Source organism: Wylensekiella montiformis (assembly GCF_009697385.1).
Taxonomy (GTDB): domain Bacteria; phylum Bacillota; class Negativicutes; order Selenomonadales; family Selenomonadaceae; genus Selenomonas_A; species Selenomonas_A montiformis.
In genome coordinates, this window is the sequence record NZ_VUNL01000007.1 from 57,672 (window position 1) to 163,248 (window position 105,577).

Annotated in this window: 89 protein-coding genes and 1 pseudogene (1 of these 90 running past the window's edge); 87 read left to right on the forward strand and 3 right to left on the reverse strand. The window is 51.0% G+C overall.

What is annotated here, in order from left to right:
- From flgN to csaB, 87 genes are all read left to right on the forward strand, one after another.
- Positions 1-249, forward strand: the 3' portion of a protein-coding gene (gene flgN / locus FYJ78_RS07350) for a flagellar export chaperone FlgN (RefSeq protein ID WP_154620765.1). Its footprint begins 222 nt before the window's first position; only the last 249 of its 471 coding nucleotides appear in the window; its start codon lies off the left edge, out of view; the stop codon is at positions 247-249.
- A 39-nt stretch (positions 250-288) separates the two neighbouring features.
- Positions 289-2,091: a flagellar hook-associated protein FlgK gene (gene flgK, locus FYJ78_RS07355; protein ID WP_154620766.1), complete on the forward strand. Its 1,803-nt coding sequence runs from the start codon at positions 289-291 to the stop codon at positions 2,089-2,091.
- Positions 2,092-2,117: 26 nt separating this feature from the next.
- The gene (locus FYJ78_RS07360; RefSeq protein ID WP_154620767.1) at positions 2,118-3,473 is read left to right on the forward strand and encodes a flagellin N-terminal helical domain-containing protein; all 1,356 of its coding nucleotides are present in this window, start codon (positions 2,118-2,120) and stop codon (positions 3,471-3,473) included.
- Positions 3,474-3,610: 137 nt separating this feature from the next.
- Positions 3,611-4,189, forward strand: coding sequence for a DUF6470 family protein (locus FYJ78_RS07365; RefSeq protein WP_235899928.1), 579 nt, complete (start codon positions 3,611-3,613; stop codon positions 4,187-4,189).
- Positions 4,190-4,219: 30 nt separating this feature from the next.
- Positions 4,220-4,666: a flagellar assembly protein FliW gene (gene fliW / locus FYJ78_RS07370; protein ID WP_154620768.1), complete on the forward strand. Its 447-nt coding sequence runs from the start codon at positions 4,220-4,222 to the stop codon at positions 4,664-4,666.
- Positions 4,666-4,893: a carbon storage regulator CsrA gene (csrA, locus tag FYJ78_RS07375; RefSeq protein WP_154620769.1), complete on the forward strand. Its 228-nt coding sequence runs from the start codon at positions 4,666-4,668 to the stop codon at positions 4,891-4,893. The genes fliW and csrA overlap by 1 nt, the downstream gene beginning before the upstream one ends.
- Before the next feature lie 98 nt (positions 4,894-4,991).
- The gene (locus FYJ78_RS07380) at positions 4,992-5,450 is read left to right on the forward strand and encodes a flagellar protein FlaG (RefSeq protein WP_235899929.1); all 459 of its coding nucleotides are present in this window, start codon (positions 4,992-4,994) and stop codon (positions 5,448-5,450) included.
- A 13-nt stretch (positions 5,451-5,463) separates the two neighbouring features.
- Complete coding sequence (gene fliD / locus FYJ78_RS07385) at positions 5,464-7,578, forward strand: flagellar filament capping protein FliD (protein ID WP_154620770.1); 2,115 nt, start codon at positions 5,464-5,466, stop codon at positions 7,576-7,578.
- 29 nt (positions 7,579-7,607) lie between these two features.
- The gene (gene fliS, locus FYJ78_RS07390; protein WP_154620771.1) at positions 7,608-8,021 is read left to right on the forward strand and encodes a flagellar export chaperone FliS; all 414 of its coding nucleotides are present in this window, start codon (positions 7,608-7,610) and stop codon (positions 8,019-8,021) included.
- Entirely contained in the window at positions 8,011-8,370 is a 360-nt protein-coding gene (locus tag FYJ78_RS07395) for a flagellar protein FliT (protein WP_154620772.1), read from the forward strand. The genes fliS and FYJ78_RS07395 overlap by 11 nt, the downstream gene beginning before the upstream one ends.
- 293 nt (positions 8,371-8,663) lie before the next feature.
- Complete coding sequence (locus FYJ78_RS07400) at positions 8,664-9,971, forward strand: flagellin N-terminal helical domain-containing protein (RefSeq protein WP_154620773.1); 1,308 nt, start codon at positions 8,664-8,666, stop codon at positions 9,969-9,971.
- Between the two features lie 132 nt (positions 9,972-10,103).
- Positions 10,104-12,944, forward strand: coding sequence for a glycosyltransferase family 2 protein (locus tag FYJ78_RS07405; protein ID WP_154620774.1), 2,841 nt, complete (start codon positions 10,104-10,106; stop codon positions 12,942-12,944).
- On the forward strand, positions 12,941-14,479 hold the full coding sequence (locus FYJ78_RS07410; RefSeq protein ID WP_195847908.1) for a glycosyltransferase family 2 protein: 1,539 nt from the start codon (positions 12,941-12,943) through the stop codon (positions 14,477-14,479). Before FYJ78_RS07405 ends, FYJ78_RS07410 begins: the two co-directional genes overlap by 4 nt.
- Positions 14,433-17,768, forward strand: a complete 3,336-nt coding sequence (locus tag FYJ78_RS07415) for a tetratricopeptide repeat protein (protein WP_195847909.1) — start codon at positions 14,433-14,435, stop codon at positions 17,766-17,768. The genes FYJ78_RS07410 and FYJ78_RS07415 overlap by 47 nt, the downstream gene beginning before the upstream one ends.
- Positions 17,765-19,270 (forward strand): O-linked N-acetylglucosamine transferase, SPINDLY family protein, encoded by a 1,506-nt coding sequence (locus FYJ78_RS07420; protein ID WP_154620777.1) that lies wholly within the window; start codon positions 17,765-17,767, stop codon positions 19,268-19,270. Before FYJ78_RS07415 ends, FYJ78_RS07420 begins: the two co-directional genes overlap by 4 nt.
- Positions 19,271-19,327: 57 nt before the next feature.
- Positions 19,328-20,251, forward strand: coding sequence for a tetratricopeptide repeat protein (locus FYJ78_RS07425; protein ID WP_154620778.1), 924 nt, complete (start codon positions 19,328-19,330; stop codon positions 20,249-20,251).
- Between the two features lie 22 nt (positions 20,252-20,273).
- Positions 20,274-22,325, forward strand: a complete 2,052-nt coding sequence (locus FYJ78_RS07430; protein ID WP_195847910.1) for a glycosyltransferase — start codon at positions 20,274-20,276, stop codon at positions 22,323-22,325.
- Between the two features lie 82 nt (positions 22,326-22,407).
- On the forward strand, positions 22,408-25,413 hold the full coding sequence (locus tag FYJ78_RS07435) for a DUF5672 family protein (RefSeq protein ID WP_154620780.1): 3,006 nt from the start codon (positions 22,408-22,410) through the stop codon (positions 25,411-25,413).
- A gap of 9 nt (positions 25,414-25,422) precedes the next feature.
- The gene (locus FYJ78_RS07440) at positions 25,423-26,349 is read left to right on the forward strand and encodes a glycosyltransferase family 2 protein (RefSeq protein ID WP_154620781.1); all 927 of its coding nucleotides are present in this window, start codon (positions 25,423-25,425) and stop codon (positions 26,347-26,349) included.
- Positions 26,350-26,462: 113 nt separating this feature from the next.
- Positions 26,463-27,596, forward strand: a complete 1,134-nt coding sequence (locus FYJ78_RS07445) for an autotransporter strand-loop-strand O-heptosyltransferase (protein ID WP_195847911.1) — start codon at positions 26,463-26,465, stop codon at positions 27,594-27,596.
- Positions 27,593-28,033 (forward strand): hypothetical protein, encoded by a 441-nt coding sequence (locus FYJ78_RS07450; protein ID WP_154620783.1) that lies wholly within the window; start codon positions 27,593-27,595, stop codon positions 28,031-28,033. The genes FYJ78_RS07445 and FYJ78_RS07450 overlap by 4 nt, the downstream gene beginning before the upstream one ends.
- Positions 28,034-28,074: 41 nt before the next feature.
- A complete protein-coding gene (locus FYJ78_RS07455) occupies positions 28,075-28,383 on the forward strand; it encodes a glycosyltransferase family 2 protein (protein ID WP_235899931.1) in 309 nt (102 codons plus the stop codon).
- Between the two features lie 68 nt (positions 28,384-28,451).
- Positions 28,452-29,066 (forward strand): hypothetical protein, encoded by a 615-nt coding sequence (locus tag FYJ78_RS07460; protein ID WP_154620785.1) that lies wholly within the window; start codon positions 28,452-28,454, stop codon positions 29,064-29,066.
- A complete protein-coding gene (locus FYJ78_RS07465; RefSeq protein WP_154620786.1) occupies positions 29,063-30,295 on the forward strand; it encodes an autotransporter strand-loop-strand O-heptosyltransferase in 1,233 nt (410 codons plus the stop codon). The genes FYJ78_RS07460 and FYJ78_RS07465 overlap by 4 nt, the downstream gene beginning before the upstream one ends.
- Positions 30,267-31,415 (forward strand): glycosyltransferase family 2 protein, encoded by a 1,149-nt coding sequence (locus tag FYJ78_RS07470; RefSeq protein WP_154620787.1) that lies wholly within the window; start codon positions 30,267-30,269, stop codon positions 31,413-31,415. The genes FYJ78_RS07465 and FYJ78_RS07470 overlap by 29 nt, the downstream gene beginning before the upstream one ends.
- Positions 31,416-31,423: 8 nt before the next feature.
- Positions 31,424-32,770, forward strand: coding sequence for a glycosyltransferase family 9 protein (locus tag FYJ78_RS07475; protein WP_154620788.1), 1,347 nt, complete (start codon positions 31,424-31,426; stop codon positions 32,768-32,770).
- Entirely contained in the window at positions 32,767-33,912 is a 1,146-nt protein-coding gene (locus FYJ78_RS07480) for an FkbM family methyltransferase (RefSeq protein ID WP_154620789.1), read from the forward strand. The genes FYJ78_RS07475 and FYJ78_RS07480 overlap by 4 nt, the downstream gene beginning before the upstream one ends.
- 26 nt (positions 33,913-33,938) lie before the next feature.
- Positions 33,939-35,165, forward strand: coding sequence for a glycosyltransferase family 8 protein (locus FYJ78_RS07485; protein ID WP_154620790.1), 1,227 nt, complete (start codon positions 33,939-33,941; stop codon positions 35,163-35,165).
- A gap of 28 nt (positions 35,166-35,193) precedes the next feature.
- A complete protein-coding gene (locus tag FYJ78_RS07490) occupies positions 35,194-36,777 on the forward strand; it encodes a glycosyltransferase family 2 protein (protein WP_154620791.1) in 1,584 nt (527 codons plus the stop codon).
- Between the two features lie 15 nt (positions 36,778-36,792).
- Positions 36,793-37,362: a glycosyltransferase family protein gene (locus FYJ78_RS07495; protein WP_154620792.1), complete on the forward strand. Its 570-nt coding sequence runs from the start codon at positions 36,793-36,795 to the stop codon at positions 37,360-37,362.
- Positions 37,363-37,365: 3 nt separating this feature from the next.
- Positions 37,366-38,484, forward strand: a complete 1,119-nt coding sequence (locus FYJ78_RS07500) for a glycosyltransferase family 4 protein (protein ID WP_154620793.1) — start codon at positions 37,366-37,368, stop codon at positions 38,482-38,484.
- The gene (locus FYJ78_RS07505; RefSeq protein ID WP_154620794.1) at positions 38,484-39,458 is read left to right on the forward strand and encodes a hypothetical protein; all 975 of its coding nucleotides are present in this window, start codon (positions 38,484-38,486) and stop codon (positions 39,456-39,458) included. Before FYJ78_RS07500 ends, FYJ78_RS07505 begins: the two co-directional genes overlap by 1 nt.
- 47 nt (positions 39,459-39,505) lie before the next feature.
- Entirely contained in the window at positions 39,506-40,051 is a 546-nt protein-coding gene (locus FYJ78_RS07510) for an FkbM family methyltransferase (RefSeq protein WP_195847913.1), read from the forward strand.
- A gap of 80 nt (positions 40,052-40,131) precedes the next feature.
- A complete protein-coding gene (locus tag FYJ78_RS07515; RefSeq protein WP_154620796.1) occupies positions 40,132-42,630 on the forward strand; it encodes a hypothetical protein in 2,499 nt (832 codons plus the stop codon).
- Positions 42,627-43,997 (forward strand): Gfo/Idh/MocA family oxidoreductase, encoded by a 1,371-nt coding sequence (locus tag FYJ78_RS07520; protein WP_154620797.1) that lies wholly within the window; start codon positions 42,627-42,629, stop codon positions 43,995-43,997. Before FYJ78_RS07515 ends, FYJ78_RS07520 begins: the two co-directional genes overlap by 4 nt.
- Positions 43,994-44,086 carry a glycerophosphodiester phosphodiesterase family protein gene (locus FYJ78_RS13090; protein ID WP_268878433.1) on the forward strand — a complete coding sequence of 31 codons (93 nt, stop codon included), beginning with the start codon at positions 43,994-43,996 and terminating at the stop codon, positions 44,084-44,086. Before FYJ78_RS07520 ends, FYJ78_RS13090 begins: the two co-directional genes overlap by 4 nt.
- Positions 44,087-44,199: 113 nt before the next feature.
- The gene (locus tag FYJ78_RS07525; RefSeq protein ID WP_154620798.1) at positions 44,200-45,435 is read left to right on the forward strand and encodes an ATP-binding protein; all 1,236 of its coding nucleotides are present in this window, start codon (positions 44,200-44,202) and stop codon (positions 45,433-45,435) included.
- Positions 45,436-45,851: 416 nt separating this feature from the next.
- Positions 45,852-46,121, forward strand: coding sequence for a hypothetical protein (locus tag FYJ78_RS07530; protein WP_154620799.1), 270 nt, complete (start codon positions 45,852-45,854; stop codon positions 46,119-46,121).
- Entirely contained in the window at positions 46,114-46,851 is a 738-nt protein-coding gene (locus FYJ78_RS07535) for a glycerophosphodiester phosphodiesterase (RefSeq protein WP_154620800.1), read from the forward strand. The genes FYJ78_RS07530 and FYJ78_RS07535 overlap by 8 nt, the downstream gene beginning before the upstream one ends.
- An 87-nt stretch (positions 46,852-46,938) precedes the next feature.
- A complete protein-coding gene (locus FYJ78_RS07540) occupies positions 46,939-48,738 on the forward strand; it encodes a CDP-glycerol glycerophosphotransferase family protein (RefSeq protein ID WP_154620801.1) in 1,800 nt (599 codons plus the stop codon).
- Between the two features lie 36 nt (positions 48,739-48,774).
- Positions 48,775-49,641, forward strand: a complete 867-nt coding sequence (locus tag FYJ78_RS07545) for a DUF5677 domain-containing protein (protein WP_154620802.1) — start codon at positions 48,775-48,777, stop codon at positions 49,639-49,641.
- A 75-nt stretch (positions 49,642-49,716) separates the two neighbouring features.
- Positions 49,717-50,754 carry a glycosyltransferase family 32 protein gene (locus FYJ78_RS07550; protein ID WP_154620803.1) on the forward strand — a complete coding sequence of 346 codons (1,038 nt, stop codon included), beginning with the start codon at positions 49,717-49,719 and terminating at the stop codon, positions 50,752-50,754.
- A gap of 27 nt (positions 50,755-50,781) precedes the next feature.
- Entirely contained in the window at positions 50,782-52,011 is a 1,230-nt protein-coding gene (locus tag FYJ78_RS07555; RefSeq protein WP_154620804.1) for a radical SAM/SPASM domain-containing protein, read from the forward strand.
- Positions 52,012-52,143: 132 nt separating this feature from the next.
- On the forward strand, positions 52,144-53,679 hold the full coding sequence (locus FYJ78_RS07560) for a hypothetical protein (RefSeq protein WP_154620805.1): 1,536 nt from the start codon (positions 52,144-52,146) through the stop codon (positions 53,677-53,679).
- A gap of 893 nt (positions 53,680-54,572) precedes the next feature.
- Positions 54,573-55,802: a glycosyltransferase family 2 protein gene (locus FYJ78_RS07565; RefSeq protein WP_154620806.1), complete on the forward strand. Its 1,230-nt coding sequence runs from the start codon at positions 54,573-54,575 to the stop codon at positions 55,800-55,802.
- Complete coding sequence (locus FYJ78_RS07570; protein WP_195847914.1) at positions 55,750-57,294, forward strand: glycosyltransferase WbsX family protein; 1,545 nt, start codon at positions 55,750-55,752, stop codon at positions 57,292-57,294. The genes FYJ78_RS07565 and FYJ78_RS07570 overlap by 53 nt, the downstream gene beginning before the upstream one ends.
- 10 nt (positions 57,295-57,304) lie before the next feature.
- Positions 57,305-58,576 (forward strand): AAA family ATPase, encoded by a 1,272-nt coding sequence (locus FYJ78_RS07575; RefSeq protein ID WP_154620808.1) that lies wholly within the window; start codon positions 57,305-57,307, stop codon positions 58,574-58,576.
- Positions 58,569-59,018, forward strand: a complete 450-nt coding sequence (locus tag FYJ78_RS07580) for a hypothetical protein (RefSeq protein ID WP_154620809.1) — start codon at positions 58,569-58,571, stop codon at positions 59,016-59,018. The genes FYJ78_RS07575 and FYJ78_RS07580 overlap by 8 nt, the downstream gene beginning before the upstream one ends.
- Before the next feature lie 43 nt (positions 59,019-59,061).
- Positions 59,062-60,774 carry a radical SAM protein gene (locus FYJ78_RS07585; protein ID WP_195847915.1) on the forward strand — a complete coding sequence of 571 codons (1,713 nt, stop codon included), beginning with the start codon at positions 59,062-59,064 and terminating at the stop codon, positions 60,772-60,774.
- 9 nt (positions 60,775-60,783) lie between these two features.
- Positions 60,784-62,088: a glycosyltransferase family protein gene (locus FYJ78_RS07590; RefSeq protein WP_154620811.1), complete on the forward strand. Its 1,305-nt coding sequence runs from the start codon at positions 60,784-60,786 to the stop codon at positions 62,086-62,088.
- A gap of 172 nt (positions 62,089-62,260) precedes the next feature.
- A complete protein-coding gene (locus tag FYJ78_RS07595; protein WP_195847916.1) occupies positions 62,261-63,256 on the forward strand; it encodes a class I SAM-dependent methyltransferase in 996 nt (331 codons plus the stop codon).
- Between the two features lie 42 nt (positions 63,257-63,298).
- The gene (locus tag FYJ78_RS07600) at positions 63,299-64,984 is read left to right on the forward strand and encodes a glycosyltransferase family 4 protein (protein ID WP_154620813.1); all 1,686 of its coding nucleotides are present in this window, start codon (positions 63,299-63,301) and stop codon (positions 64,982-64,984) included.
- An 8-nt stretch (positions 64,985-64,992) separates the two neighbouring features.
- Positions 64,993-66,357 (forward strand): glycosyltransferase family 2 protein, encoded by a 1,365-nt coding sequence (locus FYJ78_RS07605; protein WP_195847917.1) that lies wholly within the window; start codon positions 64,993-64,995, stop codon positions 66,355-66,357.
- 20 nt (positions 66,358-66,377) lie between these two features.
- Entirely contained in the window at positions 66,378-68,717 is a 2,340-nt protein-coding gene (locus FYJ78_RS12815; RefSeq protein WP_206671384.1) for an adenylyltransferase/cytidyltransferase family protein, read from the forward strand.
- 87 nt (positions 68,718-68,804) lie between these two features.
- Complete coding sequence (locus tag FYJ78_RS07615; protein ID WP_154620815.1) at positions 68,805-68,975, forward strand: hypothetical protein; 171 nt, start codon at positions 68,805-68,807, stop codon at positions 68,973-68,975.
- Entirely contained in the window at positions 68,972-69,109 is a 138-nt protein-coding gene (locus FYJ78_RS07620) for a hypothetical protein (protein WP_195847918.1), read from the forward strand. Before FYJ78_RS07615 ends, FYJ78_RS07620 begins: the two co-directional genes overlap by 4 nt.
- A gap of 45 nt (positions 69,110-69,154) precedes the next feature.
- Positions 69,155-70,399 carry a hypothetical protein gene (locus FYJ78_RS07625; protein ID WP_154620816.1) on the forward strand — a complete coding sequence of 415 codons (1,245 nt, stop codon included), beginning with the start codon at positions 69,155-69,157 and terminating at the stop codon, positions 70,397-70,399.
- The gene (locus FYJ78_RS07630) at positions 70,378-71,343 is read left to right on the forward strand and encodes a sugar phosphate isomerase/epimerase family protein (protein WP_206671385.1); all 966 of its coding nucleotides are present in this window, start codon (positions 70,378-70,380) and stop codon (positions 71,341-71,343) included. The genes FYJ78_RS07625 and FYJ78_RS07630 overlap by 22 nt, the downstream gene beginning before the upstream one ends.
- A gap of 77 nt (positions 71,344-71,420) precedes the next feature.
- The gene (locus tag FYJ78_RS07635; protein ID WP_154620817.1) at positions 71,421-72,005 is read left to right on the forward strand and encodes a type IV toxin-antitoxin system AbiEi family antitoxin domain-containing protein; all 585 of its coding nucleotides are present in this window, start codon (positions 71,421-71,423) and stop codon (positions 72,003-72,005) included.
- 28 nt (positions 72,006-72,033) lie between these two features.
- On the forward strand, positions 72,034-72,879 hold the full coding sequence (locus FYJ78_RS07640; RefSeq protein ID WP_154620854.1) for a nucleotidyl transferase AbiEii/AbiGii toxin family protein: 846 nt from the start codon (positions 72,034-72,036) through the stop codon (positions 72,877-72,879).
- A 133-nt stretch (positions 72,880-73,012) separates the two neighbouring features.
- On the forward strand, positions 73,013-74,479 hold the full coding sequence (locus FYJ78_RS07645) for an O-linked N-acetylglucosamine transferase, SPINDLY family protein (protein WP_195847919.1): 1,467 nt from the start codon (positions 73,013-73,015) through the stop codon (positions 74,477-74,479).
- 15 nt (positions 74,480-74,494) lie between these two features.
- Entirely contained in the window at positions 74,495-74,776 is a 282-nt protein-coding gene (locus FYJ78_RS13215) for a LicD family protein (RefSeq protein WP_195847920.1), read from the forward strand.
- 36 nt (positions 74,777-74,812) lie between these two features.
- Positions 74,813-75,394 (forward strand): LicD family protein, encoded by a 582-nt coding sequence (locus tag FYJ78_RS13220; RefSeq protein ID WP_154620820.1) that lies wholly within the window; start codon positions 74,813-74,815, stop codon positions 75,392-75,394.
- A 40-nt stretch (positions 75,395-75,434) separates the two neighbouring features.
- Complete coding sequence (locus tag FYJ78_RS07660; RefSeq protein WP_235899933.1) at positions 75,435-76,247, forward strand: NTP transferase domain-containing protein; 813 nt, start codon at positions 75,435-75,437, stop codon at positions 76,245-76,247.
- A 15-nt stretch (positions 76,248-76,262) separates the two neighbouring features.
- Complete coding sequence (locus FYJ78_RS07665; RefSeq protein ID WP_154620821.1) at positions 76,263-77,147, forward strand: choline/ethanolamine kinase family protein; 885 nt, start codon at positions 76,263-76,265, stop codon at positions 77,145-77,147.
- 11 nt (positions 77,148-77,158) lie between these two features.
- Positions 77,159-78,130, forward strand: coding sequence for a DMT family transporter (locus FYJ78_RS07670; RefSeq protein ID WP_154620822.1), 972 nt, complete (start codon positions 77,159-77,161; stop codon positions 78,128-78,130).
- A gap of 52 nt (positions 78,131-78,182) precedes the next feature.
- Entirely contained in the window at positions 78,183-80,183 is a 2,001-nt protein-coding gene (locus FYJ78_RS07675) for a sulfatase-like hydrolase/transferase (protein ID WP_195847921.1), read from the forward strand.
- A 12-nt stretch (positions 80,184-80,195) separates the two neighbouring features.
- A complete protein-coding gene (glf, locus tag FYJ78_RS07680; protein ID WP_328597677.1) occupies positions 80,196-81,302 on the forward strand; it encodes a UDP-galactopyranose mutase in 1,107 nt (368 codons plus the stop codon).
- A 24-nt stretch (positions 81,303-81,326) separates the two neighbouring features.
- On the forward strand, positions 81,327-82,274 hold the full coding sequence (locus tag FYJ78_RS07685) for a hypothetical protein (protein ID WP_154620824.1): 948 nt from the start codon (positions 81,327-81,329) through the stop codon (positions 82,272-82,274).
- Positions 82,274-82,975, forward strand: coding sequence for a glycosyltransferase family protein (locus FYJ78_RS07690; protein WP_154620825.1), 702 nt, complete (start codon positions 82,274-82,276; stop codon positions 82,973-82,975). The genes FYJ78_RS07685 and FYJ78_RS07690 overlap by 1 nt, the downstream gene beginning before the upstream one ends.
- A 192-nt stretch (positions 82,976-83,167) precedes the next feature.
- Positions 83,168-85,039: a dynamin family protein gene (locus tag FYJ78_RS07695; RefSeq protein ID WP_154620826.1), complete on the forward strand. Its 1,872-nt coding sequence runs from the start codon at positions 83,168-83,170 to the stop codon at positions 85,037-85,039.
- A complete protein-coding gene (locus tag FYJ78_RS07700) occupies positions 85,032-86,900 on the forward strand; it encodes a dynamin family protein (RefSeq protein WP_195847922.1) in 1,869 nt (622 codons plus the stop codon). Before FYJ78_RS07695 ends, FYJ78_RS07700 begins: the two co-directional genes overlap by 8 nt.
- A 14-nt stretch (positions 86,901-86,914) precedes the next feature.
- Positions 86,915-88,705 carry a dynamin family protein gene (locus tag FYJ78_RS07705; protein ID WP_195847923.1) on the forward strand — a complete coding sequence of 597 codons (1,791 nt, stop codon included), beginning with the start codon at positions 86,915-86,917 and terminating at the stop codon, positions 88,703-88,705.
- 1 nt (position 88,706) lies between these two features.
- On the forward strand, positions 88,707-89,393 hold the full coding sequence (locus tag FYJ78_RS07710) for an HNH endonuclease signature motif containing protein (RefSeq protein WP_154620829.1): 687 nt from the start codon (positions 88,707-88,709) through the stop codon (positions 89,391-89,393).
- A gap of 15 nt (positions 89,394-89,408) precedes the next feature.
- Positions 89,409-90,173 (forward strand): hypothetical protein, encoded by a 765-nt coding sequence (locus tag FYJ78_RS07715; protein ID WP_154620830.1) that lies wholly within the window; start codon positions 89,409-89,411, stop codon positions 90,171-90,173.
- A gap of 116 nt (positions 90,174-90,289) precedes the next feature.
- Positions 90,290-92,008: an O-linked N-acetylglucosamine transferase, SPINDLY family protein gene (locus FYJ78_RS07720; protein WP_154620831.1), complete on the forward strand. Its 1,719-nt coding sequence runs from the start codon at positions 90,290-90,292 to the stop codon at positions 92,006-92,008.
- A 134-nt stretch (positions 92,009-92,142) separates the two neighbouring features.
- Positions 92,143-92,433, forward strand: a complete 291-nt coding sequence (locus FYJ78_RS07725; RefSeq protein WP_154620832.1) for a zinc-ribbon domain containing protein — start codon at positions 92,143-92,145, stop codon at positions 92,431-92,433.
- 156 nt (positions 92,434-92,589) lie between these two features.
- A complete protein-coding gene (locus FYJ78_RS07730) occupies positions 92,590-93,375 on the forward strand; it encodes a basic amino acid ABC transporter substrate-binding protein (RefSeq protein WP_154620833.1) in 786 nt (261 codons plus the stop codon).
- Between the two features lie 174 nt (positions 93,376-93,549).
- On the forward strand, positions 93,550-94,215 hold the full coding sequence (locus FYJ78_RS07735; RefSeq protein ID WP_154620834.1) for an amino acid ABC transporter permease: 666 nt from the start codon (positions 93,550-93,552) through the stop codon (positions 94,213-94,215).
- Positions 94,202-94,921, forward strand: coding sequence for an amino acid ABC transporter ATP-binding protein (locus FYJ78_RS07740; RefSeq protein WP_154620835.1), 720 nt, complete (start codon positions 94,202-94,204; stop codon positions 94,919-94,921). Before FYJ78_RS07735 ends, FYJ78_RS07740 begins: the two co-directional genes overlap by 14 nt.
- Before the next feature lie 133 nt (positions 94,922-95,054).
- Entirely contained in the window at positions 95,055-95,255 is a 201-nt protein-coding gene (locus tag FYJ78_RS07745; protein ID WP_154620836.1) for a cold shock domain-containing protein, read from the forward strand.
- A gap of 202 nt (positions 95,256-95,457) precedes the next feature.
- The gene (gene hpf, locus FYJ78_RS07750) at positions 95,458-96,000 is read left to right on the forward strand and encodes a ribosome hibernation-promoting factor, HPF/YfiA family (protein WP_154620837.1); all 543 of its coding nucleotides are present in this window, start codon (positions 95,458-95,460) and stop codon (positions 95,998-96,000) included.
- Between the two features lie 226 nt (positions 96,001-96,226).
- Positions 96,227-98,845, forward strand: coding sequence for a preprotein translocase subunit SecA (gene secA, locus FYJ78_RS07755; RefSeq protein ID WP_154620838.1), 2,619 nt, complete (start codon positions 96,227-96,229; stop codon positions 98,843-98,845).
- Between the two features lie 107 nt (positions 98,846-98,952).
- The gene (prfB, locus tag FYJ78_RS07760; protein ID WP_154620839.1) at positions 98,953-100,059 is read left to right on the forward strand and encodes a peptide chain release factor 2; all 1,107 of its coding nucleotides are present in this window, start codon (positions 98,953-98,955) and stop codon (positions 100,057-100,059) included.
- Between the two features lie 54 nt (positions 100,060-100,113).
- Positions 100,114-100,809 carry a hypothetical protein gene (locus FYJ78_RS07765; RefSeq protein WP_195847924.1) on the forward strand — a complete coding sequence of 232 codons (696 nt, stop codon included), beginning with the start codon at positions 100,114-100,116 and terminating at the stop codon, positions 100,807-100,809.
- Between the two features lie 17 nt (positions 100,810-100,826).
- Complete coding sequence (locus FYJ78_RS07770; protein ID WP_154620841.1) at positions 100,827-102,884, forward strand: DUF5693 family protein; 2,058 nt, start codon at positions 100,827-100,829, stop codon at positions 102,882-102,884.
- Positions 102,884-103,975 carry a polysaccharide pyruvyl transferase CsaB gene (gene csaB / locus FYJ78_RS07775; protein WP_154620842.1) on the forward strand — a complete coding sequence of 364 codons (1,092 nt, stop codon included), beginning with the start codon at positions 102,884-102,886 and terminating at the stop codon, positions 103,973-103,975. The genes FYJ78_RS07770 and csaB overlap by 1 nt, the downstream gene beginning before the upstream one ends.
- Positions 103,976-104,096: 121 nt before the next feature.
- On the opposite strand, the gene FYJ78_RS07780 is transcribed toward csaB, so the two are convergent.
- From FYJ78_RS07780 to FYJ78_RS12755, 3 genes and pseudogenes are all read right to left on the reverse strand, one after another.
- The gene (locus FYJ78_RS07780; protein WP_195847925.1) at positions 104,097-104,483 is read right to left on the reverse strand and encodes a hypothetical protein; all 387 of its coding nucleotides are present in this window, start codon (positions 104,481-104,483) and stop codon (positions 104,097-104,099) included.
- A complete protein-coding gene (locus FYJ78_RS13160) occupies positions 104,435-105,442 on the reverse strand; it encodes a recombinase family protein (protein ID WP_154620844.1) in 1,008 nt (335 codons plus the stop codon). The genes FYJ78_RS07780 and FYJ78_RS13160 overlap by 49 nt, the downstream gene beginning before the upstream one ends.
- Positions 105,409-105,577: pseudogene (locus FYJ78_RS12755) on the reverse strand (IS481 family transposase); the annotation flags it as partial. The pseudogene FYJ78_RS12755 and the gene FYJ78_RS13160, both read right to left, overlap by 34 nt.

Genomic DNA, 105,577 nt, shown 5'->3' on the forward strand with positions numbered 1-105,577 from the left:
GCAGCAGGCATGCCGAATACTGAGGACCGGGATGCGGTCATGCGGCTGCTGCATAAAGTGCAGGAACAGGAGCAGAGCATGAAGAAGGAGCTGGCTTCGGCGCAGTCCCTTCTGCGGCGCAGCAAGGATTTTATGGATTTCCATATCAATGTGATGACGCGTACGGCGGCCAGCGACACGTACACGCCGCCGGGAACCTCCGAAGCGGAGGGACGCCGCGGCATCCGGATGTTCGATGCGAATATCTGAGCCGGGCGGCAGGAAGAAAGAGACAGAAAAGGTGATACTATGCGTTCAACATTTGCAGGCCTGAATACGATGGTCCGGGGCATTTTCTCCAACCAGCTTTCTCTGGACACGGTCGGGCATAATATAACGAATGCCTCGACGGACGGGTACAGCCGTCAGAGCGTCAATCTGGCGGCGACCAAGGCGCAGAGCGTCGCGTCGCTTTACGGCGACGTGCTGGTCGGCACCGGCGTGGACTCCACGTCGATCGAGCGCGCGCGCAACGTCTACGCGGACAAGCAGTATTGGAGCGAGACTTCGACCCAGCAGTATTACAAGACGACGCAGACCAATTATGACAAGGTGGAGGCCATCTTTGACGATTCGGACAGCACCGGCGTGCTGAACGCCATGGAGGAGTTCTACAAGGCGTGGCAGGATCTTTCCTCCAATGCGTCGACGGCCAGCAGCCGCGTGGCGGTCATTGAAAAGGGAAACGTCTTTGCGGACAAGCTCAAGACCGTATCGCAGCAGATGCAGGATCAGATCAACTCGCAGTACGACGACATGAGGCTGACTGTCGGCAAGGTAAACGACGCGACAGAGCAGATCGTGCAGCTCAACAAGAGCATCATGTCGCTGGAGGCGACGGGCGGATCGGCCAACGATCTGCGCGACCAGCGGGATCTTTTGGTCGACGAGCTGTCCAAATATATGAATGTCAATGTCTATGAGGACAGCAAAGGCATGTATTCCGTGGTTTCCAACGGCATCACCATGGTCGGCGGCGTCAACCGGCTGACTCTTGAGATGTCCGATGCCATCGAGAACCCGGATTACGGCATCAACGACTACACGATCAACATCAAGGAATCGGGCATCACGTTTATCCCGCAGAACGGCACGCTCAAAGCCCAGCAGGACACCATCGCCGAGGATAAGGCGTATATCGACAAGGTCGCGGATATGGCCGGCTTTATGCTCACGACCTTCAACAACATGCACCAGCAGGGCGCGGGCATCAACGGGACGGATGCCGATATCGGCAGCTATACGACAAAGGCGGACGGCACCCGCGTTAAGGCGGACGGCACGGATTATACCGGCCCGGCCTATGGGATGAACTTTTACGGCGACGACAATACGGTCTATGAATGGGACGCGGACGACCACTGCGTAAAAACGACGGTATTTACGGCCGGCACGACACAGCGCTCCATCGGCAAGGTGACCTCCGCGTCGGATACGCCGACGGTCAACATCACCGGCACAGTCGATACGGCGGCTTCGGCCTCGCTCAAGGGGATCAACATCATCAATGCCATGACGGTCAACGCGCAGATTTCGGCGACCGGCGGGCAGGATCTCGTCGCGGCCCGCACGTTTTCCGTCAATCAGGATACGTCCGGCACCGGAGCGCTTGAATCTACGTATAGTGTGGCTCCGAACGGCACGAAGGACGGCACAAACGCCGTCAATCTGGCTGCGCTGTTCAACATGAGCGGCTCGGAGGCGCAGAAATACAACACGGCGCAGATCACCGTGACGAACGCGGGTACGACGACTACGGTTTCCACCTCGGCGCGTTCGACCGACGCCGACTCGCTCAATGCCTATTACAATGCGGTCATGTCGAAGCTCGGCAGCGATTCGCAGTCCGTGGACAACAAGGCGGATGCGCAGGATGATCTCATCACGCAGATCACGAACTGGCGCTCCTCGACGTCCGGCGTGGACTGGAACGAGGAGCTGACGAACATGATCAAATTCCAGCAGGGGTACAGCGCCTGCTCACGCTGCCTGACGACCATGGACGAGATGCTCGACAAGCTCGTCAACAGCACCGGCATGGTCGGCCGGTAAGTTCTGAAACAATGAGGTGAAAAAACATGTCCATTCGCGTAAGCAGCAATCAGATGGTCTATGGCTATCAGCAGCAGCTCAACGAAGCGAACAACCGGAAATCCAAGCTCATGGAACAGGGCGACGGCAGCAAGCTGCACCGTCCCTCGGACGATTCCGTCGCTTATACCAAATACCTGCGCTATCAGGTCTCCGACAATGAGAACACGCAGTACCAGAATAATGTGAATACGGCGATCTCCTGGATGAAGACCTCGGATTCGGCCATGGTCAGCATGACCGACATCCAGCAGACCTTCAAGGAAAAGACCGTTTCTGCGGCCAACGATACAAACAACATCAGCGACATGGCCGCCATCGGCAAGGAAATGATGGCGGAGATTCAGGAGCTCGTTTCGCTCGGCAACACCATGCAGGGCGACAGCTATGTATTCGGTGGTCAGACCGACCTGACCAAACCGTTTTCGATGTCGACCGATAAAGTGGAACGCGGGCTGGCCAAAACGCTCGACGACAATCAGGCAGCGTTTTTCAGCGGCGATTCCGGCACGAATACAACCGCCAGCCTGCGTCAGATGCTCACGCTGACCGGAGACGACGGCAACACGTATTACCTCAATACCAAGGACGGCCAGCTTTACACCAAGGAGTTTGTCGAAAGCGGCTACAAGGACAGGCTGACGCAGGATTCCAGCGCCGTGGTGAAGCCGGCGACGGATTCCGTTGGGAAGATTGCTTCCTTTGCGGACGGCACGGAAAAGGTATCCAATTATTTCAAAAACACGGGCGAGATTATCGACGCGTCGAAAAATGAAGCCTACGGCAATGCGAAACTGACGGCTACGGTCGACGGCAAGACGGTCAAGTTCAAGTTCGATACGGTCAAGCAGCAGATCGTCACCTATCACGGCGACGACAAGGGCGTATCGATGGTCAAGAAAAACGGCACGACGGAGCCGGTCGCCGATACGGTCAATGTCACCGGACAGGAACTTTTCGGCACGGATATTTTCGATGATGCCAGCTCGGGCAACAAGGCGTCCGGCTCGGCGATGCTGAACCAGATGCTGACGGTTCAGGCCAAGGTCGATGCCGCAGACAATGAGTGGCTGTCCTCGGACGGACAGACGATCTCGGATACGGCGCATGCCACGACGGTCAACACGGAGACGAAGCTCGGCGCCCGTCAGCAGCTTTATACCTCGGTCAAGACCATGCTGGGCAATCAGAATGAGCTCATCACAAGCGACATTACCGATGTCAGCTCGACCGATGTCGCCAAGCTCGCGGTTCAGCTCATGGAAGCGCAGACCATCTACAACATGAGCCTGTCGCTTGGGGCGAGGATCCTGCCGCAGTCGCTGGCCGATTACCTGAGCTGACCGGCTGAGGGGGCTTCCTGACGGCAGGCCTTGCGGGCGCTGCACGGCAAAGTTATCCATGGCGCGCCGGCCCGAAACATAGTATAATAAGAACGTTAACGGATTAGCAGGATTTCCTAGGGAAAGGATGAAAATCTATGCTGCGGCTGAATATGCGTATTACACAGCCGATCATCGGCATGCATACGCGGCTTGGAAAGCTGGAAGCCCATTCGACTCCGGCGAAACTTCATACCGAAAACCGGCAGGCGCGCTCCCATGCGCACTGGACACAGCCCTCTGTGGAGATTGACCAGTATCCCAGTCGCCATGCATACGGCTTTACAAACCATACGGATTTTGCGAAGCAGTACGGACAGCAGGGATACCGTGATCTTCAGCAGACCACCTCGCGCTGGACGCAGGAGGCCTGGGACAATATCGACAACGGGGGCAGGCCCGGGCAAAATCCCGTGGAAGACCGCTACGATCAGAAGCTGTCGCAGGAAATCAGCAGACAGCGCATTCTTGTCGCCTCGCATATTCCCGCACCCGTCATCCACTTCACGCCAGTGAAAGCGGAAGGACAGGTCGATCCCGGGGATGTCACGGAGCACATCGATACGGAGGCATTCGCCGTGACACATTTTACGCCGGGACAGGTAGAAACCTATCTGAAGCAGAAGCCGGATGTCAGACGATGGGTGACCGAGGGCAAATACGATATTTACGCATGACAGGATCATGCGGACTTGGAGGCGTAACGAATGAAAAAAGTCAACACTCTGCGGTTCGGCGAAATCGAAGTCGAAGAAGACAAGATTGTCCATTTTGAACATGGCATTCCTGCTTTTGACGAGGAGCACGAGTTCCTGATCATTCCCTATGACGAGGAAAGCCCCTATGTCTTTCTTCAATCTCTGAACACGCCGGATCTGGCGTTCCTCATGACGATGCCGTTCGTATTCTTCCCGGACTACGAGTTCGAAATCGATGATGAGACGCAGGCCCGTCTCGGCATTACAAAGCAGGAGGACATGCTGGTCTACACCCTGCTGACGATACCGGGCGGCAGAGTACAGGACATGACGGCGAACCTCATGGCCCCGGTTCTTATCAATGCGCAGAATATGCAGGCCGTTCAGCTGGTACTGGACAAGAGCCGGTACACGACGAAGCATAGATTGTTTCCGGAAAAGAAGGAGGACAAATAATGCTCGTACTTACCCGCAAACCGCACCAGCAGATCATGATCGGCGACGACATCGTCATCAACGTCGTCGAGGTTCAGGGCGACAATGTGCGCATCGCCATTGAAGCGCCGAGAGACGTCAAGATTTACCGCGGTGAGATCTACCGCGCCATTCAGGAAGAAAATCAGCGGGCGGCCGCTCCGGCTCCAAAGGATTTGGACCTCAGCGCGGCCCTGCCGACGAAATAAATCCGCCTGACGTTCAGGCAGGGCAAGGCGGAAAGGATAGCCGCCTTGTCCGGAATCATGTTAGGGAAAACGCAACCAGTATCTATGGAGGGATAATCATGTTAGGAAAAGTCCAGGATCTGATGGCCTCCGCCATCGTTATCGGGGCGCCTGATCAGGCTGCTTCATCGAACTCGTCTTCGGAAACCCGCACCGCTGCGGCCAGTGGCACGGCGGCGGACGAGACGAACGCGGCCGCGGACACGCAGACCATTCAGCAGAGCGGCGGCGCGGAAAACGCCGGGCAGAAGAAGGATGACAAGGAAAAACGCGACGGCGATCCGCAGACGATGGATGAGCGGTCGGTCAGCTATATGACGCAGGAGCTCAACGAACTCATGAGCCGCATCAACTGCAACCTGGAATTCCAGTATCACAAGGAAATCGACACGATGTCGGTCAAGATGCTGGACAAGAAAACCGGCGAAGTCCTCAAGGAAGTACCGCCGGAGGACATGATTAAGCACATGATTAAAGCCAAGGACTGGCTCGGCGCATTCCTGGACAAGAACGCGTAAGGAGGGATAAACGATGAGCACATCCGGAATCTACGGACTGTCAGGCTCCGGCATCGACGTTGACTCCATGGTCAAGGTCGGCATGCTGACGAAGCAGAATCAGTACGATAAGATGTATAAAAAAGAGGTCAAAAACGAGTGGCTGAAGGAAGCATACGCAAACATCTATTCGGATTTGAATACCTTCAAGACCTCGACGATGTCCACGTACAAGATGTCGTACACGACGAATCCGATGTCGGCAGCCAGTACGAACTCGTCCGTAGTCTCGGCCACGGCGAATTCTGACGCGGCCACTATGAGCCACACGGTCAAGGTCAACTCGGTAGCGAGCAATGCGTATGTGCAGTCAGAGAGTGCCGTCACGCGCAATAATGCGAGTGCCGGCAGCAGCATGTATATCAAGGATATCCTTGCCGGGACGACGGAAAAATCGGAATCCGAGTATAAAGCGGCTATAGGAGCAGCGGCTACCGAAGAAGATAAGGATAAGATTCGCAATGAAGTTGCGGTGTCCTTTGATATTAGCAATGGTGACCCGAACGATAAGAATACGACGACCACCACGATTTCGTTCACCTATGCGGAGCTGTTTGACAGCAATCAGACGCTCAATGATCTGGCTTCGAAGATCAAGAATGCCGGTGTCAATATGACGGCCACCTATGATTCGACGAACGATGCGTTCAGCATCTATCAGAAAGACGGCGGCGTCGACAATCAGATTGTCCTGTCGGTCAAGAATCGCACAGCTGCCGAAGAAAAAGACGGCGTGACGACGAATGCTAAGGCTGACGATGCAGCGCGCGCGCTGCTCAACAATCTCAATCTGGCCAAGGTCGACGGCGACTCGATGACGTCGCTGGCGAAGCTTTCTGAGAGTTCGGATGGTGTAAGTTCGAAGGCCGCGAAAGGAAGTATGACCAGTATCAATACCGCGGCCTATACGAAAGATACGAAGCTTAGCGATATCGAGAGCAGCGCGGCGGCAAATGGCCTGTCCTTTACGATCAACGATGGGTCGAACAGTAAGACGCTTGTCTATACGGCCAGTCAGGCTTCGTCGAAGACACTCGGTGATCTTATCAAGGACATCAATGGCTCCGGCCTTAATATCACGGCTTCGCTGTCCAATGATGGCAAACTGACGCTGGCAAATGCGGACAGCAATAAGAACGTCACGCTGACGGTTGGTGCGATGGATACGACTGATGAGGCAACGTCCTCGCGTGCATTCCTCAACACGATGTTCAATGCTGGTCTTACTGCCGGCACCACTACCGATACGCTGACGGTAAAGGGTACGAATGGTTCGGTTACGATCGACGGCAAGGACTATGCGACGACGAGCAGCAAGATCAATGTTGCTAACGTCACGTATAATGTCAGCGCGGTTGGTTCGGCGACGGTGTCCGTATCGCAGGATACGGATAAGATCGTCGAGAACGTCAAGAAGTTTGTCGAGGATTACAACAAGATGCTCGATGAGCTCAACTCGAAGTACAGCGAGACGCGTTACAGCGATTACGATGTATTGACGAAGTCGCAGGAAAATGCGATGACGGCCGATCAGGTTACCAAGTGGAATGAAAAAGCGAAATCCGGTCTGCTCTACCATGACAGCCAGATCGGCAAGATTCGCAGCGCGATGCGCGAAGCGATCTACACGCCGGTGGATTCCGTTGACAGCAATTATAACAGCATGATGGCGATTGGTATCGAATCCTCGACCGACCGTGGACACCTGCGTCTGGATGAAGATAAGCTCAAGAAGGCGCTGGCTGCCGACCCGGACTGCGTCTATCAGATTTTTGCATCGTCGGGCGATGCGGTCAATTCCAAGGGCGAGTCCTATACGGACTACAACAAGGAAGGCGTAATCAACCGCATTACCGATAAGGTCAATGAGAGCATGAAAACGATGAAGTCGTATGCAGGTACTTCGTCGTCGGCATCGGACGGCAGTACGCTCGGCGATCTGATCCTTGAGCTGCAGACCAGGATGTCGGACTTTAAGACGATGATGGATGCTTACGAGACCAAGCTTTACAGCAAATACGATGCAATGGAAACGGCTATTCAGCAGCTCACGATGCAGATGAGCTACATCACGGGCAGCAGCAGCTGATCCCGCGGCGTTTCTGAGGGAGGCATATTATGGTAAACAATGCAGCTGAGGCGTACAAGCGCCAGCAGATCATGACGGCGACGCCGGAAGCGCTGACGCTCATGCTCTACAATGGCTGCCTGAAATTCATGAACGAAGGCAAGGAAGCCATCGAGCAGAAGCAGTGGGAGCAGGCGAACAATGTCCTGCAGAAAGCGCAGAACATCATCTCGGAGTTCCGGATCACCCTGAATATGGATTATGAGATCAGCAAACAGCTCCTTCCGCTTTATAATTACACCTATGACCGTCTGGTCGAGGGCAATATCAAGAGCGATCCGGCTATGATTCAGGAAGCGATCGATATCATCAAGGAGCTTCGCGACGCCTGGGCTCAGGCCATGAAGAAGGCGCGTCAGGAAAAGGGCACGAAGAACGTGCAGGGGGACAGCTATGTCGGCTGAATCGGACAAGGCGCCTATGGAACAGGCGAAACAGTACTGGGAGCAATACGCGATGCTCAGTCAGGAGCTGCTGAAGTTCATCGGCAGGCAGGACATTGACGAATTTCTGGAGCTGGTGCGCCAGCGCAATGTCCTGACCGACCGCATGAAGGCTCTGCCCGAAACCGAGTTTTACCGCAAGACCGAGGCATGTCAGGAGCTGGTGAAAAAGATCCGTCCCATCGACATGCAGCTGATCTACAAGGCGAAGGCATGGCTCAATAAATCCCGGCGGCAGAACGCCACGGTGCATGCGTATGACCTGCAGCCCTTCGACCCGGTGGGAAATATCCTGAACCGGAAGTATTAAGACATATTTAATGTATTTTTAATCAAAAAAGGCTTAATTATTTTCCGGATTCTGCGATAATAAAAGTGTAAGACAGAACAAAAGGTAATAAGCGGGCGGAAGAAACCGCCGGCGGTCAGCTAGCAGCCGCCGGCAGCGCTCTCAGCCTGCTGTTATAATCCGGATGCTTCGGCATCCGTCGGCATGGCGCCGCAAAAAAACGGGTGACACCCGGGGCGCCGTGACAAGGGAATAACGGGCATGGATGTCCGTTGCCAAATAATCAAACTGTTTTATCAGGGAGGAATTTTATCATGGGTATGGTAGTAAAAAACAACATGTCGGCCATTTCTACGCTGAACACGCTGAACAAGAACGCTTCGGCACTTTCTAAGAGCCTGCAGAAAGTTTCTTCGGGCATGAAGATCAACGGTGCTGCTGATGACGCTTCGGGCTATGCGATCTCCGAGCGCATGCGCGTTCAGATCCGCGGCCTCGATCAGGCGAACAGCAACACGCAGAATGGCAGCAGCATGATGAAAGTTGCCGAGGGTGCAGTAAGCTCCACGGTTGACATCCTCAAGACTCTCAAAGAGAAAGTCATCAGCGCAGCCAACGATACGAACACGGACAGCGACCGCGCTACGATCCAGAAAGAGCTCGACCAGAGCATCGACCAGATCAACGACAACGCTAACGTAACGTACAACGGCAAACTGCTCGTAGATGGTTCGCACAACAGCGAAGTCAAGGCTACGACGACGGCTATGACCAACGAAAGCCTGGCTACTGACACGACCGGTACCACGAAGTTCTGCGAAATGAAAGATCGTAACGGCAACAGCCTGAACATCAACTCGATGGACAAAGTTACGATTTCCTTCGTAAAAGAGGGCAAGACCTACACGACTTCCGTCAGCGCTACGAACAACCTGTCTGAGCTCATCACGAAGGCAAACAACCAGAGCTCGAAAGCTTTCAGCACGACGATTGGCACCGGCTCCTACATCGGCAAGGACGTTGCCGGTGATACGGTCGCTACGGCTGATCAGAAGCAGGCTCTGACGATTTCTGCCGGCGGCACGGGCGTTGCCAACCAGATTTCTGGCATCACGATTTCCGTAACAAACACGAAGGGCGCTGTCCAGAAATCCGCCAACGCTGTCCTCGACAACTTCTCCGAGTCTGTCCGCGCACAGAACAAGTCCACGGACAACAGCATGGTTCTCCAGGTCGGCACGAAAGCCAACCAGAGCATCAAAGTTGGCCTGACGGATATGCGTGCTGAGGCTCTTGGCCTCCAGAGCTCCTCGGGTGCAAACATCCAGATCGGTACGCAGGCTCAGGCGAATGCAGCGATCAACGTTCTCGACAATGCAGTACAGAAAGCTCTCGACCAGCAGACGACGATCGGTTCGATCGAGTCCCGCCTCGAGTACACGAGCGCTAATTTGACGACGGCTTCCGAGAACGTCCAGAGCTCCGAGTCCACGATCCGCGATGCCAACATGGCAAAAGAGATGACGGAATACACGAAGAACAACGTTCTCATGCAGGCCGCTCAGTCCATGCTGGCTCAGGCAAACCAGAGCAGCAGCTCGGTTCTCAGCCTGCTCCAGTAATCGGAGTCTTGGTAACGGACTTAACTATCAGGTTACTCAAAACCCTCTCCTTCGGGAGAGGGTTTTTTGTGTGGCTGACGAATAAATAATTACGTGTATGCTTTTTTCGCAGTGGGATGTGGAGGCGCAGCTATGAACTTATCGGTTTGCTATATCACGAAAAATGAAGAAAAGAATATAGAAAAATCGCTGGCGTCCATCAAGGCTGCCGCGGATGAGATTGTTGTTGTGGATACTGGCTCGCAGGATAAAACAAAGGTGATTGCTGCGTCGTATGGGGCGAAGGTTTATGATTATGAATGGCGGGATGATTTTTCGGCAGCGCGCAACTACGCCATCGGACTGGCGGCGGGCGATTATATCCTGTTTATGGATGCGGATGAATACGTGGCGGCGGAATCCTGCCGTAATCTGCGCCGGGTTCTGGAACGAAACCAGACGCATGCGGCACTGCTCATGAAGCGTTATGATATCGATAAGGACGAGGCGGATATTCTCGGTGAAATTTTTGTCCTGCGCGCGTTTAAGCGTCAGGAAAATCTTCGCTATCAGGGGCGCATTCATGAGGAGCTGCGCGCGGACGGGAATGTGATCGAAGATCTGGCCGTGGCGGACCCGAAGGAACTGATCTTATATCATACGGGCTATGAAGCGGCGGTCAACAAAAGCAAGGCGGAACGGAATCTGCGCATTTTGCGGCAGGAGCTGGCGGAAACGGATCATCCGGGACGGCTCTATATGTATTTGGCAGAGGCATGCCGGGGCGTGGGGGATATGGCGCAGATGGAACATTATGCGCGGCTCGACATCGCCCAGGGGCGGCGGACGGTGGCTTTTGCCAGCCGTTCGTATCGTTTGCTGCTGGCGGCACTGGCTGAGCAGGGGCGCGCTGAGGAACGGAGGCAGCTGGCGCAAAAGGCAGTGGAGGATTTCCCGGAACTGCCGGAGTTCTGGGCGGAGTTTGCCGCCTGTCAGGCAGAGGTTTACGACTATGCGGCGGCAATCCGTGCGATGGAGAAGGCGCTGCAATGCGATAAAGATTATCCGGCTGTGAGTTTGGAGCCGCGGGAGTTTGATGAAGCGATGCGCGGCCTTGCACAGGCAAAACTTGCCGAATGGTCGGAGCTTTGCCAAAAAGCCGGGGAGCTTCGGATTTCGGCCTGCATCATTGCTAAAAATGAAGCGGCGGAATTGAGGGATTGGCTGAAGCAGGCGGCTGTATTCAGCGATGAGATCATCTTTGTGGATACCGGCTCGACCGATGATACAGCTGCTATGGCCGCGCAGGCCGGCGCCAAAGTGTTTGCCTTTTCCTGGCGGAATGATTTTGCCGCCGCGCGGAATTTTGCTTTGGATAAGGTCAGCGCTGACTGCGACTGGGTGGTGTTCCTCGATGCGGATGAGACGTTTTATGCGCCGGAGCGCGTGCGCGGCTGCCTAGCATTCCTGCAGCGGAATCATCCCGGGACAGAGGGCGTGCAGGTGCCGGTTGTCAATGTGGATGCGGATGCCTGCGGACGGGAAATCCAGCGGTTCCGGGCGCTGAGGATTTGGCGCCCGCATCTTTCATGGCGTTATCGGGGGGCTGTCCATGAGGCGCTTTATGCCGGGCAGGGGGAGATTCGGCAAGGGTATATCGAATCTCTGGCCGTGCGCCATATCGGCTATTCGGCCGGACGCATCCAGCAGAAACTCACGCGGAATCTGCGGCTCATCGTGCAGGAGATGCAGGAGCAGGGGGAAAAGCCTCTGCATTATCGCTATCTGGCGGACTGTCTCTATGGGCTGCACGAATATGAGCTGGCCATTGCGTATACCCGCCGGGCCATTGCGGCCGGCGTTGAGACAGTGGCTGGCGATGGGGAGCTATACCGTCTGTGGCTCCACTGCCTGCGGGCGCTGGACAAAAGTTCCGAGGAGCAGCTGGCGGTTATTGACAAGGCACAGGCCGCTGGTATAAACGATGTGGAACTTCTCGGATGGCAGGGGATCATAAAGACGGAACTGGCCCGATATGAAGAGGCAGGTTCATTGCTTGAGCAGTTTATCCGGAGGGCATCGGTATCGGATTTATCGGCTGGCTCGAATGCCGTAAGCGGGCTTTTGCCCGATGTATATTCGGCGTTAGGGCTTTGTTCTATGCGGCAGGATGCAGCAAGGGCAGCAGCGTGCTATCAGCAGGCGCTTCGCCTCAATCCCTATCACGAAGAGACGTTGGCGCGTCTTTATGAGGGCGGGGGGCAGACGCCGGCTGACTGGCTGAATCAAGTCCTGCCCTTTTTCCCGGATCAGCAGCAGGCCCGCAAATTTCTGGCGGATTGGGCTGTGCGGTTCGGTTATGGCCGCATCGTCCGGCTTTTGGCCGCTGAACTTCCGGTCAATCAGCAGCATTTGCTGGAACTTATGGAAAATGGACAGCTGCCGCAGGCTGGTGAAAAGGCACAGCTCGAAGCCGGCCTTTATATTCAGGAATTGTTTGCGGCACTGGTCAGCCTGCCCGCAGATAAGCGGCAGCTGCAGTCTGTTGACTGCCGCCAATGGGCGGCCATGCTGCCCGCGCCGCTGGAGCGCGTGATTGCGCGGCTTTATGGCTGGCAGGAGCAGCTTTTGCCAGAAGATTTTTCCGGATATATGACGGGGCTTTCGGCTATGCAGGGATTCGTCGGCGACGGGCCGTATGAAGAGTATGCAGGGTTGGCGTTTGACTTTTCCTGGGAACAAGTGCAGGAGGTGGCGACAGCGCTTACCCGCCGGCGGAAATGGCAGGCGGCCTATTCGCTTTGGGCGGGCGTCCCGGCCGATTCGGTCGGAGATGGGGCGGCGTTCTGGTATCATACCGGCATCTGCCTCTACTATCTGGAAGAATTTGCCGCGGCGCAGGAGTGTCTGGAAAGAGCCGCTGATGCCGGCTGCACGGAGCCGGATCTGCCGGCCTATCAGAAATGGCTGCAATGCCGGGAGGAACAGGCATGAAAATCAGCATATCGGCATGTGTGATTGCCAAAAACGAAGAGGAAAACATCGGGCGCTGGCTGGAGTCGATGAAACATGTGGCCGATGAGATGATTGTCGTCGATACGGGCAGCACCGACAGGACCGCGGCGATGGCCAGGGAGGCCGGGGCGGATGTCTATCTGTTCGACTGGTGCAATGATTTTTCGGCGGCGAAGAACTTTGCCTTAGAGCAGGCCAAGGGCAATTGGATCTTGTTCCTCGATGCGGATGAATACTTCACGCCGGCAGCGCAGGCGAAGGTGCGGCCGCTCCTGATGCGGCTAGAGCCGAACCTCAGGATCGAGGGGGTGCTTTGCCGTCTGGTCAATATCGATGTTGACGATGGCAACCGCGTCATGACCACGTTGGTTCAGCTGCGCATCTTCCGCAACCGGAAAAATCTGCGCTATGAGGGCAGGATTCATGAAGTGCTGACGATTACGGAGGGGCGTCCGCTGGAACTCGCCAATGAGATCGAGATTTATCATACGGGTTATTCCACGCATATCGTGCAGGCCAAGCTGCGGCGCGATCTGCGTCTCCTGCAGGAGCGGATTGCGGCCAATAACGGCCGGCAGGAACCGATGGATGACCGTTATTTTATGGATATCTGGTATGGTCTGCAGGATTATGATAAGGCCATCCTGTACGCCAAAAAGCTGCTGGCCCACGGGAATCTGCCGCCGGAGCTCAAGGGGCGCGCCTACGAGACCTGGGCCAGCAGCTGCATGTATGCGCAGCATCCGGCGGCGGAGACGGACAGGTGCCTGACGGAAGCAATCCGGGAATGTCCGGGGCTGGCTGAGTTCCCGTTTATGCGCGGCCTGTGCCGGTTTGAACAGCGGCAGTATCTTCAGGCGGAAGAGGATTTGCAGGCTGGCCTGCGGCTGCGGGAGGCTTACGCCAAGGACACGGTGGCAGGCGTCATGGATAACGCGGTGCGCCTTTTGCCTTCGGTTTACTGGCGGCTCGGGGAGCTGGCGGAAAAGCAGCTTGATGCGCAGGCGGCGCAGGAATACTATTGGCAGGGCTTGCAGCAAAACCGCTATCATAGCGGTCTCTTCCTGTCGTTTTTCCATTTTTTGCAGCAGCAGCGGATCGACGCGGCTGATATCATCGAGGTGCTTAATGCGATTTATGATAAGAAGACCGATGCGGCGTTTTTGGCGCAGCATCTGTCCCGGCAAAATGGTGGGCTGGTCTATGTATACTATGCCGGGCAGGCTGGAGAGGATAAACGGCAGGTTTTGGGCTGTCTGGCCGGCGGCCGTCCGGACGGCGCCGCAGAGCTGGCAGACAGGCAGCTGCGGTTCTTATACCGGCTGTTGGCGCTGGCGAGAGATCAGGCGACGGAGACCCTGCTGCCGGCCAAGCGCGGAAAGATTCTGCAGGCGGCCATAAGGTGGCGGAGCGACAGAGAGAAAGGGGAGAGCGATGACATACCGGGAGAAAAAACAGCTATATCTCTTGCTGACCAGGCGGATGGATGCGCGGCAGTGGAACAAGGCCATTGAGACGGCGGATGCGCTGCGGCAGGCAGGTGCAACGGACCGAACGATGTTTCAGGCGATACTGGCGGCCTATATCGATGGCAATGATGCAGCACGGGCTAAGAGTGCGGGAGTAGAATACCAGCAGAGATTCCCGCTTGATGGCGTCAGCCGTTTCTACTTAGGCCGCGTCGCCTTTATGAATGGCGATTGGGAGACGGCGGAGACGCAGTTTAAAGAAGCGCTGGCGGATGAAACCCTTGCGGGCTGGTATCGCGGCGCTGTACACAGCATTCTGGCGACTCTTTATCGTCAGACGGCGCGGGGGCAGGAGGCGGCCGGTCACTATCTGGAGTCGGCCAAGTATAAGGATCTGGAGCATGGCAAGGCTGCGGAATACAGCAATTACCTGTTCAATCTGCACTATCTCGACAAGCCACAGTCGTTTATGCGGCAGGCCGCCGAACGATACGGGCAGCTGCTGTCAGGGATTCCGCAGTACCGTCATGATAAGCGGCGCAGCAGCAGCTCCAAGATTCGGCTCGGCTATATTTCCCCTGATCTGCATTTCCATGTCGTGGCGTTTTTCAGCTATGCGTTTTTGCATGACTATGATAAGCGCCGGTTTGAGGTCTTTTGCTATACCAACTGTGAAGAGGACAATGCCAGCCGGGAATTTGCGGCGATGGTCGATCATTGGCGGAATGTAAGAGGCCTGACCGATGAGAAGGTAGCAGAGATCGTCTATAAGGATAAGCTCGATATCCTCGTGGACCTCACGGGCCATACGGCATGGGGCTTTTTGCAGACAATGGCCTATAAGCCGGTACCTGTGCAGGTATCGGGCATCGGTTATTTCGATACGACTGGCCTGCCGGCCATCGATTATTTTCTGGCGGACCATTATACGGACCCGCCGGAAAATGATGCGTATTTTGTGGAGAAGCTCATCCGTCTGCCCCACAGCCATTTCTGCTTTATGTGGCATGACAATCCGCAGCAGCCTGCGCCTGCGCCATTCCAGAAGAAGGGCCATGTGACCTTTGGCAGTTTCAATAACTTTTCGAAGGTGACCGATGATATGCTCGGGCTATGGGCAAAGATTCTCGTGGCTGTCCCCGGGAGCCGCTTGTTCTTGAAGGCGGCCATCTTCAATAATTCGTATGGCCGGAAATTGGCTCTGGCGCGCATCCGGCAGTCGGGGATTCCGGTGGAGCGGTTGATTCTTGGCGAGCAGGAGGCAAAATACCTGCAGGCCTATAACGAGATGGATATTGCGCTGGATACCTACCCGTATCCGGGGGGCGGCACGACCTGCGATGCCCTCTATATGGGCGTGCCGGTTATCACGCTGGTTGGGGAGCGCCATAATGCGCGCTTTGGCTACAGCCTGCTTATGAATGCGGGGCTTTCCGAGCTATGTGCGTTCTCACCGGAGGAATACGTGGAAAAGGCCGTGGCACTGGCCAACGACAAAGAGCGGCTGCGCTGCTATCATCAGACGATACGGCAGCAGCTTTTGGCGTCGCCGGTCATGCAGGCGGCGGATTATATGGGCGAGGTCGAACAGGCCTTTACGCGCGTTCATTTGGATTGGCTGGAACGGGATTGTTCCGCGGGCGAGCGCTGGGATTGCCAGTGCAGGGAAGAAAAAGAATTGGTTCAGGCCCAGGAACGGAAGGATTTTGCCAAGGTGGTGGACCTTGCCGGCCGGATGACGGCGCGGTTTCCTGATCAGTCGGCCAAGGCATGGACGGCCGGGGCTATGGCCTATGAAGCCCTGCACGATGATGCGAGGGCCAGCTGGTGGCTGCGTCAGGCGGCGCAGCAGGATGCGGCACACAATGTCGAACTGTGGCGGCTGCTCGCGGCAGTGGAAATGCGGCAGAAGCATTATTGGGCGGGCTATAAAGCCGCCAAACGGGCGGCCGGGGAACTCACGCGGCAGGCGGGAAAGGTCACGCCGGACTTCATGACAAGCCTTTTGGCCATTTGGGCCAATTGTGCGCTGCAGACCGGCCGCGCGCAGGAGGCGGCGGCACTTTACCGGCAGGCCGCCGAGCTGGCAGTAGATTTCAAAGATCGCTGTCATATGTACAGTTCCTGGCTGCTCGCCCAGCATAACCTGCCGCTTGGAGAAGAGGAATACGGCAAGGCGCATCGCGGCTATGACGATCTGTTTGCACCCGTGCATCCCCAGCCGCTTGGCAGGCGGCCGCAGGGACGCAAGATTCGCGTCGGCTATCTGTCGCCGGATTTCCGCCGGCATGTGATGTTCTATTTCTATTATCAGCTGCTCGGCGCCCATGACGCAGACCGTTTTGAATTTTATGCCTACAGCCTCAGTCCGGTGCAGGATCATTACACCCAAATGGTCAAGGATGTTGTGGAGCATTTTGTGGATCTTTCTGCCCGTTCCTATGAAGAGGCGGCGCAGCGCATCCGGCAGGATAAAATCGATATTCTCGTCGATCTGGGCGGCCATAGTGCTGACTCGGGGCTGCCAATCCTCGCCTGGAGGCCGGCGCCCGTGCAGGTATCGGGACTTGGCTATACGCACCAGACGGGGCTTTCGGCGGTGGATTATTTTCTGACCGACGGCTGGACGGATTCCGAAACCTCTCAGAAGGAGTGGCAAGAGTATTACGAACAGCCGGTGAAGCTTACGAGCCAGTTCTGCTATACGGGACGCAGTGATTTGCCAGCTTCGCAAGAGGCACCCTGCCAGACGAATGGTTATATCACGTTTGGTGTCTTTAACCGCTATCTGAAGATCACCGATGAGATGCTGCTCTTGTGGCGGGACATCATGGCGCGGGTGCCGGACAGCCGGCTGCTTTTGAAAAGCGAACTCTTTGGCGAACCGGCGGCGCAGCTTATGGTACAGGAACGGCTGCGGAAACTGGGGCTTGATGTGGACAGGATTACGCTGGAACCGGCAGAGATGGATTATATGCAGCGTTATCTCGCAGTCGATATCGCGCTGGATACATACCCTTATCCGGGGGGCGGCACGACCTGCGATGCGCTCTATATGGGCGTTCCCGTGATATCGCTCTACGGCAAGCGGCGGGACACGCGCTTTGGCCTTACGCTGCTGCAAAATGCGGGGCTTGGGGAACTCGCGGTCAAGACGCCGGAAGAATACATCGTGCGGGCGGTATCGCTGGCGCAGGATAAGGAACTTTTGCAGGCCCTGCACCGAAATTTACGGCAGATGCTCCTGCAATCGCCGCTGATGGATACGCGGCGTTATGTGGCCGAGGTTGAGGCGGCCTATCGGCAGATGCTGGAAAAGGTGGGAAGGACATGAATTTGGGAGATTTGGACAGCCGCTATGGGGCCGTGCTGGATCTATTGAAACAGGAGGCGCCCCAACAGGCCCTCGACCGGCTGAACCGACTGGTGCAGCAAGAGGGATATGCCTCCGACGAGGAATGGCGCGTCCTGCAATACTACAGCCAGTGTTACTATAAGCTGTTTGACAAACAGAAATGCCGGGAGTATTCCTGGGCGGCCCTGCAGCACAGCGAAGGCCAGCCTTTCCGCATCCAGCAGTTGGAATTCAGCGATTATCTCTTTATGCTGCATTATTATCCAGAGGTGACGGATACGGAGATGCGGCAGATGCACTTTGCTTATGACCAGTTTACGCAGGCCGTGGGGCAGTATGAGCATAGTCTGGAGCGCCATCGTCATGATAAATTGCGTATCGGCTATATCGCCGGCGAGTTTACCGATAATGTAGTCAGTTACTTTACGATACAGCTACTGCTGGCGTATAATCGCGAAGCGTTTGATGTTTATTGTTACCAGCTGCATGAGGGCCGGGATCTGCTCAGCGATGATATCGAGCAGCATATTGCCGTGATGCGGCGTTATCCACGCAATGCAGAATATAGTCAGGTAGCGCAGGCTATCTATGAAGATGAAATCGATATCCTGTTTGACTTTGATGTGCATGCTTCGGGCGGCCGGACGATGGCGGTCATGTGCTATCGCCCGGCGCCGGTGCAGGCGGCGGGCATCGGCTATATGAACACCTCGGGCTCGTCCGCTGTGGACTATTTCCTCGGTGATCCGTACTGCGATCCGCCGGGGATGCATGATGAGGATTTTCGCGAGGAAATCTGGCGGCTGCCACATTCGCATTTCTGCTATACGCCGTCGGCGCGGGTGCTCAATGTGAAAAAAGAATACAAGCTGCATGAGCCGATACTCTTTGGCAGTTTCAATAATTTTCTCAAAATCAATACGGCAATATTGGAGGATTGGCTGCAGATTATCCGGCAGGTTCCGGGCAGCCGTATCCTTATCAAGAATTCGAGCCATAAAACGAATGCGTTAAAAATAATCGGCCGTCAGCTTAACCGGATAGGGTTTAAACCGGAGGAATATATCCTCGAGGATGCGACAGGCGATTATCTTGCGCGCTATCTCGATGTGGATATCCTGCTCGATACGTATCCTTATACAGGGGGCGGTACGACCTGTGAAGCGCTTTATATGGGCGTGCCGGTCATCGCGCGTTATGGGCGGCGGCATGGCGAGCGGTTCAGCTACGGCATTCTGCAGAATATTGGCCTTGGGGATCTGGCCTGTGCGACGCGCGAAGAGTATGTCGCCAAAGCCGTGGCGCTGGCCGGGGACAAAGCGCTGCTAACCGCTCTGCATCAGCAGATTCCTGTCATGATGCAGCATTCGCCTTTGATGGACGGTCCCGCTTATGTGCAGGCCGTCGAGGACATGTACCGCACCATCTGGGCCAAGTGGCGGCAAAAGCAGGAAGCAGCCGGCGTTACGCCGAATATATAATAAAGCATTCCCCTTTGGGGAAAGCATGAATTGTGGAGATCGAAGGGAGATATCACCATGGGCAGAGCAAACCGTAAACTGAATAAAAACAAGAAGAAGAAAGAACAGGAGATGCAGTCGGCTACGGTACAGAAACTGCGTGAAGAACTAAACACGCTGTTTGCCGAAGAGAAATATAGCGATGTCATCAACAAGCTGGCTGAGCTCGTGCAGGCTGGCGACTATGATCCGGAGATGCTCTATGCAGGTGCATACAGCTACTTCATGATTGGTGATTATGAGCGTTCGGCAAGCATGGTGGAAAATGTATTGAACTTTGCACCAGGTCATTTGGCAGCACGTATTCTGCTCGCGCGTATCTGCATCTTGGAGGATCGCACCGATGACAGTCTGGCGATTTTCGATTTCGTCCTTGAGCACGGTGAAGGCCAGCTCACGCAGGAGCAGCGTGAGGATATGGAAGACATCCTTGAGTATTACGGCCGCAATGAGGCGGACCACCTAAAGGCCGAGTTCCCGCATGTAGCGTCATTCCTGGGCCTGACGCCGACGGCAGCACCGGCTGCAAAGGCAGCGCCGTTCCCAGTTCCCGCTGCGCCGGCTGTACAGGATGAACCGGTGGCTCCTGCTGCAGCGCCGGAAATCCCGGCCGTGGAAGCGCCGGCTTCAGAACCGGAAGCATCGCAGGGGGGAGAATCCGTCGAGGCGGAAATTCAGGCGGTACTGGGGAAAGACGCGTCACTCAGCGATAAGGTTCGTTTGCTGCAGGCGTTTGCCGGAGGCCATTTTACGGCGGGAGAATATGCGGCGGCAGCTAAGCTTTTAGAAGCGGCGCTTACTATCGATGGAAAGGATGCAAATGTCATCCGCAATCTGGCCGTGCTGGCTAAGCGCATGGGCAAGACCGACAAAGCGTTGGCATTTGCAGCCAGAATGCCACAGACGGATCTTCTGCTGCTGGATTTCCTGCTGCAGAAATGAGCAGGGAGGCTGCGGTAGAAGTATGAATTTGACGGAAACCAGTAAAGTCTATATCATGTGTCCTGCATATGCCTATTCAGGCGGGCCGACGCTGCTGCATCAGCTTGGAGCGCGTCTGTTGGCTGATGGTGTGGATGCCGCTATGTATTATTGGCCGCTTACAGCAGAGAAGAAGGTTCATCCTGGCTATAAAAAATATAATTTGCCGTATACCGATGCTATCGATGACTGTCCGGATAATGTTCTGATTATCCCTGAGACCTTGTGCGGCTTTGTGCCGCAATCGCTGAAAATCCAGCGGGTGTTGTGGTGGCTCAGCGTCGATAATTGGTGGAAGCTGACCAATGAGTTCCTGCAGTATTATGAAGAACAGGCTAAGGCGTTTGATACGGAGCCGTTGCCAAATGTCTGGGCGTTGAATGATGCCGGCCTTACCCATTGGGTGCAGTCTGAGTACGCGCAGCGGTTCTTGCGGCTAAATGGTGTACCAGCGGAAAAGATACTGCCTGTTGGGGATTATCTTGACGAGGCCTTTTTGCTGCGCAATGAAACTGTAACGAAAGAAAACCGGCAGGATGTTGTTGCCTTCAATCCCCGGAAGGGCCTGGATTTTACGCGCAAACTCATGGAATATGCGCCAGATATTTCCTGGCGCCCCGTGCAGGATATGACGCCGGAGCAAGTGGAAGAATTTTTGCATACAGCCAAAGTCTATGTGGATTTTGGCAATCATCCGGGTAAGGACAGGATTCCGCGCGAGGCCGTTATGGCCGGCTGCTGCCTGATTACCGGCAGACGCGGCGCGGCGGCCAATGAAGTGGATATTCCCATAGATGAGGATTTGAAATTCGAAGACACGGAGGAAAATATTCCGCGTATCGTGGCGAAAATCCGTGAGTTGCTGTCAAACTACGAGCAGGAAGCAGACCGTTATGCGGCCTATCGGCAGAAAATCATGCAGGAGCCAGCCGTTTTCTGTCAGCAGGTGCGGGCGGCTATGGGGGTTGGAGCCAGCCGGGAAGAGACAGAACTCATTCTATCCCACGAATGCGGCGGAGGAACCGAGGTGTTTCTGCAGGATTATCTGCAACAGGAATCCGCGGCGAAACAGATTGTTATGCGCCCAAGCAATGCGCCCCGAAGCCTTGCCGAATGGCAGACCTTTGTGCATCGGCATCATATCACGCAGATAACGGTCAATCATTTGTTCGGCTTTTCTTTGTTTGAGACTATGGCAAGCATAAGGAAACTTGGCATTCCGTATACCTTCTATGTACACGACTATCTGTGCATCTGTCCGAACTGGTCGCTGGACTGTCAGGCTGCCTATTGCCAAAACTACCGTAGCCAGCCGTATTGTCAGGGAATGTTAAAAGCTCTTTCTGTACCCAATTTGGACTTGGACCTTTTCCGGCGGAATTTCCGGGAGTTTTTGGCAGGGGCAGCTGAGGTGATCGCGCCCTCTGCCTATGCGGCTCAGGTGGTGAACCAATTCTATCCCGAAGTGAAGATTACGAGCCGTCCGCATAAATTGCAGCGCAATATCGAGCAGACATTTCAGCCGCAATTTGCGCATACGCCGGAGCTTACGTTGACTTTTTTGGGGAATTTATGTGCACAAAAAGGTGCGCGCTATCTTTTTCAGCTTAACAGCTGGCTCAAACGGCGCGGTCTGCCGGTAAAGCTGGTGGTTATGGGTGAAGATATTCAGGATATCGACGGTGATCGCGAGGGAATACTCTTTACGGGCAAATACGACTGCGAAAACGTGTCCGGGCTGTTAGTTCAGCAGCAGACGGCAGCCGTGCTTATCCCGAGTGCCTTTCCAGAAACCTACTGCTATACGGCAAGTGAGGCAATTCTATCCGGCTATCCGGTCATTACGATGAATTGGGGGGCGCAGGCACTTCGGGTACAGCGGGCTGATTGCGGCTGGGTAGTAAGCCGCGATACGCCTGACCGTGGTCAGCTGGCTTTGCAACGTCTTGTCCGCCATTTGCTTACCCCGGCCGGCAGGCAGGATATTTTGCAAAAAGCGGCCAATACGAAAAATTTCCGCAATGGCATGGAATGATTGATTCGAAACAGATGGAGACATATGAATCAGAAACCATTATTTACCGGCAGTGGATGGAAAATCAGGGAAGAGGCAGAACATGAGCGTAGTGATTACAATCCCCATTTATCGGGAGACTTTAAGCATAACTGAAAAGGTATCGTTGCAGCAGCTAAAGCGAATCTTGGGCCATTATCCGTGCGTCTTTGTGGCGCCAGAATCACTGGAGTTTGATTATGAAGGTTTGGAAGACGGCATTGCTGTGGAGCGCTTTCCTAACCATTATTTTACAAGCATAACCAGTTATAGCCAGCTGCTTCTTACCGAAAAATATTATATGCGGTTTGCCGCCTACGATTATCTTCTGATTTATCAGCTCGATGCGTTTGTCTTTTCCGACCGGCTGCAGGAGTTCTGTGATTTGGGCTATGACTATATCGGTGCGCCGATTGCCCCATCGAATCCCACTTGGCATGCCATTGGTGCACGCGTGGGCAATGGCGGCCTGTCGCTGCGGAAAATTACGGCGGCACGTCAGGCATTGCGTCGCTGGGAGCAGCTGCCTGAGGAACGGCAGCGGATTTTTCAGGATATCTTTTTGCAGGTAGAGGATGCTTTCTGGGGCTGGTGCGGCGTGCAGTCGGATTTTGATTTTCAGTGTGCGCCGATTGCTGTTGCTTTGCAGTTTGCTGTACAGGAAGAGGTACAGCGGTGTTACCGGCGAATCGAGGCGGGGACGCTGCAGCCTTTTGGCTGCCATGGCTGGAATGAAAGTCATGTGGCGTTTTGGCAGCGGAAGATTGAAGCTTGCGGCCATGAACTTACGGGATCTGCCTGTATAGATGGCAAGAGCCGCCGGCGGGCAGATTTAGAGACCTATTGGCAGAAGCGTCAATATATGGATATGGCAAGGCTTTGGGGGGCTTTGCGCCAGCATCGCTATACGGAAATGACAATTTTGCTCTTGACTTGGCTTGAGCGTTATCCTGTCGGCGATAAAGTGTGGGTTGGCTGTGGCGAGGAGCTGCAATACATCTGGCGCTGCTGCCGTCAGCAGCGTTTGTCGCAGCCGGATGCACTGGCGGCTCTGGAAACGCTGGAGCAGGTGCTTGACGAGGCTCTTTACCGGGCTTTGCAGGTGGGGGAAGGGCAGGAGTTCCTGCCGTGGCTGATGGAAAGCCTGCAGCCGCTTATCGCCCAGTCCAAGACAGTGGCTGCTGAGCAGCTTTGCCAGCAGATTGAGGAAATTCGCTGGCAGCAGTGGGAGGCAAAGGCTCAGTATGCAGAACCGGCTCCCGCTGAGATAAAGCACCATCATATCGCAGCCATCGGCATGGTCAAAAATGAGATGGATATTATCGAGAGTTTTGTGCGCCATACGCTTAGCTTTGCCGATGAACTCCTGCTCATCGACCATCAGAGTTCGGATAAGACGGCAGAAATTCTGCGATCTTTGCAGCAGGAAGGGCTGCCGCTTACCGTACATACCTCCCGGCGGGTCGAGTATGCACAGGCAGAAATGACGACGGAGCTCTTGTATGAGGCGATAAATCAACATGGGGCCGATCTTGTCATTCCGCTCGATGCGGATGAGTTTCTGGTAGGCACCAAGGCCGGGAAAAGCGTGCGGGAATACTTGGAGGAACTGGACAGCAGCTGTATCTATAAGCTGCCTTGGCGGCGGTATAGTCCCTATCAGCCCGAGGTGCGGCGTGAGGAGTTCATGCTGTCACGGCCGGTACTCGGGGACATTTACCGTGATACGGGAAATAAATGCATCATTGGGGCCAAAGCAGTATTAGACCATAAGCTCCAATTGGTACAGGGCAACCATTATCTGTACTATGTAAAGGACGGACAGATGTTTGGCATGGATATGCTGGACTGCCAGACGCTGGAACTCGCGCATTTCTATTGGCGCAGTTCGGAGCAGTTTCAAACCAAGATTGCCGTCAGCTGGCCAAATCTCGTGTCAAAATATTCGCTGGCGGCTGTCGGCGGCGGCGGTTACCGCCTCTTTCATCAGCGGCTGATGAAGCGGGAGGAAATCCATCCCTCCGAATTTTTAAAACGGGCTAACATGGTGGATTTACGGCCTCTGGTGCAGCCGCAGAAATTGCGCTACAGTCAGCAGGTCACGCCTGACCCGCAGGCCAATTTGATGCAGGCAAGCGTCTTGCTGGCAGAACGCTTGAAGGAACAGCAGATACTGGCGAGTAAGATATGGGTCACCACAATCGTCCCTTATCAGGGGAATCTGGAGGAATTTCGCTCGCGCCTTCAGCAGACGGCGCGTCAGGATTATCCCTGTCTGCAGATATTGATCCCCTGCGTGAAGCAGGCAAATAGTGACGATTTGGTGAAAATCCAGCAATGCTGCAGGCGGCATCTGCCGGAGAAACTTTCCTGGCAGGTTTTGACGGACTCACCCGCTGAGGATGTGTTCACGCAGCTTTCGTCAAATGCCAAAGGCGATTTTATCCATTGGCATCTGCCAGGAACAGAAATGGCGGACAATTTCATGCTGCGCATGGTAGCAGGTATCGCGGAGCAGAATCTTCCCATCAGCCTGCTGGTATCGGACGGGCCGGAGGACTATCGCAATGAGCTTCCGTATATTACGATTCATCCGATTGACAATACGCAGATCGTACGATGTGCGGCTTTCTGGCAGCGGCTGGTCGAAATCGGCAAATATCCGGCCGGCGGCCTGACGGGGTCTTTGATGGCCCGTCGTTTACTGGATGCGTGTGGCTGGCTGCGGCAGGCGTTTTTACCGCCGGAAGGATATTTCCTGCCATTTACGGCGTGGAAGATCCTGCTGACGGCTGGCAATACGCAGCTGGTCGGCGTGATAACCGAGTGCTATGCCTGGCCTGAGGAAAAGGAGCCGCCGCTCGAAGCGCTCGTCATGCACCAGCTGGAATGGCATGAATTGCTGCAGCTGGCAAAAAAAGATTGGCCTGCAGAGACTTGGCGGGAGACGGTGAATTACTATTGCCGGAATGGTGAGCGTTTGCTGTCAAGGGCTATTGCCGAGGGGATAGATACTGCAGCACCGCTTTGGCAGCATTATCAACAGACATTGCTACAAATTCTAGGATGAAGGGAAGCTATGATGGTTAACATATCTGTAATTGTGCCGATTTATAACAAAGTCCAATATCTGCAGCGGACAATTGACAGCATACTGGCACAGACTATGCAGAATTTGGAAATCTTGCTCATTGACGATTGCTCTACCGATGGCAGCTATGAATTGTGCCAGTCCTTGTATGGGCAGCATAAGCGGGTGCATTTGTGGCAAAATGCGGAAAATATGGGCGCTAGTGTTACCCGCAATGCAGGTATTGAAGCAGCGTGTGGCCGGTTTATCGCTTTTGTTGATGCCGATGATGTGCTGTACCCTGATTATTTGAAGCGGATGTATCAGATGGCATTGCGGGAAAATGCTGATATCGTAGCGGAGGGAAGCAGAGAAATTACGGGTCCTTTAGGACTGGATATTCCGTTGGCCCAGCGTGCCGAATATGTCTGGCAAGGCAAGTATATGACAGCCTGTTGTCAGAAGTTGTTTTCACGTGAGTTGATCTTACGTAGCAATATCCGGTTTCACCCCATCGTGTTCTTTGAGGATGTGTTGTTTTCTATTGAAGCGCTATTGGCAGCGAAACGGTTTGCTTTACTGCCGGATACGTTGTATGAAATCATTGAGACCCCAGAATCCATCACGCGTGGGGATTTGTTGGCGAAAGCTCCACAATATATGGATTCCGTGGTAAAAGCTATCCGTTTTCTGTCTGATTATATGGAGTCCATTCCTGATTTAGCAGCAGATAAGGGAAGTAAACAGATATTATTCGTTTTTATCATGCAGTTATCGTTGTTGTCGCATTTTTATGATTTAACAAAACAGCAGTCCCTGGAGGCGATCAATGAACAGATACGGCCGATTATGGAAAAAGAATTTGGTGTGAACTATCAATATGTGACGTTGCTGCTGGACTGGTGTATGAATAAAAACAGGAAGGAGCAAGAATAATGGAGATGTTTCCGTATCCCATCCAGTATTTCCCTTGCCGCAAATATTCGGAAAAGCAGCAGGAGTTGATGGAAGAAAACAATCGTATATTTTTTAATGAAATGCATGTTCATATGGGAGTTGTAGCTGGCGATACGGGCATTGACGGGCTGAAGCTGGATTTCCGCAATGGGCTTCGCTTGCAGGTCCCCGCAGGGGATTATCATGTGCGGATAGCAGATGCCGAAACTGGCACGGTGTATTTTGATGAAGATGCAGCCGAAGTCATCCTGGTATCGGAGGAAAAATATTATATCCCGTGGTTTATCGAGGTCTTTTACGCGGGGCAGAAGGTGTTTGAGCATTGCTTTGATCCGACAGGGCAGCATATCCATATTGGCGTTGTCAGTACGGCGATGGGCGACACAATTGCCTTCCTGCCTGCGGCTGTTATGTTTGCCAAGCAGCATCAAGCGAAAATCTCGATTGATGTCCGCGAAAAATGGCGGGAGTTTATCCAGTTTGCCTATCCGGAGATTGAGCAATGCGAGAAAATTCCCGAGGATACTTATGCGGTTTTCTGGCTGGTAATCGGTTTTGACGATCCGCATTTTATCCCGACGGATGGACGGCGGATTCCGATGCGGGCATCGGCACAGTATATTCTCGGACAGGATTGTATCGCACCGCGTATTCCCTGGAAACCGCGTAAACTGCGGACAATCGCAGAACCTTATGTGTGCATTGGCGTGCAGGCTTCAGGCGTAGCTAAGACCTGGCAGTGGCCAAATGGCTGGGACGAAATCGTGGCATATCTGAAACAACTCGGCTATCGGGTGCTGTGCATTGATCGCGACAGGGTCGTAAGTGACCAAGGCATCACTGTAAAGATGCCAGCGGGCGCCGAGGACTTTACGGGCAATATTCCACTGGCGGAGCGGGCTGATATGCTGGCATATGCCGATTTTTTCATCGGCCTTGGCAGTGGCCTTTCGTGGCTGGCCTGGATGGCGGGGTGTCCTGTTATCATGATTGCTGGCTTTTCTGCGGTATGGTATGAATTCCCGGAGGTTTATCGGGTCATGAATCCCCGCGTATGCAATGGCTGTTTCAATGATGTCCGTGTTCATTTCTTGCGGAAAATTTGCCCGTATCATGAGCAGAAGAGTCCGCATTATCTGGAGTGCCAGCGTCAGATCGCACCGGCGATGGTGAAAAAAGTTATCGACCGTTGCCGGCAGGAGCATAAGAAGGAGTTGCTGCAATGAGAGAACATGCTTTGTCTTTAGCTGGGACACAGCTAGTGCAACTGGCCATGGATGTGCATCAGCTTCCCGTCGCGAAGCTCAAAGCGCTGATGGAGCCGGCTTTTGAGCAGGCAGGTCTGCGCAAACAGCAGGCTGGGGCAGTGAAGTCAATATTGGTGTTGTTATTCGATGCGGTAGGCGATACGGTGCTAACGACAGGCTTTATGCGGCAGCTTTGCAGAAACCGGTACTGGCCTTTTTCCGCGATCCGTTGGACAAGGATGATTTTCTGCCAGGGGTATTCAGTGGTTTTTATCGCTTTGCGCCGTGGCAGGTCCCTTATATCGCCCTGCGCCCGGATAAGGCAATTGGGGGTTGCAAAGAGAAAATCATCTATGGTGGTTGCTGTGGCAAGGCCGCGCATTGCATTGCGACTATCCCGCCCGAAGAAGTCGTGAAGGCATTTACTATGTTGATAAATAATTGTTGAGGTATGAAAATGAAGTGTCCTAGTATTTCGGTCATTGTGCCCGTATATAATTGCGAACGGTACATACAGGCATGCCTGCAAAGCCTGCTGGCACAGACGCTGCAGAATTTTGAACTTATCGTTGTCGATGATGCGTCGACAGACCGCAGCGGGGAAATCTGCGCGGCTATGGCGACGACTGACAGCCGTATAAGGCTTGTGCAGCTGCAAGAGAACTCCGGGGCCGGTATGGCACGCAATCGGGGAATGGAGACCGCCACAGGACGCTTCTTGACGTTTGTGGATGGCGATGACGTCGCGTTGAGCCAGAATATCTGAAGACACTATACGCGCAAGCAATATTGCATAATGCAGATGTGGTTTCAAGTGGTAGTCAGGAGTATCGCTTGCAGAAGGATGGCTCATACCCCTTGTATGATTTAGTACGGTTGACAGATTCGGTATGGATTATGCCAGAAAATGTTTTGTTGCGTATTGAGGCAATGCTGGAAAATCGAACCAATGTTGCGTCATGGGGCAAGCTTTATCGGCGGGATCTTATCGAAAAATACCAACTGCACTTTGATGATATGCCAAACTTTGAAGACTGCTTGTTTAATTTTTTATGCCTTTATTATGCCAAACGTTATGTGTTCATTTCCGCAACGGACTATCACTATCATGTGCGGGAGCAGTCGTTGTCACGCGGACAGGATTTGTCTAAGATAAAGCAGTACTGGCTGTCGGGGATAAAGACATTATTGGCCTGCGAGCAATGGATGGCAGGGATGGAGCTTTTTCAGCAGCACCCGGAGCTCAAGCTGCGGATAAAAGCTTATTTTTTCGGCATATTCCTAAAGCGGCATATGCTGCCTGTTTCCAAGTGCTATTCCTTGGAACAAATCAATCAGGAAATTGCCCCATACTGCCGGGAATATTTCCATGAACAACAAGATTTTGTGATGCTGCTGCTGGATTATTGTGTTATGCAGCAAGACAGGCTTGAGGATGATGGAGAATGAAACCAATCGTATTTTTTAGCGCTGCGCAGAACGAAATGAATGAGTACCATCAGGCGCTGTTAGTCAGGCTCATGGAAAAGGCTGGCGAAGTCAAGGGGGAGACTGGCATCCCCGGGCTTAAACTTGACTTTAATTTTGGACTGCGTCTTGAAATACCGGCCGGGGATTTTGCCGTCCGCGTGAGCGACAGTGAAAGCGGCCAGGTGTATTTTGAGGGAGAGGTCAGCAATCAGCTGCTGGCTTCCATGGAAAAATATTATATTCCCTGGCAGGTAGAAGTCTATCAAAGTGGCAGCATGGTGTTTGCGCATCGCCTGGATGTCACGGAGCAAACCGTATACTTCCATCTCGGCAATGCTTTGGGCGATATGCTGGCGGTTATGCCTTACGTCTTGGCCTTTCAAGAAAAATATAATTGCCGGGTTGTCTGCGAGCGGCAGGAAAATTTCGCGCCGCTGTTTGACGTCTGTTGGCCGCAATTTCCTATGGTGGAGAAACTGCCAGAGGATGCCTATGCGGCCTTTGTGCTTGGAATTTTCCAAGATGCGCCAATCTTATCGCCAACGGATGCGCGCTCGGTGCCGCTCACGCAGCTTGGCGGTGTTCTGTTGCGTCTGCCGGTTGTGCCAAGGAAGTTGCAGCTTACGGCTGCGGGGCGGAATCCCTTAATAGAAGAGCCTTATGTATGTATTGCTACCCAGGCTTCGGGGGTCAATAAGTGCTGGCATTATCCGCAGGGCTGGGAAATCATCATCAAGCGGCTGAAACAGGCAGGCTATTGCGTGCTTTGCATCGATGGCGATCGGGAACTGCGACAGGGGAGTTATCATGTGGGGATTCCTGAAGGGGCCGAAGATTATACAGGACGGCGGCCGCTGGATGAACGCCTGGCACTGCTCAATGGGGCGGCCTGCTTCATTGGCGTGTCGAGCGGGCTTTCCTGGCTGGCCTATGCGGCAGGGACGCCGGTGGTGATGATCAGCGGCTTTACCCTGCCGTCAAATGAATTTTTTACGCCGTATCGGGTCATCAACTATCAGGTCTGTCATGGATGCCATAATGACTTGCGCGTTGACGATAAGAATTATTTTTGCCCGTATCATCAGGGTACGGAACGGGAAATGGAATGTTCCAAGGAGATAACCGCAGAACAAGTTTGGCAGCAGGTACAGAGGTGCCTGCTGGTTGGAGAATCATGTTATGAGAAAAACGAGCATTATAATACTTAGCTATAATACGCTTTCGTATACGCAGTTTTGTATCGAAAGTATTCGCGCTTATACGAGAAAAAATAGCTATGAGATTATCGTGGTGGATAATGCTTCTACGGACGGTTCGCTGGAATGGCTCAAGGAGCAGCGCGATATAAAACTCATCGCCAATATGGAAAATGTTGGTTTTCCGGCTGGCTGCAATCAGGGGATGCAGGCCGCAGCGACAGAAAATGATCTATTGCTGCTCAACAGCGATACGATTGTGACGCCACACTGGCTGGATAATCTGCAGCAGGCACTTTACAGCGGGAAAGATATCGGCGCGGTCAGCTGCGTGACCAATAACTGCAGCAATGGCCAGTCGATTGCGGTGGATTACCAGACCGTAGAGGAGCTGCAGCAGTTTGCGGCAGGATACAACCACAGCGATGCGCAGAAGTGGTACAGCTGGCCAACATTGGTTGGTTTTTGCTTCCTGTTGAAACGCGTGGTATACGATAAGATTGGCGGTATGGACGAGTGTTACTCGCCGGGAAATTACGAGGATGATGACTATTCGTATACAATCCGTCAGGCAGGTTACCGGCTTCTGTTGTGCGCCGATACGTTTATCCATCATTTCGGCAGCGCCTCATTCAAGCAGGCGCTCGATCCTGAGCAGACGAAGGCCAGACAGGAACGCTTTGATAAAATTTTGCAGGCGAACAAAGAGAAATTCATGCAGAAATGGCAGGTATCGCCAGATCATAAAGTATTCCATGGCATTACAGAAGTGCTGCAGCCAGAGGATGCGGGAAAGAAAGTCCTGCTGGTACGCTGCAGTGTGGGGCTTGACTTATGCAACCTGAAGCGCAAATATCCGCAGCTGCAGCTTTCCGGAGTGGTGCTGAATGTTGCGGATAAAAAGAACGCCGTGCAGGATTTTCCTATCCGCTATGTGTCCCAATGGGAAAATATCAGTGCTGCGATTCCCGCAAGACAGGATATTATCCTGGTACTTGGCAACGTGCGGACGATTCCGGACAGCAAGCGGGTACTTTTAAAACTCGTCCGGCGCTTAAAACCGCTGGGAAAACTCTATTATTATGATGAGCAGCATTCGTATTGTGAGCAGCGCAATGTAGAGGATGCTTGAATACAGGGATGGTGATAGATATGCGGGCGATTGAGGATATACAGCAGGGCATCGCGGTTTATGAAGAACAGATAAAGCAAACGAAGGAATTTAATACGTATGATTTTATCCAATATATGGAACCGTATTTTGTGCGGCATGGGTATCGTACAGCAATGCCAGAATCGCCGCGGAATATCCTGATCATCCATGATGCAGGCGTGGGGGATTTCATCAATTTGTCGCCATGTCTGCGGGCTATCCTCCAGCATTATCCATTGGCACATATCGTGCTGGTGCTTTTCCCGCGTGCTTTAGTTTTGGCTGAGGCCTGTCCGTATGTAGATGAGGTCATACCTAATTTGCGTCAATGCGATTGGAATGATTTCCTATCGCTTTATGAATGGAATCAGGGATTTTGTGCAAAACTTCTGCCCTATCATTTTGATTTGGCCTTTGTGTTTCCTCATTATGGCAGTGCCGTTCAGCTTGCGTATCTGAGTGGAGCCAAGGTGCGCGTGGCCTATGATATCAGCCGTGTACAAAAGTCAACATATTGGCATGGTGACATACCGTATGATGTGGTGGTGCCATTTATCAATCGGCCGGTTCCTTATCGCAGTGAAAATGTTCATGCCACGGATCGCTATCTGGGGGTACTCGATGCATTTTGGGGGCAGAAGGTAAACGAGCGGGAAACGGAAGCTTGGTGCTTTCCCAAGGATATCGAGCGTTCCGAGGAAATCCTGGCCGATTGGCTGGCCGCGCAGTATCCGATTTATTCTATTGTCATGGGCGGTGAGGGAGCGTTCAAGCGTTGGCCACCGGAAAAATATGCGCAGCTCATCCGGCTGCTGCAGGAAGATTACCCTTCGTTGCACTTTGTGCTGCTCGGAGGTGGTACAATCGACGGGCAGGAGGCACAGCGTTTTCTGCAGGCTTATGAAGAGCTGCAGGGCAGAGCAGAATCCATCCGGAATTTTGTGGGGAAGCTCAGCTACTGCGAGTCCGCGGCGGTTATGGATAAATGCGAAGCCTATATCGGCAATGACACCGGCAATATGCATCTGGCGGCTGCCTTGGACAAACCCATTCTTGTTCCGTGCGCTTTTGCGGCCGAGTTTCCGCTGGGACCTGACGATGTGCCCCGCATCTTTGCGCCACGGCAGGTACCGGCGGTATTCATCCAGCCGGTCAAGGCTTTGCCTGCGTGCAAACCAAAGCGTTCGGAGCATGGCTGTTGCCAGTGGGGGGAAGTGCACTGCATCGGGCAGGTTGAAAGCCAGGCCATGCGGAAGGGCTTTGACCTTTTGCGGGAACGTTGTCATAGCGGGCTGAATGGAACAATATATGTGAATCAGGAGACTTTGTTATGATGAAAGCGCGTGTTATTTTATGGGATATGGATGGCAAGGGGAAGAAATGGCTGGAGGAGAATATCCATGGCGATCGGATAGAGCTGGTACAGATTATTCCATCGTATGAAAAGAATGTTCAATTGGTTAATGATGATATCGATTTGCTGTTAATTGCCAATGAGGTAATCGATATAACTATCATACAGATGTTGGAGCGCGTTGGTTTTGGCAGTGACCGGGTGGTATTCCTTTACTCGCTGAACAGCTGGTATGATAAATTCGACCAAGCGGCCTTTTTGATGAAGGATCAAGTTGGCGGTATGAGAAGACTGCTCTTTTGGCGTCATGAATGCTGCGCAAAAGATTATTGCAGCTGCAGGGTGGAAGGTCTTACCTTTATCGCTTCGGTAAAGGACAAAGTTATCATGCCGACGATGATGCGTGATGGGCAGATTTGGTCGGCGGGTGAAATGCGCTTGTTTTATAAGCTGGCGCATGAATATTATGTGCTTCGCGATGATGAGCCGGGATATTTCCTCGATTTAGGAGCCAATATCGGTACGACGGGGATATATTTTCGCAAAAAGTTAGATATGAACATGGAGATCATCGCATTTGAACCGAACGATAACAACAACAAGCTGCTGCAGATCAATCTGTTGTTGAATGGTCTGGCGGGGGAGGCTTATGCTGAGTCTTATGGTTTATCCGATCGGCGGGAAAACAGGCAGCTGTACTATGATGAAAACAATCCGGGAGGAACGAGCCTTGTAAAGAACAGCGGCGGCATGACCGCAGAGGTGCCGCTGATTTCCTTGGATGAATACTTCGAGGAAAGCGGCCTCGATGATGCGAGAATCAAGTATATCTGGATTGACACGGAAGGTTTTGAACCCTTTGTTGTGGGCGGTGCCATGAATATCCTGAAGAAGCGGGCTATTCCGCTGTATATGGAATTCAATCCCTATTTATGGAACAAACAGGGCCATTTGCAGACGATGGCGGACTGTCTGCGCGAGGCAGGATATACCAGGTACATCCTGATTCAAGAGTATATGGAGGGACGAAAGGAAATTTGGCCTGTTGATTCACTCGTAGCATTTAAGGATGCGGGGCCGAATTTCCAGCGGGATATCTTTCTGATAAAGGGCAATACGTGACCATGGCATAAGGAGTATAGAATACGATGATGGATATTTGCTATGCAATCGCTGATGAGAAGGGGACATACAGCAAGTTCCTCGGAACGTCGCTATGGTCGCTTTGCGAGCGGCACGGGGCAAAAGACCTGCACATCCATTTGCTGCACGATGGGTCATTGCGGGAAAAGGAAAAGCTGCGGTTTCGTCAGGCGGCCATGCATTTTGGCCAGCAGCTTTCTTTTTACAATGTGGAAGTGCTGGCCGCGGCGGAGCTGGATTATTTGCGGCGGGAATTGCCTCAGGCTGGGGTGTCGCGCTATACTTATGCGGCCTTTTACCGCCTGCTGGCGGCACGGCTGCTGCCGCGGGAGTTAAAGCGGTTCATTTATTTTGATGCTGATACCGTAATCCATATGGATATCGCCAATCTTTGGCAGATTAACTTGGAGGGTTATCCGCTGGCTGCTGTCGCTGAGTATGATGAGGTCGGTTATCCTGCGGACAATCTGATGGTGGCGGCTGGCTGGATGGATGGCAAGGCGTATTTCAATTCCGGCGTATTGCTGGTAGACCGTGAGAAGTTTTTGGCGCAGGGCGATATCCTGTGGGCGGGCATCAAGCGTCTAAAACAGCTCAAAGGATTTGTGTTTTATGATCAGGATATTCTCAATGCATATTTTGCTAACGGCTATAAACATTTGAATATTGCCTATAATGCGTTTGTGCCAGCTTTGCAGTATCGTAAAATCCAGCAGTTGGTACCCGCAGTTTATCATTATGATGCGGGAAGTCTCGGTTTGCGGGAAGATGACGTCTATGACCGGTTATTTTATACGGTGTTTTCCCAGACGCCATGGTGCGACGAAGACTTCCTTTATCGCTGTTTTGCGCAGATGGAGCGGCAGTACGACATCGATCTGGAGCTGGCGCGGCAGGTATTCAGCGTTGCCAGTCAAAGGCAGCGGATATTTTGCGCCAATGAAGCCTCACAGAAAGCGATTCAGGAACTTTTCCATTTTTTGGGGAAGGATCGTTACCTTACGATGCGCAGTGATATGGATTGGGCGGGACGCCTGTGTCAATATGAGCGCGTAAGTCCTGCGGGACGCAGGCTCTACATCTTGTTTTCGGGACAGTATGAGAAAATAAAGCAGGAACTTTTAGCGGCAGGTTGGCAGGAGGGACAGGACTTTATGGATGGACGGTTGCTTTTGCCGGCAGAATGTGGCGGCCATCTTTTCCGCTCACCGGCACTGATTCGCAATCTATAACGAGGGATAGATAGAGGGAAGGAAGATCATGATGCAGATAGCGGTAATCTCGATGGTACGCAACGAAGCGGATATCGTCGAAAGCTTTGTGCGCCATGCCGCAAGTTTTGCGGATAAGCTCTATATCGCAGACCACGCCAGTACCGATGGTACTTATGATATCCTGCGGCAGTTAGCGGCAGAAGGTTTGCCGCTCAGCGTGCAGCAGTTTGATGGATCGGCGCAGGCACAGGCCGAGGTCATGACAAACTTGATGGAGCAGGCCTTTGCGTCAGAGTTCGATTTTGTCCTGCCCCTTGATGCCGATGAATTCCTGCTGTCCGATGGAGGACAGGATATGGCATGGTGCCGCGAGGCCCTGTTTTCGGTCTGCAGGCCGGCGGATATTTACCAGCTGCCATGGGTGACGTATCAGACCGCAGAAGAATATCATGGGCAGCAGTTTATTCTGGCAATGGAAAGCCAGCGGGAAAGCCGGCCCGAGGAGCTCGGAAAACTTCTATTGGGGCGTGAGGCATGGGAAAAGACGGGCTTCCGGCTGAGTCAGGGGAATCATCATGCTTTGCTCCCCGCGACAGACGGTTTGCAGCGGCTGAAGCCGCTGCCGCTAAATGGTGTGCATCTGGCCCATTTCCCATGGCGAAGCAGCGATCAGGCCGCGTCGAAAGCCGCCGTGGGGTGGCTCGCCAATGTGGCCAAATACTCACGGCAGACGAACCTGGCCAATCATTGGCGGAAGGGGTTCTATCGGCTTCTCGCAGGTGAGAAAATGGTTCGTCCGCCGCTGACGCATGGCCAGCCGGCACGGATTGCGTCGGCGTGCAAGGCACGGGCGCTTTCCTATACGAAGGCACGGAGCGGCGAAGGGGTATTGCTGCGCAATGTCCTGCTGGCCGCAGAACAGCTGGCCAATGCGTACAGCGAACAACAGGCTGCCAGCGAAACACATAAGGTATCGCTCCTGCTGCCCTATTTTGGCGATCAGGAGGCCTTTCAAACGTCCTTTGCCAGCGCGGCGGCTGAGGATTATCCACAGGTGAATATCATTGTCTTTCCGTTGGGGGAGGAAGCCATCCATGACGATTGGCTGCTGGGCTTTTTGCAGGAGCAGTCGGATAAAACCGCGAAAGATATCGTCTACTTGCAGGAGCAGGGGGATATCCTCTGGCAGGATCTTGCCGAATCAGCTGATGGCGAGTTTATTCAATGGGGATTCCCCGGTGATATTCTGGCTCAGCATAAATTACAGCCCATGGTCACGACGCTCACGCGTCATGGCAATATCGATTTCGTGCTGACGAACAGTCTGGATTATCCGGCTTTGCATCAGGCGAAGGAGCAGGGAACTTTGGTAGATTTGCAGCTGCCCGATGGCTTTGCCATCGGCGATGGCAATATCTATCGGCAATACCTGCGGAAGCATCAGACCTTGTTATCCGGCGGCTTGTCAGCGCCCTTGTTCCGGCGTCAGACGATGCAGCATTGCGGTTTCTGCCGTGAATACCTGCAGGATGGAAAGCCGCAATGGCAGGCAATCTGGCAGGCCGTGCTGCAGGATGCCATCATTGGAGCCATGGATACGCCTTTGGTGGAGATGCATAGTCAGCGGTAGAGAGGAGTTTGCAGGATGCACTTATGGCCGGTGTTGTATTTCTATTCAGGGGTGAAGGATTTTACGGCGGAAGACAACGGGATTTTTGTCCGTTATGATGAACTAGCGAGGATGGTCAAGGGCGAAACGGGCATTGCGGGACTAAAACTCGATTTCAATGCAGGTTTGCGGCTGGCTGTTCCCGCTGGCAATTGGCAGGTAAGGATTACCGACGCTGACAGCGGGCAGGTGTTTTTCGATGGCCAAGCATCGGAAATGGATCGCGTCAATATGCTGGCCTATGCAGACTTTTTTATTGGCCTATCAAGTGGCCTGTCGTGGCTGGCCCATGCAGCTGGGTGCCCAGTGGTGTTGATTGGCGGCATAACGCTTCCTCATTCGGAGTTCGATACGCCCTACCGTGTGCAAAATAGGCAGGTTTGCCATGGCTGTTATAACGATTTGCGCGTGGACTGGCGGGAGGATAAATGTCCCTACCATAAGGGAACCGCGCGGGAATACGAATGCTCGAAGAAAATCACGCCCCAGATGGTTATCGGGACAATCGAGCGATTCTGTAAGGATATGCGGGGAAAGCAGGAGTGAGTTATGGCTGGGAAAAGACGAGGGATTTACAGTATTGCCCCCAATAATGGCTGGAACGATCAGCAGCTGACGAAGAACTGCGGGATTGTGCCATATCTATTTCACAAGAGATATGGCTATCGGGCGGTGATGGTTGGTACACGTATGCAGGCGGAGTATCCGTCTTTGGAACGCTATGTAAAAGGCGTTGAGATGGATTTTCTGCCGGATGCAGAATGGGAGACGGAATGCCGGTATCTGCAGGAACATTATCAGGATATGGATGTATTGGTCCTGCATGGCTTGTTCCCGTTCTATTTCCCCATTGTTCATCGCTATCGCCAACTGCGGCCTGATGGTAAAGTTTATCTGGAACTCGACCCTAATTCCTATTATGAGGATACCTTGGAGTGGACACATCCAGCCTTTTTGCGGTTCTTGCAGGAATGCGATGTGATAGGGGCCAGCTGTCATCGTATGCAGAAATGCCTGGGACAAAAATGGCCCTGTGTGGTGGAATATCTGCCCAATGGTTTTTACAACTTTGATCAACTGGATATGGCCGTAGATTTTGGGAGAAAAGAAAAGGTTATTCTGACTGTGGGCCGGATAGGTTCTGCTCAGAAGCGCAACGAAGAACTGCTGGAAGCCTTTGCTAAGATTTATGTTAGTTTGCCAGATTGGACGGTGCGCTTGATAGGAAAAATCGAACCTGATTTTATGCAGTGGTTTAAGGATTTTTGCCTGCGTTATCCGCGGATTGGCCGACAGATTGAGATGACAGGCCCGATTTTCGAGAAAAAACAGTTGCTGGCGGAATATAAACGGGCGAAAATCTTTGCACTGACCTCGGTATTTGAAGGCGGGACGCCGAATGTTGTGGCTGAAGCACTATATAGTGGCTGTTATATGATTACCTCGGACATCGATGCAGCGGATGATGTTATCGATGAAGGACGCTGTGGAAGTAAGTATGAACGTGGCAATATTGATGTACTGGCAGATATCCTATATCAAGTATGCTGTGATGAGAACTGTATGTTGCAGGGCGGTAAGCGTGCCTTGACTTATGGCAAGGAAGAATATGATTTCGAGAAAATCATTCAACGCCTATACTGGCTGCTTTTCAAAGAGGTGGAATGATGGCTGAGCAAGCACGAGAATACTTTCGCTATTATGGTGAAACAACTGATGGCAGCAGAAAGCTGTTATTGGACACTTTAGATTTTTATAGCAACCACAGCGCCTTGCCGATGCATATCGTGGAGGAAAATGGCGAAGCAGTTGATTTCGTATTGGATCGGGAAATAAAAAAGCTGCTGCATTCATTGGAAACAGCTGTCAGCGACATTTCCCTGCGTCAAGGGTACCAAATGGTAAATCTGATGCTGGCAGCTTTTTGTTTACGGAAATACAAGCCGCTGAAACTGTTGCATCTGGGAGGCAGGGCAGGTGCAGGGCTGACCAGCTTTTGCCAGCTGCTGCCAAAATTCCACCCGGATAATCGGATGTATTGGCTGACCCCAACGGTTAGGGAACAACGGACGGATCGTATCTGCATGATGATGCCGTTTGAAGAACTGCTTCTGCCACAGGACGCTTTCGATATTATCGTGCTCGATGATACGGATGAATGTTTACTGCCCTCTATGAAGGAGCAGCTATGGCTGTCCCTGCGGCCTGAGGGGCAGCTAATCCTCCTGTCTAGGCGCAGGGAAATGCAGCAGGTATTTAGCGGCAAAGGAGCAGAAACGTATTTAGCCGGTGAAGGCTGGACGGTAAGTCAAAGCACCATAAGTGCAGCCGAACATGAGGCTATGGCGGCTGATACCTGGGATGGTGCTGTGAAGACTATCCAGCAGGAAGCCATAGAGCGCATACAGCTTGTGCAAAGGGAAGTGACCGTAGAAGGAGCAGATATCGATGCCCTCTTGCAGCTGGCAGATGAGGCAGAGCAGTTTGTCCTGCTGATTTATGCCTCCTTGCCGAGTCTGGAGGTCAAATACCTGGCCAATGAATGGAAACGGGCTTTGCTCGACTATCGGTTAGGCTGGGGCAAGCTGGATAAAATACAGCAAAGAGGCAATGCGTTGCTGATAGAATTGCAAATCGCATAAAGGTTGAGATTGCTTGAAGTAGGATAAACATGAAGGATTTCCTAACTATGGTCAAGATTTCCTCGCTCGGGGCAAAAGTATATGCCTTTGAGATGGATAAGAAAAATTATGAGGTTTGTAAGTCCAAAGCTGAGCAATACGGTTTCGTGGCCGAAAACATGGGGCTTTCTAATGTGGAAGCCGATGCGCATTATAACAGCGGCGGCACGGGAAGCTGTAAACTGGATCATGGTTCCGAGGTAGCGCACTTCATTTCGATTGATGCATATGTCGAACGGGCAAACCTTCCGCGTGTGGATTATATCAAGCTCGACGTCGAAGGGGCCGAACGAGATGTCCTAGAGGGCGCGGCGGCCTCCATCCTGAAATGGAAGCCAAAGATGGCTATCAGTGCCTATCACCGTCCCTATGATTTATGGGATTTGCGCGAATACGTCTCCGCACTTTGCCCAAGCTACCGCTTTGAATTCCGTCACTATCCCATCGACGTCACGGACTATTGGCTCTCAGAGCAGGACAAAGCCCTGCTCAATGAATATGGGCTGGGGTATAAAATCCCCACGTCCTGTGAGACGGTGCTGTATTGCTATTGAGGAGAAATAAAAGGGAATAGTTGAGCAATTGTCGAATGTTATTTATATAGATAAACATAGTATATACGAGGTGAAGAAGGATGTTGGGATGGAGCCAGAGAAAGCAGCTGGTCCTGCAGATGAAGACGGCGGCTATCGCGATGGGGAGGCTGCGCCGGGCAGGAAGAGAACCGGGAAAAGAACTCATAGACATCCTGTCAGGTGTTGATACATGCTGTCAGTCGCTGTTTAATGGGGAACGGCATGATTTCTATCATCAGATTTTCGCAGGACTGCTTCAGGCACTGAGCAGGGACTGGCAGCAGATGACTCTGGCTGACCGCAGGGAATCCAGTGCATTATGTCAGGATATACTGGATATTGCCATCAAGGCAATGCAGCAGGAAAAATGCCGCCGGATTATCCTGTTTCTGCCGTACAAGGCAAGCATGTGGGACAGCCTCGAAAGCGTCTGGATGGCCGCTGAGGCAGATGAATCCTGTGAAGCCTATGTGATGCCGATTCCCTACTTCGAGCGTAAGACCGATTATACCTTTGGTGATATGCACTATGAGGGGGATTTATTCCCCGACGATGTGCCAATCCTCAATTATCAGCATGTCTCACTGTCAGAAATGCATCCTGACGTCATATACATTCATAATCCATATGACAATGGAAATTTGGCCACCAGTGTCGCTCCGCAGTATTATTCGGCAGAGCTCAAGAAATATACGGATATTCTGGTGTATATCCCGTATTTTGCGACCTCTGGCGGGATGGGCGATGGTCAGCGGTCCTGCTTTGCTTATCAAAACACAGACTATATCATTGTACAGGCTGAATCGCTGAGGGAATTCTACGATCCGCAGGTAGACCGCGGGAGAATCCTGCCGCTGGGCTCACCAAAGTTTGACCGGATTGTACGGATTTGCCGTGAGCGTCCGGATCCGCCGGACTCGTGGAAGGGCAAAATGGCAGGCAAAAAGGTATTTTTCTATAATACCAGCCTTGCCGGAATGATTCATAATCCATGGGCTTTCCTGAAAAAGATGGAGTATGTATTCCATACGTTTGAAAAACATCCGGAGGCTTGCCTGCTGTGGCGGCCGCATCCGCTATTGGAGACGACCTTTCGTTCGATGCGCAAGGACTTCCTGCCTTTTTTCCATCAGCTCAAACAGTATTATCTGGACAATCAGATTGGCATCTACGATGATACGCCGGATATCGATACGGCAATCGCATGGTCGGATGCTTATATCGGCGACTCGGGCACCAGCGTAACGTCACTGTTTGGTGTGGCAGGAAAGCCGATCTTCATCTTCAACAACCTTATCCATCGCTTGCCGCAGCCGGATGACTGGCGCGGCAATCTTGTGGTAACGGATAATCTGAAATGGATGGTAACAGGAAATAACGATTTGTTGTGGTCGCCAAAACAGGATGGACGCTATGCGCTTTATTGCAGTCTGTCTGAATATACCAGTGATTGCTATTATGGACGTGTTTTTGAGACAGAGGACTATGTGGTGGTATGTCCGGCAAATGGACAGGATATTTTGCTTGTGGCAGACCGTCGTGTAGTGCGCAGGATCCCGCTGCGGGACCTTTGTAGCACGGCCGGGCGTTTTGCGGGAGCATGGCAGATCGGCCGGTATATCTTCCTGATTCCCATCCGCTATCCAGCGATTGTCCGCTGCGATATAAAATCCGGTCAGGTCGACTATGTGTCCGGCTATGACGATGTCATCGCTCAGGAGACAGATGGCGCCTGGACTGTCGGCGGAAGCTGCGTATGGCAGGACAAGATCGTTATCGCGTCACCGACCGGCGGCAGGATTCTGCTGATTGATGCCGCCACCCTGCAGGTGGAGCAGCTCAATCTGGATGAGCGGGATGAAAACGGAATGATGATATTGGTTCCCGATGGGGAAGAAATCTGGTGCCTGCCGCGCAAGGGCTATACCATCCGCTGCTGGAATCCATGCACCGGAACGATAAAAGTTTATGAGGATGTGCCGGAGGATTTCCATTGCGAGCATGTGCCATTGCGCTTCGAATGTGAACTGAATCCCTGGAGTAGCCTGACGGTAGCCGGGAATATCGTTTATCTGGCGCCGCATTGGGGCAATCGGTTCCTGCAGCTCAATAAGGAAACAGGAGAATTTTCGGAGTGGAAAGTACCCTTCCGGGCAACCTGCCGGACAGAAAATGGCTATATGCCGGTTTGGGGATGTGCGGTCTTTCTGGATAGGGAGAAATTCTATTATGCTCCTGAGCGCCGCATCTATCATTTTGCCGGGAAGAACAATCAATTTACCGAATATCCGATGACCATTGATGAAGCAAGCCGGCAGAAGATGGGCAAGGGATTCGGCCGCATATCGGAGTGGCAGCGGTATGGCTGCCTCGAAGATGCCTATAATACCTTGGAAGATTTTCTAAAGGGAGATTTGTCCGGCAAGGAGTTCTCGCGCAGTGCCCAGCTGGAGGCGTACAGTGAGATCGCCGCGCATATCGATGGCACGGCTGGCGCCGCAATTCATCAATACATCTGTGAACAACTCGACGCGAAACAAGGAGGCGAGAGGGAATGAAAAAAGTCATAACCTACGGTACCTTTGATCTCTTTCATGAAGGCCACTACCGGCTGCTTGAGCGCGCCAAGGCGCTGGGCGACTATCTGATTGTCGGCGTCACTACGGAAAGTTTCGACGAGGCCAGAGGCAAGCTGAACGTGATCGACTCCTTGATGACGCGCATCGAAAATGTCAAGAAATCCGGTTTTGCCGATGAGGTCATTGTGGAGGACCATATCGGCCAAAAAGTGGAGGACATCCAGAAATATGGAGTGGATATCTTCGTACTGGGTTCGGATTGGACAGGAAAATTCGACTATCTCAAGGAATTTTGCGAAGTCCGTTACCTTGAGCGTACCAAAGGCATATCGAGCACGATGAAACGCACCCATAACCACAAGATCATCCGCATGGGTCTAATCGGCAGCGGCCGCATTGCGCGGCGCTTTGTGCCGGAGGCAAAATACGTCAGCGGCATGGAGCTAACGGGCGTATTCAATCCGCGTATTGAGAGTGCCAAACGCTTTGCGGAAGAAATGGGATGCGAGTTCTATACGGCGGACGAGGAAGAATTCTACGAACACGTCGACGCCGTCGACATCTGCACGCCGCATGAACTCCACTATGCCTATGCGAAGCGCGCCCTTGAGCACGGCAAGCATGTCCTCTGCGAAAAGCCGATGACGCTTAAAAAGACAGAGGCGGAAGAACTTTTCGATCTGGCGGAGCAAAAAGACCTCATCCTGATGGAAGCCATCAAGACCGCTTATACGCCGGGCTTCATCCGTCTGCTCTCCATGCTGCAGAGCGGCGTCATCGGCGAGATTCGCGATGTCGAATCCTGCTTCACCCGTATCTTTCCGGACAATACGAGACGCGAGCTGACCAATGCCGGTTATGGCGGCAGCTTCACGGAGTATGGAAGCTACACGCTGCTCCCCATCATCAAGCTTCTGGGAACCAATTATCAGAATATCCGCTTTACCTGTTTCAAAGCGCCCAACGGCGTAGATCTCTATACCAAAGTGTATTTTGACTACGCGCACAGCATGGCCACGGCCAAGACGGGACTGAAGGTGAAATCCGACGGCCATCTGCTGATATCGGGGACGCGCGGCTATATCTTCGTGCCCGCGCCGTGGTGGAAAACGACGGAGTTTGAGCTCTGCTATGAGGACTTTACACAGAACGAGAAGGTCTTCACCAAATACCTCGGCGACGGCCTGCGCTACGAACTCAGCGACTTCGTCTCCGCCATCAACGGCAACCCACGCGGCGGCTTCAAGCTCACGCGCAAAGAATCCGCCGCATTTGCGGACATTATGGAGAAATTCCTCGTCTGGAGGCAAAAGTCTCCCATCGAGGAAGGGGTGGTTATCATATGAAATTTTGGACACATCGGGGCTGCAGCCAATGCTATCCCGAAAATACGCTGACGGCCTTTGCCAAGGCTGCCGAACTGGAATATTTATAATGTAATTTTATGCCGACTAATTTATAGTTGGAATATAAATTGGTCGGCATAATTTGACTATCTCCTCCGACTAATTTATAATATAAATATAAATTGGTCGGAGGAGATAGCCTATGAAATATATTCGAAGACATATGGAGACGTGTATCTGTAATGCTGGACAGACATTTAAGGCTCTATTGGTTACGGGGGCGCGTCAAGTAGGTAAATCTACAATTTTACAACATGTTTTTAAAAATCGTTCATATGTAACTTTTGATGACCCTGTTCTTTTAGCGCAGGCGCAGGGGGAACCTGGCCTTTTTTTTCGCAACCACCCGTATCCAATAACGTTGGATGAAGTGCAGTACATTCAGGAACTTTTTCCGTACATCAAGATGGAGTGCGACGCTACGGAAGAAAGAGGTCTTTTTTCACTAACGGGTTCGCAGTCATTTCGATTAATGAAACATGTATCAGAGTCCTTGGCTGGACGCATCGCAATATTTGAATTGTTTGGTCTGTCACTTCGTGAAATTGATGGGATTGATTTTAATAAACCGTTTATTCCGACGGAGAGTTATATCAAGGAACGTAGTAAGAATGTTTTGCATCATGGTGATATTTGGCATATTATCCATCGTGGTAGCTATCCAGCACTTTATGAGTCAGATGTAGATTGGCAGTTGTTTTATACGTCATATGTTCAGACTTATCTAAACCGCGATGTAAATGATTTGTTGAAGGTGAAGGATCAATTGAAGTTTATGCGGTTTTTAACTGCGATGGCAGCAAGAACCGGGCAAATGTTGAATTATAGTAAAGTGGCAGAACAGGCAGATATAACGGTGGCGACGGCGAAGGAATGGACTTCGGTATTGGAGGCGTCGGGGTTGGTATATCTTTTGCAGCCATTTTCTAATTCGGCATTGAAACGAGCTATAAAGACACCGAAACTATATTTCCGTGACACTGGATTGGTATGTTTTCTGACCAAATATCAGACAGCAGATACTGCTATGAATGGGGCTATGGCTGGCGAATTATTTGAAACATTTGTTGTTTCCGAGATACTGAAATCTTTTTCAAATGCAGGAATGGATTATCGGATGTATGTGACATACTATCGGGGAAAAGATAAAACAGAACAGCGTGAGTCAGAAATTGATTTACTAATTGAGGATGGCAACACTATTTACCCAGTAGAAATCAAGATGTCAGCCAATCCGAAATTGTCGATGACGAATACTTTTGATGTCATTACTAAAATAAAAGGGGAAAAGCGGGGCTTGGGTATTGTGCTTTGTATGTATCCGCAGCAGCTATGGCTAAATGAACGTACAGTAGCATTGCCTATTGAATATGTGTGAAGCTAGAGCGCATAAAGCAATCTGTTAGGTGAATATGGAGGTTCGGAGATGGATACGCGGAATGAAGAAATTATATAGGGAGGTAATGTACCGATGGGTACGTCAGGCAATCAAAAGCCTCGTCAATATAAGCGTCACGCCTCTTTCGATGCCTTTTGCCAGAGGTATTCTGCTCAGATTGCCGAGAAATATATTCTATACACGAAAAATTTTCAGAAAGAGCAGGATATACGCCTATTCCCAATTTACATGACTTCCTTCATTTGAGAGGGGATTTATCTCGTCGCAAAGACAACCTTTCGTTTGGTCAAGGGGGATAAAGATTGACCACTACAAGCAAAAAAATTTATGGCCGTTCCACATGGGGACGGCTTTTCCTAATTGTAAGCGCAAAAGAAGGAGAAAAGGTCTGGAAGTTGAATATATTTATTATATTGCAGGAAGAGAAGACGACAGAGTTTGAGCTCTGCTATGAGGATTTCATGAAGAATGAAAAGGTCTTCACCAAATACCTCGGCGACGGCCTGCGCTACGAGCTCAGCGACTTCGTCTCCGCCATCAACGGCAACCCGCGCGGCGGCTTCAAGCTCACGCGCAAAGAATCCGCCGCATTTGCGGACATTATGGAGAAATTCCTCGTCTGGAGGAAGGCGACACCTATCAAGGAGGGAAAGGTTATTGTCTGATATCAAAATCTGGGCGCATCGCGGCGCTGGCGGCTGGGACAAGCAGTACGCCCCGGAAAACACCATGCCTGCCTTTGAAAAGGCCGTCGAGATGGGCGCGGACGGCATCGAGCTCGACGTGCAGTTTTCGCGCGACGGCGAGATCGTCATCTGCCACGACGAAACCATCGATCGGACCAGCGACGGAGAGGGCGCCGTCCGCGCCTACACGCTCACGGAGGTCAAGGCGTTCAACTTCTGCAGCGTTCATCCGGAATTCGGCTTTGTAGAGATACCGACCCTGCAAGAGTTCCTGGATTTCATGGGAAAGTATGACTTCCAGCTCAACATCGAGCTAAAGACCGGTGTCTATGACTATCCGGGACTCGAGGCCGCAACCGCTGAGATGGTTCGAGGCTATGGCCTTGCGGACCGCGTCCTCTACTCCTCCTTTAGCATCGGCTCCCTGCGCAAATTGCGGGCAGCCGACCGCACGGCAAAGATCGCCATCCTCTGCAGCAGCGACTTCGTACTGCCGGAGGACATCCGGGCACTCGATGTCTCGGCCATTCATCCCTGGGAACAGATCGTCACAGCCGAACGCGTCAAAAAATGGCACGACTGGGGCCTCACCGTCAACACATGGACCGTGGATAACCGCGACCGCATGAAACAGCTCATAGCGCTAGGCGTCGACGGCATCATCACCGATTGCCCGGACACGGGGAGAAAAGCAGTAGAGCTTTTGTGAGCCGGTACGGCATGTAGGGAAGGAAGCCGGAATTTTCGAGGGAATCGTCGGTTCGATGAACGATCATGTAAAGTAAGGGGAGCGTTGATGCAAGAGCAGAATTATATCCGTTGGCGAAAAATAAAAGCCTGGGGCAACCGCCTCGTTTTTTATCTCTGCCGGATATTCCCTATCAAAAGACATCGCATTTGCATTGCGACCTTTGAAGGGAAGGGCGGGTTTGGCTGTAATCCCAAATATATCGTTCGGGAACTGCACCGCCGCCATCCGGAGTATGAGTTTATATGGCTGGTCAAGGATGATACAAAGAAATTCCCGGAATATATACGAAAAGCCCCCTATACTGTGTGGGGGCGCGCCTACTGGATGTCGACAGCGAAGGTATGGATTGACAACTACCGCACGCATTATGGAACCGCGAAGCGGAAAGGGCAATATTACCTCAATACCAATCATTACACCGAGGGAATCAAATGCACCGGCCTCCTGCGCGGCGAAGGGTTTTCGCGTATGGCCTATCTCGTCAGCAAGGCCGACTCCGATCAGATGGATGCCCTTGTGACAGACTCGCGGTGGTGCGATGTGGTGATGCCGGACTCCATGCTGTTTGCTGGGGCTATGCTTAAAACTGGCGCGCCAAGATGCGATATATTATATGGAGAACGCCGCGAAGCCAGACGGCACATCCGTGAGAAGCATGGTCTGCCGCAGGATGCGCATATTGTCATGTATGCGCCGACCTTCCGCGAGGGAGCGAAAAATGGTAAGCGCAGCGTCTACTCGGAGGCGTGGACTCTCGACTTCGTGGGTTTGCTAGATATGTTGGAAGCAAAATTTGGCGGCAAATGGTATCTCTGCCTGCGCGTTCACCCGCAGCTCGCGCCGACTTTTCGGCAGTATAAGAACGAAGCCCTGGCAGGCCGCATCTTCGATGAAAGCCAGGCCGATGACATGTACGAGGTGCTGGCGGGGATGGATTTCTACATCACGGACTATTCCAGCGCCATCTTCGAGGCCGGCTTTGCCGGCATTCCCGCGTTCATCTATGCCGATGATATCGCGCAGTACGCTCACGATCGCGGGGCCCTCATGTGGAACCTGGCCACGGATCCGCATGAACGCGTCAGAAATAACAAAGCCGTCACGCCGCAGTTTGACCTGACACTGCCCTTTCCTGTGGCGTCGGACAACGAAGAACTGCTGGAAAAGCTGCAGCAGTTCGACTCTGTCATGTATCGGCAGACGATGGATAAATTTACCGAGGCCATCGGCCTCGTTTTCGATGGGAAGGCGAGTGCACGGGTGGCGGAGGAAATAGAGAAGGACGCTTTTTGCGAGGAAGAAAGGAATCCTGTTATGGAAAATAGAAACTTTAATGAGATAAATTGTATCCTAACAGTACATAATATGTGGCAAGAGAATAGGAAGGACGCATTGTTTTTCTTAAATCAAGCTGAGAATAATGATGATAAATTTATAAAGATAAGATATTTGCGAGCAGCATTAATGTTCTATTTAAACGCAATCGATGCATATCTTGCGCAAAAGTGTGAAGCAATCTTAAATGAAAAAAAGTCTCTTGATGATAATGAAATAAGGATTCTCAATAGTCTAAAAAGTGATGAAAGAACCCCTAATAGATATAAACTTATGCAAGTCATTTTTTGTAATAATGAAAAAATATCACGAGAGAATGAAATTGACTATGATGATAAAATGTTGCAAGAATTGCGTGAAATAATATCATATAGAAATAAACTTGTACACTATGCAGGTGGTAAATATGATGATAATTATAATATTGACAAAATACTGAAGATTATTCAAAATGGAGAACTTATGATAAAAAATACGCTTACCTATCTTGGATGTGAGGAGGATATATAGTGTATCGTAAAGCATATTGATATAGAGGATAATTTGATGGATGATTTATTTGAAATTTGTTGCTTTAAGTATGATGGAAAAATAGAAGATATTTGTAAGTTATCTTATGAAATTGATACAGCAACGGTTAATTTGCTTGTTCGACTAGAAGGAATACTGGGGAAGTTACAGATATCATCTTATGAGAGCCCGATTTTAGCCTGTTTTTTAGATGAAATTACTGAAACATATGATGGGATACGAATATTGCATGGTGCTAATAATATACAAGCATCGTTTCCGTTAGTGCGAAAAATATTTGAACTGTATTTACAAGTAAAATTTTTGCTTCAGAATGATAATACTGGAGTAAGTGAAAATGAGAAAAAAGCAGTCGCTTATTCTGCATATTATATTTCAAGGAAAAATAAGGGAAAAATTCCACAAAATAAAATTGATATTTACCAAACTCATCCAATTTTTGAAGATTATATAAAGAAAGCAAATGAGGCATATGAAGAAAAGCCTAAATTCTATGAATGGTTTACGATTTACGATGATAAATTGAGGGGATTCAAGAATTTGGCGGATATCCTAGGGGATGCGGATTTATATAAAAATTTTTATAGCTCGTTATCGCAGTATTCTCATGGATATCTTACAAGAGATAATATACGGTATGATAGTGAGGATAGACGAAATTATTTACGTGAATACCATCATCCGCAGGGGATAGTGGAACAGGTAGCGTTTTGCCAATGTGTCATAACACAATTAATTGACACTGTAACTAGCAAATATCATTTATCACATTCATGCTTTTACAAAAAGCTCGAAAAAAACAAAGAAATTTTGGATAGGATAAATGTAAACTATAAAGAGCTTATATCGAATAGATCATCAATTCAAACTACGCACAACTAAAAGCCTTCAGAAATATGCCGCTGTGCGATGCGAACGGGACGCTGGTGATTGTGAAATGAATGAGGAGGGCCTGTTTTGAAAAGATTGAAGCCCATGACATGGCAATCTTTTTTGGAATTTCTCAGCGAGAGGAAAGTCTTTTGCTTTGGCGCTGGTATCCAGGGGGAACGGATGGGAGAGTTCCTGATCGATGCCGGTCTGGGAGCGCATCTTCTGGGGTATATTGACAACCATAAGGCAGGGACGGGAAGCTGCGTCGCTGTCGATGATTGCCAGTATCCAATCCTGTCGCTGGATGAGGCGTTGCAACAGCTGGGTGAGGATACTTTTATCCTGATTACAGCCTATCACTTCGAGGAGATTTACGCGCAGCTGGCAGCGGCGGACCCGGAGGACCGTATTACGGTGACATCCTATGCGGAGATTTCGGAGCAGGTTTTCCGGCAGTCGGATTATCCGGCAGTTTGCAAGGACTATGATACGCCGGTTATTCCTAAGGTGATTCATTATGTCTGGGTGGGTGGAGAAAAGCCCTTGGCCGTGAGGGAGAATATCGCGGCCTGGCATCGCCTTTGCCCGGACTATGAGATTGTCGAATGGAATGAACATAATTATGACATGGGAAAATGCGCGTATCTCAAAGAAGCGTACGAAAGCGGGCTTTATGGATATGTGCCGGATTATCTGAGATTGGATGTTGTCTATGAGCAGGGAGGTATTTACCTGGATACGGATATCGAGCTGTTGAGGAATCTGGATGATCTGCTCTACCAGGATGCTTTTGGCTGTGTGGATGGCACGTTGACGTGGAATGCTGGATCAGGCTTCGGCGCGTGTCCAAGGATGGAAATCCTGAGAGTGTGCCGTGATTATTATCAGAACCGTCATTTTCGGAAGGAGGATGGGACGATAGATCGGCGAAGCTGCAACTCACATCAATATGAAACTCTCCGTGCAAGAGGATATCGTATAACAGGAGAATTTTCCTGTTTGGACGGAATGAATATTTATCCTATGATATTTCAAGGGTATAATTACCTTATGAACTCTGAATATGTCACGGATAAAACCTATTGGATTCATCATGGAAATTTGAGCTGGTTCCATAAATGAGTTTGTTTATAAGATGAGGTGGATCGCATGGAGATAGATTCGTATATGTGTCAGGAAGATTTGCGACGGCAGCAGGAGTGCTATAAAGACGCAATCCGTGCACAGGTCGCTGCGGGGAAGGCAATCGTCCTTTATGGCGCGGGGATGTATGGGCGCAAGATTTTGTCGTTGCTGCGACAGGAGCATATACACGTACAATCCTTTGCAGTAACACAAAAGGGGTACAATCTGCCAACAGTCATGGGCGTGCCGGTGAGGACGCTTGATGAGGTCATTGTTGATACACCGCAGGCGTTCTTCGTCTTGGCGGTGAAGCCCTCTGCGCAGGGCGTCCTGGAAGAGGAACTGCAAAAACGGGGAATTACCTCCTATCTTTTCCTGCCTGAGCATGCAGAGGCCATTCTCGATGAAATGTTTTTCCGTCCGGTTATGGAGATCACACCACGTGCTGGCTGCAGCGTGAATTGCCGCTTCTGCCCCCAGCCGCTTTTCCTGCAGCGCTATTTCGCAGGGGGGGGTGGTTGTCAGCGTGAAATGAACATCGATGAGTTCCGAGGATATGTCAGCAAGCTGCCAGAGGACTGTGTGATAGATTTTTCCGGATTCGTAGAGCCATTCCTGGCAAAGGATGGGCTGGAGATGGTGAAGCATGCACATGAGAGCGGGCACGATGTCAGGCTGTTTACAACGCTGCAGGGCCTTTCTCTGGAGCAGTTCCGGGAGATCGAGGACATCCCGTTCCGTATGGTGGTGCTCCATCTCCCCGACCAGAAGGGTTATGCCAATATCCCCGTTACGGAGGAGTATCTGCAGCTGCTCCGCTATGTCGTGCAGAAAAAGAAAAAGGATGGAAGCTCATTCATTGATTTTGCCAACTGCCAATGCGAGCCGTATCCTGAGGCGGTCAAAATCATCAATCATCAAATCATGATTACCTGGGACATGATCGACCGGGCAGGCAATCTGGACGACGAGGCTCTGCGCTCGGCTGCCTGCAAGCATGAGCCTATCTATTGCGGACGTGCAGCTGCTTATAATCATAATGTCTTGCTGCCGAATGGTGATGTTGTACTTTGCTGCATGGATTTTGGCATGCAGCGGGTGCTTGGCAATTTGAAACGGCAGAGCTATGAGGAAATCATGCAGGGAGCGGTGCTAAGGTCGGTTGTGAGGGAAAATGGCAGAGAGGGAGACGCACTCTGTCGGAAGTGTACCTATGCGAGGTATCGAGAGAAAAATATTATGGAAACGTTCTAGTTGCATGCCATATTCCATTTTATTAGCCAAGTAAAAACGAAATTTGAAATGTGGTATAATGAATAATATTAGATTTATAATGTCCTTCATACCTTGCACTAAGTTGTGTTACTGCTTTTAGGATGCTATATGATGGTAAAGAAAATCGGCTTTTTATTTGGAGCAGGTGCTGAAATAGGATATGGGATGCCAACTGGAGGAACATTTGCATTAGATATTTTTCGGCAAGATCCGACGATAGCTAAAAATGATTTTAAGAAAATGAGGGCGTCAATTGATAAGACAACGACTTATGCAGGGGAATGGCTTCCAGAAGATTTTGATGAAAAAAATATTGGAACATTTGGGAAATCTGTATTTGGTAATATTATAAAAGATACAATTGAACATAATAGGGAAAAGATTATCCGTAAGCTAGAATGTTTCGATAAAATTGCTCAATCAATACTAGTGAAGATGGAAAAAACGGGTGATATTAATATACGCAAATCTATTGAGGAAATTATTGATAGAGACCTTGACGATATAAATATGTCACAAAAGTTTTCGTTTACAGATGAATTTTCTGAAGGGAATAAATTATTTTCAAGTAAGTTTTTTTCAGCATTCTTGTTGATATATAAAAAGAAGAAGGATTCATCGACTGAGATTCGCAGTGAATTAGGAAAAATAATTATTTCAATTATGCAATTGCAGGTTGGCGCATTGAGTGAGGCTTTGACAAGAAAAATAAACGATAATCCTTTTCGCAAAAAAGATGATGATATCGATTTATTTGATGATTTGGGCGAAATTATCAAGTTAAATTACTCCCTGGCTGGAGTTACTGGTCTAGAATATTTATTAGATAAAAATTCTGGCACTATATTGGAGGGAGATAATAATGATATTGTTGTTACTAAGTTTGCGTGGAAGATATTAGAATCGATATTTTCAGATGTATTGGATTATAAAACATTAATTGATAGTAATTGGCATTATTTATATTGTCCAAAGATTGAGTGGAATAAATTTTGCAAAATATGCATTTTCTTGTTTACGGTTCGTAATTATATTGAGAAACAATGCGCGAATGTTGATTGTCATGTCGTTGGATATTACGATGATGTAAATAACTATATAAAAGAGAAGAAAATTCAGGCGGAAACCATTGCAACGACTAATTATACTAATCTGATAAAGAAAAAGATAGAGCAAATTTCAAATATTCATTTTTTAAATGGGTCAACTGAATTATGGTATGATCCATACGTGAATAGTATTAAAACCAAAGAGATAAAAGATGTTTCATCAGATGAAGAAGTATGGGAGCACTTTAAGGTTCCCTTATTATTTACACAAAGCGGAACGAAGCCGATGACTTCTATTCATATGTCTAAAGAATATGTTAATGTGTATGATGGATTTTTTAAAGCTGATATTATTTGTGTTGTCGGTTTCGGATTTAATAATGATGATGAACATATTAACGGAATTTTAAGAGATTTAATTAATAATGGGAAAAAGTTAGTCATCGTGAAAAATAAATCTAATCAGATGCCACTAGATTTGCAGAAAACGTATGCAAGGCGATTAAAGGTTGACAAAAGCGATAGGATTCAAGTCATTACGGTTGATGATAATAGAATGGACGGTGATCAATTGTGGTTGGATAAAATGATTTCATAGAAGAATTGCACATTGATTCAGCGTACTGCTTTAATGTGCTTGTATTGTCCTAACATTGCTTCTGTGCAGGGAAAAATCAATCGTATAAATGATAGAATCTGGCGATAGTCCGCCGTCCTTCTTGCAGCATGCCCCTATCAGGAGATCTTTAGCAGATGGGATTAATGTCATCTGCTAAAGAATGGCATGGGCAAAACACAATTGCTCAAGCTGGTTTACGCAGGCTCTTTGATGCCAGTAAAGGGTGAGGTTTATTCCGTTCCTGTTTCGGACTACATGATGGCGATGCCAGCTTGCTACGGGACGAGAAAAATTTAGCTGGTGAGATTTGTCTGGATACAGCAGAGGAAATCCACGAGATTCTGATGATTTCTCATTTTCATACTAAATTTCAGTATCGCTTTGTGCATTCTTTGGATGTTGTTCCCGCAGTCTATGAAGCATTCTGTCCGTTGGAGGACAGGTGGATCAACTAAGTTGCGCTGAAGTATTTTAATAGTCTTCAGGTTTTGCAGGCAATGTGCCACGGTATGGGAAGAAGAAATGGTATGTGGAAATGGTATGTGTATGTATTGGATTGTTCAACTGGAGCTTGTGTGCTCCGGAAGCATGTGCGCGGATTGTTGGCTGCACGGTTCCCGTTTTTATTGCAGAAGCAGATATATGCGCAGAGAGAATGATTGACTTTGTGGAGGTTTTGAGCATTGATGAATGGAATGAGAAGTATCCGGAGTTTCCGTTGTTGCGCCAAGTAGAATAGAGAACGGCAGGATTTATGATTCAATAGGATAGAGTTTTATATTGATTTCGTTATGTAGTAAGTGTAGAAACATGGCAGGGAGGCAGATATCCTTTGTTGGAAATATACCTGTAAGAAAAATAGGAGATAGAACATGGATGAACTGATTTCGATTGTGGTGCCAATATATAATGGCGAGCGCTATCTGGCGGAGTGCTTGGACAGTATCCAAGCGCAGGACTATCGCAGGATAGAGATCATCCTCGTGGATGACGGTTCGACCGATGGGACGGCGGAGATTTGTCAGCGCTATGTGGCGGATGATCAGAGGTTTCGCTATATCTATCAGGAAAACGGCGGACAGAACGCTGCAAGGAAAACGGGGGTAGAGCATGCGGTGGGGGATTGGGTGATGTTCGTCGATGCGGATGATTTCGTCACGGCGGATTATTGCAGTTCCTTTTTGAACCTGCAGCATGAAACTGGTGCTGATGTAATTTTTGGAATATGTCAGCGTTATCAGGATGGGAAATATGGGAGAAAATCCAAACTCTTGTCAGGCGTGCTGTCTGGAGAAAAAGTGCTGGAAAATATTATCCTGCCTCGACCTTTTGAAACAAATTTTAGCGGGGCTTTGTTTTCTGTATTGTATCAAAAAAATATTATTCAAAATGCGCTGATGGCGGTAGATTTGCGTATTCGCTTTGCTGAGGACTGGGCTTGCACAATATATAGTCTTCGTCAGGCTCAGCAAGTTGCTTTTCTGCCCAAAGTGGTATATTTCTATAGGCTGGCAGAATCATCTTGTTGTCATACGCATACGAAGAGTGTGGTACTGGACCAAAAAATATTGCGTTATTTTCTCCTGCATACGATTGCTGGTCTGAAGAATGAATTGGTAATTCGGCATCAAATCAACTGGCTCGTTGTCAATAATTTATTGTTGGGTGGCTACGAGTATTTTTCTGACTTTCTTGGACTTTATCCGTTTGGAGAAATTGCATCCGGTAAGCGGGTGGTGATTTACGGTGCCGGGGTATTCGGTGAGGAGTTGCATGACAAGTTCCCGCAGAGCTTGGTGCTCGCAGGTTGGGTGGATCGGCAGGCTACTTACTATCAGTCGCTGGGAAAGCCGGTTTCGCCTGTGGAGGATTTGCAGGAGATGGCATTTGATTATCTGGTCATTGCGGTGATGAATCCAGATACGGCGGAGGAGATTGCACGGCAGTTGCAGGAAAAGCGGATTCCCGCAGAGAAGATACTGAGGATAGATGAACGGTGGATCGACTCCGCCTATACGGAGCAGAAGCTGCAAGAATTGGAGAATGTCGATGAGAATTATCGCTATGTACCTGCCGCAATTTCATCGAGTCAAGGAAAATGATGCCTGGTGGGGAGAAGGCTTTACCGAGTGGACGAGCGTCCGTTCCGCAGAGCGGCTTTTTCCGGGGCATGAGCAACCGCATGTGCCGTTGCATGGTAATTATTATGACTTGATGAAGCCGGAGACGATGCGGTGGCAGGCAGATCTCATGAAGCGGTATGGCGTGGATGGGATGTGCTTTTATCATTACTATTTTAAGGATGGCAGGAAGATTCTGGAGAAACCGGCAGAGAATCTGCTGCGGTGGAAGGATATCGATATGCCGTTTTGCTTTTCCTGGGCGAATGAGTCGTGGGTGCGCTCATGGAGTCGCCTCTCTGAGCATGAGGGGAATCCCTGGTCGGCGAAGTTCGATGGGCAGCGTACAGACGAGAAGGATGATGGCGTCCTGCTCGCACAGGAGTATGGCGGAGTGCCGGCTTGGCGGGCGCATTATGCGTATCTTTCCCCTTTCTTTCATGATGCGCGGTATATTTGCCACGAGGGATGTCCGGTTTTTTTGATTTACAAGCCGGATAATATTCCATGCTTGAAAGAGATGCTGGATTGTTGGCAGGAGCTCGCGAGGGAGGATGGGTTCCCAGGGGTTTATGTCATTGGCACGAATGTGCGGGAGGCAGAGGAGAAGGGGCTGAGCAACTCACTGCTGCAGGAGCCGCAGGACACGATTGCCCGATGGTATCCGCAGAAGTACGAGAATGATGACCATGTCATGAAGAGCATCCCCTATGATGAACTCTGGCAGCGCATCATTGATAAGCCCGTGGAGCTGGGGCAGTGCCTCGGTGGGTTCTCCGGCTATGATGACTCACCGCGTCGCGGCCATGGAGCAGTGGTCATCAAGGGAAGAAATCCTGAGATTTTTGGACGCAGGATGTATGAGTTGCTGGCAAAATGCCAACAGAACGACGCACCATTCCTCTTCCTCAATGCCTGGAATGAGTGGGGGGAGGGCATGCATTTGGAGCCCGATGAGGCGTACGGCTGTCAGTTCCTGGAGGCACTCCGCAAGGCGAAGGGGCGCCTGGCACATAAGAGGACGGGAGAGAGACCGGCGGTGCCGCAGGGTGCTATCAAGATGTTGCAAGAGGAGAATGCAGCCTTGCAGGCAACCTGCGACCGGTACCGCGGGTATTGGCGGGTCATGGATCGCTGGCTGATGCTGCTCGAGTCAGGGAAATCTATCGCTGGATGGCTACGCGCGCATGGTTATGCTCAGGTGGCGATTTATGGATATGGGATGCTGGGCAAGCATTTGGTGCATCAGATGGAACAGGAGCAACTGACGCCAGCGTATCTCATCGATCAGCAGCCGGAGAAGGACAGCGGCTCGCTTCCCATGATGACGTTGGAGGATGAACTGCCGGCGGCGGACTTGGTGATCGTGACGGTACAATATGATTTTCCGGCGATTCAGCGGAATCTAAAAGAAAAAGTGGCGGCAGAGATTTGTCCGATCAATTGGCTGATCGATTCTGTTATGAATGTATAGGTGAGGATGTATGCAACATTTAAAAATAAGAAATCTAGGGCCAATCAGGCATTGTGAAATCCATGTGGATGACTTTACGGTTCTGACAGGCCCGCAGGCGAGCGGTAAGAGTACGATTGCAAGATCCATCTATTTCTTTCGTACCTTGAAGGATGATGTTTTCGCGCAGATCACGCATCGTCCCTCGGAGGACGAGTATGAGACGAATATTATCCGGGCATTTGAAAAGAGGCTTAGAAAAAAATTCTTGCAAATTTTTGGCTCTACCTGGTCGATGGCAGAGGACATGAAACTGACGTATGAATATGCGCCGCATGTGAAAATCAGTGTTTATCTCGAGCCTGATCACAATCATTCCTATCGTAATTTTGTCCGTTTCGAGATAGATGACAAGATTACGGAGTTCCTTTCTCGCTATGAAAATCAGCCTTATGAATGGGATCAAGAAGATCGCAGGCAGACGCTGCGTACAGACATCGATAAGCTGTTCGAGGATTACTATGAGACGATCTATATTCCCGCGGGCAGAAGCCTGATTACTGTATTGACGGATCGACTGGCCAGCATCCTGGATAGCGAAGATCGGACGCTGGATTACTGCATGCGCGCGTATGTTCGTCTAACAATGGAGAAAAGGTCTGCATTCCGGGATGGAGCAGAGGGACTCCTAGGAGAGAAACTGCATACAACGCAAGAAAAAGTGGATCGCAAAAAAATGAAAATCATGCAAGACTTGATGGATCGGGTCCTGCAGGGGCGCTATTCCTATCAGTCGGGTGAGGAGCGACTCAATATCGAGGGGCATAGGTATGTGAAAATCAACTTTGCCTCGTCTGGTCAGCAGGAGGCCGTATGGGTATTCAATCTCCTGTATTATTATTTGCTGGAGCGGAAACCCATCTTCCTCATCATCGAGGAGCCGGAGGCGCACCTTTATCCAGATGCTCAGAAGGCGATTACAGAAGCATTGGGGTTGTTCGGACACGAGCGGAACCAGGTGCTGATGACGACGCATAGCCCCTATATTTTAGGGGAACTCAATAATCTACTCTTCGCCAATACGATTCCTCAAAAATATCGCAGGCAAATGCCTGTTGCGGAGGAGAAGCTTTTGCCCGAGGAGCATACCTGGGTTGGACATGTCAATGGCGGGATGGTCGAGGATGGCTTGTCCAAAGGATTTATCCAGAATGGGCTGATCGATGGTGCGTCGGATGAGATTAATGATGAGATGCAGCAACTGATGGAAATAAACTGGCAAGCGGAGGATTCCCATGAGTGAGAAAGATATCCTTTCCGGACATCAAAGCCTTTGTGATAAGCGGCAAAAACGCATCGTGTCAAAGGAAAAGCGCTCCAGTCACACCGCTGTGAATAAGAACGGTCAACTGGTGCGTCAATATCTGATTGATGGTGACGTGATTAAAGATAAGCATGTTATCAAGTGCGATTATCTTGTCTTGAATGATGAGAAAAAGGCGGCGTATTTTATCGAGCTGAAGGGCTCGAAGGTTGTGCATGCCATCGAACAGATCGAGGAGACGGCAAAGAGACTTCGGCCTTGCCTGCCAGGATATCAGTTCTATTATCGTATCGTCATTAGTGGCAGCTGTACGCATAATGTGAATAGAGCGGAGTACTTGAGTTGGAAAAACAAGTACAGGAGTATCCAGGGGAACCCTGTGGCATATTTGGCAAGGGTTCGATATACCGAAAAAATCTGAGTCTTTTGTCGTGATATAGATTTTGATGGAGAGGAATAATCTGATGAGGATAGCATTCTATGGCGCGAATCGCGTGGCGAAGGATTTTTACTATGTGCTGAAGGATACGGATATGGAGGTTTCGCTTTGTTTTGCTGATGCGAGCGAGGATGCCGCTGGTTTTGCACAGGGAACGGGGATTGAGACTGTGCCGGTTGCTTCGCTGCCAGCGCTGCGGGCGAACTTTGATATGTTGGTCGTCTGCGATTTCTCGCATGAGGAAAAGGAGCAGACGCTGCAGGCGATGGGGCTGGCGCATGGGAAGGAATATCAATGGGTTGAGGAGATTTTTCCTCTGTTCGATGATGTCCAGTTGAATCCGGAGGAAAAGCCGATGCTCGTCTGGGGCTGTGGTCGTAAGGGGGAGCAGTTCTACCGTTGGAATACGGCGTATGAGGTCGAGGCGTATCTGGATAGAGCGCCTCAGGGAGAAGCGTTTTACGGCTATCCGTGCCGCAAACCAGAGACGGTGCAGGACTGGAGTCGGTATTTCATCGTGGTTGCGGTGGCGCGGAATGAGGCAATCTGTGATTTCCTAGAGCAGCAGGGGTGCAAGCGCTATCGCGATTTCTGTACGTATGAGGATATCGAGTCGCTGCCGTCGACGCTTTTACGGCAGACGATTCTTCAGCCAGAGGTTTATGATTTCACCTGCCGCAGTATGTTGAACCATGCGGAGATTGGCGGCAGGGGAAATGTGATTTGCTGTTGCTCGACGTTTATCCGCAATTCGCTGGGAGACATTTCAGAGGAGAGGTCTTTTCGCGATTGCTGGAATTCCTTCGTACATCGTATTCTATGCTTGTCTAATGTGAATCGGACGTATAGTTTTTGCCTGCATGATATGTGTCCGCTCTTTATCGGGCGCCATGAGACAAGGGACTATCATCTCTCTAAACCATATCCTAAGATGGAGGATGCACCGCGGACAGTGGCCGTCGGTTTTGACTATACTTGCAATTTAAAATGCGTGACCTGTCGCAAGGATTTCCGTGTGGCGAAAGAGGAAGATAAGCGGCAGATCCAGAGCATTGCGGAGATGGTGCGCGATCAAGTGCTCCCCGGCTGCGAGTTCCTGATTATGGCGGGCGACGGTGAGGTGCTTCTTTCCGATGCCTATCGCACCGTGTATGCCTCGGAGCAAATGAAGCATATCCGCTGGTTTCGCCTTTTGACCAATGGCTTGCTTTTTACACCGGAGAAGTGGGCAGAGCTGCGCCGCTATACGGACGCAAAAATCATGATGACGGTGTCCATCGATGCAGCCACGCCAGAAACATATGCAAATATCCGCCGGGGGGGGATGTTTGCAGTATTGGAGAGGAATATGGCGTATGCCAGCCAGCTGCGTAAGATAGGGGAGCTTTCCTATCTGCGCTTTAATTTTGTGGTACAGCGGCAGAATTTCCAAGAGATGATTCCTTTTGTTGAATGGGGCAAGCGGCTGGGTGTTGATGAGCTGTTCTTTACGAAAATATTGAACTGGGGCACCTATAGCCGGGAGGAGTTTCGCGACATCAGCATGATGGAGGAGAACGGTATCACGCCGAAGCCGGAGCTGCAGGCTGTTCTGGATCAGCCGATTATGAGAGACCCGATTGTGGATTTAGGAACCATTCGGTATCAGCATGACGGTACGGATACAGAGACAGTAGAGAATTATTATCGATGGGAGCTTGAACGGAAGGTACCGGATCTTTTTGGGGAAGGAAAATAAGGCAAAATCTTGGATTTAGTAAAAGAGAGGGGAACTATGCAATCACTATATCATTGGCTAGCTAGCGCGCAGGACACGATCAGCCAGTTGCTTTCGTATTATCATGCCAAGGGGAAAAGGATGATGCTTTGGGGTGCTGGCAATCGTGGTTGCGCCTTTTTACAGTATTATGACCCGCAGGCAGAGTATCTTTCTGGTGTATATGATATGTACCCGCCGAAGCAGGGGACAGTACTGGCCACGGGGCATCGTGTTTATGCCCCGGAGGCGCTGATGTGTGATGTTATTTTTGTTCTCTCGAATAACGTTGAGCAGTTCGTACGCCTATACGTGAAAAAGCATGCGCGTCCAGAAAAGGTCATCGACATCGGAGATGTTATCTTCGGCAGGCTTCCGCTGCAAAAGATCATTCATGAGGAGAAAATGAAGCTCTCTGCTGCGCGGCAAGAGAAAATCTGCGGTCTGGTCATCATGTATCAGCCTTCTTCACAGAATTTTTCGTATGCGAAACAATATGCTGCTGAGCTTGACCACCTCGTTCTTTTTGATAATTCGCCGGAGAGCCATAAGAATTTATTTGATTTGGAAGATTTTCCAAAGAATACGGTATATGAATGGAATCAGGGTGAAAATATTGGTCTGGGGGAACCTATCAATTGTTTGGTCAAGCGGCTGGATGGTACTGGCTATGGCTGGATAATGACCTTTGATCAGGATAGTCTACCAGCACGTAATATGATCGGTGGCATGAGACGCTTTATTGATTCTATGCAATGCACAGAGGATGTTGCTGTTGTCTCTCCAAGGTTGGTGTTGGATGAGGAAGAAGAGCGGACTATCAAAGCGGCGGGGTTTCCTTTTTGTTTGCATACATCTTATATTGCGCAAAGCGGAATGTTGCAGCGCATCAGGAGTATCCGGGCAATCGGAGGATATGACAGAAATCTGTTTATTGATTCGGTGGATATAGATTTCGTCGTCCGATGCATGCTGCAAGGGTATCAGACGCTTAGGCTGAATGACTGCTGTCTGTATCATCAGATTGATGATACAGACAGCAAGGACATCAATGTCAAGGGACACATATACCATACGAATAAATATGGACCACTGCGTTATTATTATCAGTATCGCAATGCGCTCTATTGCAAGGATAAGTTTCATGGCTCCGCTTATGAATTTATATGGGATGAAGTGCTGGATGGATTGGATAGGGCTATGATGTTAGAAAAGCAGGCCGATAAGATTACTAGTATGGTGAAAAGAGCTAAATTAGATTTTGCAGCTCATGTCATGGGCAAGTATAGGGGGTAGTGTCAACGATTTACCAACAATATTTTATAGACCATGTTCATTCCTTGGAAGCGCAGGCGCAGCTTGAGGATCACAGTGAAGAGATTCAGGTGGCATTCTGCCGCGCGCGGGAGGATTTCGAGGCTGGGAGAATGGGGCAACAGGATGTTAGGGGATGAGGGGAGATAATAAAATGAACATTATACTCTATGGTACAGGCAAGCGATTTCGCTCTTTTATAGATTGCAAGTTTTATGCAGAAGCGTTGAAAAGGCATGACTATCATGTTGTCGGCGTATATGATAAGGCAAAGGCTGGGGAGCGGGTAACCGTTGGTAATGGGAGCTTTGTTGTCGGTACGCAGGCGGATTGTGTACAAGGGGCCAGCGATTGTATCGCTATTACATCGGACAAGTATTTTGATGAAATCGCAGGCGAACTCACTGCGCTCGGTGTCGCGCGGGAAAGGCTCATCAAGTTGAGTGAGATTGAGACGGAGCTGGAGGATGATGTCTATACGTTTCAGCGGTTTGACGGGCGGTATGGAATCGAGATTGGCGGGCCGTCACATTGTTTTGCGGAGATTTATCGTCGCTGCCGGGGCTGTGATGATGTGAATTTCAGTGCCGATACAGTGTGGTGGAAGAAAAAAGAAAATGTCTACCGGGGGGGGACAAGAACGCTTGGGAAGGTATTCATCGCGGATGCGGTGGATCTCTCCATGATTGCTGATGCGAAGTATGATTTCGTGTTGTCATCGAATAATCTCGAGCATATCGCGAATCCGCTGAAGGCTGTTGCCGAGTTCGTCCGGATACTGAAGCCGGGAGGCTATCTCGTCATCGTTGTCCCGTTCAAGGAGAAGACGTTCGATCATCGGCGGCCTTACACGGCTTTTGAACATTTGCTGGAGGATTATAAGCGTGACATTGGCGAGGATGATCTCACGCATTTGCCGGAAATCGCTGCACTCCATGATTACGAAATGGATCCGCCTTGCGGCGGTCGGGAGAATTTTCTCCGTCGTTCGAAAGAGAATTTCAAGAACCGCTGCCTGCATCAGCATGTGTTCAGCGAAGAGACCCTGCGGGGGATTTATGACTATTTCCAGGTGGAGGTGCTTTCATTTGCCTGCTTAGGAGCGAATCTGGTGTGTGTGGGAGAAAGGGCGGCAAAATCTATGATATAATAAAGCAAATGATTTCGTGGCTTTCGTACGGAGAGCAATGAGATGTATAAGCCAGGTGAGGTGTTCCAGCCGAAGGCGTTTCCGAAAATGACCTATATTGATCGCTTATTTGATGAGGATAGCACTTACGAGGAAGAGTTGCAGGATGACTTGGAGGATACAGGGACGTTGGTTGTCATTACCGGAGCCTCAAAATCGGGGCATATTGTTCTATCTGCGGTAGGGGAGCGTGTGGCAGCGGTAAATTTTGTGGATGAGGATAATGTTCGGGGTGTGGGACAGCATTACAGCGTACGGAGGGGAAATATGCGGATATTTTTTTATGGGATTGGCAGATTTTATCAACGGCGGCGAGACGAACTAACGGAGCTGCGTGAGGAGGATACGTTTCTCGGCTTCATAGATCGGAGGGCGCGGGAATGCCGTAATTTCGATGGTGCCCCCGTTTATTTGCTGGAGGAAGCGCTGCAGAAAGATTTTGATGCAATCGTTGTTACGAATGCATCCTTTGTTGATATTGCGAAGTCTTTGCATACGTGCGGCGTGTCCCATGCGAAGATCCTCTCTTATCTGGCCTATTTGGCGAAAAAAAAGGGAGCTGCGCGGCAGGAATTCGGGACTTTTGGTGATTGCTCGGGCATGCGGATTCTCATGACGACGGTGGATTTGGATTATAATGGGGGAACGCTTGCTTTGGTTCATGCGGCAGAGGCGATGTCTGCGCGCGGTGATCGTGTGACGATCGCGGCACCGGCTGCCAACGAGAAACTGTTGAAGGAAGTATTGCGGCTCCCCGTGAAGGTTTGTTTGATGCCGGGGGTGCGTTATCTGAATCGTGAACAAATGGACTGGATGTATGCGTATGATGCTTGTCTCGTGAATGTGTACCAAAATGGCGCATTTGCGGTAGAGGCAAGCCAATGCGTTCCGACGCTTTGGTGGATGCATGAGCCGAGTAACCGTTTTTGCAGTGTTTATCGAGATATCCAGCAGGAGTTTCCGGAGCTGCTGCGGGAAGAGAACTTTTTCCGCCTTCGGATCGCTGCCGTAAGCGAGCAGGCGAAAGCAAATTTCGAGCATTACTATCCTGGCCGCGTCGATGCCATCCTGCCCTACTGTCTGCCGGACAGCGGGCAGGATTTTATCGATGAGCCGCAGGAACGCGTCACGTTTGCTATCATCGGCGGGGTGTGCGAGCGCAAGGGGCAGGATGTGTTTCTCCGGGCCGTGGCGCTGCTGCCAGAGCAGCTCAAGGAAAAGGCTGCGTTTGTCCTCATCGGCGGCAGTGACGGGGAAGATGCCTTCTCTGCAGCGGTTCGGGCAGCGGCAGAGAAGGAGCCGAGCGTCAAGCTCTTGGGGGTATTGAATCGTGCCGAGATGCGTAAGGCATATCGCCGGATCGATGTTGTTGTCTGTGCATCGCGCGAGGAATGTCTGCCGACGACCATGGCGGAAGGCATGATGTATCGGAAAATCTGTATTGCGACGGATGCTGCTGGAATGAATGGAATGATCCAGTCAGGGAAGAATGGCTTGATCGTACCAGTAGAGGATGCGGAGGCTTTGGCGCGGCGTATGCGGCATATCATCGAGCGGCCGCGGGAATATGAGGCTATGCGATGCGCGGCTCGGCATACCTATGAGGAGTATTTCACGCCGAAGAAATTCTCGGAAAGATTGATAGAGGAACTGGGGAAAACGGTAGAGTGCTGGAAAAAGAAATCGTGAGGGAAAATATGCGTATCAAGGTTTCTATTATCATGCCGTCGCTCAATGTGGTATCGTATATACGGCAGTGTCTGGACAGCGTCATCCATCAGACGTTGCGGGATATCGAGATTCTCTGCATCGATGCGGGGTCGACGGACGGGACGCGGGAGATCCTGGCTGAATATGCAGCCGGGGATACGCGGATTCGTTTGATCGATTCGCCGGTGAAGAGCTATGGGTATCAGGTGAACCTAGGTATCCGACAAGCCAGGGGAGCGTATCTTGGCCTAGTGGAGACCGATGACAGGATTCAGCCAGATCTCCTGCCGTTGATGTATGAAAAGGCTGAGGCTTATCATCTGGATGCCGTTCGATGCAATTTTTATTTTTGCGAACATATCGGCGGCAGAGGGATACGGCGTCCGTCGCGTACCTTGGAGCATGCCGGGTATGCGGATTTGTATGGGCAGGTCATCCGTCCGTCGGATTATCCGAAACTTCTAGACCAGGACTGGCCGATATGGTCAGGGATTTACAGGCGCGAGTTTCTTTTGGATCATGCTGTTTTCTGCCAGGAATCGCCGGGGGCCGCCTATCAGGATCTGGGGCTTTCGGTAGAGCTCTACGCGGCCTCCGGCAGGACCATGTATCTGGATCGATATTACTATCTGTATACTTTTGATCGAAATGAATCATCCATCAGGCAGAATAAAAGCATGGTTCAGGTCGCAGGAGAGTACGACAGGCTCTATAATGGTCAGGTCATTCCCGAGACTCAGTTTAGCAGGATAAAGAAAGTGGTTGACTGGAAGATGCTGAATTCTCTGGTCGGTATGACAAATTTGGTGCTTCCTATGGTGGATTATGATATCAGCGCGGCGTTGTTTCATGAACCATATCAGTGGTTTAGACGGCAGCTAGCAGTGCGTTTCGGCGGAGATTATTCGGATAATATATGTGAAGTCAGTGCTGATACGATCAGTCGGGCAGAGAAACTCATAGCGGATGTATCTGGATATGCCAGACAGTTAATGGAAGAAAACCAGAGAGCAAAGGCGAAAAGACAAAATATGGCTGAGCTTGTTAGTCAAAATAATGGAAAAATCGTTCTTTTTGGCTGCGGAATACGAGGAGAGGGATTACTGGATGCCTTGGTGCGCATCGAACAGGATGGACAGCGAAACATCCGTATCGATGCAGTTACCGATAATGATCGTAAACGATGGGGCAGTTCGTTCTGTGGCATTGAGGTGATTCCTCCGAATCTTGCAGTGGAAAAATACTGTGATGATACCTTCGTGGTGGCGAATAAAATGCATTATGCGGAGATGCAGCAGCAGTTACGGGATATGGGAGTCCGTGAAGATCAACTTGTGATTTATGAACCATGATTGTGCAAAGGCGGGATTTGATGGCAGATGTGAGCAGTATTATTCGACGGGTGCAGGCTGGTATTTTGAGCTGGTATGGTTTTCGGAATGATCAGTCGGTGCTATATGTTGGCGGTGAAGAGGAGCCTGTATATGAATATCTGACGAGACTGCAGGGCGAAAGGAAAATAAAGACCGTTACCAGAATATCGCCTGCATCGTCGGCGGACTTTCATAAACTGGCGCAGAAGTACGACTATGCGATATCCATCGCAGCGCTAGAAAAAACAAAGGATATAAGTGCGATAATTGGGCAGATGTCCAAGGCGCTTTGCCGTGGCGGGCATTTGCTGCTGGGGATGAATAACCGTCTGGGAATCCGATATTTTTGCGGCGATAGGGATATATATACGCAAAGAAATTTTGATGGCATCGAAAATTACCGGCGGTCATACGCGAAAGAGACCGATACGTTTTATGGGCGTATGTACGATTTTGCCGAGATCAGGTCTATGCTGCAGGACGCAGGATGGTCGGATGACGATATGGTATCGTACTCTGTATATTCGGGCTTGGATTATCCGCAGTATATATTTTCCGAGGGCTTTGTTCCGAATGAGGATCTGATCAATAGAATCAGGCCCAAGTATGGATATCCGGATGCGGTATTTCTGGAAGAGGAACGTCTGTATGCCGGGCTGATGGATAACGGCATGTTTCATCAGATGGCAAATGCTTATCTGTTTGACTGTTCTGTGGGGCAGAAAAAAGAAAATTTGATATTGGAAGTATCCAATGCACTTGAAAGAGTACCTGAGCATGCGTTTTCTACGATTCTCACAAGAGAAGGCGTGCAGAAAAAAGCGTATGATGCGAGAGCCAATGCTAGCTTGAGATTGCTGGAATCGAATAGCAAACTGCTGATGGACAGAGATATTCCTGTCGTGGCAGGGAGGTATCATGAAGTCGATGGTCTGGGAATCTATTCATCGGAGTTTATCCATGCGGAAACGGGAAGGGGCACGCTGACCAGTACGGCGGCTGAAAGTAGCGACCGTTTTTTCGAGTTGATGGATATGTTTATGGCAGAATTAGAACGTTCGTCAGATCTGAAGATGCTGTCGGAGCGGGATATCGCGGATGCCATACGCAGTCTATTGGCTCATGGCATGAATCCGCGTGAAACGGCCGATATGGAGCGAATGCTGCGGTCTGGCAAGGCTTTGCAGAACGGCCTTTTTGATTTCGTTCCCATCAATAGCTTTTATGTGCATGGCCGTTTTCAGATGTTTGATCAGGAATTCTTGCTTGCCAATCTGCCGCTTGATGTGATGAAATGGCGCGTCATTGCTACGGTATATGCGGGAAATGAGCTGCTGGAGCAGCTGATCCCTATGGATGATGTGCTGCATAGATACGGCATATATGAGAAGAGAAAAATATTGCAGACCTATGAGCTCCTGTATCTGGAACACATAAGAAATGATAATACTCTTAAAAGCTATTATTTGAAACATTGTGTGGATTACAACACGGTAAACGACAATAGGCAGAGACTCAACTTTTCTGCGGGAGAATACAGGAGGATTTTTGTAGATATCTTTGAGCATGCCGATAGCAGGAAGCTCATCCTTTTTGGGTCAGGGAATTATGCGAAAGAATTTATAGAGGTTTACGGGGAAGACTATGCAATAAGTGCTATCGTAGACAATAATCAAAACGTATGGGACACTGAACTGAAAGGGATTTCGATTTATTCGCCGGATTACCTTAAAAAGTTGGAGTCAGGTACATATAAGGTCATCGTCTGCATTAAGAATTATCTTTCCGTGCTGAATCAGATCCGTGAAATGGGTGTGACAGACTACGGCGTATTCAATCCGGCAGTTGGGTATCAGCGGAAGACGCGTCCGTTGGAGACGATGAAGATATCCGATGTGGTAGCGAAGCATAAGAAGTACCACGTCGGCTATATTGCAGGAGTATTCGACCTGTTTCATATCGGTCATCTCAATATGTTCAAACGGGCAAAGGAGCAGTGCGAGTATTTGATTGTCGGCGTAGTACCTGATGAAGATGTGATTGCCAGCAAGCATACAGAGCCTTTCGTTCCCTTTGATGAGAGAATCGAAATGGTTCGGTCATGCAGATATGTAGATGAAGCTGTCCGAATACCGGTAGGATATGGGGATACGGATGTGGCGTGGAGATCCCTGCATTTTGATGTGCAGTTCTCCGGCAGCGACTATGAGCATGATCCGGTGTGGCTGCGAAAGAAAGAGTGGCTGGAGGAACGGGGCAGCACGATGGTGTTCTTCCCGTATACGCAGAGTACGTCGTCGACAAAACTCAAGAAATTGATTGCGGAACGGTTGATATAATACATTTTTATGTCGATGGTACGTTGATAACCGAATATTGAAACTGATAGGTGGTGATGTTATAATGTCGTCAAGGAGGTGCTGACGATGGATAAAAAAATGGTAGTGACACATACCAAGGCTAGTCTTGGCACACAGTCGACACGTATTGTACTAACGTCTCAGAATAATGCTCAGGTTAAAGAATTATGGGCGCAACTGTCGCAGCAAGTCATGAAGAAGAATGAGAATCTTTATAGAAGGCTGGCAAATAAATGAGTATTATTCTTGCAAATAATAAATCTTTGGCATGCACTGAGGATGAAATGGAAGATACTATTTTAGGAGTTGCTAAGGGCAAGATAGCGTATCAGGATTTATCACTATGGATAGAAGCTCATATATACCGCTGATTTCAATAAGAAGTCAGCGGTTTTTTCGAATAGGCAGGTGTAAGTATGAAGGTAGTTTGTTCTCCGGTGGGGATTGTTGAGTATAGGCGGCCGCGTGGCGGGTTGGAAAAGCTTGCTCAGAGCGGCTTTTCTGAGACGGTGGTGGATTTTGGGCTGTTTGCTGGTGGTTTTGCTGGGGAAAAACGGCGGGCTGAGGCTGAGGCTCATTGGCAGGAGTGGGCGGATCGGTATGTCGAGGAGGCCAGGAGGCAGGGAATGCCGCTTGGCCTGGCTTTTGCTCCGCATTTTGAGTCCGAGCAGAAGGTTGCTGATGGGGAAAATCTGGAGAGAAGACTGGCGGAAATCTGCTTGCAAAAGACTGCGGGATATGGGATTGAGGCTTTAGTGGTGCGTGGCTTGGCTGGTGGCAGTTATGCAGAGAATTTAGCAAAGAATCGTGAGTATTTTTTGCGACTGGGACGAGCGGCGCAGTCGGCAAAGATACGCTTGCTGGTGGTAAATGGCTATAGGGATATGAATGGTCATTTGGTGCGCGGGTTCTGTGGCGAGCCAGCGCAGGCAGTGGCGTTTGTTGATGAACTCAATGCTGAACTAGGGGCGGATGTGCTGGGCTTTTGTCTGGATGCTGGCGTCTGCAATCTTACGGGGCAGAATATGTGCGATTTCGCTACTGGTTTGGGTGTACGGCTGCAGGCCGTTATCCTGCGGGAAAATGATGGTGTGCATGACGATTCACTGCTGCCGTTTTCGTCGGCGCATGGCAGCGGTTCGCGCATGGATTGGCTAAATCTTATCCGTGGTTTGCGGGCGGTAGATTTCTCTGGGGCTGCGGTACTGGATTTCCGGACGACGCTTACGGCTTTATCTGGGCTGCTGCGTCCAGCTATGCTTTCTTTTGCTCGGGAGGTGGCGAAGTATCTGACCTGGCAGGTGCAGATGGAGGGATGTTTGCGGCGGTATCCTGCGCGGGTATTGTTTGGTGCAGGAAATATGTGCCGGGCGTATATGAAATGCTATGGCGAGGAGTTCCCGCCGCTTTATGCCTGCGACAATAACCCGCAGGTTTGGGGGACTGAGTTCTGTGGGTTGACGGTGCATGCGCCGAAGGATTTGCTGAGTCTTTCGGAGACTTGCGCGATTTTTATCTGCAATGTGTATTATGAGGAAATCGAGCAGCAATTGCGGGATATGGGGGTAAAGAATCCGATTGAGCGCTTCAATGATGAGTTTATGCCGTCGTTCCATTTTGAGCGGCTGGAGTCGGATGCATGGAAAGAGCAGGTGAAATGATGGCGGTGCAGGGAATCGGCGTACAGACGAAAGAAGTAATAGACGATGCATGTCCTGAGCTTGGATTCCGTCTTTTGAAGGAGGCGGGATTTTCGCATGTGGATTTCAGCTTGAATGACTATATGCGCAATACAGATATCTATAAGATGAAGAACAGTCACTTCTTCGATAAGTCGTTAGCAGAGCTGGAGGCCTTTTTTCAGCCCCATAAGCAGGCGGCTGCGAAGATGGGAATCACAATCGGGCAGATGCATATGCCCTATCCTGCCTATGTGCCGCAGGGGAATGATGAGCTCAATCGCTACTTGTGGGAGGAAATGGCTCCGAAGAGTATGCAGCTCTGCAAGTTCTTTGCGTGTCCTTATATCGTAATTCATGGCTTTAAGCTCACGTATTTTCTGGGAGCGGAGGAACGTGAGTGGGCTGAGATGGAGCGGTTTATCCATTATCTGGCATCGATGGCCAGAGAGATGGGGATTACGATTTGTATCGAGAATCTATATGGCAGCCAAAATGGGCATATGGTGGAAGGTCCGTGCTGCAATGTAGACAAGGCGGTCGAGCGCATCGACCGTATTAATGAACAGTATGGCGCGGAGGTGCTCGGGTTCTGTTTTGATACGGGCCATGCGAACCTGATAGGATTGGATTTCGAGTATTTCCTCACGCGGCTGGGGCATCGGCTGAAAGTGCTGCATATCCATGATAACGATGGGCGGCTGGATCTGCATCAGATTCCCTTTACGTTCACCCGGACGAGGGAAAATGCGTCGTCTACCGATTGGGAAGGTTTTATCTGCGGATTGCGGAACATTGGTTATCAAGGGGTGCTTAGCTTTGAGACGGCGCCGGTTTTGACGGCGTTTCCGGATGAGATGAAAGCGGATGCATTGAAGTTTATCCATAAGATAGGACAGTATTTTGCTACACGAATTTCTGTTTAACTCGTTTAGAGTATTTGAAGATATCTTGATTTCCTCCACTAACTATCATATAATTGTAGTTAGTGGAGGAAAATGATATGATTAGAACGACATATGATTTATTGGATTCTTTTTCTGGGTATGCCAATCCTGATATGAAAATCAAGCGAATGGTTCAGGAGGGGAATCTTTTTCGTTTGCGAAGAGGATTATATGTAACAACCGCTAAAATTTCCTCATATCTAGTGGCAGGTGCGATATATGGGCCGTCGTATATCTCGTTTGAAACAGCACTTTCAAGATATGGCTTGATTCCGGAGCGTGTTTACGCTTGTACCTCAGCTACTTTTCGGAAGAATCGTTCCAAGATATATAAAAATGATTTGGGGGTTTTTACCTATCGTGATATCCCTGCGGCTGCTTTTCCGCTTGGGGTTAAGTGTGAGCAGGAAAAAAATATGTTTTATGCCATTGCGTCTCCAGAAAAGGCGTTATGTGATATGTTGTATGTTCAGACGCCGGTATATAGTCAAAAGGCGTTGGGGGAATTGTTGTTTGCTGATTTACGTATTGATGAGGAAGCTTTTGCGCAGTTGAATCGGCAAGAGCTGCAGCAGCTGGTGCCACGTTATAGACGACGCAACCTGAATTTGCTAGGGGAATTCTTGAATAAGGGGCGATGAGCTTGTGGATACGTTATTGAATGACTATATGAAGTTCTATGAGCCACAGACGGCTGATGACTATAGGAATGCGTTGAAGGAGATTGTCCAGGAGATTGCGTTATATGGATTGAGCCACAGTGATTTTTTTCAAAAAGCGGCTTTTTATGGTGGGACGTCGTTGCGGATCTTTTACGGGCTGGATCGTTTTTCTGAAGATATGGATTTTTCCCTAGCTGAGCCGAATGCGGACTTTTCGTTGGAGAAATATTTTTCCTATGTGGAGGAAGCTTTGGCAAGTCATGGCCTGGAAATGTCGGTTTCTAAAAAGATAAAGGCCAATCAAACCGACGTTCAGTCGGCATTTATCAAGGGCGAAACCATAATCCAATTGATTACGATATGGGATAAAGAGGAGCGTGGATTTCCAGGGATTGCACCACATGAGGTAATAAAAATCAAGATGGAGATTGATACGAATCCTCCTGCGGGCGCTTCGTATGATATCAAGTACGGCCTGCGCCCTGTTCCTTACATGGTTCGATTGTATGATGAACCGTCGTTGTTTGCCGGTAAATTACACGCTGTGCTTTGTCGAAATTGGCGAAACAGGGTAAAAGGGCGAGACATTTATGACTTTGTCTGGTATATTACGAATAGGACAAAGGTTAATCTGTTCCATTTACAAAAGCGCCTGGAGCAGACTGGACACTGGAATACGGAAGATACTTTGACCATTCAGGATTTGAGGAATATGTTGGCTGAGAGATTTGATTCGATCGATTATGAACAGGCAAAGCAGGATGTGAGGAGTTTTATCAAAACGGAAGAAAAATTGCAGCTTTGGGGAACAGATTTTTTTAGAGCTTTATCAAGCCAAGTAGAGGCTATATAGTTAAGGTGGTTGGGATATGGAAAATGGGCGTCAGCGGTTAATCGAGGCCTATCGGAATGCGTTCCGCTTATGGCAACAAAGGCGTTTGATTGAGGCCGAAAAGTTGCTGGATGAGTTTTGGCAGCAAAGTAGCATGAAATCTTTGCGTGGGATGCTGCTTATGGCGTATATTCTGCGCGACCGGCAGAAGTATGTGTCGGAAGTCGAGGTGCTGGAGGAGCTATTGGAGCGTTTTGCGGATTCGGGTGAGGCAAAACTTTTGGCTGATGTCTGGAGTATGTTGGGCTCGGTGTTGCGGCGGCTTGGGGAGAGTGAGCTTTCGGTAGAAGCGTTTAAAAAATCTGTGGAGCTGGAGCCGGATAAGGAACAGAAGCTGGTGGAGTGCAGCAATGCACTGTTTTCCGCCAATGCCATCGATGGCGTTACGGTGGAATATATGCAGTCGCTTTATGCGCTGTATCGGAGGCTCTTAGCGGATTTAGAGATAGAGCCATATCCAGCGGAAGATTGGCAGCATGAAAAGATACGGGTGGGGTATCTTTCGGCTGACTTGCGTGATCATGCGGTGGCACAGTTCGTGCGGCCGCTGTTTTGTCAATATGACAGGAATCGTTTTCGTGTTTATGGGTATTCACTGGTGCGGCGGCCCGACGGTGTGACGGCTGTTTTGCAGCAGGGCTGCGATGTCTGGCGCGATGTTTCGGCTTACTCCTGGGCTGAGATTGTGCGGCAGATACGCGCTGATGAAGTCGATATTCTGGTCGACTTGGCGGGGCATTCGGCAGAGAATGCTTTGCCGGTGTTTGCGTATCGGCCGGCGCCGGTACAAATTTCCGGGATTGGTTATTTCAATAGCACTGGGATGCAGGAAATGCAGGGATTTCTGTCCGATCGTTACTGTTCACCGGAGGAACACTCGCCTTATTTTACGGAAAAATTACTACGTCTGCCGCAGAGCCATTTTTGTTATCAGCCGTTTTCAGCATTCCCACCGGTGGGGCAGTTGCCGTGTCTGGTAAAGGGGTATGTGACGTTTGGTTGTTTCAATAATTTTGCGAAGGTCAATGATGGCATGCTGTTGGTATGGAAGGAAATCCTGCAGCGCGTGCCGGATTCACATTTGCTGCTGAAACATTCGCTTTTGGGGACTGAAGAGGGGCTTTCCTATACGCAGCAGCGTTTTGAGCGGCTGGGAATGCCGATGGAGCGCATCGAGTTTAGAGGATTATCGAGGGATTATCTCGAACAATATAATGATATGGACATCGCACTGGATACCAGTCCGTATCCAGGCGGTCTTACGACTTGTGAGGCCCTGTACATGGGTGTACCAGTGGTGACGCTCAAGGGCAATCGCCATGGGGCACGATTCGGTTATAGTTTCCTAGCAAACTTGGGGTTGCAGGAGCTGGTCGCTGAGGATGCGAAAGGCTATGTGGACATTGCCGTGAAGATTGCAGGCGACTCGGAATTGCTCTCATTGCTGCGGGCAAATCTTCGCCGGATGATGAAGGTGTCGCCGCTTATGGATAGTGCTGGTTATATGCAGGCGTTGGAAAATATATACGAAAAATGTTTGTTTGAGCGGTTTTATAGGTAGTATCGAGAGATGAATATGAATAAGAATATTTTTATACATGATATAGCGCATGATGAGATAAGATATGGCTTTTTGGTTACACAAGATCGTAAAAGAATATGGAACAAAAGTTTGGAGATTTGGCGTGTATTCCATGAGATCTGTCAGAAATATAGTATTCGTTATTATGCAGATTATGGGACATTGCTAGGTGCGGTGCGGCATAAAGGGTTTGTTCCCTGGGATGATGATTTGGATTTTGTTATGTTCCGGCCAGAATATGAAAGGTTTCTGCAGTGCGCTGCCAAGGAGCTGTGAGAGCCGTATTTTTTACAGACGACGTATACCGATGGATTGACGACTGCTTATGCTAAGATTCGTGATAGTCGGACAACCGCAGTTGAATATCCGGATGCTCCCTATATTAATCAAGGGATGTTTATTGATATTTTTCCACTGGATACTGTGTCGGATGGCAGCAGAGTTCAGAATGAAATCTTTTTGATGGAAAAAGAACTTTGGGCGATTATAGTCAAGGCTGATTTTGTTTGTAATGCGCGGGAAAATGGCTATCGCCCGCATATTGGTATGGAAACATTGAAACGATTGCTGACATTGCCGCGAGAGGAACAGATGCGGGTATTTGAGGCATTTTGTCAGGAGCACTATGGCAAGTCTGACCAGGTGAATTTTATTACGGATGAATTGTGTAATATGAATAATCGGGTATACCGTTCTTGGTATGACGAAATTGTATGGTTGCCTTTTGAGAAGATCATGCTGCCGGCACCCAAAGAGTATGATAAGGTATTGACAGGCCGATATGGTGAGTACCAGAAATATGTTCGTGGAGCTGCCTGCCATGCTGGTATCGAGTTTAGCGTGGATATTCCTTATCAGATTTATATGGCAAATATTGTAAGAGAGCAGGGCTGAAGATATGGAGTGAAGGGATGTTGACAGATTGGCCTTAACATTGGAAGAGTTTGTAAAATGTCGGGATGCCTATTATGCGCAGAGTGTCGCGGGTGAGGTTGATCCTAAACTTGTGATGGTATTGGAACCTTATCGGGTGCATAATGCCGTAGTTATGGCGGCAGGTATGAGTACGAGGTTTGTACCATTTTCAGCGGTAAAGCCAAAGGCTTTGGCTGAGGTTAGAGGAGAGATCCTTATTGAACGGCAGATTCGCCAACTGCAGGCGGCGGGGATAAAAGATATTTATTTGGTGGTCGGCTATAAGCGGGAACAACTTATGTATCTAGCGGAGAAATTTGGCGTGCATATTGTGGTAAACGCTGATTATGATCGTTATAACAATATGGCAACTTTGATGTGTGTACGCAGTGTTTTATCGAATAGTTATATCTGTTCCTCGGACAATTACTTTACAGAAAATCCTTTTGAACCATATGTTTATCGGCCATATTATGCTGCGGTCTATGCTGAGGGGCCTACCAATGAGTATTGTCTGTCGTATGATGAGCATGAGCGGATAACTGCCGTGAAGGTAGGTGGAAAAGACGCATGGTATATGTTGGGCCATGTTTACTTTGATGCCGAATTTAGTCGGAAATTTGTACCAATACTGCAGGCATCCTATGAGAATCCGGATGAAAGAGCTTATTTGTGGGAAGATTTATATTGCCGGCATTTGGATGAGTTGACACTCTATATACGCCGTTATTCAGCGGGGGTTATTCATGAATTTGATTCGTTGCAAGAGTTGGCTATGTTCGATCCCTGGTCATCATCATTGCGTGTAGAAGTTGATAGCAAGATGGATTAGTTCGAGGGCTGTATTATGATTGATATGACTACTGAGTTGATGTGCAGGCATATTGTGGCGACAGAAAAATGTCTGGGGCGTGAAATAGTAAGTATCCAGCCCATGAAAGAGGGGATGACGAATGATTCGTTTTTGTTGCAGACGGATTGTGGGCAATTCGTTGTTCGTCTGAATGGTAATGGGAGTGAAGTGTTGATTGACCGATATCAGGAAGCTGAGGTATATCGTGCAATCAGTCAGTCGGAAATCAGTGATCATGTTGTATGTATCAGTCCGGAGGCAGGATATAAAGTCACGCGGTATATACCCAAGGCGCATGTGTGTGATAAGAATAACTGGTATGAGGTTGGACAGGCATTACGTTTTCTGCATCGGATGCATGACATGAAGTTTGCTGTATCATATCAGTTTGATATTTGGCGTCAGATTAACTTTTATGAGTCGTTATGGAAGGAAAAATCCTGTTATGGAGATTATGAACAAGTGAAAGCCCGAGTGTTGTCATTGCGCGAAAAGCTTTTGTCGTTGCCAGTGAGGATGGGGTTGGCACATATTGATTCTGTGGCGGATAATTTTTTGTTTACGGATAACCGGATTTATCTTATTGATTGGGAATATGCCGCAATGTGTGATCAACATATTGATTTAGCAATGTTTTGTGTGTATGCAGGTTATGAAAGCAAAGAAATTGAGAAGGTCTTACAAAGTTATTTTACGGATGGTGTAGCGGATGATATCCGGCTTAAGATATACATCTATATAGCTGCTGCGGGCTTGCTTTGGAGTAATTGGTGTGAGTTTAAACGTATGTGTGGTATTCATTTTGGGACCTATGCAGAGCAGCAGTATGAGTATGCTTCGCGATATAGTGATTTGATTTTGTGTGATTTATGGTGCTGAGGTAGAGACAGATGAATAGAGCACAAAGTATCATAGGTGTGGGAGCGGGGTTGCTCAGTGGTATGCTTTGGGGGCTTAATAATACGTTTTTTTCGTTAGGCTATACAGAATTCGCATCGTTGTCGGTTGTATTATTGCTTCCGTTATGGTGTGCTGCAATAAATGATGGTTGTGCGGCTTTGTTTTTATTGGCTACACATGTATGGCGCGGGACATTGCGTGCAATTATGGTACCAGAAATTTTGGGTAGAGGAAAAGTAATTCTGTTGGCGGCGGTATTAGGTGGTCCGGTCGGGCAGCTGGCATATTATTATGGGATTACCCTATCGGGAGCTTCCTATGCGTTGGCTGTTACGGCGACATATCCTATTATTGGTTGTATCCTTTCCTGGTTGTTTTTGCGGCAGAGAATAACAGTATTTATGTGGGTGGGGATTGTTTTTTCGGTATGTGGGACGATAACATTGGGGTGGCAGGGCAATGCGGATTTGACGGATACTTTTGTGTATGGTTTTGTGGCATCGTTAGTGGCTGCATTTTGCTGGGGAAGTGAAATTGTTTTGGCAGTATATGCTATGGAGAAACTTGAACCAGATGTGGCGATTACTTTGCGTGAATGTATTTCCGGAGGGATTTTTTGTGCAGGAGTTCTGTTTTTGGGAGGTAGTAATGCGTGGGACATTGCTGCAAAACTTCCATCGGCCGGACTAGGATGGATGGGATTGGCTGGTGTAGCTGCCGCGGGATCGTATTTCTTATATTATTATGCGAACAAGACTGTAGGATGTGCTAGGGGAACAGCTACTAATTCTACGTTTATGTTGTGGGGGATTATATTTAACAGTTTATTGGGGACGACAATATCTTTTGGTGGGATGGATTATTTGGGCTGCGGTATGATTTTGCTTGGAGTTTTGTTAGTGACGATACCCTGGCAATGGCGACGGGGGCGTTTGCTGATTATAGGAGAAGGTAATGGTTGATAGTACAAGGGGAATAAGGGGTTGCGTAGATGGAAGCGATGTTTTTGCATATTTGCAGGAAAAATTCCATAGCCAGCAGTTTGACGATGAATATTTGTTGTTAGCGATAAAGTTTCGTGAGTTATATCCGGAATCAGCAGGCTTTGAGATTTTTTATGGATTTTATGCGTTGGCGCATGGCAATGTTCAGGTGGCATTTGAACAGGCACGGATTGCTTTTGGCAAGCGTCGGCTAAATGACAAGGTGTGGCAGTTGCTAGTGGCTTGTTATGAAAAGATGGGCGACAATCGTGCAATGGCGTACTTTCAAGGATTGCGGCGCAAGTTTTATCAGGTTCCGCTGACTATCGATATCCAGAATAAAGAAAGCTTGGATTTGCTGTCACTGGCGATGGGAGTAGCAAATTATGCACCGTTTGCAGCCCAGCGGGCATATATTCAAGATGGTGAGTTGAAACAAGGGGCGGCAGTGTTTGCTGGTGAATATTTACCTAGTTTGGAGTCTGACTCGTATTGGGGAGGTGTGTATGCAGAGCAAGAGAGTACAATGGGGAAGAATTGGTTGTTGGAAACACTGCAATACAATGAGGACTTTGCTCTGCGCTGCGGAGCGGATTTTGTTTTCGATATCCAGCGGGCTGAGCGGACTAAAAAAAAGGAGATTGTTTCTGGGGGCAAGCCGGGGTTGCTGGCGGTAGCGGGGACAGAAAATGCGCAGCCTGTTGATTTCCGGGTTGGCGATACGGCACTGGAAGCCAAGCTTTCAAAATGGATGTTCCAGTATTTCCGCATCGATAAGCCGACTGTAATATCTTCTAAGGCGGATATGGTGGTCGGGAGATTCATCCCGCTGGGGCATAGTCCCAAGCGTAAAAAAGTGGTATTGAATATCTTGGTGGATGCTATGAGCTGGGCGGTACAAAAGGAACGGAATTATCAAGATGTGCCGAATATCATGCGCTTTTTCAGGCGGGGTATCATATTCAATAATCACTTTTCGGTTGGAGAGTACACTTATCCGTCGTTTGCTGCGATTGAGTCCGGTCTGACTCCTCATCATTCGCAGCTGTTCAATGAGCAGGCTGCTGTGAGCTTGGACTCTCGTTATGTGACTATATCTGAGCAGATGAAACGGTTGGGGTATTATTGTGTCAATGTGATGGGCGCTGGCGATGGCATCACCAATCGCACTACCCGTGGATATGACCGATTGCTGACGACTACTTATAGCACGCCGGCTTATGAGGGCGTTGAGCGTACGATCCGCCATCTGGAGGCGTTTGGCGAATGCGATCAGTTTCTGCTCTTGCACGTCATGGATGCGCATCCGTGGCGGGTGAAGGACTTCCAAGTGCCGATCACTACGCAGACGGGGCTGCCGCTTTCAGGGCGTTTGTCTGGTTACGATGAGAGCCGGCCCAGTGTTTATATCCAAAATACGCCGCTTTATGAAAAGGCAAATATTGATGGCGTACGCAACGTCGATAGGGCGTTGGGGAATCTGTTCCGGTATTTAGAGGAACATTACGAAGAGGATGAATATATCGTTCAGCTGTATTCTGATCATGGCTGTTCGGTCTATGATGATGAGCCGTACCTGATGTCAGAGCATCATGTGGGGGCTGCTTATATGATGCGGGGCGCAGGAGTGCCTGAACGAGGCATTGTTGACGAGCTTACCAGCGCGCTCGATATATATCCGGCGTTAGGGAAGCTGGCTGGTTTTAAAGTCCCGGATTATGTTGATGGCAATCTGCCGGAAGTACTGGGCGGCACGGAGAGGGCGTATGTGATAAGCAATACCATGTATCCGGGACAGACGTTCAAGATGGCAGTGCGGACGAAAGACTACGAATGTCAGCTGGCGACAGCAGATGTACTTACGACGGATGGGACGGTCGATATGGATACCGCCACATTTGGAATCTATTGCCGGGATGATAAGGGGAAAAAGATAGATTCGCCGGAATTGCGAGCGTTTTTTTCTGCGATTATTCGGGAATACACTAAGAGCTTTGATAATCATGGGCTTAGCTGGCAGGGTCAAGGATAGGAGTAGAGGATTGTGGCAAAATACGATTATTTGATTGTAGGATCGGGGCTGTTTGGCGCGGTGTTTGCGCATGAGATGGCGAAGCGGGGCAAAACGTGTCTGGTGCTGGAGAAGCGGTCGGCGGTCGGCGGCAATATCCGCTGTGAGGAACGCGATGGCATCCATGTGCATGTATACGGTGCGCATATCTTTCATACGAATAACAAAGAGGTCTGGCGGTATGTGAATCAGTTTGCGGACTTCAATCAGTATGAGAATGCGCCGGTGGCCAATTTCCGCGGCGAGCTTTACAATCTGCCGTTCAATATGAATACGTTTCATGCGATGTGGGGCGTGACGACGCCGGCTGAAGCGGCGGGAAAGATCGCTGAGCAGAGGGCTGAGGTAAAAGGAGAGCCGAAGAATCTCGAGGAGCAGGCGATCTCGCTGGTTGGCCGCGATATTTATGAGAAATTGATTCAGGGGTATACGGAAAAGCAGTGGGGACGCAGGTGTACGGAGCTGCCGGCGTTTATCATCCGGCGGTTGCCGGTTCGTTATACGTATGATAACAATTATTTCAATGCGCTGTATCAGGGAATCCCTATCGGCGGGTATAATAAGATCATCAAGGGTCTGCTCGAAGGGATCGAGGTGAGGACCGGTGTTGATTACAACGCATCTCGTGCTGAGTATGAAGGCGTGGCCCGCAAGACAGTTTATACCGGGACGCTTGATGAATATTATGCTTATAAGCTCGGGCGGCTCGAGTATCGCGGTTTGAGATTTGAGACGGAGCGGCTGGAGCAGGAGAATTATCAGGGTGTGGCGGTCATGAATTATACGGCGGCGGAAGTTCCGTATACGCGCATCATCGAGCACAAGCACTTTGAGTTCGGCACACAGCCGGTGACCTATGTGACGCGTGAGTATCCGCAGGAGTGGAAGCCCGGCGAGGAGGCCTATTATCCGGTCAACGATGCGCGGAATCAGAAGCTTTATGGAAAGTATGCAGAGCTGGCGGCAAAAGAGGATGATCTGATTCTCGGCGGCAGGCTGGCGATGTATAAGTACTACGATATGGATCAAGTCATCGAGACGGCGCTGTCGGCTGTGAAGGGCGAACTGGCTGAATCGTGAAGATATGATAGCTGGAGGATTGTAATGGCGGAAAAGATCAAGCCGGAGCTTTTGGGATTTTTGCGGCCAAGCGGGCTGAGGATTCGGATTCTGGTGGTGGAGAGCCTTTACTATCTGCCGGAGCTTCGGCGGATGTTCCCGCGGGCGGAGATTTTGGCGGCGGCGGCGGAATCGGATGCGATGGATGGCTATGAGGGCCTTGAGGCTGCGTTTTCCTGCGTGGATTATCGTCAGGAGCGGCTGCCGTTTGAGCCGGAGTCGTTGGATTATATTCTTTCCGACCTTACGTTGGAGCAGGCGGGAAATCCACAGGATATTGCGGCGGGGTTCTCGACGTTTTTGAAGCAGACGGGTTCTTTCCTGACGAGTTTTCGCAATATTCGCCACTGGTCAGTGCTTGAGGAGCTGATGGACGGCCATTATTATCATGTGGCAGCCCGCCTTTATGCCAAGACAGAGTTTGAGAGACTGCTCTATGCGTCTTATTATAAGAATGTGACGGTACGGCCGCAGCGGCGCAGGGCGGATAGCGATATTGTAGAGAAGCTGATGGCAGCGGGGTTTGCGAATATCCATGATGATATAGATACGGAGTTTTGGCTCGTCAAGGCGGACCGGTCGATGCCGGAGATGGCGCTTTTGAAGTCGATGTATACGAAGGAGCAGCGCAAGGCGCTGGCGGAGTATCTGCATCGCATCGAGTATGATGTGGATGCGGCGCAGCAGAGCAGGGACTTTTGGGCGTTTTATGAGGAGGCCGGGCTGTTTCCGGATTATGTGGCGAGTTTTGTAAAGCAGGCAGTGTTCCATCCGTCATGGTTTTTCCGGCGTCTCCGGATGGAGTCCGGGGAGGAATGCGAGACGGCGTTGGCGATTTTGGCAAGTATGCGGGAAAACGCGTCGGATTCGGCGGAGATACGGTGGATCGATGAGAGGATCGATACGCTGCGGGCAGCGGGAGGAAACGGTTGATGGGAATCGAGGATCGGAAATTGGATGATCGCCGGGTGGCGTTTATCACTTGTGTAAATGATGAGGAGTGGTACAGCGAGTGCCGCCTCTATCTGGAACATCTGGCGCTTCCGCCGGGGATGACGGCAGAGTATATTCCAGTGCGGGGGGCTGCGTCGATGTGTGCGGGCTACAATACCGGCATGCGGCAGTCGGCGGCGAAGTATAAGGTGTACCTCCATCAGGATACGCTGGTGGTCAATAAGCATCTGGTGTCGGATCTGAAGCGCATTTTTTCCGATGCTTCGATCGGCGCGGTGGGCGTGATCGGCTGCCGCAGTCTGCCGAAGAGCGGCGTCTGGTGGGATGGCCTGAGGACGTACGGGCGGGTGCTTCATGCCTGTGAGCCCGAGAGCGTGGTGGATTCGCACTGCCGGGAGCCGGAGGGGCCGTATCAGGAGGTCGAGGCGGTCGACGGTCTGTTTATTGCGACGCAGTATGATTTGTTTTGGCGCGAGGACTTGTTTACGGGGTTTCATCTTTATGATACGTCCGCCTGCAAGGAGATGCAGCGCCGCGGCCTGCGCGTCGTTGTGCCGAATCAGGAGCAGGAGTTCTGGTGCATTCATTGTCCGAAGGAAAAGCCTTTGGCTGCAGAATATAAAGGTTATCAAAAGATATTTGTAAAAGAATATGGTCAGGAATTGCATCCGGAGGTGTGAGTTTTCACCCGGATTTTAACCGCCGTTTCTCAGACTGGCATAGTTCGCTTTTAGGCGCTGTCTGCCTGATCTGGCAAGCGGCGTTTTTGCTTGCTTCCGTTCCGTAAAGCCTTGAAAGCCTTGCGATCTGGTTCTTTTTTTTATAAAATAAGATTAAAAAATGGTGAGGGCATTTGTGGAAGGTTGTTGCTGATGAATTTAGAGGAATATACGCAGAAACGGTTACAGCTCAAAACGGCATATAAGAAGCTGGAAGAGATTGCCGGGACGCTGAATGCGGCTGAGGTGGCGCGCAGTTTACAGCAGGCGGAGCAGCTGCTGGATGAGGATAGCTTCAAGGTCGTGGTCGTAGGGGAATTTTCGCGGGGAAAGTCCACTTTTACCAATGCGCTGCTCGGGAAACGTATTCTGCCGGCAAAATCGGATCCTACCACAACCGTCATCAATCGTATCCATTATGGCGCACAGGAGCGGTATCTGGTGCATTATCGCGATATGGATGAGGTAAAGGAGATTTCGGAGAAGGAGTTCAAATCCATTACGGCGGTTGAGCTGGCCGACGCTGAGTTTGAGGGAGAAGCGGCCTATCGGCAGGTGGTCGAAAAGATTGGCCGGATTGCTTATATTGAAATTTGTCATCCGCTTCCTCTGCTGGCGGATGGTGTGGAAATTATTGATACGCCGGGAACCAATGATTTGGATCAGGTTCGCGAGGAGATCACTTTCCGTTTTATCCCACAAGCTGATGCCGCGATCATGCTGTTGTCCGCAGAGCAGATTCTGGCAAAGTCTGAGGTTATGTTTCTGAAAGAACGCATTCTGGAAAATGATATCAAGAAGGTATTCTTTGTAGTAAACTTCAAGGATCGTCTGATGGATGAAGCGGATGGGGAACGGGTGATGAAGGCGGCACGCGAGGTGCTGGATGGAATCGTGGAGGATGCCCGCCTGTTTCTGGTGTCCTCACGCGATGCCTTGAGATGGCGGCGCAAAGAGGCTGGTGAGTCATTGAAGCCAAGTCTGGTCATACCGGACAGTTTGGATGATACGGGGTTTGCGCAGTTTGAGGCGTCGCTGGCGGATTACCTCAGCCGGGAGAAGGGCAATGCAAAGCTTGCAAAGTATCAGAGCCGTTTTGAGGGGCTGGCAGAAAGCCTGCTGGATGAGAGCATTGCGCCGGCAAGGGCGCGTATCGGGGAGAGTTCTCAGCAGCTGGCCCGGGAGATTGAGCGCCTGCGCCCGGCGGTAGAGCGGGCAAAACAGAACAGCCATCGCATTTTTGAGCATTTGCAGTATGCACTGGAAATGGCGGCGGAAGATCTGACGCAGGATTATCGCCGCGGTTTGGAACAGATTTCCCGTCAGGTGGTCATGGCTGTTCATCAATATGATGGCCCGCTGCAGCCGGAAGAGGCAGCGCGTGCGATCGAGTCGGTGGCGGCGCCGCTTCAGCAGCAGCATGAACGGGAGCTTCAGGAGGAAGTGAATCGGCGCCTGAACCACGAGTTCTCGCAGACAAGGGAGAAGCTGGTGAAGATATTCCGGGTAGAGAATATTTCGACAGGGAAAGAGCTGGCGGTGAGCAGCAGAAATGAAAATCTGCCGGTTTGTTCTATGGATATTCAGGCCGTGAATACGGATGATATCCAGATGGTCGGCGGGGGGCTTCTGCTGGGCGGCGTGCTGCTGGCCATTCATGTTCCCTTTATTGCGATTCCGGCGGCGCTGTTTGGCGGAAATTTTTTTATGCGGCAGTTCAATGAATTCCGGCGCAACAGTTTTATTGCCGATGTGAGCCAACAGGTTCGCAGCCGCTATGACGGGATTATCCCTGAGCAGACCCGTGGATTCAATCAGCAGATGAAAAAGAAATTTACGAATCTGACACATACGATTGAGGAGATCATCGAGGAGCAGATGGATCGTGGGATTACCCAGCTGGAGCGCCTGCGTGATGATAAGGCTTCGGCGGAGCAGGATGAGCGGCAGGAGAGGGAGAAACTGGCGGCCTGCGAGAGACAGATTCAGGAGCTGCTGCAGGAGGTGGGACGGATTCATGCTTGAGTTTCTATTGATTGCCGTTGGTGCGGGCGGTCTGGGCTGGTGGCTGTATAAACGATGGAAAGGGAAGCAAGGACTTGAAGATTCGTCGCTTTCGGCCGCACTCGATGAACGGATTAAGGGGTATCGGGGGCCGGAGAATCTGAAAAGCATGCCGGCCTTTGAACAGATGATTCATGTGATACGGCAGCAGGCTTCGAGTCTGAATCGTTGTACGATTTTCCGGGATGCGTCGAGAAGACTGTGGCAGATTTCCGAAGAGAGCGATCAGCCGCTGATGGTATTGGTCATGGGAGAGTTCAGTACGGGGAAATCGACGTTTATCAATACGCTGCTGGGCGCGGATGTCCTGACGACCGCACAGATTCCGACTACGGCGGTGATTTCTCTGCTGAGCTATGGCGAGACGCCGGCTGTGAAGCTGCATCATCAGGATGGGAGCGTCACGGACTATGATTTTACGCGGCTGGGGGAGATCACTGCCGAGGGGGATGCGGATAAACAGGCTTTACGGGATAAGCTGGACTATGTAGAGATCCGGTATCCCAATGAGATGCTTAAGAAGATTCATATCGTTGATACGCCGGGACTCAATGCGCATCGTGAGAAACATACGGAAAAGACGGTAAATTTTCAGGATAAGGCGGATGTGGTTCTATGGATGTTCAAGGCGGACGCCAGCGGAAGAAGCACGGAGCTTTCGGCAATCAAGGCTCTGGGAAAGCGCTTAAAGCCGATTGCCATTGTGAACTGCATCGATAATGTTTTGGAAAGCGATGACTATGAGGAGGATGAAGATCCGGTGGAGGAGACCTTGACGCGCTTTCGCCGCCGTGTCGGGGACTCTGTTCAGGATGTCATAGGTATATCGAGTTTACTGGCCAGACAGGCGCTGGCATCAGGGGATGCAAAGGCACTGGAGGTCTGTGGCTGGACAGGGTTCAGGAAAAAACTGGATGATGTGCTGGTCAACCGGTCGGCAGAGCTCAAAACACGGTCTGTCAGGGAGAAGCTTGCGGAATTTATCGCGCAGATGTCGCAGGTATTCCAGCAGTATGATAAAAAGCATACAGAGAATGCGAAGTATTTCCAGAATCAGGAGTCGGCGGAGCAGGAAATCCATGATGAGATTGAAAATCTGGAAAAGATAAAGCAGCGGCTTTTGTCCGGTATGGAGGAAGCAGCTTCCTGCCGGAAAGAGTATCAACATACTTATGCTGACCGCGGCATGGAAGCCATTGATGATACGGCGAAGCTGATGGATCTGGCTGCAAAACTGGTCAGTCAGGCGAATTGTGTGGTGCCGCTGCTGGAGATTCTGCCGGATGATGAACGGTGGGGATCGTCCATTCAGGATATCCAGCTGATGCAGGACGAGCAGGAACGTATCCTGCGTGATTTTGATCGTTGGTTTTCCCATTATTACCATATATGTGACCAGGTGGATGATCTGGAAAGGGAGGAGAATCATGTCGGGGAGCTCCGCGAAGATTATGAGAACTCGGGGCTGTTTGGCGGTACCCCGATTTTTGATTTCAGCGGCCGCCGGGATCGTCTGAACAGTGCCGTGGAGGCTTATAATACCCATCTGGAGAAGTTGAAGAGAGACGTAGCTGTTCATTGGCAGAAATACAAGAGTACCTGCAAGTCGGCGATTTCCGTCAACGTGGATATCGCGGCGCTGGAAAAGAAAATTTGCCGGCTGGTGGACGATGAACTCGTCTATGAGCAGGAACGTCTGGTGCGGACGAAGAACGATTTCCATCTGGAACAGCAGCGGTATGAGGCGGAGAAAAAGGAGCTGGATCAGGGCTTGCAGGCGGTGGAAGTATTGAAGCATGCCGCGGCGTCGCTGGAAGGATAAAGAAGGGCATGGAAATGGAAGAACGTAAAGAATATCAGGAACTCAATGAGAAAATCGATGCTGTCCTGTCTTTGCCGCAGGAGGTTGTGGCAGAGGAAAGCCGGGCGGAGCTGCACAGGCTGAAGCAGGCTATACAGCAGGATGTATTTTCCATCGTCGTATTGGGAGAGTTTTCCCGGGGAAAGTCCACTTTTGTTAACGCGCTGATGGGAGAACCGCTGCTGCCGATGGATGTCCTGCCGGAAACGGCAGTGATTCAGGTCCTTCATTATGCGGAACAGCCCGGTGTGGAGATTGTATATCGTAATGGCATGGTGAAGCAGGGAGAGGCGGACTGTGAGTTTTTAAAGCGGTTCTCGGTCAGGGCACAGCAGGATACGGCTGATGACGTAGAGTATCTCCGCATTGGTTATCCGTCGTCCTTTCTGCAGCATCAGGTAGTCGTAGTGGATACGCCGGGCGTATCGGATATGGACGAGCAGCGCGCGGAGGTAACGTATGGCTTTCTGCCGCAGGCGGATATGGTGCTGTTTCTGCTGGACGCGTCTTCACCGCTGAAAAAAACGGAAAAAGAATTTTTAGAAAAGCGGGTGCTGCCTCAGGGAATCCGGAAAATCGTGTTTCTGGCCAATAAAATCGATCATCTTGATGAAGAGGAAGTCGATGAGGAGGAGTATCTGGACAAGCTCCGGATGCGTCTGAAAAAAGCATTCGGAGGTGATGAGGGGAAGCCGGGCCTGCAGGATATCGAGCTGTTTCCTTTGTCGGCATGGCAGGCATTGAAAGGCGGCGCTGCAGAGAAACGTTCGGGAATGGCGGCGCTGAGAGCTTATCTGGAGCAGGCTGCGGAAAGGCAGAGGATGACCATTAAGCTGGCCCGGTTTCAATGGCAGTATCGTCAGGTGGTTCAGCGCATCTATAATCAGGCGCTGTCTCGAAAGATGCTTCATGAGACGGACAGCCAGCAGCTGGAGGCGGCAAAGAAGCAAATTGAGGCTATGCTGGCGGACAAGGAACAAGGACAGGAACGCGTGCAGGCTTATATGGAAAAGGAGCAGAAGATCATTCTTGATATGACGAATAAATCCTTGAAGCATTTCTATCAGAGGCTGGAAGAAGATATTCTGGATATGGTAGAAAACTACCGCGGCGATGATTTCAAGGATTTTATTGAGTCACGGATCATCAAGAGAGTGCAGCGTGAGATCGATAACTGGATCGGTATGTATGGACCGCGCATTTTGCTGTTGATTCGCAAGGTGGAGCTGCAGATTTCCCGCGGGATGAGCCGTAACTTTCAGCAGGAAGTGATGGTTGAGTCCTCCCAGCTGCCCTTTAGTCTGGATGGTCGTGCTGTTCTGGATGTCCGCGCGAGAGATCTTTCCAATACGGATCTTCAGGCGGGCGCGATTGCGGCGGCTGGAGGCGTAGGGCTGACGTTGGTGGCGGGCGGCGTGCTTATGCCGTTTATCAGCTTTGCGGCGATGCCGTTTATCCGCAAGACGCTGTTCCAGAAGAGACTGGCGGCGGCCAAGGCGGAGGTCAATGCCCAGCTTTCCGGGCAGCTGATCCAGTGTATGAATCAGCTGCAGAAGGATGTTCAGGAAGAAATCCGAAAGCGGTGCACGGTTTCTGTGAAAAATATAGTCTATTCGTATGAGTCGCTGCTCGCGGATTATCGGGACAAGATTGATGCAGAAATCCGTGAAAAAACGATGAGGCAGCGTCAGTTGACCAGTTCGTTGGAAGCGGATAAACAGGTGCTGGAAACACTCGGGAAATTGCAGATACAGGGAGGCAGATGAAATGGATATGATGTATGATTCTCATATGCCGGAACATTCTACGGATACGAATGACATGATGCATACGAATGATATGATGCATATGAGGGCAGGCCACCACCTGCTGACGGATGTATCCATGCCGGATCTGACGGACGGCTTTGGCGGAAATGACGGTTTCGGCGGCTATGATTTGCCGGATGGGGCGGACAGCCTGACGGGAAACAGTGAAGATATGTTGATGTATCCGGACCCGCTGGCGCATGCTCAGGAATTTCAGCCGGATCCATTCCTTTATTCGTCTGACGGATGGAACGGGGACGCGATGAATGATACAGCCGATGCGCCGGTGGTGAGTTATATGACCGACGCCCATGGGGGGATCATGCCTGCTTTCAGTGATGTGGACGATCTGCCCGGTGTTGAACATGGCATGCTGACGGACAGCAGCCAGCTGCAGCAGATTATCGATATGGGGGAGATCGATGGGGCCCAGCATATCTCAAGTGATGATATCGTCCGCAGCGAAGAGATGAAACAGGCATTTCTCCATCAGCATGGCTATACGGAGGTGCCGGCCGGCTACGAAGTGCATCATATCGTGCCGTTGAGCGAAGGCGGCGCGGATGTTCCACAGAACATGATTCTGCTGAGCGATATGGATCATAGGGCGGTTACGGATGCACAGCATCTGTATTATGGGTGGTAAAGGGGGAACAGGTTTTTGTCTCGGGATAACCTTTTTCGGGAAATGATCGAAGAGAATACGCCGTCTGCAGACAGTCTGGGCCTGCGGCCGATACCTTCCCGTCCGCTGGATCATTCCAAAGAATATTATCAGCAGTCCCTGAAACATTTTGCGGATCGTTCGGCGAAAAACGGGCATCAGACAAAGGGATTCAGGAGATGGATTCCTTTGCTGGCCATTGTGGCCTGTCTGGGTGCGGGGATTGGCATTTATCTGAATCCGCACGGCAGGACTATGGCGGAGCAATTGCCCGTTCAGGCGTTACAGGCCGGTAAGCAACATCTGGCGGAACGGTTCTGGCAGACTGCAGAGAAAGTGCTGCCGGAGAAACTGGCCAGTAAGATAATAAAAAAGCCAGAGCTTTCACTGGGAAAAGCGGTGCTGGGGATGTCGGAAAAAGAGATGAGAGAGACTTTGGCAATCGACCGGGGTGCATTTGTGGACGGCAGTTACGTATTTCACCGCTATAAGGATGTGACGGTCGGGGTAAGGAATGGCAGGGTAGACGCCATTGCATCCGATGGGCCGTCGGTAAAGACTGCGCGCGGACTGCACGAAGGGTCGCCCTATGATGATGTGGTCAAGGCGTACGGTAAAGATTATGCGACGAAGGAACGGAAGGATCTTGTTTTGTATGAGTACCCGTTCCAGGATAAACTGGGGCGCAAAGGTTTACTGTGGTTTGCGGTCAGAAAGAAAGATAAAAAGGTCGATTATATCAGCATGCGCGTTATAAAATAAAAGCGGATGTTTTTCCGTGAACCTGAAATTCCTGTGGTCTGGCAGGAGTTTCAGGTTTTTTGTAGAAAAAGAATTAAAGTATATGAAATTACGAGATGAAGCAGGAGTCCTTGTTCATGAACCACGATGTACTGAATTGGCTGAATTTGGCGGATAAGTTTGCCGCGGACGGCGATCCGAAGGGGATGCGCGCCTGCGCGCAGGAACTATGGAATATGAACGCGGAGAGCATGGACGGAGCGGCGGTCATGGCCGAAGCGGCGTTGTATTCCGGCGATCATGAGGAGGCCGAAAGCCTGGTTGGGGAGATCCTGCGGAAGAAGCCGAATCATTTGCGCGGGCGGCTGGTCAAGGCTGGCCTGGCGGCCGTGTCTTTCCGCCTTGACGAAGAACTGCCGTTGCTGGAGGAAATCATTGCCGAGGCGGACCGGAAGAGACAGGCGCTGGATCCCGGCGACGCGTATTACCATACGCTGACGCGCCTGCTGAGAAAAGCGCGGGGCTGGATGGCAGATGCCTGTTATCTGGCGGCCCGGCCGGAGGATGCCGCACATCAGCTGAAGGAGCTGAGCGCTCTGTGTGATGAGCCGCAGGAGGCAGCTGGAGCGTACAGCAAGTTTCTGTTCATGCGCAATTACCGGGAGCAGTCGATTCGGGAAAGCCGGCGGGAGGCGGAACGGTATGAAGCGCTGCTCGGAGAGACGCCCTATTCTCATGACCAGCGGCCGCGCCTGCCGGAAAAGAAGCTGCGCATCGGATATTTGTCCCCGGATTTTCGGCAGCATGCGGTGGCGTATTTTCTGGCTCCGCTGCTCAGACAGTTTGACGGCAGCCGTTTTATGGTGTTCTGCTATTCGACGGGAAAGCCGGATGCGGTGACGAAGCGTCTCCGTTCCGGGATGGTCACATGGCGGGATCTGCGTGGGCGCAGTCCGCGGACGGCGGCGCGCCTGATCGCCGAGGATAAGATCGATATTCTGGTGGATTTGTCGGGGCATACGCAGGAAAGCGGTCTTCCTGTTCTGGCTTATAAGCCCGCGCCGGTTCAGCTCTGCGGAATCGGTTATATGAATACGACAGGGCTGAAAGCAGTGGATTATTTCCTTTCGGATTCCGTTTGCCTGCCCGTTGGCGATCCCGCAGAATCCGGCTTTACGGAACGCATTCTGCGCCTCCCACATACGCATTTCTGCTATGCGCCGACGGCGGTGCGGGAGATGCCGCCGGCCGGCGCGGAAGCGCCGTGTCTGAGAAACGGTTATACGACGTTCGGCAGTTTTAATCATTTTGCCAAGGTGACCGATGAGACACTGCTTTTGTGGCGGGGCATATTGGATCAGGTTCCGGATTCGCGGCTGGTCATTAAGGGAAAGGTTTGCAGCATTCCCTCCGGACAGGAGATTGTTCGGAAGCGTTTGTCCCGCCTGAGCTTTGATCTGTCCCGGGTCGAATTCAGGCCGTACAGTCCGGATTATCTGGAGCAGTACCGGGACATCGATATCGCGCTGGATACCATGCCGTATAACGGCGGTCTGACGACCTGCGAGGCGCTATATATGGGGGTGCCGGTTATCAGCCTGAGAGGGCGCAGCCATGGAGCGCGGTTCGGCGCATCGATCCTGACGAATGCCGGAGTAAGGGAACTTGTGGCGGAAAATGATATCAATTATGTGCGACGGGCCGTGCAGCTTGGCAATGCGCCTGAGCTGATCGGCGCGTATCATTCCGGGCTGCGCGCGAATCTGCTGCGCTCCCCGCTGATGGATGCCGAAGGATATATGCGGGAGCTGGAAGCTGGATATCGCCGCATATGGCAAAATTTTTGCACAATATAAAAAACACTTGCTTTTTTGACGAAAATCAACTATAATAGCGTCATGGACGTTCTTTTTTCTTAGCGTTTTTTAATACATAGAGAACTTGGGACATCTTAGAGTTATTTTTTTGTTTCTAGTAAGGGGATTATTTTATGGCTTTCGAAGACAAGACACTCGTATGCAAAGAATGTGGTAAAGAATTTACGTTCACCGCTGGTGAGCAGGAATTCTACGCTGAGAAAGGTTTCGAGAACGAGCCGGCGCGCTGCCGTGACTGCCGTGATAAGCGCCGTCGCAGCCGCGAGGGTGGAGAGCAGCGTCAGATGTATACGGTAACGTGTGCAGAATGCGGCAAGGAGACGGAAGTTCCGTTTGAGCCGAAGGACGATCGTCCGGTTTACTGCCGTGACTGCTTCAATAAGAGAAGAGCGCAGAGGGATTAATCTCTTGCAGTTTTTAGGATACGTGCTATAATATGCTTGTTATTGTACGTGAGCAATGGAGCTTGGGTTACATAACCCAGGCTCTATTTCTTTGCAGACTGCCTGCAGAACGGGGCGGCCTGCAGGCAGAGAAGGAAAGGTAAAGGTGGGAATTTCATGAAAATGAAAAAGGCATTGGCATTGATGGCGGCCTGCGTGTTTGCTGTATTCGCGTTGGCAGGCTGCGGCGGAAGCAGCAGCACTTCGTCAGGCAGCGGATCGGGCGCAAAGGTTCTGAAGGTGGGTTCTTCCATCGACTTTGCTCCGTTTGAGTTTCAGGATGAGGGACAGAAGGAGTATCAGGGCTTTGATATGGACCTGATCCGTGCGATCGGCAAGGAGATGGGCTATGAAGTCGAGATTCAGAATCTCGGTTTTGACGGTCTGATCCCGGCTTTGCAGGGCAAGAATATCGATGTTATCATTTCCGGCATGACGATCAATGATGAGCGCAAGCAGAATGTGCTCTTTTCCGATCCGTACTATCAGTCCGGCCTGACGATGGTCGTCCGCAGCGACGAGCAGCGGATCCAGAAGTTCCAGGATCTCAAGGGCAAGAAGGTTGCGGTTCAGATCGGCACGACGAGCGCGGAAGAGGTTAAGAAGATCGAGGGCGTTGAGATCAAGGAGCTCAATACTCCGGCTGACTGCTTTATGGAGCTCAAGGCCGGCGGTGTCGATGCGGTCGTCAATGACCGTCCGGTCAACGATTATTACATCACGAAAAACGGCGCTCAGGGCGTCAAGGCGCTGGATGAGCGTCTGACTGCTGAGGATTACGGCATCGCGATCGGCAAGGATAACAAGGAACTGCAGCAGAAGATCAACGATGCGCTGCAGAAGCTTAAGGAAAACGGCGAATACGACAAGATTTTCGCAAAATGGTTCGGCGAGAAAAAATAATCGTATAACCTGCATAAAAAAACACCGGTTCGCCGGTGTTTTTTTATTGTGTGGCCCGCCATTGGACAATTCGGTTTGACAGTCCATGGGCATTGAAATATAATAGGCAGTGGCTGGAATGAGCGTGAATAATTATAAATGCTATCGCATTGTGTAGGGGTAAGGTGAAAAGGAATGAGTTTTAATTTCGATCTGGTGGTGTCCTCTGTTCCGCTGCTTCTGATGGGAGCGGGGATCACGATCAAGATTACGGTGCTGTCGGTGGCTCTGGGTATTTTGATCGGTTTGTTCATGGGGATTGCACGGATCTGCCGCATCCGCCTGTTCCGCATGATTGCGGCGGTGTACGTTGATTTTTTCCGCGGCACGCCGCTTTTGGTTCAGATCTTTCTGGTGTATTTTGCGCTGCCGCTTTTGACCGGTCAGCGCAGCGATCCGTATGTGGCGGCAATCAGTGCCTGCGGATTGAATTCCGGCGCTTATGTGGCGGAGATTTTCCGATCCGGCATCCAGTCGATTGATAAGGGGCAGATGGAAGCCGGACGTTCACTGGGGATGACCTGGGTACAGACCATGCGTTACATTGTGGTGCCGCAGGCGTTCAAGCGGGTGATTCCGCAGCTCGGCAATGAATTCATCGCCCTGCTGAAAGACTCTTCGCTGGTTTCGGTCATCGGCTTTGAGGAGCTGACGCGCCGCGGACAGCTGATCATTGCCAAGACGTATGCGTCGGTGGAGATCTGGACTTGTGTGGCCATTATCTATCTGGTCATGACACTGACGATATCCCGCTTTGTCGCCTATCTGGAGTGGAGGTGCAAGACTGATGATCGACATTGAAAACCTGCATAAATCGTATGGGGAGGTTCAGGTTCTGAAGGGGATCGATCTTTCCATCAAAGAAAAGGAAGTTGTGGTCATTATCGGACCGTCCGGCTCCGGCAAGAGTACGCTGCTTCGCTGCATGAATTATCTTGAGGAACCGACGCAGGGGACGGTGAGCGTGGATGGGATCCTGCTCGATGGCGAGGCAAACATCAATAAGGTGCGCGAAGAGGTCGGCATGGTGTTCCAGCGCTTTAATCTTTTCCCTCATATGACGGTGCTGCAGAATATCATGCTGGCGCCGGTAAAGGTGCGTCATGAGCCGAAAGAAGAGGCGGAAAAAGCGGCGCGCCAGCTGCTGGAACGGGTCGGCCTGGCCGATAAGGCGGAGAATTATCCGACGCAGCTGTCCGGCGGGCAGCAGCAGCGGGTGGCCATTGCGCGCGCACTGGCTATGAAGCCGAAGGTGATGCTCTTTGATGAGCCGACGTCGGCATTGGACCCGGAAATGGTCGGTGAGGTTCTGGACGTCATGCGCAAGCTGGCCGAGGAAGGCATGACCATGGTTATTGTCACGCATGAGATGGGCTTTGCCCGCGAGGTCGGGGACCGGCTCTTGTTTGTGGATGACGGACGCATTATCGAACAGGGACAGCCGAAAGAGGTCTTTGAGCATCCTCGTGAGGAAAGGACCAAGCTGTTTTTGTCCAAAGTGTTATAATGTGTACATGTGATCGCGCCGTTTGTTCGCTGCTTGCCGATCTGTGATTGACAGCCGGCGGTTCGGCCCGTATAATGGAATAAGTTCCGCGGTGTTCCGCGGCCAAGGATATCGTAACTGGGGAGGCATCTCAATGGTTGGCAAAGTAAAATGGTTTAGTGCAGAAAAAGGATATGGTTTTATCGAGCGCGAAGACGGCGATGATGTGTTTGTTCATTTTTCTGCCATTCAGGATGAAGGATTCAAGACGCTGAACGAAGGTCAGGCGGTTGAGTTTGATATCGTGGAAGGCGCTCGCGGCCCGCAGGCTTCGAACGTTGTGAAGACGGCCTGATCGAAGGATCAGCCTGACGCTCCGGTTCCTTGGAACCGGGGCGTTTTTGTTTTTCATTGAACTTTCAGATTTTTCTTTGCGGAAAAAGAAGGGTTTTGGTTTTGGGCGACGAATACTAGAAGTATAAACCTGCTGGAAGGCGGGAACGCACGATAAGAGCTCCGCAACACGGAGTCCATTATAAAGAAAGGGGATGTGTCTTATGGCAACATTCACTGTAAGAGGCAAGAACATCGAGATCACTCCTTCCCTGCGCGAGTACGTGGAAAAACGTGTAGGAAAAGTCACCAAGTACTTCGATCATGTCGGTGACATCACGGTTTTGCTCACGGTTTCGAAGGGACGTCACATCGTCGAGGTGACGGTTCCGGTACAGGGCGGCGTCCTGCTTCGGGGCGAGGAAGCGACCATGGATATGTATACGTCCATCGATCTGGTCGTGGAGAAGCTGGAGCGTCAGATACATAAACAGAAAACGAAGCTGGCCCGCAGGTTCCGCAGCGGCGGCTTTAAGGCGGAGGCCTTTGCTTCCGCGCCGGAAAAACAGGCGGAGGACGATGAGGAATACAAGATCGTCAAGACGAAGCGCTTTGTGGTCAAGCCGATGGATGTGCAGGAAGCCATCATGCAGATGAACCTGCTCAATCATAATTTCTTCGTGTTCCGCGATGCGGAGACGGAGGAGGTCAATGTGGTTTACCGCCGGACTGATGGCAACTACGGACTGATCGAACCGGGCAACTGACCGGGAAGAACGGCCGCGGTATTTCGTTTACAGCATAAGACAGAGACAAGAGAAGCTGCGCATAAGCCTTTGTGGATGATGCGCAGCTTTTTTGCGTGGCGGCTTTTTTTGAAAAGCGGGGGAGAGGGTGGAAGCGCCAGCCGTGCCGGCCGCGAAGAATTGACTTATAAGTGGCAGTCTGATACTATTGTAAGGTAGGACTGCTATATAGAGGGAGTGATTTTGTTTGCTGGGATTTCTTAAACGATTCTTGGGTGACAATAACGATAAAGAGATAGCCCGTTATCGCGAGATGGTCGAGAAGATCAATGCGCTGGAGCCGGAGATGCAGAATCTGACGGATTCGAAATTAACCGGCTATACCAATGCGTTTAAGGAGCGTCTTGCCGCAGGGGAGACGCTCGATGATCTGCTGCCGGAGGCGTTTGCGGTCGTGCGCGAGGGCTCGCGCCGCGTGCTTGGCATGCGCCATTTCGATGTGCAGTTGATCGGCGGTATGTGCCTGCATGAGGGACGGATTGCGGAGATGCGCACCGGTGAAGGAAAGACATTGGTCGCGACATTGCCGGTATATCTCAATGCGCTGACCGGCAAGGGCGTTCATATGATCACGGTCAACGATTATCTGGCCCGCCGCGACAGTGAAGAAATGGGCAAACTCTATCATTTCCTCGGCCTTTCGGTCGGACTGGTCGTTCATGATATGGACTTCCCAGAGCGCAAATACGCGTATGGCTGCGATGTTACGTTCGGAACGAACAATGAGTTCGGTTTTGATTATCTGCGCGATAACATGGTCATTTATCCCGACCAGATGGTGCAGCGCGAGCTCAACTATGCCATCGTCGACGAGGTAGATTCCATTCTCATCGATGAGGCGCGTACGCCGCTGATCATTTCCGGCCCTGGCGCGAAGTCGACGGATATGTACGCCGTGATGGCCCGGGCCGTAGCCGGCCTCAAAGAGGGCGTGGATTATACAGTCGATGAGAAGCAGAAGACGGTGGCGGCAGCAGACAGCACTGTGCCGAAAATCGAGAAGATTTTGGGCATCAATAACCTCTATGCACCGGAGAATATCGAGCTTTCGCACTGCTTTACGGCCGCCCTGCGCGCCAAGGCGCTCATGAAGCGGGACCGCGATTATGTGGTCAAGGGCGACGAAGTGGTCATCGTAGATGAGTTCACGGGACGCCTGATGGAGGGACGCCGCTATTCGGACGGCCTGCATCAGGCCATTGAGGCCAAGGAAGGCGTGAAGATTCAGCGCGAGTCGCAGACTTTGGCAACGATCACTTTCCAGAATTACTTCCGCATGTATCATAAGCTGGCCGGTATGACCGGTACGGCTAAGACGGAGGAAGATGAGTTCCTGAAGATCTACAATCTGCCGGTCATCGTGGTTCCGACGAATAAACCGGTCATCCGCAAGGATTATCCGGATCTTATTTATAAGACGAAACGGGCCAAGTACAAGGCGGTCGGCAAGTTTGTCAAGGAACTGCATGAGAAGGGGCAGCCGGTGCTGATCGGTACGACGTCCATCACGCAGTCGGAAGAGCTCAGCGCCATTCTGAAGAAAAACGGCATCCCGCACAACGTGCTCAATGCGAAATTTCATGAAAAAGAAGCGGAGATCATCGCGAACGCGGGTCAGAAGGGAGCCGTGACCATCGCGACCAATATGGCTGGACGAGGCACGGATATCAAGCTCGGCGAGGGCGTACCGGAACTCGGCGGATTGTTCATCGTCGGCACGGAGCGCCATGAATCGCGCCGTATCGACAATCAGCTGCGCGGCCGTTCGGGCCGTCAGGGAGATCCAGGCGCATCGCGGTTTTTCCTTTCGCTGGAAGATGATCTGCTGCGCCTGTTTGCAGCGGACCGCATTTCCGGTATGATGGACAAGCTGGGCATGGAAGAGGATGAGCCGATCGAGCATAAGCTGATTACAAACTCCATCGAGCATGCGCAGAAGAAGGTAGAGGCGCGCAACTTCGATATCCGCAAGCATGTCCTGGAATATGATGACGTCATGAATCAGCAGCGCGAGGTCATGTACGGCGAACGCCGCAAGATTCTGCTGGGCGAAAATCTGCGTGAGAACATCATCGGCATGGTCAATCATATCATTAAAGATGAGATGAACCAGTTCGCCAACGAGCAGCTTTATCCGGAGGAATGGCAGCTGGACGGGCTGATCGAGGACGCAGAAAAGATTTATGCGCCGGCCGGCCGGCTGAAAAAAGAAGAGCTGGTGGAACTGAGCCGGGATGAACTCAAAGAGACTCTGGAAAAAGTCGCGGAGGACGGTTACCGTCAGCGGGAGCTGCTCTTCGGCGAAGAAAATATGCGTGAGCTTGAGAAGGTCGTCATGCTTCGCGTCGTGGATAATAAATGGATGGAGCATCTCGATCACATGGATATGCTGCGCGAGGGCATCAATCTGCGCGCATATGGTCAGCGCAATCCGCTGGTCGAATACAAGATCGAGGCGCTCGATATGTTCGAGGAGATGGAAGCGGCCATTCAGGACCAGATCGCTTCGCTGATGTATCACGTCAGCATCATCACGCCGGAGCAGCAGACGGTCAGCCCGGATGGCGCGGAATCTGCCGCGGCTTCGGGGCGTCAGAAGCAGCAGCTGGAGCAGGCGATCGAGCAGCAGCGTTCGCAGCTTTCGGATCATCTTCAGAATGCTCAGGCCTCGCATGGCGACGAGGTCAGTGCGGCTGAGGCGAAGAAGAAGCCGGTCACGAAGGACGGCGCGAAGGTCGGCCGCAACGATCCCTGTCCGTGCGGCAGCGGCAAGAAGTACAAAAACTGCTGCGGCAAGGATCAGTAACCGGCTGCACATGGGGCTGGGACAGCAGTCGTTCCGCTTTGCGGGAAGTGGCCGCTGCCTCGCCGGATCAGCAGCAGGGATTATGTCAGTGAAGTAGAGGGGAAAACATGCTGGAAGATTTGAAACCGCAGCTTGGCGAGCTCCGGAAGAAGCTGGATCAGATGGGCGTATCGCTTGAGGTTCCGGCCAAGGAGGCGAAAATTGCCGAGCTGGAGTACAAGATGGGCGAGCCGACATTCTGGGATGATGCGGAAAAAGCCCAGAAGATCAATCAGGAGCTCAATGATGTCAAGATCAGTGTGGATAAGTATAAGAATCTCGTGAGTAAATTCGAGGATGCGCAGACGCTCTGGGAGATGGCTGTGGAGGACGGCGATGAGTCGCTGGAGGAAGAGATTCGGGAGGCGGCCGACAAGGTCGCAGAGGGACTCGAGAACCTTCAGCTGGAAGTGCTGCTTTCGGGGCCGTATGACGCCAACAACGCTATTTTGACGCTGCATGCCGGCGCAGGCGGAACCGAGGCGCAGGATTGGACGCAGATGCTTCTGCGCATGTACGGCCGTTGGGCGGAGCGCCATGGGTTTACGGTCGAAACGGCCGATCTGCTGCCGGGGGATGAAGCCGGCGTGAAATCGGCGACGCTCTTTATCAAGGGGCATAACGCGTATGGTTTTCTGAAATCGGAGAAAGGCGTCCACCGTTTGGTCCGCATTTCGCCGTTTGATGCGAATGCGCGCCGCCATACGTCATTTTCGGCCTGCGACATCATGCCGGAGATCGATGATGCCGTAGAAGTGGATATCAACATGGCGGATGTCCGCGTGGATACCTACCGGGCTTCCGGCGCCGGCGGACAGCATATCAACAAAACATCGTCGGCGGTCCGCATGACGCATGAACCGACCGGCATTGTAGTACAGTGCCAGAACGAGCGCTCACAGCTGCAGAACCGCGAGCAGTGTCTGAAGATGCTGCGGGCCAAGCTGTTCGAGCTGGAACAAGAAAAGAAGGAAGCTGAGCTGGCGAAGCTTGAGGGCGATCAGCAGAACATCGAGTGGGGCAGTCAGATTCGTTCGTATGTGTTTCAGCCGTATACGATGGTCAAGGATCATCGTACCAATCAGGAAACAGGAAATGTACAGGCAGTCATGGACGGCGATATCGATCCGTTTATCCGGGCTTATCTGAGCGCAAAGGCCAATCATGAACTGTAAGGAGGAAGGAGTCAGGTCATCCTGGCTCCTTGTTCCGTTGCGAGGTACGTGAATTTGCGAAAAAACTTGACTATTGCAGGCTTGTTCTTCATAATATTAGTCGTGTCCGGCGGGCTGGTTTTTCCCTGGCTCGCGCGCTCTGCAGTGCAGACGCGTCTGGGGAGGAACCTGTCGACCCGCGATGTGCAGGTCAATATGGATTCTACGCCCTCCGCGCTGATGATGCTGGGGCGTGTGGATCGTCTGAATGCTGTCATTCATCAGGCGAAGGTGGGACAGATCTGCTTGAAGGAACTGACGATTGACGGGAGGGATATCCGGCTGGATATCCCCGGACTGATCGGCGGCGCGGGGGTTCCCGTGCAGTCGGCGGGATCGCTGACATTGAAGGGATTTGTGGACGAGGAAAGCCTGCGGGATGTGATTGAACGCAAGGTCGATCATGTTGAGCATGTTCAGGTTCATATTACCCGGGAAAAGGTATTGGTCACAGCCGATGCGAAGCTGGCCGGGCGCGTGGCGGATATTGCGATGGAGGGACAGGTGGCCGAGGAGAACGGCGCCTTGTATTTTCTCATGACGCGTCTGGATCTGAAAAATACCCGGCTGGGGACGGCCCGGCTCGGGGATCTGTTCGGCAATATCCAGCTGGCCGCGCCCAATAAGATGCCGCTGGGTTTGAACGTGCACTCTGTTGTGCAGACGGACGGTGCCATTATCATCACGGCTGATCGTGATAACAAGGAATAATAAGGTGGAATTGCAGCATGAAGGTATTCAACTATAACCGGTGGCTGATTCTGTTCATTGTCATCGGACTGGCGGCGGCATTGGCGATCGGTGCTCAGCGTCATCAGGTGGAGACGGCCAATCATCAGGTGGATCTGGCCATTGATTATGAAGGTCTGCTGGAACTGGCCGAGCGGGAGGGGCTTCCGCCCGGGACCGTCATGGAGCAGGCCAAAGAAGCCGGGATTACTTCTCTGGCCGTTTACGAGACGACATTCAAAAAGCTCAATGCCAACGGCAAGGCTTCGGCCGTTTCCGGCAGCCAGATTCTGTCCGGTTATCACAGCGGCAGCCTGACCGATCCGGTTTGGCGCCAGCTGGTGGCGGAAGGCAGGATCGTCGGAACGGAGGTTTATGTTACGGGGCATGATCCGCTGACCTGGCGGGAAGTGAAGGAAGATCTGTTCCGCCGTCTCGGGACGGACCGCGTCCGCCTTTATACGGTCGGCGGCGAGGAAGTGCTGGCCGTCAAGGCGCACTATGAGTCGTTCCTTAAGATGAACCTCGGCATGCCGACCGATGAAATGAAGGCGGTCAACGATGCCGGGTTCTATGTTCTGGCGCGTCCAAGCAATTATGAGGACTGTAGTGCGGATGATGTTCAGGCCGTATTCCGGCGTCTGGACGGATTCCGGATCTCGGAGGTCGTTTTTTCCGGCACGCAGACGCTCGGGGCGCCGAAGTCGCTGCAGACGACGATCGATGCCATGAAGGAACGGAATATGACCCTTGGCCTCATCGAGGCGACGACGCAGCTGCAGTTCTACAAGCAGGACGGCATGAATGAGATTGCCAAGGGGCTCGGCTACGATCACGTGGCCCGTCTGTATTCCGTGCCGAAGGATGAGCAGCCGAAGCTCAAGCTGGACACGATTGTCGAACGGTGGTCGAATACGGATGAGGAGCGGAATATCCGCATCGATCTGATGCGCATTTACGACAAGCCGTCGCCGAATATGAGTCTTCTTGCAACCAATATGAAATATTTCCGGGACACGCACGATAAGCTGGCTGCGCATGGCTATACCTTTGGCCCGGCCGGCACGTTCCAGTCCTTCTATCCGGCCCGCGCCCTGCGCGCTTTGGTCATGGCGGGCGTCGCTGCGGCGGTCGTGCTGTACCTTTCGCTGATTATTCCTCGTCTCAATGCCCGTCCGCGCATGCAGATGATTTTGTTTGCTTTGTTTGCCGCGCTGTCCGTCGTGCCGGTTCTCATGGGAAATGGTGCCAAGATTCGCGTTCTGGCGGCGCTGGCCAGTGCCAATGTATTTCCGGCTCTGGCTGTCATGGCGCAGCTGGATCGCGTCCGCGCTTTTCGCGACCGGGCCTGTGCGTCTCTGCCGCGCCTGATTGTGACGGCGGCGCTGGCGCTGCTGGCGACAGGGGTGCTTTCCTATATCGGTGCGGCTTATCTTTCCGGCTCGCTGGCCGATACGGAATATTTGCTGGAGTTCCAGATTTTCCGCGGGATCAAGCTCACCTTTGTTCTGCCGCTGGTTCTGGTCGGCATCGCGTTCCTTCAGCGGTTCGATGTTTTTGACGGCCGCATGGATGATACGGAGGGCGTGGTCAACCAGCTCCGGAAGATTCTGGATATGCCGGTTCGCGTCAAATCGCTGCTGATCCTGTTTCTGGTGCTGATCGCGGGTGTGGTTTTTGTGGCCCGCAGCGGCCATACATCCGGTATGCCGGTATCGCAGACAGAGCTGCGTTTCCGGGCTTTTCTGGAGCAGGCGTTTTATGCCCGTCCGCGCACGAAGGAGCTGCTGATCGGTCATCCAGCCTTTATGCTGGCGGCCATGGCCTTTTGGCGCAAGTGGCCGACGATGATTTTCTTTGCGTTGGTGCTGGTTGCGACGATCGGTCAGGGCTCGATGGTCGAGACGTTCGCGCATATGCGCACGCCGGTCTATATGTCGTTTATGCGGGGCATTGGCGGGATTGTCATGGGCGCCGGAATCGGTGCGGAGGCAATGGTCCTGATCGAGCTTTGGCAGGTAATCGTTTCAAAAGCAAAGGGGAGTAAAGCGGACTAATGAGCAGGATCGTCGTATCGGGATATTACGGCTCAAAAAATGCCGGCGATGAAGCCATGCTGGCGGCTATGCTGGAGGTTCTCGGAGATCTCGACCCAAAACTTCATATTACTGTGATTTCGGCGGATCCCGAAGACACGCGCCGCCGTCATGGCGTCGATGCGATTTCCTGGCTGGGGCTGCCCGCTATTTTTCGGGAATTGCGCCGGGCTGACCTTCTGATCAGCGGCGGCGGCAGTCTTTTGCAGAATGTCACCAGCCGCCGCAGCCTTTACTACTATATGGGAATCATTGCCATGGCTCGTCTGGCCGGTACGAAGGTCATGCTGTACGCGCAGGGGATCGGTCCGATTCTGGGCGGAGTGGCGGAGCATGCGATGCGCTGGCTGGGCAACCGGGTGGATCTCATCACGGTCCGCGATCAGGGATCGCTGGCTGAACTGGAGCGTCTGGGCATCCGCAGGCCGCCGATCGAATGTACGGCGGATCCTGTATTGGCGATTCATCCCGTTGGCCGGGAGACGGGACGGGCGATATTCCGGGCGTATCATGCGGACGGAGCAAAGCCTGTCGTAGGGATCTCGGTTCGCGAATGGCAGGGCTGGACGCATTACAAAAAGGTGCTGGCTGAGGTATCGGACCGCATCGTGCGCGAGCTCGGGGCGCGTGTGGTCTTTGTGCCGATGCAGTTTCCCGATGATGTGCGGGCGGCGCAGAAGATTGCCGCGCAGACGAAGGAACCCTGCACGATCCTGAAGGATGAATATACGACGAGTGAGTTTCTGTCGCTGGTCGGCAATATGGATCTGATGCTGGGCATCCGCCTTCATGCGCTGATTTTTGCGGGGGTCATGGGCGTGTCGATGATCGGCATTTCCTATGATCCGAAGATCGACCGGTTTTTATCCTCTATCGGAGAACAGCCGGTCGGCAATCTGCGCGATGTGACGGCGGATGAGCTCATGGCGGAGATACGCCGCAAGTGGAATGACAAGCAAACCTTCCGACGTAATAATGCCGATCTCTTAGTCCGGCTGCGCGATCTGGCTGCGCGCAATGCCGAGCTGGCTCTGAATCTGGCACATCGGTAATGACATCCGCATGACACGGGATATTCTATGAGGCATCCGATGCCGGAGCCTGGGAGTACAGGAAAATAAGGGGATAACTTTATACATGAAAAGCCGTCCTTCGGGGCGGCTTTTTGGTGTCTTAGTAGAATTTTACTGTGATGTCTGTGTATGGTTTGCCGCGCCCCGGCCGTTCTCCAAGCTCTATGCTGCGGATGAGGGACTGCCAAAGTTCACGCTTCTTGATTTTCGGGAGTATCTTATAGGTCAGCATGAAATCATCAACATCTGACAAGATTCGATTCATGGCTGCCGGGACCGTAGGCTGCTGCATGGAGAGTCGCGCCAACTCACCTAATTCTTCCTGAAGTCTCACATAGTCCTTCTTGTAGGTGTCTTTATCCAGCAGGCCGTCAACATACAGGTCTTTCAGGCGGGAAAGCTTCGTGTTGATGACGCTTATCTTGTTCTTGTAGTCGACTATCTTGCCCTGTGACACTCTGACGTCCGCCTCATAGGCTTCGAGCATTGGACGCATATGGATTTGAGTATGTATCGTTCAAGGACCGCCTCAGAGACGGCTCCGCCAAACTGACAGCCTTTTTCGGCAACGTGAGGGACTCCAGTATGGTATCTGTTGCCGCACATATAGATAGGATTATGGAATCCACCATCCGCACGGTTACGGTGGCCACGCTTGGCAAGAAGGATATTCCCGCAGGAAGGGCAGATAACCTTACCTGAGAACAAGAACACTCTCCCGGTAAGTGGGGCACGTTTATTCCGTGAAAGGATAGTTTGGACCTGGTCAAAGGTTTCCGGCTGGATGATGGCGGGGCAGTAGTCAGGAATGCCATAGCGCACGCCCTTATAGGTTTCGTTCCGCAGTATCCGCCATACGCGCTTTGCATCAAGGAGAATACCGAACTGCTCATAGACTTTACGAGCGATAGGGTGGGAAGCATAGCCAGCAAGAATCTGCTGGAAGATGAACTCGACTATATGCCGTTCCTTTTCGATGACCACCAGATGCTTATCCTTGATTTCATAGCCAAATGGATGCTTGCCGGTGGTTTCCTCCTTGCGGCGATGCTTTCCTTCGTTGACATACTTGATGCGGTCGCTGGTTTGGTCGCTCTCGTTCTGGGCAATGGAAAGTTTGAGGTTAAGCAACAGCCGCCCATTTGTCGTGGTGGTATTGTAGTCCTCCTGCGTGCATTCCCAGTTTACGCCGTACTGGTCGAGAACGTCCTGCACCTTGTAATAATCCCGCACATTGCGGAACCAGCGGTCCAGGCATTTCAATAGGATAATATCTATTCGGCCAGCGCGCACTGTAGGTTTGTCAATGATGTGAGACCGATAAAAGTTATCAATTATGGGGCATCCCCATAGATGTAATCCATAATATCGCCTTGGATTTTTGGGGCTTTTTTCGGTTGAAATACAAGGGATAATGCTTTTTGTCTCTCTTTCGGGGAATCCCATCCAAGAATCTTTGAGGGAATGTCGTTCGAGCGTGTCAGATAACGGCGCATCTGCAGGTTCAGCTCCTCCAATGAGTAGAAGTGCAGATGATTGTAGAAACGCTCTTGATCATTCCTGTGGCTGCGCTCCACCTTG

Bases quoted from the DNA above. Each gene is read 5' to 3' on its own strand.
- flgK (WP_154620766.1), top strand. From the start codon at position 289: ATGCGTTCAACATTTGCAGGCCTGAATACGATGGTCCGGGGCATTTTC.
- FYJ78_RS07360 (WP_154620767.1), top strand. From the start codon at position 2,118: ATGTCCATTCGCGTAAGCAGCAATCAGATGGTCTATGGCTATCAGCAG.
- FYJ78_RS07365 (WP_235899928.1), top strand. From the start codon at position 3,611: ATGCTGCGGCTGAATATGCGTATTACACAGCCGATCATCGGCATGCAT.
- fliW (WP_154620768.1), top strand. From the start codon at position 4,220: ATGAAAAAAGTCAACACTCTGCGGTTCGGCGAAATCGAAGTCGAAGAA.
- csrA (WP_154620769.1), top strand. From the start codon at position 4,666: ATGCTCGTACTTACCCGCAAACCGCACCAGCAGATCATGATCGGCGAC.
- FYJ78_RS07380 (WP_235899929.1), top strand. From the start codon at position 4,992: ATGTTAGGAAAAGTCCAGGATCTGATGGCCTCCGCCATCGTTATCGGG.
- fliD (WP_154620770.1), top strand. From the start codon at position 5,464: ATGAGCACATCCGGAATCTACGGACTGTCAGGCTCCGGCATCGACGTT.
- fliS (WP_154620771.1), top strand. From the start codon at position 7,608: ATGGTAAACAATGCAGCTGAGGCGTACAAGCGCCAGCAGATCATGACG.
- FYJ78_RS07395 (WP_154620772.1), top strand. From the start codon at position 8,011: ATGTCGGCTGAATCGGACAAGGCGCCTATGGAACAGGCGAAACAGTAC.
- FYJ78_RS07400 (WP_154620773.1), top strand. From the start codon at position 8,664: ATGGGTATGGTAGTAAAAAACAACATGTCGGCCATTTCTACGCTGAAC.
- FYJ78_RS07405 (WP_154620774.1), top strand. From the start codon at position 10,104: ATGAACTTATCGGTTTGCTATATCACGAAAAATGAAGAAAAGAATATA.
- FYJ78_RS07410 (WP_195847908.1), top strand. From the start codon at position 12,941: ATGAAAATCAGCATATCGGCATGTGTGATTGCCAAAAACGAAGAGGAA.
- FYJ78_RS07420 (WP_154620777.1), top strand. From the start codon at position 17,765: ATGAATTTGGGAGATTTGGACAGCCGCTATGGGGCCGTGCTGGATCTA.
- FYJ78_RS07425 (WP_154620778.1), top strand. From the start codon at position 19,328: ATGGGCAGAGCAAACCGTAAACTGAATAAAAACAAGAAGAAGAAAGAA.
- FYJ78_RS07430 (WP_195847910.1), top strand. From the start codon at position 20,274: ATGAATTTGACGGAAACCAGTAAAGTCTATATCATGTGTCCTGCATAT.
- FYJ78_RS07435 (WP_154620780.1), top strand. From the start codon at position 22,408: ATGAGCGTAGTGATTACAATCCCCATTTATCGGGAGACTTTAAGCATA.
- FYJ78_RS07440 (WP_154620781.1), top strand. From the start codon at position 25,423: ATGATGGTTAACATATCTGTAATTGTGCCGATTTATAACAAAGTCCAA.
- FYJ78_RS07445 (WP_195847911.1), top strand. From the start codon at position 26,463: ATGGGAGTTGTAGCTGGCGATACGGGCATTGACGGGCTGAAGCTGGAT.
- FYJ78_RS07450 (WP_154620783.1), top strand. From the start codon at position 27,593: ATGAGAGAACATGCTTTGTCTTTAGCTGGGACACAGCTAGTGCAACTG.
- FYJ78_RS07455 (WP_235899931.1), top strand. From the start codon at position 28,075: ATGAAGTGTCCTAGTATTTCGGTCATTGTGCCCGTATATAATTGCGAA.
- FYJ78_RS07465 (WP_154620786.1), top strand. From the start codon at position 29,063: ATGAAACCAATCGTATTTTTTAGCGCTGCGCAGAACGAAATGAATGAG.
- FYJ78_RS07470 (WP_154620787.1), top strand. From the start codon at position 30,267: ATGAGAAAAACGAGCATTATAATACTTAGCTATAATACGCTTTCGTAT.
- FYJ78_RS07475 (WP_154620788.1), top strand. From the start codon at position 31,424: ATGGTGATAGATATGCGGGCGATTGAGGATATACAGCAGGGCATCGCG.
- FYJ78_RS07480 (WP_154620789.1), top strand. From the start codon at position 32,767: ATGATGAAAGCGCGTGTTATTTTATGGGATATGGATGGCAAGGGGAAG.
- FYJ78_RS07485 (WP_154620790.1), top strand. From the start codon at position 33,939: ATGATGGATATTTGCTATGCAATCGCTGATGAGAAGGGGACATACAGC.
- FYJ78_RS07490 (WP_154620791.1), top strand. From the start codon at position 35,194: ATGATGCAGATAGCGGTAATCTCGATGGTACGCAACGAAGCGGATATC.
- FYJ78_RS07495 (WP_154620792.1), top strand. From the start codon at position 36,793: ATGCACTTATGGCCGGTGTTGTATTTCTATTCAGGGGTGAAGGATTTT.
- FYJ78_RS07500 (WP_154620793.1), top strand. From the start codon at position 37,366: ATGGCTGGGAAAAGACGAGGGATTTACAGTATTGCCCCCAATAATGGC.
- FYJ78_RS07505 (WP_154620794.1), top strand. From the start codon at position 38,484: ATGGCTGAGCAAGCACGAGAATACTTTCGCTATTATGGTGAAACAACT.
- FYJ78_RS07510 (WP_195847913.1), top strand. From the start codon at position 39,506: ATGGTCAAGATTTCCTCGCTCGGGGCAAAAGTATATGCCTTTGAGATG.
- FYJ78_RS07515 (WP_154620796.1), top strand. From the start codon at position 40,132: ATGTTGGGATGGAGCCAGAGAAAGCAGCTGGTCCTGCAGATGAAGACG.
- FYJ78_RS07520 (WP_154620797.1), top strand. From the start codon at position 42,627: ATGAAAAAAGTCATAACCTACGGTACCTTTGATCTCTTTCATGAAGGC.
- FYJ78_RS13090 (WP_268878433.1), top strand. From the start codon at position 43,994: ATGAAATTTTGGACACATCGGGGCTGCAGCCAATGCTATCCCGAAAAT.
- FYJ78_RS07525 (WP_154620798.1), top strand. From the start codon at position 44,200: ATGAAATATATTCGAAGACATATGGAGACGTGTATCTGTAATGCTGGA.
- FYJ78_RS07540 (WP_154620801.1), top strand. From the start codon at position 46,939: ATGCAAGAGCAGAATTATATCCGTTGGCGAAAAATAAAAGCCTGGGGC.
- FYJ78_RS07545 (WP_154620802.1), top strand. From the start codon at position 48,775: ATGGATGATTTATTTGAAATTTGTTGCTTTAAGTATGATGGAAAAATA.
- FYJ78_RS07555 (WP_154620804.1), top strand. From the start codon at position 50,782: ATGGAGATAGATTCGTATATGTGTCAGGAAGATTTGCGACGGCAGCAG.
- FYJ78_RS07560 (WP_154620805.1), top strand. From the start codon at position 52,144: ATGGTAAAGAAAATCGGCTTTTTATTTGGAGCAGGTGCTGAAATAGGA.
- FYJ78_RS07565 (WP_154620806.1), top strand. From the start codon at position 54,573: ATGGATGAACTGATTTCGATTGTGGTGCCAATATATAATGGCGAGCGC.
- FYJ78_RS07570 (WP_195847914.1), top strand. From the start codon at position 55,750: ATGAGAATTATCGCTATGTACCTGCCGCAATTTCATCGAGTCAAGGAA.
- FYJ78_RS07575 (WP_154620808.1), top strand. From the start codon at position 57,305: ATGCAACATTTAAAAATAAGAAATCTAGGGCCAATCAGGCATTGTGAA.
- FYJ78_RS07580 (WP_154620809.1), top strand. From the start codon at position 58,569: ATGAGTGAGAAAGATATCCTTTCCGGACATCAAAGCCTTTGTGATAAG.
- FYJ78_RS07585 (WP_195847915.1), top strand. From the start codon at position 59,062: ATGAGGATAGCATTCTATGGCGCGAATCGCGTGGCGAAGGATTTTTAC.
- FYJ78_RS07595 (WP_195847916.1), top strand. From the start codon at position 62,261: ATGAACATTATACTCTATGGTACAGGCAAGCGATTTCGCTCTTTTATA.
- FYJ78_RS07600 (WP_154620813.1), top strand. From the start codon at position 63,299: ATGTATAAGCCAGGTGAGGTGTTCCAGCCGAAGGCGTTTCCGAAAATG.
- FYJ78_RS07605 (WP_195847917.1), top strand. From the start codon at position 64,993: ATGCGTATCAAGGTTTCTATTATCATGCCGTCGCTCAATGTGGTATCG.
- FYJ78_RS12815 (WP_206671384.1), top strand. From the start codon at position 66,378: ATGGCAGATGTGAGCAGTATTATTCGACGGGTGCAGGCTGGTATTTTG.
- FYJ78_RS07615 (WP_154620815.1), top strand. From the start codon at position 68,805: ATGGATAAAAAAATGGTAGTGACACATACCAAGGCTAGTCTTGGCACA.
- FYJ78_RS07620 (WP_195847918.1), top strand. From the start codon at position 68,972: ATGAGTATTATTCTTGCAAATAATAAATCTTTGGCATGCACTGAGGAT.
- FYJ78_RS07625 (WP_154620816.1), top strand. From the start codon at position 69,155: ATGAAGGTAGTTTGTTCTCCGGTGGGGATTGTTGAGTATAGGCGGCCG.
- FYJ78_RS07630 (WP_206671385.1), top strand. From the start codon at position 70,378: ATGGAAAGAGCAGGTGAAATGATGGCGGTGCAGGGAATCGGCGTACAG.
- FYJ78_RS07635 (WP_154620817.1), top strand. From the start codon at position 71,421: ATGATTAGAACGACATATGATTTATTGGATTCTTTTTCTGGGTATGCC.
- FYJ78_RS07640 (WP_154620854.1), top strand. From the start codon at position 72,034: ATGAAGTTCTATGAGCCACAGACGGCTGATGACTATAGGAATGCGTTG.
- FYJ78_RS07645 (WP_195847919.1), top strand. From the start codon at position 73,013: ATGAAATCTTTGCGTGGGATGCTGCTTATGGCGTATATTCTGCGCGAC.
- FYJ78_RS13215 (WP_195847920.1), top strand. From the start codon at position 74,495: ATGAATAAGAATATTTTTATACATGATATAGCGCATGATGAGATAAGA.
- FYJ78_RS07665 (WP_154620821.1), top strand. From the start codon at position 76,263: ATGATTGATATGACTACTGAGTTGATGTGCAGGCATATTGTGGCGACA.
- FYJ78_RS07670 (WP_154620822.1), top strand. From the start codon at position 77,159: ATGAATAGAGCACAAAGTATCATAGGTGTGGGAGCGGGGTTGCTCAGT.
- FYJ78_RS07685 (WP_154620824.1), top strand. From the start codon at position 81,327: ATGGCGGAAAAGATCAAGCCGGAGCTTTTGGGATTTTTGCGGCCAAGC.
- FYJ78_RS07690 (WP_154620825.1), top strand. From the start codon at position 82,274: ATGGGAATCGAGGATCGGAAATTGGATGATCGCCGGGTGGCGTTTATC.
- FYJ78_RS07695 (WP_154620826.1), top strand. From the start codon at position 83,168: ATGAATTTAGAGGAATATACGCAGAAACGGTTACAGCTCAAAACGGCA.
- FYJ78_RS07700 (WP_195847922.1), top strand. From the start codon at position 85,032: ATGCTTGAGTTTCTATTGATTGCCGTTGGTGCGGGCGGTCTGGGCTGG.
- FYJ78_RS07705 (WP_195847923.1), top strand. From the start codon at position 86,915: ATGGAAGAACGTAAAGAATATCAGGAACTCAATGAGAAAATCGATGCT.
- FYJ78_RS07710 (WP_154620829.1), top strand. From the start codon at position 88,707: ATGGATATGATGTATGATTCTCATATGCCGGAACATTCTACGGATACG.
- FYJ78_RS07720 (WP_154620831.1), top strand. From the start codon at position 90,290: ATGAACCACGATGTACTGAATTGGCTGAATTTGGCGGATAAGTTTGCC.
- FYJ78_RS07725 (WP_154620832.1), top strand. From the start codon at position 92,143: ATGGCTTTCGAAGACAAGACACTCGTATGCAAAGAATGTGGTAAAGAA.
- FYJ78_RS07730 (WP_154620833.1), top strand. From the start codon at position 92,590: ATGAAAATGAAAAAGGCATTGGCATTGATGGCGGCCTGCGTGTTTGCT.
- FYJ78_RS07735 (WP_154620834.1), top strand. From the start codon at position 93,550: ATGAGTTTTAATTTCGATCTGGTGGTGTCCTCTGTTCCGCTGCTTCTG.
- FYJ78_RS07740 (WP_154620835.1), top strand. From the start codon at position 94,202: ATGATCGACATTGAAAACCTGCATAAATCGTATGGGGAGGTTCAGGTT.
- FYJ78_RS07745 (WP_154620836.1), top strand. From the start codon at position 95,055: ATGGTTGGCAAAGTAAAATGGTTTAGTGCAGAAAAAGGATATGGTTTT.
- hpf (WP_154620837.1), top strand. From the start codon at position 95,458: ATGGCAACATTCACTGTAAGAGGCAAGAACATCGAGATCACTCCTTCC.
- prfB (WP_154620839.1), top strand. From the start codon at position 98,953: ATGCTGGAAGATTTGAAACCGCAGCTTGGCGAGCTCCGGAAGAAGCTG.
- FYJ78_RS07770 (WP_154620841.1), top strand. From the start codon at position 100,827: ATGAAGGTATTCAACTATAACCGGTGGCTGATTCTGTTCATTGTCATC.
- csaB (WP_154620842.1), top strand. From the start codon at position 102,884: ATGAGCAGGATCGTCGTATCGGGATATTACGGCTCAAAAAATGCCGGC.
- FYJ78_RS07780 (WP_195847925.1), bottom strand. From the start codon at position 104,483: ATGCTCGAAGCCTATGAGGCGGACGTCAGAGTGTCACAGGGCAAGATA.
- FYJ78_RS13160 (WP_154620844.1), bottom strand. From the start codon at position 105,442: ATGGGATTCCCCGAAAGAGAGACAAAAAGCATTATCCCTTGTATTTCA.